Below are 115343 nucleotides of genomic sequence, written 5' to 3'. Positions count from 1 at the left end.
CGGTCACATCTGATGGACGGTCAATTTTCGTTGGACGTTTACTCAAATCAATAAAACTGGTGGGCGCCATTGAGTTGCCGCCCGAATCGGAATTACGCGACCCAACCAACGGCATTAACGAACCATTCGCGCCCGCCGCCGCAATGGCATACATTGGGTTGTGCGGGTTGTTGCCGGTGTCGTTGTCTGAGCGATTGGGGATCACGGCGCCGTTTATGCGCGATGCCGTGTCGGCAGACACTTTTTCTAAAATACCGCGTAAAAACGCCGAGTCAGAATGAAATGCCAGGCCTAAATCGGTATTGATAAAATCTGACATCCCAGCATTAGGGTTGGCAATTGATGGCGCCATATCACCGGGTAAGCCTAACTTGTTGTAACCCGCTGTCGATAAAAAGTCTTGCTGACCACCCGCGCCGCCAACTAATACATTTGAGCCGGCAATGTTAGCTCCGCCAGCCAAATCAAAACTAATAAACGGAATTTTACCTGCACCTTGAACGCTAATACCGCAAGAGCCCCTTAATGCTTCAAGATCTGGCGATAAAGCCGCATGCGCATTATTCGGGTTGGCAAATAAACTAAATAACGATAACCCCGCAACGGCAGCACCGCCCTTGTATAACCCAGATGAAATAAACTCACGCCTTGTCATGGGTTTACGATGATCAGCAAACAACAATGGACTGTCTGGATGAAAGTGCTTTGGCTTAGGCATTGTTGGATCCTTGTTGTATCAGTTTTACATTGTTATCTGCTGTTAAGCGCAATAGTGTCTGTTTGGGTTGGACACAAATTAATGGATTTGTCATCTGCGCCTCCCTATTGCACTAACATAACAGCGCTGGCCAATACCGCTGCACAGCTTGATTTGGCAATGGTGCGAGTGCGCTCGGCATTACAGGTCCCACTGCACACCGACAAACCAGTCACTAAACTGTCTAACTCTGCATACACATCGCTTTGATTAGGTTGATTACCCAAAGATAACGGCATTAATTGATTAATTAATGGATTAAGTAAGTTACCCCTTTGCGCAGCACTTAATGCCACAGCGGGCTCTGCAGTAAAATCAACATCAGGGAACCAATTGCTGCGTATGGTGTTATCTTCAATTGCCGTGTCACAGTAAGCAATCGCTAATTGGGTAATGCCCATCTGCTGCGCTGAAATAAAGGTTTCAATGTTCTCAATGCTGGGTAATTGACGTTTAACCAGCTCATAGGTGTCAAACACCTTACTTGATTGCTGAGCCACTCCGGTTAGTACGCTCATACTGTGATTAATTTCAGCAAAATTTCGCATACCAATTTGCGCAGACTGTGTCGAGGCAGGCACTTCTGCAGGTGTGACAAACACTCCAGGTAACACCACATTGCTGTGCTCGCCTAGTTGTTCAAAACTTAAGAAAAACTCATCCTGACTAGCGCCTTTTTCAAGTGCAATAATGGTACCTAATGAAGAGATTGAAAACGGCTCTGCAATCGCTTGCCCTGCCGAAATAGACAGGTCAAGATTGACATAAGATTGACCCTGAGGGCTTTCTTTGCCATTAATGCCAATCCGAATGCCTTTTATATCAAAGCCCGTGCTCACTGGTGTGCCATCAATATTCACAATTGCAGCATTGCTGAATAAATAACTGTAATTGTCGAACTGACTGACCTCAAACATCACATAGGTATTAAGTAAATCGATGAGATGACTTATCGAGAACAGTAAAAAGAACTTTTCACCAACACCAACCTCATAGTTTTGCTGTACTTGTTCGGGCGCTAAGACGCGATTGTAAATAGCAAGTAACCTAATATCACCTTGCCACACATGTTGGTTTGACGCTTCTCGGCCTAAAATTAATGCAAAACTGTCGTCCCAGTTTGCTAATGGCGCAATGTCCTCATCAACCACATCAATCAACTGACCATTGACATAAATACTGCGGCCGTTAGTGGCGTTATAGGTCATGACCACGTGTTGCAAAGTTGCTTGCAGCACTTCATCTGCATCTGGGGTGCTTAACGCCGGTTCGCCATTGCTGCTTGATGCCTCAGTTCTGAGCATAAAGTCATAATTATATTGGGTTTGTCCTAAGGTAAAATTACGAGCATCATCACCTGCTGAATACGTGACAATACGAGCAGGTCCCTCTTGAGTCACATTATTAGGGGTTACCCAGGCTTCAATCGAAAACTCACCGGTTGCTGTAATTAAATCATGGATTTTTTTGCTATTTGCTGTACTCGCCTGTGCTTTACCATTGGTAAACGACAATCCCCAACTTCCTAGCCAGTCTACATCGCCGCTGAGGGTTAAATTAGCAGCAGGCGAAATACCAGAGGTATCGTAAGCTATTGTGCCCTCACCTGTTTTAAATTGATAAAGGGCAATCACGTCGGTTTCAAAACGGCCGCCACTTGAGGCGGTAATGCCGTCGGTTAAGCGTAATGATTTAGACACCACCATATCTGGCGAGATTTCGTCAAGCTCAATGCCTTCACTGAGCGCAATAATGGCATCGCGCATTTCGATGCTGTTATCGACACAATTATCCCAGCAATTATGAAATTCAGAACCCAAACGCACAACAAGCCTAGATTGTGCAGGTTCATCTAAATTCATCACCCCTTTTGCTGCTTCGTAAGCCTGATCAATATCATTACTGGCAAAAAACGGCGACTGCGCAGCTGGCGCACTTTCGTTATGGCAAGACACACAATATTGATTCACGATTGGGTAAACGTGTTGGCTAAATAAGCTGCTGTCATCCGGAAAGTTTTTACTCGCACCAGGATCGCGGATCACCGGGGCAGTTAACTCAATGGTATTGGCTGTGCTGACACGTTCATCGGCCCACAATTTTATCCATTGGGTCATGGTTTCGCCGCAGGCTGAATCACTGGCAAGCCAACAATTATGGCCTCCAGCAACTTTAGTCACTAAGCGCGATGCTTTAGGATCGGTTAAATCAACCAGCGGGTTGGTGGCGGCATAAGCATCGTTAACATCATTACGACTGGCAAAATACGGAGCTTGATTACCTTCTGTGTGGCAGGCTCCGCATTTATCTTGAGTTGATATGTTGTCCCATAACGACGTCTTGTATTTTTGAATGTCTGCGGTTGCGGCTGCAGGTCCGGTATAGACATCTGAGGTAGGGGTTTGCACCGCAGGTGGATTCTCTTCGACATCACCGCCACCACAAGCAGTCAATCCAACAAATAATGAGACAATAGCAAGGCGTTTAATCAATACATACTCCATGTCTATTCTCCCATACAGTAGTTGCCAACTTCAGCGAACACTCGCTTAAGTTGATACGCATTCTGCTTAAAAGAAGCGGTGGTTGCGTTAATTTGTGCAATGTCGGCTTGGCTTTCTGCATCACGTAAACAGACTGACTTAAAGACTTTTTTTACCTGGCATTGTGCAAACGCATTACTGTTAGCCAGCTCTTGCCCTAAGGACTTTGCACCACTTCCTTGACCTGGCAAACCACTGTCCCAGCCCAGTTTTTGATTGGGGCCTTCACGCCAGTAGTTTTGCCAATCATCGTTTGGGGTCACAAAGCCATAGGGGAAACTGCTAGCATTAATGTGGTACTTACCTTGAACGCGAGTGCCGGTATCAGGATCGGTCTGGCCACTGGTGTTATAAACAATCGCGCCATTTTCACCGCTAGGATCTTGATCCAAATTAAACTCATATTGATAGTAAGCAAAGGCTTGGGCTAATGGGTCCATGCCGCTGTGACAACTTGAACAATTATTTATAAACAAGCGGCTGTCGCCACCTGGGCTGCGACTAACATCTTGGCGTATTCTATCCGTTGGACGAGTATTATCTTTTAGCGGCTCAAGATCTGTGCATAAATGGTTCATTAAGGTAAAGCGGAACATCGCGCGGTTTGTGCCTAAATAAAAAAACTCTTTTGCGGCCGCTCTGCTGGTTAACACGCCAGCGGTAGCAGATGAAGGCAACCCATTTAAACTCGATTGCGTGGTGCGCTCAAGCCCCTCTTTTAAGTCAATAAACTGATCTTCTAAGGCTTGATAATGGTCGTTATTATTTCGATTATAAGCCGGTAAATTCAGGCTGTTTTTGCCCACATACACCATATCAGCCTGCAAGATTTCTCTAAAATCAACATCGTCTCTCACGGCTCCAATCACAGTGGCAGAATAATCATTTAATGGTGCAAAAATATCTTGGTCAATATTGGTCCAAGGGGTCGCAAAAAGCTTAAGCGTTGTGGAATAAAACGCGGGGGTTTCCATTGCCAAATAAGCGGCTTCAATGGGTTTTCCGTCATCTAATAACGCCGCCATATTCTCAATCGTTGCCTGCGAGGCCGCCACACCGGCAATGCGGTCATGTAACTGTTTAGCTTGCTCTAAACTGCCTGCTGTTGCACTCACCGACAGCATACACAGCAGGCTAAGCGTCCATGCGCCTGCCACGCACTTAAACGGCATCATATTGTTTAAATAAGATAATAAGCTAAGGCTTTTTATCGTACGAAGTCGTTGCTTCATACTGTCTCCTTGTTCACACTTAACTGCCTCACAATTAAATGGCATTGATATGTCATATTGCCCATTTGTTCTTCTTTGTGTGGCGTATTGTTATGTTATAAAAACACCCCACACTATACTGAGTGTTTTTTGAGCAAAATAATGCCCTGTTGCTGCAGATTAAATCATTCAACGCCCAACAATAAAAGTATTTATTTTGTTAATTTTTTTGACACTAGCAGCCAATTAGTTGACGCCAAAAAAGTGCCTATAACCGTCAAAAAAAAGTATTAAAAGTATTTAATAAAAAGTGTTGAAACACTGAGCCTACAAGGCAATAATGTCAAGCGCAATCGGGTTTTACTCATGCACATATAATAACAATAAACGGTTAAGGAAAACGAATGAGGCCGATATTAGGCTACAACATCATCATGCTGACAGTAATAACATTGTTACTAGGATGTAATACTGAAACAGCCATTAAAGACGAGCAGCCCGATCCCGTTGTTGTTGAATATCCGGTGGCTTACATTGAGCGCGACTTAACCACTATCGATGGCGCACCAGCACAATTTGCGATTTTAAATCCAGCCCAATTCAATCCTGGTGCGCAATTACTAATAAAACGTAATGCCTTTGCCGATTCTCCTGCAACCAATTTAACCGCCAGTGTGTTTGGCGAAGATGAGCTTATCGATATACGCGATCTGTCTATTTCAGACGACGGCCAACAAATGCTCATGGCAATTAGAGCCCCAGAACTTGAAGGCGTTGACGATGATGAACAGCCTTCATGGAATATTTGGCGCTATAGTGTCGCCAGCCAAACACTAGAGCGCGTGATTAAAAACGATATCACCGCCGAGCAAGGCGATGACCTGATGCCCAGTTTTTTGCCCGACGGCCGAATTGTGTTTGCCTCTACTCGTCAGCGTTTGTCACGTGCTATTTTGCTTGATGAAGGTAAACCGCAATACACCGCATTAGATGAAAGCCGCAACACAGAAACCTTTAACATTCACGTAATGGATCCTGATGGTAGCTCCATTACACAATTATCCTTTAATTTAAGCCACGACTTTTACCCATTAGTCCTGCAAAACGGGCAGATATTATACAGCCGCTGGGACCGAATGGGCGCCGACCATGGCGTTAATCTTTACCGCATGAACCCCGATGGAACAAACAATGAACTGGTGTTTGGCTGGCATTCTCATCAGCTCAGTTTAGAGGGGCAAACCGAGTCGATAGACTTTGTTAAACCACAACAATTACCTAGCGGTGAAATATTGATGTTACTGACATCGCAAGACAATACTGTGATTCAAAAACGCCCAGTATTGATAGATATTGATGACTACATCGATGCCCAGCAAGCTACCGCAAATTCAGGTGCACAAGGCAGTGCAATTACAGATGTTGAACTCGCCGAATTTAGCTTTTCATTTTCAACAGAATTAGCACTTCGTGGCAGATTAAATCATTTATTTCCCCTGCCCGACACCAGCCAACGTTACTTAATGAGCTGGGATTTATGCCGCGTAGTGATCAATGATGTGGTTCGTGCTTGCGGTCAATTAACCGCAGAGCAACTGGCCGATGAAAACCTGATTCAAGCAGACCCATTATACGAGCTATGGCTACTTAATAACGCCAATAATACCCAGCAATTGGTCGCCACAACTGCCCCAGGAACAATACTTACAGAGTCTGTGGTGTTACAACCGAGCAGCCAGCCCAAAGCCTTTATTGCTGATAAAATCGTTGGTAACGAATTAGACTCGCAACTGAGTCAAGCATTAGCCGGAGCCATTCACATTCGTAGCGTGTATGACTTTGACGGTGTTGACAGCACAGCAAATGCTGGCGGCATTAGTCGTTTAAGTGACCCATCGCAAACACCTGCGGCCAACTTACCCGCACGTTTTTTACGCATTGTGCGTGGCGTGCCTATGCCGCCCGATGACGTACGCGACATACCTAACACAGATTTTGGTCGCAGTAACAATCAACTGATGCGCGAAATCATTGGCTATAGCCCAATTCAACCCGATGGTTCGGTTAAAATTAAAGTGCCAGCCAATGTACCGCTCGCTATCAGTGTATTAGATATCAACGGCCAGCGTATTGGTGGACGTCATCGTCAATGGATTACACTTAAACCCGGTGAAACCCTAGAATGCGTAGGTTGTCATACCGCCAACAGCTCACTACCACATGGCAGACTTGACGCACAGGCTGCCAGCATTAATAGTGGCGCCATAGGTGGATTTGCCTACCCTAATGCCACAAGCAGTATCATTCCCGAGCAGGGGCAAACCATGGCCGAAGCCGATGAAATGGTTAATGGCCTCGCAGAGCTAACGGCAAGCATAAAATACACCGACATTTGGACAAACCCAGTGTTGTCTGCTGTAAATCCAAATATCGAATACAGTTACAATAACTTAGCGACACCGGCACCAAATGGCAGTGAATGCTTTAACAATTGGACAGCTTATTGCCGGATACAAATTAACTATGTTGAACACATTCAGCCACTGTGGGATGTCGCCCGCCCCGTGATTGATACCGCAACCCAAACGGTTATCGCCGATAACACCTGCTCTAGCTGCCACAACATTGTCGATGCCGACGGTGCAACCCAGGTGCCTGCAGGGCAATTATCATTAGCAAACACAGCATCAAGCGATCAGGCTGCACACTTAACCTCATACCGCGAGCTGTTTTTTAATGACGTAGAGCAAGAAGTGGTCGACGGTATTTTAATTGACAGGTTAGTTGAAGTGCTCGATGCCGATGGCAATGTAGTTTATCAAGTAGACAGTAATGGCGAGCTTATCCTTGACGCAGATGGTAATCCTATTCCGGTGTTAACTACGGTCAATGTACCGGCGATATTGTCAACAAACGGCGCACGTTCTAGCAATGCATTTTTTGAGGTGATGAATAACACCACCCACCAAAATATGTTGTCGGCAGATGAGCGTAAATTACTCAATGAATGGCTCGACATTGGCGCACAATATTACAACACACCATTTTACTCACAGGACGAATAACGCACTGAGCCAACCGCACAACTGGCCCATTAGCCTTGACGATAGGGAATTATGCTGACTTACATACGCAACACTTGCCTGCTACTGACATTATTGTGCTTAAGCCCAATACTGCTCGCTAACGATGGCCCGAGCTTACGCATTGACGTCCCGTTTGTTGAACTGAGATCCGGTCCAAGCGCTGGCTATCCTGTGGTATCTGTGATTGAAAAAAACGAAATGGTCAGTGTTTTACTTAAACGAACCACATGGTTAAAAGTTAAAGACAAACGCGGTGTTGAGGGGTGGTTTCATGAAGATGATCTAAAGGGATTATCACAAGATGGCAACGCCATAAACCCAACCTTAATCACCTCACAAGAGGTAATCAACCGTCAATTTGAAGCTGGGGTCATGTACGGCGACCTCGAAGGCGCTAACTTTTACAACGTGTTTGCAGGTTATGCCTTCACCCCTGTTTTTAGTGCTGAACTCTCAGCAGGTAAAGCCTTAGGTAGCATTTCTGACAGTGATGTGTTTGAAGTCATGTTACTAAGCCACCCTATCCCCGACTTACTGGTTGTGCCTTATTTAGGGGTGGGTGCAGGAGTGATTAATACCGAACCGCATAGTGTGTTAGCCGACACAGAATCGCGCCGCAGCACGCTAATGAGTGCCGCTGCTGGCGTTAAATACCACCTTGCCCGTAATTTTATATTGCGCGCCGAATACAAACTCTCGTTAGCCTTAACAGACCGAGATGAAAATGAAGAGATCCAAACATGGAAAATAGGATTCAGCGTATTTTTTTAATGCCGTTACTCACTGTAAGCACCTTAGCCTTCAGTGTATTAACACCAAGTTCAGTTGCTTTTGCCGCTGATAATACCGCTAACACAGTTAAAGCTGATGTAGAGCGCCGCGATGTGTTTGACGACCTACTCGACACGGAAAATGTTGAAGTGGGTATTCAAGGCGGCATTTTGTCGATTGAAGACTTTGAGTCAAGCCCATGGATAAGCGCACACTTGGGCTATCACATCAGCGAACATTTTTATGTTAAAGCACGCTATGCCCAAGCAAAAGCCGGTGAAACCAGTTTTGAAAAACTGGCCAATGCTGCACCACTGCTAACCGATGCCGAGCGCGAATTAACGTATTACGGGTTAAATATTGGTTATAACCTGTTGCCTGGTGAAATCTTTTTTAGCAAAGACACAGTGTTTAATAGTGTCTTTTCGGTTGAGTTAGGTGGTGGCAGTACCGAATTTGCCGGTGACGAACAGTTTACCGTTAACTTAACCGCTAACTATCGGGTGTTTTTAACAGACTGGATAGCATGGGATTTAAGCATGAGCGATTACCTGTTTAATACCGAAGTGACAGGTTCATCTAAAACAACCCATAACCTGAATTTTGCCACAGGTGTGTCGTTTTATTTTTAATGATACCTATGATTATCAGCGCGTTTAACCGTTTAAGCTAGAAAAGGAAATACCATGTTGTTCAGTCGATTTAGCGGTAAAGGTCTTATTGCATTAGGTGCATTATTATTGTTAGGCCAGGTGTCATTGCAGGCACACGCGCTCACTATCGGTGACACGGCGCCCGACTTCACTTTAAAAAATCAGCAAGGTACTAACCTTAACCTAGCCGAACAACGCGGTGAGATTATCTTAATCAACTTTTGGGCATCCTGGTGCGGCCCTTGCCGCAAAGAAATGCCGGTACTGCAAAAGCTACAAGACAAATATCAAGACCTAGGCGTGCAGGTATGGGGCGTCAATGTTGAGCAAGAAAACCAGGCAGGTAAAGATTTTTTAGCCGATCTTGATTTGAGCTTCTCAATCTTTTTTGACCAAACTAACACCTTGTCTAAAACCTATCAGGTTGAAGCCATGCCGACCACAGTGATGATTGATCGCAATGGCAAGGTTCGCTTTGTGTTTCAAGGTTATCAAGATGGTTACGAGCAAAAATACGCCGCAGCCATTAAACAGCTGATCAGAGAGTAAATCGATGCTGACATTCACAGTACCCACTCGCATTATCGCATTAACGCTTAAAGCTATCGCCCTACTCAGCCTTATTGGCCTAGGTGGTTGCTCGAGCATGGGCATTGAGCCCTGGGTTAAACCCTACGAGCGGCAAAATTTAGCCGACCCAATTATGCGCATGAATCGTCATCCAAGCGCGAGTATGCATGTGGCTCACGTACTTGAGGGCCGTGAATCGGCTCGTGGCGCAGAAGGCACTGGAGGAGGTGGCTGTGGTTGTAACTAAATGGCTTAATAACAGCGTTAAACTCTTCGCGACATTATGTTTAGCAATGAGTGGCTTAACGGCGCAAGCTGCGGTTCTCGACCCAGATCGTGCCGATGTGTTATACCACAGCTACGAAGGTGGTGGCATGACCATTGATGGTCCGTCAGTCATGCTGCGAAAAAAGGCGTCTGAATCGGTGGCGATTACCGCTTACTATTATCTAGACAGCATCTCATCTGCGTCAGTCGACGTTGTCAGCACCGCCAGTCCCTACAGCGAAAAACGCCACGAAGGTCAAATTGGCGTTGAATACCTGCACGACAAAACCTTAATGTCACTCAATTTGCGCCAAAGTGATGAAGACGATTATTTAGCCCAGTCATTTAGTGTCAATGTGTCACAAGACACCTTTGGTGATTTAACCAATATCAACCTCGGCTTATCCTACGGCGACAATGAAATTAGACGTAACGGCGATGACCAGTTTGAAGAACAAAGCGAACAATATCGTATTCGTGCGGGCATCAATCAAATTTTAACCCGTAACCTTAGCGCCAGCCTCAATGTTGAGGCAATAGCAGACAGCGGCTACTTAAATAATCCATATCGTACTGTGCGTTATGTCGACAACAGCATTCCGTCAGGAGTGGGATATCAAGCCGAAGTGTACCCAGAGACTCGCAATTCGTTTGCGGCCAAATTATCGGCCAGCTACTTTTTACCTTACCGCGCCGCACTGTTTTTTCACTACCGCCATTTTAACGACAGTTGGGAAATCACCGCCAGCGATGTTGAAGTTGGTTACCGACATCCTATTGGCGACAGCCTAGAGCTAGAGTTCAAAGTACGTTACTACCAGCAAACCCAGGCGGAGTTTTACAGTGATTTATTTCCCTATCGTGACGCACAAAATTACCTCGCTCGCGACAAAGAATTAAGTGATTTTAGCGATATTACCTATGGTTTAGGGATCACCTACCTGCTGCCAGCCTCTATGTCATTTGCAGACACTCGCTCAGAGGCTTCGATACAATGGGATTATATTGACTTTCAATACAATAACTTTAGGGATCCAACCGCTGAAGGCGGCGTCGGCAACGAGCCATTTTATGGCTTTTCAGCTAATGTGATCCGCGCCTTTGTTAGCGTGTACTTTTAATGGTTAGATTTCAGATTTTCGATAACACAATGCCCCAACAACGTAATCGCCAAGGCCTTAATACTATGACTACCGTGCGTAAATATTGTGCTTTTTTAACTCGCCTGCTGGCAATAACAACATTGCTTACAAGCCTATTGGCCATAACAGTGCATGCAAAAGACAGCAGTCAAGGTGCGTTGGCATCTGAGCTTGAAAACATTAAAAGCCAGGTATTAAAGCTCAATCGTGATTTGTTTATTTTGGAAGAAGATTTACTGTTTCCCGCCAGTACTCAAATTGCTGTGTTTGTCTCGGTCGACATTGGGCGTTTTCTTAAGCTTGACAGTGTAGAACTTAAAATTGACGACAATAACGTCAGCGGCTTTTTGTATACCGAGCGTCAACGTAAAGCATTAGAACAAGGCGGCATTCAACGTATTTACTTAGGTAATATCAAAACAGGCCCGCACCTACTGACCGCCATTTTTACCGGAAACGATGCTGAAGGTCGCACAGTACAGCGCGCCATAACCCATAACTTTGATAAAACCGATGAAACCGTGATGATTGAACTTAAAGTCGAAGACAACGAATCAAGCTATCGTGCTGATATCAAAGTCGAACAGTGGGCATTGTAAAGCATAATGGCCTTTAACCTATCATCCCCCAGGACTTGTGTAGACCGCATGTGTCAGCGCCTAACAGCATGGTGCTTTGCAACTATTATAGGCAGCATAACACTGATGTGTTCTGTGGCACTTCATGCTGCAGACAATACCTCAAACCTAAGCGCTACGCCCACTGATTTAGAAGACAAATTTTATCGTCAAGCATTGTACTTTTATTTTGCTGGTGACTATGGTGCCGCATTAAGACAAATTAGCCTTAATCGTCAACGCAAAGGCATTGATTCTGACCGCAGCCAACTGTTTGAAGCTGGGCTGCAAGTGGCAATTGGTTTACACGAACAAGCAACACAAACATTAATTCGCTTTGAACAAAACCAAGCAAGCACCACAACACACACAAGTAAAACAACATCAAGCGCATCACCAGATGAATTATTACTTATTGCATTATTAAACCTTGGCGAGCAACAAATTGAACAAGGCGACACAGAAACCGCAAAACGTACTTTAGCCAGAATATCCACGGTATTACCAGCCTATGTTGAACAATACCATGTACTGAGCCAGTTAGCTTATTGGCCAGATACGCCACCATTAAGCGCACAAGTACAACAAAGCACAACAAATACCTTAGCACCCGCAAACTCTGCCGCTGCCTACATTGCTTTAAACCAAGCGTTATTACACATGCAGCAACAAGAATATGCCAAAGCTCAACCGCTATTAATGGAACTTAAAACACAACAATGGCAACCACCTGAAGTCAATTTTTGGCAACGCCTGTTTAACCCTTTTGCTCAGCCTGATATTTTTGATGACAACGACGAACTGCGACCTGAAGTAAAAGATGCCTTGTTACAGCAACAGGCTATTAATGATTATGCCAAATTATTACTGGCTCAATTGTATGTTGCCAATCAACAATACGATTTAGCCTATACAGAATTAGCCGATTTTCCTGAGCAAAGCCCGTATGCTGAATCTGCACTGTTTTTATTTGCTTACTCGGCCCAACAACAGCAGCAATATGACATGTCATTTAATTTGCTGAGCCTATTACAGCAGCAATATCCGTACTCCAATTTAGCTTGGCAAGCGGCGCTGTTAACAGCCAAACAAGTCAGCGAACAGCAATCGTTAGCACAAGGCTTAACCTTGTATCAGCAAGCCGAACAATGGTATTTGCAAAAAATTGCCGACATTGATGAATTTGCACACACAGTCAGTACGATTAACAATGTCACCGATCTTGCCATCCAAGCACCGAAACCACACTCACAGGCATTAACCCAACAATCAGACGCGCTAGCACTGATGAACACCACGACATTTAACACTGATTCGCCATGGCTAAAAAAAGCATTAAATGATCCGCAATTAGCGACCGATTATCTCACATTAACCAGTCTTGATTTACTTTATGACAATGTCCAAAAGCAGCACATTAACAACCAATGGTTAAAAGACACCCTAGTGCTTAATACTCAACGTCAGGCCAAGGTCATTGAGCAACAAAAGCAGCTGGCTTACCAAGACATCATTAAAAGCCTAAACACGCAAGCGCAGCGCATTGCCGAGCAAATTGAACAAGCACAAGCTCAACAAGATGGGAAAATCTTTGCCAATCAGCGCCAACAGCAATGGTTAAACCGGATAAACGACAGCCAAAAAACACTCGGAAAATTAGCTGGACAGCGTAATACTGACGATGAACAACTCAGGTTGGACCGCATTAAAGGTGTGCTGCATTGGCAATTACAAAGCACATTTCCACAGCGACTTTGGCAGCACAAACAAAGCCTGAAGCAATTATCTGAACAGCTGACACAACTCGAATTACAAGCCGGTCGCTTTAGTGATTTATCAACCAATCCACGCTTATTGTCTGACTTTGAACAACGCCAACAGCAAAGCCAGAATGACATCAATATCATTGGGGACAATATTAGCCAGCTACGCGATAAAACTGACCGGGAGATCCGCGGTAAAATCAGTATATTTGCACAGCAACAGCAATATACATTACAACAACTATTACTGACGACACGCCACCAAATGGCCAATGTATTAGAACAAATGTCAAACGCTGACAATGGCTCATCACCTATTGCACCAACGGCACCAACGGCACCAACGGCACCAACTGATGATACCGCAGCAAAAGGAGTGCGCTAATGTCTGGCTCATCATACACACCAAGCGCATTGATTATTGTCACGGGTATGCTACTAACAGGCTGTCTTAGTCACGGACAAGCGGACTATAAACAACAAAGTAAACGAACCAGCCTAGGCGATTTAGCCAATAAAACCAGCAAGCAACAAGTTGCCGCGGTTCAAATGAGCCAATCGCAACGCAGTGCTGCTCTAGCAAGTATTTACCAACAATTACTGACATTAGAACCCGATCCAGAAATTCGTACTCATGTGGAATACCGTTTAGCGCAAATTAATACCGAATCATTTGAAGCACAATCCTATACCGACCTAGATGATGCATCACAGGCAGACAGCCAAGTCCTTGCGCAGCTGACAAAAAATGATGCTGCACTGCAACAATTAATCGATGAATACCGACAATTATTACAGCGCTATCCACAAAGAACAGAAAACGAGCACCTACAATATCAATTAGCTAAAGCGCTCGATTTACAAGGCAAACTGGATGAAAGTTTGGCCGAAATTGAATCGTTACTGCAACACTATCCGCAAACGATTTATCTTGCCGAACTTAACTTTAGACGCGGCGAAATTTATTATAATTTGCAGCGTTATTCAGCAGCCATTCAAGCTTACAAACAGGTTTTAAGCGCTTCAGATAATCAAAAATATCAACTCAATAGTTTGTACATGCTCGGCTGGGCTGAATTTAAACTTAATCGACTTGCCAATGCTGACAAAGCCTTCTTGCAAGTCTTTGAAGCACTAGTGGCGAGCCAACAAAACACCCCACAAGTGGCCAGTTTAACCGCGGATGATTTTGCCTTTGAAAAGCTAGGCAGTCGCGCACAAAACCTCGCCATTGATACACAGCGAGTACTGAGTATTTCATTAAGCCAACAACTGCAAGCACAGTCGTTGGTGGCATTGGTTAAAGACAATCAATCACTGCCCTATATTGGTTTATATCAACATGTGTTATTTGCCAACTTAGCCACCTTTTTACTCGACAAAAAGCTCAATCATGATGCTGAGCTCGCTTATCAGGCTTACATTGATTTGGCCCCAAACAACATTTGGGCGGCGCGCTTTTCACTGGACTTGCTCGACCTATTCCAGCAACAGGGCAAATTTACTGCCATGCATCAGCTCAAACAAGATTATGTCAACCAATACGGCTTAAACAGTGCATTTTGGCTAAATGCTTCAACGGCACACCAAAGTGAATTATTACCGCATTTACTTAGCTTTAGTGACGAGCATAGCCGCCGTTTATATGCCAACGCACAAACCTTGCAAGGCAATGAGCGCATTAACGCCTTTGCCAAGGCCGCCAGCGCATTAAACACCTATTTACAACTGGCCCAATTGCCTCAGGCTAAGCCATTACTGAGCAAAGACATTATTCACGATCAGTATCTTTTTGCTGACGCTAACTTTGAAGCAAAGCAATACCAAGCAGCACTAGACAGCTATTATGCCATTGCGTACACCCATGCAGATGAGGAGTCATCAGCGGCTTTAACTAAAATCTTGCAACAATCGGCCTACGCCACAACGGTGACTATTCGTGAACTGATAGCACAGCAAGGCACCAATGATACAGAGCAGGTCACGGCATTCATTAGCAAACGCAATCAATTAGACAAGCAGTTCATAAATCAATACCCACAGGATGAGCGCGCCTTACAATTGGCCACTAATGCGGCGCAATATTCGTTTGACAGTCAAGACCAGGCTAATTTGACCTTTTATACCGATTTTGTACTGCAAGCTTATGGTATTACGCCACTGACAAGCAGCTCAAACACTGTGCAAACAGCCAGACCATTGTCAGACACAGCACAAAAACAGGTCCAGTTTGTCAGCCAACTTTATGCCAATAGCCTGTATCAGCAAGAACAATATGCTCGGGCTGAAGAAGGATATATTTTAGCGCTGCAATACACAGATCCACAGACCCCCTCATGGTCAGAAATGCGCAACCTGTTGGCCTCAAGTATTTATTTTCAAGCGCAAGCAGTGAAACAAACCGAGCCAGAATTAGCCGTTAGCCAGTTATTGCGCGTCGCTCAAGCTGTGCCCGAATCACAATACGCCGTTAATGCTGAACTTGACGCCGCCAACTTATTACTTGAACAACAACGCTGGCAAGACGCGGTCGAGGTATTAAAGCCATTTCAGCAACGCAATCCTAATCATGCGTTTAGTGCCGCAATTCCAGCAAAATTAGCCCAATCTTATGAAGCACTTTCACAATGGGATCTCGCGGCTGAACAATTATTGCTGATTGTCGCTAAAGAAGATTCAGGGGCGTTGAAACGCGAAGCGTTATACACGGCAGCAGACTATTATTTAAAAGCGGGCGATAACAACAAGGCTCTGTCTACTTTTAAAACATATGCAACAACCTATCCACAACCATTTGATGTAGCACAAGAAGTTCGCTTTAAAATCAGTGAGTTTTATCAACAAAGTGGCGACGCCAACAAACAATATTACTGGTTTAAACAAATACTCAGTTTTGATCGCCAGCAACGGCAAAGTGATGCCAATGCCATTCAAGCGCGCCAAGTTGAGCTTGCCTCAATTGCCGCCTTTGCGTTAGGCGAAGCAGAACAACGCAGTTTTGCGGCCATAAAACTCAACGTCCCTTTGCAAACAAGCCTAAAACGCAAGCAAGACGCTATGAAAAAAGCCATTAGTTATTACCAACAAGTACTCGATTTTCAACTGGCAAAATATGTCCCCCATGCAACGTACAATCTCGCTGAAATGTATCGGCAATTGGCAAGCGACATGATGAGCTCTCAACGTCCTGGCGATTTAGATGAATTAGCTTTAGAAGAGTACGAAATTTTACTCGAAGAACTGGCTTACCCGTTTGAAGAAAAAGCCATTGAAATTCATATCAGCAATACTCAAAGAGCATGGGATGATATTATTGATCAATGGATTGCCAAAAGCTTTGAACGCTTAGCACAAATGTCCCCTGCCCTTTATCAAAAACAAGAGCTCACTCACGAGGTGATCGATGCGATCCATTAAACTAATACACGCCTCGTCGACCTCCACACTGGCACTCATGACGCTATTAGGCCTCATGCTGTTACCCGGTTGTAGCTCATCACCAAGCGAGACAAAAACCAATAAACAAACCGCGACAAATTCGAGCCTAAATGGCATGGATAAAGACATTGTCGGCCTCGTTAATCTCAATACAAAAAATGCCAACAACAGCACCAGTATGAGTGCAGGCTCAACCGATACTCGAAATGTGTACCTTGAACAAGCATCGCAACGTTTAGCGGATATTCCCGCATCGGTATTGAGTCAATACCAACAAGCCATTGAGCAAATGAAAAACCAGCAATGGCAAACTGCTAACACCTTGTTTGATAAGATTATTACAGCGCAACCTCAATTGTCTGGTGCTTATGTCAATAAAGCCATTATCGCGATAAATCAACAGCAATTAATCCAAGCAGATGCGTTGCTTGACCAAGCCATTGCTGTTAATAATAGCAATCCTTATGCACACCAAATTAAAGCGAATATTGCTCGGCTACAAGGTCAATATGCTCAGGCCGAACAAGGCTATTTAACGGCGCTGAGCCTGTGGCCACAATACCCGCAAGCACAATTAAACTTAGCCATATTATTAGAGCTGTATCGCGGTAAGTTACTGCAGGCACGCCAATACTACATGGCTTATTTGGCCAATCAGCCCAATGATGAACAAGCCAAACGCTGGCTGGCAGGTGTTGACATCAAAATTCAACGCGCAGAGTTAACACCAGACGACACAAATGGAGCAGAGTAAATGAAGCGCTTAAACATGGTTTATGCCACATCTTGTCTTTGCAGCGCCATGGTGTTGCTTGGGGGTTCTGCACAGGTGGTTGCCAATGATGCATCAGCAACACAACAAACAACACAAGCAAACAAGCCAGTTGTCATCGAAAGCCAGGTCACTGGTTCACAAGAGCAACCTAAAGTGCTGTATATCATGCCCTGGCAAGGGATCACCACGCCAATAGAGATCAACAACAAAGACATGCGGCTTACCCTGCCTGAATTTAAACCCATTAACCCTAAGGCATTTAGGCAACAAGTCAGAGATTTTGCCAGCAGCCAACAAAACGAGAAATAACCAGCACAACACCAATAGTCAACACAAGCACTGAGTCAGCCAATACAAAATAACAGAACCTAAGTCGCCAACAATGCCATGGGTTCAACACAAAAAAATAGAAGGAACATCACATGAGTTTTACCGACCATATCATTGCGTTTTTACAAAATGGCGGCCCATTTATCTACCCTATCGCCTTAGTGTTAGTGGTCGGTTTAGCCATTACCATTGAACGCTGGTTATATTTAAGCTCAGCGCATCGCACTAACCAAAAAGCCTTTTCGTTGATTAAAAGTGCCCTCAAAACCGGCGACATCAATACCATTAGCCAACACGCACAAAATCATAAAGCACCAGTGTTTGATGTATTACAGTCAGGTATTGCCCGTATATCAAGTGCCAGTCGCCGCGAAGATGTTGAATACGCCATGGAAGAAACCGTCATGGAATACATGCTGCGCCTTGAAAAACGCACTCCCTTTATTGCCACACTGGCTAATATCGCAACGTTACTCGGGCTACTCGGTACCATCATGGGCCTCATTGCCGCTTTCTCGGCCGTAGCCAGCGCCGACCCTGCTGAAAAAGCCAACTTATTGTCATCGAGTATTTCGGTAGCAATGAACACCACCGCATTTGGTTTGATCACCGCTATCCCACTGATTTTATTTCACTCAAGCCTGCAGACTAAAACGGCCACCATAGTTGACTCAATTGAAATGGCAGGTATCAAACTGCTTAATTCGTTGTCATTTAAGCAGCAAACGGATAACAACCGAGGCTAATGAGTATGAGACGCCACCGTCGCCCCAATACCCAAGACGCAGAACTGGATATCACCTCATTCATGAACTTGATGATTGTGCTAGTACCAGTGTTACTGCTGAGTTTGGTGTTCTCACAAGTGCGTATTTTAAATCTGCAATTGCCGGTTTTGTCTGAGGCTGAACAAGCCCAAGATGAGCAAGAACCTAAAATACTCGAACTTGTGATCACCCCTGCTCGCCTGGAATTAAATTACCCAGCAGGCATGTCGCTAAAACGCTTTGATGTCACAGACGAAGGTTACGACTTTGCTGCGCTGTCTGTGTACCTGCAAGACTTAAAGCTGACCTTTCAGCAGCAAGGAATCGAAAAAAACGACATCGTATTACTGCTCGACCCAGCCATCGACTATCAAACCATAGTGTCGGCCATGGACACAGTGCGCTCGTTCAAAGCCGTGGTTGCGGCTAATTTAGTTGATGCTGAGTTGTTTCCTATGATCTCGCTTGGTGATGCTCCCGCGGCCAGTGACTCAGGCTCACCGCAGGCTAATGGACAAGCAGTAGGAGCCAAGCAATGATGAAGCAATCGGCCAGAAGCCGCAGATTAGTAAAACATCACAAACGCTTAAAGGCGGGTAGCAAGCTTAATCTTGTCGCCTTAATGGATATTTTCACGATTTTGGTGTTTTTCTTAATTGTGAACCAGTCTGAAGTGCGCGTATTGCAAAATATTGAAAAGATCAGCTTGCCAGTCTCTGTGGCTGACACCTTGCCCGTTGAAAACCTGGTCATCAGCGTCATCGCCGACACTGTGTTAGTACAAGAGCGGGCTATTTGGCAAAAAAGTGAAAATGGACAAGGGTTAACTGAACAAGAAAACCCTGAGTTTATTCAAACCTTAACCACCGAACTCACCTACCAAGCCAGTAAACGTATCGAGCTGACGGAAACCGAACAACAAAACGGCCGAGCGGTCACTATTATTGGCGATGCCGCAACACCTTATGTGGTGTTAAAACAAATAATGGCCGCCTGTGCAGCAACGGGATACCGTGATATTTCGTTAGCGGTTGAACAACAAGCAAAGCAAGCTAATGGTGAGGGCTAATATGACAACAGCAAGCTTTCACCCGCATCAAACTACTCATAGCTTTAATGATTTAGGCGACTTATTTAAACCCAGCAAACAAGACAAACTGTTTAAACTGATTTTGTGGGCCTTGCTGTTGGTTTATTTGGTGTTTGCCGTTGTGGTGCCCATGCTTGAACAAGTTGAACTGCCACGTGAAGTGAAAGAGCAGGTACCGCCGCAATTGGCCAAAATCATCTTGCAAGAAAAGCAGCTACCGCCACCGGTCAAACCTGAGGTGAAGCCTCCAGAGCCTATGCCTGAGCCCGAACCCACTCCGCCAGAAGACAAGGTGGTAGAAAAGCCGATAGAGCCAGTGGTAAAACCTCAAGTGGTGCAACCAACAACCCGTGAGGCCGCTAAAGAAAAAGCCAGCACATCAGGCTTAGCCGCCATGAAAGATGAGCTATTTTCGATGCGCGACGCTTTTGATGTTACCCCAACGGCGCAGCGTAAACTTGAGCAAACCACCAGCCAAGAGGTTAAAGTAAAACGTGACCTACTTGCCGGAGCCGCTAATAAACAAACCGACAGTTTGGCAAAATCAACCATTAGCCAAACAGTGTCATCTGGCTCGCTAAGCGGTAACGAAACCCAGCAAATTCGTCTGGCAAAAGAAGAAGTGTTAGCCAGCCAAGGCGCCGTGGCAGAAAAGGCCAGTCAAGCAAGTCAGGGAGGGCAACGTTCTGAAGCGGCACTGAGGAGAACATTAGAGGCTAATAAGTCGCGGCTTTATTCGCTCTACAATCGTGCGCTTAGAAAAGATCCGTTCTTAAAAGGTAAAGTGATGTTTGAAATTGTCATTCAACCTAATGGCAGTATTAGCAAGGTGAGCATTAAATCAAGTGAGTTAAATGATGCTAAATTAGAGCGTCAATTAACCTTGGTGCTCCGTTCAATCACCTTCCCGGCTGAAAACGTGGCGGTCATGACCACGATTTGGGCCATTGACTTTTTCCCAAGCTAAATGAGCATAAAAAGCATACCAATCAGGATAAATAAGTGATCAGAGATTGCGTCGGAAAAATCGCTTAGCACAAGGCTGAAATTGCAGCGAGCGAGTTGTTCTAGAACAACTCGTCTAACGAGGTGATAAGCGATGCTAACCAGTAAAAGATCACATTTTTGTGCTGATTGCTATTAACAGCAGCAATAAAAGACCTGCTGTTAATAGCAATGCTCATCAAAAGCCAGCGCAATCATGTAGCAACCTATAGCTGATTTGCCATCAATCAGGTCAGAAAAAGCGCCCCAGTGCCAAGGTGTTTTAACGCAAAAAGGTCAATATATGGCCTTTAAATGCTTCTGGTAAATAGTCTGTGTGTAACGGTTTTTGTTGGGCAGAGCTAAAACCTAATGCAATCATTCTGGTCGACAGCTTATTTTTTTTGCCTCGGCCGGGGTCTACTAAAATCACTTCACAAGTATCATTTGCATGGGCATTAATAAAGTTAGCTAACAACTCAACATGCTCATCTTCGTAGAGTAAATCGCTGCCAATAATTAAATCAAACAAACCTAAATGATCTTGATTACTGGCCCAATCAGCTTGTTCGTAACTAATCGGTTTATCTTGATTAAGCTCAGTATTACGCAATAAAAACTTACCCACTTCAGGATGGTAATCTGTTGCGGTTATGTCGGCATGCCTTTTGTTCAATAACAAACTGCTCAGAGCCATGCCGCAGCCAATTTCAAGAATGCGTTTACTGCCTGTATGGTATCCCTCAATATGATGGGCAAGCACCAAACTAGAGGGCCAAACAACACCAAAAAGCGGCCAAGTAGCTGACGATATGCCCAGCTTTTCAGCTATACCATCTGGATCAGAAAACTCTTGCTTATCACGTAAAGTGCACAGGTGAATATCAATGTTACCAAACTCAACTGTTTGGTAGCTTAAGCGTAAATGTGTCATTTGCAGGCCTAGTTGTCGTGCTCGGCCAAGTATCGGGGATAAGTGACAAAACGTAAGACTGACCAAACTATAGTAATCTGACCAAAAGACAATCTATTTATCTAATATTGCGCCAATTATTACGTCACTAAGTAACAACACTAAGGCACTTGCATCATCACTCAGCCATCCGGTCACATTCTTTTTAGTCTCGGGTGATTGTATCGAAGTGAAACCTCAGGTAACCTGCTTGTTCTTAATACACATAAATGGATATTTAGCTAACTTGAACGAGTCTTGAGAGCCAACGTCCCGTTAGATTATTTGGAACCCCTGTCTAGATGACAAAAAAGATAAATTCACATCCAGCACCCAATCACAATGGGGTTCGGCCACGTCCCAAAACGGTAAAACACCGTAATGCGACCACAACGCCACAGATGCGCCAATTTATTCAGCAATCCGAATATAGCGTGAGCCAATTAGCTAAAATCCTTAACATCAGTGAAGCCACTGTGCGTAAATGGCGTAAACGTAACTCAATTGATAATACGCCCAACACACCGCATAAACTCAACACCACCCTAACGCCAATGCAAGAATATGTCGTGGTTGGTTTGCGTTATCAGCTCAAAATGCCGCTAGACAGGTTGTTAAGCATTACTCAACAATTTATTAACCCTAATGTGTCCCGCTCAGGCCTGGCCCGATGCTTAAAACGTCACGGCGTGTCTAAACTCGACGAAGTAGATAGCGCATTTGTACCTGAGCGTTATTTCAATCAGTTGCCCATTACCCAGGGCACAGACGTAGTAACCTATGCCGTCAACCCACAAACTCTGGCAGACACCTTAGCCATAGCCAGTGTCGATAATGTGGTGCAAGTTGAGTCATTAAGCATTCCCAAGCAATACAGTCCAAAACAAGCTTACTCAGTATTGCTTGGCCTTGATGCAGACACAGACTGGGTCTACTTAGACATTTATCAAGACAGCCATACCCAAGCGAGCAATCGTTATATGGCTTATGTACTTAAGCACGGCCCGTTTCATTTACGAAAATTATTAGTACGTAACTATCACACTTTTCTTGCTCGTTTTCCCGGAGTAAGTCAGTCAGCTGCCAATGCGGCTGAATCCCAACATCAGATAGCTGAACCTCAGTTATCAAACGGAGACTCAAATGAGCCAATCCAGTCATCAAGATAAACGCCTCAACAAGCGCTTAAAAGACATGCCTGTCGCCATCGTCGGTATGGCGAGCATATTTGCCAATTCGCGTTACCTGAATAAATTTTGGGATTTAATCAGCGAAAAAATCGATGCCATTGTCGATATTCCAGACAGTCACTGGAACGCCGACGATTACTACGATGCCGATAAATCTGCGCCAGATAAAAGCTATTGTAAGCGTGGCGGTTTTTTACCTGAAGTTGATTTCAATCCAATGGAATTTGGCCTGCCGCCTAATATTTTAGAATTAACCGACACCTCGCAATTATTGTCATTGGTCGTTGCCAAAGAAGTGTTAGCCGACGCAGGCGTTGATGCACAATACGATACCGACCGCATCGGTATCACCCTTGGTGTGGGCGGCGGCCAAAAAATTAACCACAGTTTAAGCAGTCGCTTGCAATACCCGGTACTAAAAAAAGTATTCAAAAACAGCGGGATTAGTGACGCAGACAGCGAAATGCTGATTAAAAAGTTTCAAGACCAATATATCCACTGGGAAGAAAATTCATTCCCGGGGTCGCTTGGCAACGTAATTGCTGGGCGTATTGCTAACCGTTTTGACCTAGGCGGCATGAACTGTGTTGTCGATGCCGCTTGTGCAGGCTCACTTGCTGCCATGCGTATGGCGATTACCGAACTGGTTGAAGGGCGCAGTGACATGATGATCACTGGCGGTGTGTGTACCGACAACTCGCCGTCAATGTATATGAGCTTTTCAAAAACCCCAGCGTTTACCACTAACGACACTATCCAACCTTTTGATATCGACTCAAAAGGCATGATGATCGGCGAAGGCATTGGCATGATCGCCATAAAGCGCCTTGACGATGCTGAACGTGATGGCGATAAAATTTATGCGGTAATTAAAGGTATTGGCTCATCATCTGACGGTAAATTTAAGAGCATTTATGCTCCAAGGCCAGAAGGCCAGGCTAAAGCATTAAAACGCGCTTACGACGACGCAGGCTTTGCGCCGCACACTGTCGGCCTTATTGAAGCGCACGGTACAGGCACCGCAGCAGGTGATGTGGCTGAGTTTAACGGCTTAAAGTCAGTATTTGCTGAAGATAATGACGCTCAACAGCATATTGCACTTGGCTCGGTCAAGTCTCAAGTCGGTCACACTAAGTCTACCGCTGGCACAGCCGGAGTCATTAAAGTGGCCTTGGCGTTGCACCACAAAGTATTGCCACCAACGATTAACGTCAGCAAACCACACCCTAAGCTGGGCATCAGTGATTCACCGTTTTATCTTAATACCGAAACGCGTCCTTGGTTACCTCGCCCTGACGACACCCCACGCAGAGCAGGTATCAGCTCGTTTGGCTTTGGTGGTACTAACTTCCACATTGTATTAGAAGAATATCGCCAAGATCATGCCCGCAATGACAAATATCGTCAACGCACGGTGCCGCAAAGCTTGCTGATAAGTGCAGATAACAAGGCTGAACTGCAAGGTAAACTGACTCAATTGCAAGCAGAGGTTAATGCGATTGATATCAGCCAGGCGAACGCCCAAGAGTTGGCACTGCAAAAGCTTGGGCAACGTTTTGCTATTGCTCAAGTTGCGCCAACATCGGCCCGATTAGGCTTAGTTGTGGCCTCAATTGCCGACCTAACTGTGCAGCTCACTCAAGCCCTTAACCAGTTAACCAACAATGATGCCGATAACTGGCAATTACCCTCTGGCGCAAGTTATCGCAGTGCAAGTTTAGGCAATAACAATACCGCACCTAAGGTGGCAGCCTTGTTTGCAGGCCAAGGGGCACAATACGTTAACATGGCGACTGAGCTTGCGTGTTTTTACCCTGAAATGCGCCAGCAGTTAATGCAGGCAGACAAAGTGTTTGCCCAGCATAAACAAACGCCATTGTCGCAAATTATGTACCCTATTCCGGCTTTTGAAGCACAAGACATTGCCGCACAACAAGCGGCACTAACCAATACTGCTTATGCCCAAAGCGCCATTGGTGCCGTAAGCATGGGCCAATATACACTATTCACTCAAGCTGGTTTTAGCCCTGACATGGTCGCCGGCCACAGTTTTGGTGAGCTATCTGCCTTGTGTGCAGCGGGGGTGATTAGCCAAGCTGATTATTATCAATTGGCCTTTGCTCGCGGTCAGGCCATGGCTGCCACGCCCGCCGATCAAGACCCTGGCGCCATGTACGCCATTATTGTGCCGCCACAAGCAACTGAGCAAGGTGTAAACCAGCTTGAAAGCTGTATTAGTGCCTTTGATGGCGTAAAAGTGGCTAACTACAATGCACCAACACAATTGGTGATTGCAGGCCCAACTGAAGCTTGCGCAGAGGCAGCTAAAGCCGTTACTGCTGAGTTAGGGTTTAAAGCCATTGCATTACCGGTATCAGGCGCATTCCATACACCATTAGTGGGCCATGCTCAGCAGCCTTTTGCTAAGGCCATTAGCAAGGTTAAATTTGCTAAGCCTAAAGTGGCGTTGTTCGCCAACGGTACTGGCAAGCTTTACCCAAGTAATGGTAAAGCCATTCAAACCGCCTTTAGCGAGCATATGCTGCAGTCGGTACGCTTTAGTGAGCAATTGGTTGCCATGTATGACGCTGGCGCCCGAGTATTTGTTGAGTTTGGGCCAAAAAATATTTTACAAAAACTGGTTGAGGCAACGTTAGGTAACAAGCCAGAAACTGTCAGTGTCGTTAGCCTAAACCCTAACCCTAAAGGCAGCAGTGATACTCAATTACGCCAAGCTGCAATCCAATTAGCAGTATTAGGTTTACCACTGTCTGAGGTGGATCCTTACCAAGCACCTATAGCAGAGCTGGCCAACGTGTCGCCAATGAACGTTAAGCTGACAGCACAAAACTACATCAGCCCTGCCACCCAAAGTAAAATGCAAAAATCATTACAACAAGGCCAAGTAACCAGTAAGACGGTCGAAGTGCCTGTTGAGAAAATTGTGGAAAAAATAGTGGAAAAACAAGTGATCAAAACCGAATATGTTGAAGTGCCGAGTACGCCTGCAGCATCTGCGCAAGCGCCTGTTGCTCAAGCGACTACAGCACAGCCAGCACACGCGAGTCAAACAAGTGCACAAGCTAATAACGCCGTCAGCAATGACAGTTTAAGTGCTTTTTTTGCCGCCCAGCAACAAACCGCGACGTTGCATCAGCAGTTTTTAGCCATTCCTCAACAATATGGCGATACGTTTAATAGCTTGATGACAGCCCAGGCGCAAATGGCATCATCTGGAGTTGCGATCCCAGAAAGCTTGCAACGTTCGATGGAGTTATTCCACCAGCATCAGGCGCAAACCCTGCAAAGCCACACCCAATTTTTAACGCTACAGGCGCAAACGAGTCAGGCAGCATTGGCGATGTTACAAGGACAAGCATCTGCAACCCCTGCAACGACGCTTACCAACACCCTTGCAGCTCAACAGATGGTAGCCGCGCCACAAATGGTTACAGCGCCCCAAACACCCGTGATGACTCAAGCTGCGCCAGCGACTGTCACGCCAGCACCGACACCCGCGCCAGTTACTCCAGAGCCTATTGCTCAGGTCGCTCAACCTACAGCCGTTAGCAGTGCATCAACAGGTTTATCAGCAGAAACCGTGCAGCTAACCATGATGACAGTCGTGGCCGATAAAACCGGTTACCCAACCGAAATGCTTGAACTTAGCATGGACATGGAAGCCGATTTAGGTATCGATTCAATCAAGCGCGTGGAGATTTTAGGCACAGTGCAAGATGAATTGCCGGGCCTGCCTGAACTCAGCCCAGAAGATTTAGCCGAGTGTCGCACCCTAGGCGAGATTGTTGATTACATGCAATCAACCCTATCAGCCTCAACTGCGTCAGCAGCAGTTCAAGCGCCAACAATGCAAACAACACCCGCTCAAACATCTGTGCCAACATCAGGCTTAAGCGCACAAGCAGTGCTCAATACCATGATGGCAGTCGTGGCCGATAAAACCGGTTACCCAGCCGAAATGCTCGAGCTCACCATGGACATGGAAGCCGATTTAGGTATCGATTCAATCAAGCGCGTGGAGATTTTAGGCACAGTGCAAGATGAATTGCCGGGCTTACCTGAACTTAGCCCAGAAGATTTAGCCGAGTGTCGCACATTGGGCGAGATTGTAGATTACATGCAATCAACCTTGTCAGCTTCAACTGCGTCAGCAGCGCAAGCAACAGAAGCAGCCCCTGCCCAAGCGTCTAATCAAACATCTGTGCCAACATCAGCGCCAACATCAGGCTTAAGCGCACAAACCGTGCAGCTAACCATGATGACAGTAGTGGCCGATAAAACCGGTTACCCAACCGAAATGCTTGAACTTAGCATGGACATGGAAGCCGATTTAGGTATCGATTCAATCAAGCGCGTGGAGATTTTAGGCACAGTGCAAGATGAATTGCCGGGCTTACCTGAACTCAGCCCAGAAGATTTAGCCGAGTGTCGCACCCTAGGCGAGATTGTTGATTACATGCAATCAACCCTATCAGCCTCAACTGCGTCAGCAGCGCCAGTGACTGCAGCTGTCCAAGCGTCTAATCAAACATCAGCGCCAACATCATTGCCAACATCAGGCTTAAGCGCACAAACTGTGCTCAATACCATGATGACAGTAGTGGCCGATAAAACCGGTTACCCAGCCGAAATGCTCGAGCTCACCATGGACATGGAAGCCGATTTAGGTATCGATTCAATCAAGCGCGTCGAGATTTTAGGTACAGTACAAGATGAATTGCCGGGTTTACCAGAACTCAACCCGGAAGATTTAGCCGAGTGCCGCACATTAGGCGAGATTGTTGACTATATGCAATCTAAATTATCAGTTTCGCCAATCGCATCAACGGCTCAAACATCAGCGCCAGCATCAGGCTTAAGCGCACAAACAGTGCTCAATACCATGATGACAGTAGTAGCCGATAAAACCGGTTACCCAGCCGAAATGCTCGAGCTCACCATGGACATGGAAGCTGATTTGGGTATCGACTCAATCAAGCGCGTGGAGATTTTAGGCACAGTACAAGATGAATTGCCGGGCTTACCTGAACTGAGTCCAGAAGATTTAGCCGAGTGCCGCACATTGGGCGAAATCGTCAGCTATATGCAAGGTCAACTCGGCATGCCTGCTGCGAGCATCACTACTGCGCCAACGCCACCCCTTGTAGACACATCAGCATTACCACCACACAGTGGGGTCGCGCTAAAAAAGTTGCCAGCGGCGGATAAACTAGAAGCATGTTATTCAACAGACAGCTGCATTGTCATCACAGATGACGGTCATAATGCCGGTGTACTTGCTGAAAAACTCCATGCCAAAGGCTTAACCGTCGCTGTTATTCGCAATCCAGACACCATCAGCGTTGCTCACTCACCATTAAGCAGTGACATTAGCAGCTATACACTTAGCAGCATTGATGATGCCGAAATTGCCAAGGTCATTAAGGCAATTACGGCAACGCACCCTATTGCGGGCTTTGTGCATTTACAACCACAGTTTAACGCAAATAGCAAAGATTTAGTCAGTTGTAATGTGGCAGCAAAAGCCGCTGTTGATAACGCCTTTTTATGGGCGAAACATCTGCATGCTGAATTTTCAAAACCACTGCAATCACGCTTAAGTTACGTGACCGTAAGCCGTATTGATGGTGGCTTTGGCTACCTTAATAGCGCAGCACTCAGCAAAGCAGAATTAAACCAAGCAGCCTTGTCTGGGCTAACCAAAACACTAAGCCATGAATGGCCAAATGTATTTTGCCGCGCGCTTGATATCGCCAATGACATTGACGCCAAAACCTTTGCCAATGCCATTATTGCTGAGCTGTTTGATGTTAATGCTGCAGCGCCCAATGCTAAACGGCTTACCGAAGTGGGCATAAGCCCGCAAGGGCGCGCAACATTGGTTGCAGCAAAAACCGACACCTCGCACTACCCTGCTGCAGTGTTAACCCAACAAGACACACTATTAGTCACTGGTGGCGCAAAAGGTGTCACGTTTGAATGTGCACTCACCTTAGCCAAGCAATGCCAATCGCACTTTGTACTTGCCGGTCGCAGTCAGCACCTAGGTAAAAACATGCCAGCTTGGGCCCAAGGCAAACAAGCCTCAGAGCTTAAAGCTGCCGCCATTAGTTACATTCAATCCCAAGGCGAAAAACCCACACCAAAGCAAATTGATGCCTTAGTGTGGCCAGTACAAAGTAGCTTAGAGATTGACCGAGCCTTAAGCGCATTTACTCAAGTGGGCGCCAGTGCCCAATATGTGGCAATGGATGTTAGCAACCCAGATGCCGTTAAAGCCGCACTTGCAGCATTAACCGATACTAACGGTAAAAACCGAGTCATCAATGGCGTCATTCATGGCGCGGGGGTATTGGCAGATAAACACATTCAAGACAAAACATTGGATGAACTAAATCGGGTGTACAGCACCAAGGTGACTGGCGTAGCAAGTATCATTAACGCACTTGATCCACAGCACATCAAGTTAGTCGCTATGTTCTCGTCGGCGGCTGGGTTTTATGGCAACACAGGTCAAAGCGACTATGCGATGTCGAATGAAATTCTCAATAAAACCGCATTAAAATTGGCCGCCCAATTACCCCAAGCCAAAGTCATGAGCTTTAACTGGGGCCCGTGGGATGGTGGCATGGTGAGCTCAGCGCTGAAAAAGATGTTTGTTGAACGTGGTGTATACGTAATTCCACTGCAAGCAGGCGCTAACTTATTTGCTCACAGCTTATTAAGCCCGCAAAGCGTGCAGATGCTGATTGGTTCAGACATGCAAGGCTCGGCCACACAGGATACAACTGCAAAAAAGCCTAATGCGAACACTTTGCCACACGCAGAGGGTTCGCTGACGTTTTCTGCACCATATTTGGCTGCTGACACCCAAACCGTTACGGTGACTCGGGTACTGCAACCTAATGAGCTTGTATTTGTAAACGATCACCGCATTGCCGGCAACCCAGTGTTGCCAACAGTGTGTGCGATTCAGTGGATGCGTGAAACCGCGCAAACCTTGTGCCATGTGCCAGTGAGTATTGCTGACTATAAATTGCTTAAAGGGATTATTTTTGACACCGACCAAGCCCATTTACTGCAACTGCAACTCACCCAAACTGGCGCGGGCTTGAACGCGCTAATCTCAAGCAGGACGTTAAATGAGCCAGACGCAGCGATGAAGCCACAATATCAAGCAACATTAGTCGTCAATGACGCGCTAACGCCCACCGCGGTTGCTCAGTCATCGTTACCGGCAACCGTGCTGCAAAAACTAGCGCAGATACCCGCAATACACGCTGGCAACACCTTGTATCAAAACGGCACCTTGTTCCATGGGCCGCGTTTGCAGGGTATTAAGCAAGTATTGAGCTTTGATGATGAGCAACTCGTGTGTCAGGTTCAGTTAGCGCAAATTAACCCTAACGACTGTCCAGGCTTTGCACCGTCGGCAGTCTCCGGTGGTAGCCAAATATTTGCCGAAGACTTGCTATTGCAGGCCATGTTGGTTTGGGCAAGGCTTAAATACGATGCCGCCAGTTTGCCATCATCAATGGGGCAATTTATCACTGTGGCGCCATTTGCTAGCGGCGATCAGGGCTACATTCAACTTGAGGTGATAAAACACAGCGGCAGAATGCTCGTGGCCAATGTGAGCTTGTACCATCAAGATGGACGTTTAAGCTGTCAAATGCGTGAGGCTAAAATCACCATTAGCAAAACGCTGAATCAGGCCTTTATTAATCAGCATGAGAATCAGCATGAGAATGAGCATGAGAATCAGCCTGCAAACCAGCACAGCAAGGACAGTGTGTGACCCTTTCAGTCAATGCGATGTCCGCAGACCAACAAGCTGCGTTAACAGCTGTTCTCAAACAGCAACAAGCCAAGCCTATGCGCTTGGCCTTGTTGTTGGCTGCACCTAATACCAAACCAGCAAACTATTTATCCCTCTCAGAACTGGCGGTAGACTATCAAGCGATAGGCACTCAGACGTTAGAAGCTGTGCTGATCAACGCGGCAAGCCTGCTTGGCAATCAGCAGTGCGATATTGTAAGTTTGGGCAATAAACTGTGGATTATGCCGGCAATCACTGCGGCTAAAAACGGCTTACATGCTCATGCTTATTTAAACGCAATAGGCTGTGGTGACAACAGCGAACAAGCGATTAATCAGGCACTGGTTCATGCCAAAAGACAACATACTCAACCTCAAGTGGTAGAGTTAACTCAGGCTAATAATGCACTCAATGCACTCATCGCACTGATTAACGACATTACCTGTAGACGTATACCCAACAGTCAAGACTATTGGTTTACACCAGCCCACCAAAGTCGCGTGGCCAGCTTGTGTTACCCAAGTAACATCGGTGTACTCGCGCTCGTGTTCACTCAGGGCAGTCAATTACTGAGTGCTAAACCATTATTGGCCGCAAACCGCTTAATGTTGCCACTATCAGCACAAAATATTGCCCAGTTACACACACGATTAACGTCCCTTTGCGACGCATTAAGCAAGCCATGCGATGAGCTAGGCCTGCTTAAATTTATCCACCAACAATGGCAACAATACCAATCGCAAGCGCCTTATGCCTTGGTATTAATGGCGACCTGTCAAAGCGGTTTACAACAAGAAGCATCTGCCATGCTTGAGACACTTGATACTCAACAAACTCAAAACGCCTCAACGCTTAACAACACAAGCTTTCACTACAAAACACCTGCAGGCAGTTGCTTTACCGCTTCACCATTAGGTGCCAAAGGGCTCAGTTTTGTCTACCCAGGTGTCGGCACGGTTTATCCGCAAATGTTTAGCCAGCTCGGTCATGTGTTCCCTCACGTTTTTGCCAAGTTAGAGGCTGAGGGCAACCTCCCCGCAATGCTGCAAACTCAAGCCATTTATGCCACTCAAGAAAAAACCAATAGCCACATGAGCCTGAGCGAGCTTGCCATTGCCGGTGTGGGCGCAAGTTATATGCTCAGTAAAATATTGCAGGATGAATTTGCCATTACCCCAGCATTCGCCCTTGGGTACTCAATGGGCGAAGCCGCCATGTGGGCCAGTTTAGGGGTATGGCATGCACCACACCACTTAATTAACGCCACCCAAAACAGCAGTATTTTTAATCAAGACATTGCTGGCGAACTGCGTTGTGTCAGACAAGCCTGGCAATTAACCAATGATCAACCCATAGTGTGGAACAGCTTTGTGACCCGCGCCTCGGTTGCCGAAATCAGGCCGCATTTAGCCAATTACCCACGTGTTCATATTGCCATTATTCAGGGCGACAGCTTAGTGTTAGCCGGCTGCGAAGAAAGCATTAAAGCCTTACTAAAACAAGCCGGCAAACGCGGTATTGCCGCCAATCGAGTCACTGCAATGCATACCCCAGCAGCACTTAATATTGTTGACGATGTAAAACAGTTTTACTTACAGCCTCTAGCCGCAGCCTTGCCGACAGCCACTCAGTTTTTATCGGCCGCCCAAACACAGCCAGTTGAATTAACATCCCATGCTATTGCCAAGTCAATTGCCGACACCTTTTGCCATCCACTGGATTTTAGCCAGCTTATCAAGCAGTCGATTAGTCAGGGGAGTCGCTTATTTGTTGAGGTCGGTGCCGACAGGCAAACCGCCACCTTAATCGATAAAATTATTGGCCAACAAACAAGCCAGGTACAAGCGCAGGCATTAGCCGTTAATGCTAAAGGCGCTGACGACATCAGCAGTTTATTAAAATGTTTAGCCCAGTTAATGACCCACAGAGTGCCGATGTCATTAACCCCGTTTATTCATAGTCTACAAGACGTAATTAACGACACATTATTCATCGATACCAAGCATTCACCTCTTGTTTTTAGTGACACTTTATCAGAAGGAGAACCTCATTGAGTTCTCAAGCTACTCCCAAAATAGCCATTGTAGGCTTAGCCAATCAATACCCTGATGCCGATACTCCAGCAAGGTTTTGGCAAAATTTAATTGATAAAAAAGACTCTCGTAGCCAAATTAGTGCGCACAAACTCAATGCATCCCCAAGCGACTATATTGGTGTTCAAGGGCAGTCTGACCGTTTTTATTGTGATAAAGGCGGCTATATTCAAATTTTTAGCTTTAATCCCAATGGTTACCGTATCAACACCAGTGCCTTTGAAGGACTAGACGACAGCTTTTTATGGGCTACCGATACCGCACGTAATGCCTTAGCCGATGCCGGGATTAACGACCTAAACCACCCCTGTTTGCAGCGCACCGGCATTGTCATGGGCACTTTGTCGTTCCCAACGGCAAAGTCAAACCAATTGTTTGTGCCGCTGTACCACAGCGTGGTCGAAAAAGCCTTACAAACCAAATTACAGCAACCTCATTTTGTGCTGCAAGATTTTGGCTTGTCGCCCCAAACAGAGCAATACAATTGGCGCAATGGCGCAGTGGCTCACAATGCCTCTAAGCTCGTGGCTGATGCCCTAGGGCTTGGCGGCGCGCAATTAAGCCTAGACGCCGCCTGCGCAAGTTCAGTTTACGCATTAAAACTCGCCTGTGATTATTTGCACACGGGCAAAGCCGACATCATGCTGGCTGGCGCAGTTTCGGGCGCAGATCCCTTTTTTATCAATATGGGATTTTCAATTTTTCATGCCTATCCAGACCATGGTATTTCTGCGCCGTTTGACAGCAACAGTAAAGGCTTGTTTGCCGGTGAAGGCGCTGGTGTATTAGTGCTTAAGCGCCTTGAAGATGCCCAGCGCGATGGCGACCATATCTATGCCCTCGTAAGCGGCATTGGTTTATCAAACGACGGTAAGGGCCAGTTTGTGCTCAGCCCCAACAGCAAAGGCCAAGTACAAGCCTTTGAGCGAGCCTATCGCGAAGCTGCGGCATTTGACTCAAGCATTACCCCTGCTAGCATTGAAGTGATTGAATGCCATGCCACAGGAACACCATTAGGCGACAAAGTTGAATTAACCTCAATGGAGCGTTTTTTTGAAGGCAAACTCAATGGCAGTGCCACACCGTTAATTGGCTCGGCTAAATCAAACCTCGGGCATTTGCTTACTGCCGCGGGTATGCCTGGCATCATGAAAATGATCTTTGCCATGCGCGAAGGTTTACTACCACCGAGTATTAATATCAGCGCACCTATCGCCTCACCTAATGGCTTATTTGGTCAGGCAACCTTGCCAAGCGAGGTGCAACCTTGGCCAGATAAAGCAGGTAACAACTCACGCCATGCGGGTGTATCAGTATTTGGCTTTGGTGGCTGTAACGCGCATTTGCTATTAGAGTCCTACTCTGACACAGCGGTAACATCGTCAACGCCAACGCAATTAGTTAACGCCAGTGAGCAACCCATGCACATTACCGGTATGGCAGCTCATTTTGGCCAATGCAGCAGTATTAATCAGCTGGCTGAGCGTATTCGCGCCAAGCAACACTTGTTTACACCATTGCCCACTCAACGCTGGAAAGGCATTAACAAGCATCCAGAACTGTTGACCAAATATGGTTTAGAGCAAGTGCCACAAGGGGCTTACATTGATCAATTCGATTTTGACTTTTTACGCTTTAAAGTGCCGCCTAATGAAGACGATCGATTAATTTCGCAGCAGCTGTTATTAATAAAAGTCGCCGACGAAGCCATTGTAAACGCCAAGCTTAATCCTGGCAGTAAAGTGGCCGTGTTAGTGGCCATGGAAACCGAACTTGAGCTACATCAATTTCGTGGCCGCGTGAACTTACACAGCCAGCTTGCGCAAAGCCTAGCCACCCAGGGTATTGAGCTCAGTGACGATGAATACCAAGCGCTAGAAGCCATCGCCATGGACAGCGTGCTCGATGCGGCCAAACTAAACCAATACACCAGCTTTATTGGTAATATTATGGCGTCGCGGATTTCGTCATTGTGGGACTTTAACGGCCCCGCCTTTACGATTTCGGCCGCTGAACAATCGGTTAATCGCTGTATTGATGTGGCGCAAAACTTATTTGCCATGGGCTCACTGCAAGAGCCTCTCGATGCAGTCATTATTGCTGCGGTTGATTTGTCTGGCAGTATTGAAAACGGTTTGCTTAACAGTGCTAACCTTAAGTCAGCAGGCTTACAAACCAATAACGTTCAAATTGGTGAAGGTGCTGGCGCCATTGTATTACAGCAAACGCACCTCAACGACAGCTACGCCAGTATTAATAGCGTGCAGTTTGCTAAGCAAGAACAGGTCACACTAAAGCAAGCCTGCGATATCAATGAACTCAATATCGCTCCGCTTTGCCAACAGTCAGATTTGGGGCAGCAGTTAACTCGCCAATTGGCTCAACTTGCTGACGCCAGCAGCATATCAAGCGTACAACCTTTGCTTGGGCACACGTTTGCCGCCTCTGGCATGGCAAGTTTGCTCAATGCACTGATCCAAAGCCAGCAACTACAACAAGCTGACATCAGTGCGCAGGTGATCAGCGCCAGTGAAAACCAATACTCTCGCATTGGTTTATCGCTTAATACCTCACAGCAACAGGCCCTTGCTAACCGCTTAACCCAGCCGCTTACAGAGCAACTGACAAAAAGCGCCAAGCTGAGTTTAATTAAACAAGTGAGTTTAGGTGGCCGCGATATCTATCAACATATTGTCGACACGCCAGTTGCCGCCATCGACAAAATGATTAGCCAATGCGCGTCGATTAAGCGCGATACCGTGCAACAAGCCCCAACAAACATGAATATAAACGAGCCGACTATGCCCGTAAGCCATTTTGCACCACCCCCTGGCACGCCGGGGCAAACACCAAACAACACTCATTCGACTCAAGCAACTAGCCAGGCCATTCCACCTGCACACTTAACGGCTTTTGAGCAAAACCAATGGCTGGCACAACAAGCCCACCTCGCATTTTTAGCCAGCCGTGAGGCAGGCTTAAAAGTCGCCGATAACTTGTTAAAATCACAACTCGCCTCAATAACGTCAGCTGCAACAGCGCAAACAATAGCACCCGCGTTAACTGCCAAAGTGCCAGCTGAGCATTACGTTAAACCACAATCGGTACTGGCAGAACGTAAACCTAACCATGCGCAGGTTCCGACTTACAACGCACCGTTCCCGGCAGATAAACCCTGTATTTGGAACTATGCCGATTTAGTGGAATATGCCGAAGGCGATATCGCCAAGGTGTTTGGCCCAGACTACGCCATTATCGACAGCTACTCGCGGCGCGTGCGCTTACCCACCACCGACTATTTACTGGTGTCGCGAGTCACCAAACTTGATGCAACCATAAATCAATACAAACCTTGCTCAATGACCACAGAGTACGACATCCCTGTTGATGCACCGTATCTGGTTGATGGTCAAATCCCTTGGGCAGTTGCAGTTGAGTCGGGCCAGTGCGATTTAATGTTAATTAGCTATTTAGGCATCGATTTTGAAAACAAAGGCGAGCGGGTGTACCGTTTGCTTGATTGCACGCTTACCTTCTTGGGCGATTTACCACGCGGCGGCGACACCTTACGCTATGACATTAAAATCAACAACTTTGCCCGCAATGGCGACACCTTATTGTTTTTCTTCTCGTACGAATGTTTTGTCGGCGACAAGATGATTTTAAAAATGGATGGCGGTTGTGCGGGCTTCTTTACCGACAAAGAATTAGCCGATGGTAAAGGGGTTATCCAAACAGAAGATGAAATTAAGCTGCGTCAGCAAGTGCTTAACAACCCAAATAAACCGACGTTTACTCCTTTGCTAAACTGTCAGCAAACAGCGTTTGATTATGGCCAAATTCATCATTTATTAACCGGCGATATTGGCAGCTGCTTTGGCGGCGCACACGTGAGCCACCAGCTGCAAACGGGCATGCAAAAATCGCTGTGTTTTGCCTCAGAAAAGTTCTTAATGATCGAGCGCGTAAGCAACTTACAAATCCATGGCGGCACCTGGGGCCTAGGGTTAGTTGAAGGCCACAAACAATTAGCGCCAGACCATTGGTACTTCCCGTGTCATTTTAAAGACGATCAGGTGATGGCCGGCTCATTAATGGCTGAAGGCTGTGGCCAATTATTGCAGTTCTTTATGTTGCACATTGGTATGCATACCTTAGTTGAAAACGGCCGTTTCCAGCCGCTCGAAAATGCCTCACAAAAAGTACGTTGCCGTGGCCAGGTATTACCACAACACGGCGAGTTAACTTACCGAATGGAAGTCACCGAAATCGGTACTTCGCCGCGCCCATACGCCAAAGCCAATATTGATATTTTGCTCAATGGCAAAGTGGTGGTCGACTTCCAAAACCTTGGGGTGATGATAAAAGAAGAAGCCCAATGCACTCGCTATTTAAGTCATTCGAGCACGAATGCCAACCTAGGCACCAGTTTCAAGCCAACTAAAGTGGCTGGCACCAACGTCAATAACGCTGTCAGCCAGCAAGATGCCGCCCCGTTAATGGCGAAAATTGCCGACAACAGCGCGCCAACCAACAAAGGGGTTATTCCGCTTAAACACGTTGAAGCGCCGCAAGTCAGTGCTGATTCTAAATACACAAACCGCGTGCCTGATACCCTGCCATTTACGCCGTATCACATGTTTGAGTTTGCCACTGGCGATATCGAAAAATGCTTTGGACCAGACTTTAGCATCTATAAAGGCTTAATCCCGCCGCGCACCCCATGCGGTGATTTACAGCTGACCACTCGGGTAATCGACATTAACGGTAAGCGCGGCGAGCTGAAAAAACCGTCATCCTGTGTAGCTGAATACGAAGTGCCCGCAAATGCATGGTATTTTGCTAAAAACAGCCACCCAGCGGTGATGCCTTATTCGGTGTTAATGGAAATATCACTGCAACCCAATGGCTTTATTTCTGGCTACATGGGCACAACGTTAGGCTTCCCTGGGCAGGAGTTGTTTTTCCGTAACCTAGATGGTCACGGCACCTTGTTACGCCATGTGGATTTACGCGGCAAAACCATTGTTAATGACTCACGCTTATTATCTACCGTGATTGCTGGCAGCAATATTATTCAAAACTTTACCTTTGATTTAAGTGTCGATGGCGAGCCGTTTTACACTGGCGGCGCTGTATTTGGCTACTTTAAAGCTGACGCGCTTAAAAACCAGCTTGGCATCGATAACGGTAAAATCACTCAGCCCTGGCATGTCGACAATAATGTTGCTGCCGACACCATTGTCAATTTACTCGATAAGCAATCGCGGCTGTTTAATGCGCCAGCGCACCAGCCACATTACCGCTTAGCCGGTGGCCAACTTAACTTTATCGACACCGCTGAAATCGTCAATAACGGCGGCAAGTATAAGCAGGGCTATTTAGCTGCATCACGCACCATTGACCCAAGTGATTGGTTTTTCCAATTCCATTTCCATCAAGATCCGGTAATGCCAGGGTCATTAGGCGTTGAAGCTATCATCGAGTTAATGCAAACTTACGCGATTACTAACGATTTAGGCGCTGGCTTTACCAATCCTAAGTTCGGCCAGATTTTGTCTGATATAAAATGGAAATACCGTGGCCAAATTAACCCACTGAACAAACAAATGTCGTTAGATGTGCACATCAGTGCCGTCAAAGACGAAAACGGCAAACGCATCATTATTGGCGACGCCAATTTAAGTAAAGATGGTTTACGCATTTACGAAGTAAAAGACATCGCTATTTGTATTGAAGAAGCCTAGCTTTTCAAGGAAAACATAATGACAACCCAATTAAAAAACGAAAAGCTTTCTCCATGGCCTTGGCAAGTGAGCCAGCAGCACGTTAGTTTTGATCCAGCAGGGATCAACAAAAAGCTTAAAGACTTGTCGCAAGCCTGTTATGTGGTCAATGATGCTCAGCAAGGTTTAGGCGTTGCACAGCAAGCTCAAGTGGTGACAGATACCATCACCAATGCTCATGCCCTGCCCGTTAGCGCCTTTGCCCCAGCGCTTGGCACCCAAAGTTTAGGTGACAGTAATTTTCGCCGTGTTCATGGGGTAAAATATGCCTATTATGCTGGAGCCATGGCCAATGGTATTGCTTCTGAAGAGCTAGTTATCGCATTAGGTCAGGCGGGTATTTTATGCTCGTTTGGCGCCGCGGGACTCATTCCCTCGCGCGTTGAGCAAGCCATTAAGCGCATTCAAGCTGCCCTGCCAAATGGGCCCTATGCGTTTAACTTAATCCATAGCCCAAGTGAACCCGCGCTCGAGCGTGGTAGCGTTGAGCTATTTTTAAAACACAAAGTACGCACCGTTGAAGCCTCAGCCTTTTTGGGCTTAACACCGCAAATTGTCTATTACCGCGCAGCAGGGTTAAGCCGTGATGCTCAAGGTGATATTCAAATAGACAACAAAGTTATCGCCAAAATTAGCCGCACCGAAGTGGCAATTAAGTTTATGCAACCAGCCCCGGTAAAAATACTGCAACAACTGGTGGATGAAGGTCTTATTACGCCAGAGCAAATGGCGCTAGCACAATTAGTGCCGATGGCGGATGATATTACCGCTGAAGCCGATTCTGGTGGTCATACCGATAACCGCCCATTAGTGACCTTATTACCCACTATTTTGGCGCTTAAAGATGAAGTACAAGCCAAGTACAATTACAAAACACCCATCCGCGTAGGCGCCGGTGGTGGTGTCGGTACGCCCGATGCTGCCCTAGCAACCTTTAACATGGGCGCAGCATTTATTGTCACAGGTTCAATTAACCAGGCTTGTGTTGAAGCCGGGGCCAGTGAGCATACGCGTAAATTATTGGCCACCACAGAAATGGCCGATGTCACCATGGCGCCAGCAGCCGATATGTTCGAAATGGGTGTTAAACTGCAAGTGGTCAAACGCGGCACCTTGTTCCCGATGCGCGCTAACAAGTTATACGAAATTTACACTCGTTATGACTCAATAGAAGCCATCCCGAGCGATGAGCGTGAAAAACTTGAAAAACAAGTGTTTCGCTCAAGCTTAGATGATATTTGGGCCGGTACAGTGGCGCATTTTAATGAGCGAGACCCTAAGCAAATCGAGCGCGCTAAAGATAACCCTAAGCGCAAAATGGCATTAATTTTCCGCTGGTACCTTGGGCTATCAAGCCGTTGGTCAAACACTGGGGAAACAGGCCGTGAAATGGATTATCAAATCTGGGCCGGACCTGCACTAGGTGCATTTAACGCCTGGGCAAAAGGCAGTTACTTAGACGATTATACTCAACGACATGCTGTCGATTTAGCAAAACACTTAATGCATGGCGCAGCTTACTTAGCACGAGTCAATCTACTTGCCGCACAAGGTGTGAGCCTGCCCGTTGCATTACAACGTTGGCGCCCCGTGGATCAGGTGAAATAGCCTGAGTTCAAGATAAAGGAAGCATAATGAGCGACACACAAAAACTCGATTTTTCAGCGGTAAATGACACCACATCAGCGTCATTCAACCAGCAAAAAAACCTGATAAAACGCATGCTAAAAGGCAACAGCGCCACGTGTACCGACTGCAATAAGCCACTCACATTGCAATTGCCACCCAATAGTAAAAATGCCAAACCAAGCGCAAAAGCGCCTGGCATTTATTGCGCGAAAGGCTGCACTGATATCGAGCTTGATATGGAAGCCGTTGCATTACTGAAATAATGCCAAACTGTACGATGAATGAAAAAAGACCCTCTTTGCTAAGAGGGTCTTTTTGAAAGCATTAATACCATTGCGCCTGAGTAAGTGATATCTCAGCGAGAATTATTAATGCGCAATGGTATAAAGATTAAACGGCTTGCCACTGCTTAACTAACATGGCTTGACCACACAGTTCTACCATCGATTTATCTCCAGACAGCGCTGTTTCAAATACCTCAAACGGCACATTTGGCCACAGACTAATTTCAAACGATGTATTGGCCAAAACAACACCAACGCCTTTTGGGGTACCGGTCATCACAATATCGCCGTCGTTCAAGCTCATAAACTCATTGATGGCAGTAAACATGGCTTGGGGCTGGTAAGTCATTAATTGCTGATGCCCAAGTTGAGTCACCACGTTATCAATGGTTAATTGAAAACACCAATCTTGCTGCGCTGGTGTGATGGGCATAAATTCGCTAAACAATGCAGAACCGTCAAACGCTTTACTGCGCTCCCACGGTAAGCCCTGCTTTTTAAGTTTGCCCTGTAATTCACGCTTGGTCATATCCAGTCCAACACCAACGGCGCTAAATTGACCATCCTTTACCATAAAACACAGCTCGGCTTCATAATGCAGGGGTTCACCCATCTCACTGTTTAAGGTGTCTGTGATGGCCGAATTAGGTTTTAAAAACACCACCATGTCATCGGGAATGTCATTACCCAACTCATGAATATGGTCAACGTAATTACGCCCAATGCAAATAATTTTGGATGGCGTGACAGTCAAGTCACCATTATGTTGCTTAAACACTATTCCTTTTACACTCACATTAACCTCACTTTACATAACGATGGCATGACATATTAAGCACAACATGTAAATAACGATGATTTACACGAAACCGCAATGCTAATCAAACGAATAAATGGCTTCGCAACATTGCTTTACCTTACAACAACAATTACATTTATTTAACAACGCGATAAAAAGTCTTACACAATAAATTTGCTCTGTTTGTACAGCGCTCATAATAAGAGACACTCAATGACCATGTTTACGCTCACGATTAAACAAAAAATTGCTCTGGGATTTGCCTCAATAGGCATCTTATTAATTGCTGGCAGCAGCTTTTTTTACCGTTCACTGAGTAAAATTCAAACCGCGAATAGTAATATTGAAGTATTAGCGGTACCAGTCCAAAACCAATCTACGGCATTACAAATTACCTTGCTGAAAATGGCCAAAACAGAAAGCTTGGCATACTCACAAATAGGCAACGACGATATTGCGATAAGTTTTAAGCAATTTAAGGCTTTGCAGCAAGATTTTTCGAATGCATTAGCGGATTTGTCAACAAAAGTGGCAAACCATCCTCAAATGAATCAAGCCCTCAGCCAGGCAAAAAATGTCTACCAACAATATGCCGATGTCTCTCAAACTATGTTTAGTGCCAAATTGGCCATTGAACAAAGTAAAAATAATTTCAGTTCACTTAAAAAACAATTTGATAATCTTAAAATCGATGCCAGCAACAATATGATCGATCTAGAAATTGTTGAAGCCCCTGCAGGAGAAGAACAATTACTTGAGGCCGTTATCGGTTCAGGAGTTCGTATCGATGACATGCTATTTACCCTAGGCAACACAGTCACCGAGCTTGGTCGTTTAACCACTGCTGAGGCAGTAGAAATACACAAACAAGATGTGGCAATGCTGCTTGGTAACATTACCACTAACACTAACTATCTCAAGCAACAAGCTGCACCGCTGCCTGTTTCACAATTGTTAGCAGACTTCGATGCCAATTTAGCTAAACTCCTGGTGTTAGTCGATGCTCCGGGTGACTTGTACAAAGCACAAATGAAAGTGGTTGAGCAATTTCAGCAAGCAGAATCAAGTTATATAAAATCAAATCAACTATTTGAATCAACAAACCAGCAATTAGATCAGCTTGTTCAACTCGCTAACCAAGGCTTTAACGATATGCAAATGCTTGCAGTCGATGAAGTAACCACAGCAAAAACACTCGCCATTTTAATGGCCGTTGTGTTTGTACTGATGGCAGGCTTTATTTATTACTTCACCTCAAATGCAATGTTAGGCCCATTACAGGCCAGTAATCGAGCCTTGTCGCGTATTGCCAGTGGCGATTTATCGCGGCGCCTAACAAAGCGCAATGACGATGAATTTGGTGAGCTCATGGAAAACATCAATAAATTAACAGATGATCTAACGGGGTTACTGCAAGACATCAATCGAGACGCTCATTTACTTGATGATGCAGCCATTCGCTCGCAAGAACAAAGCCAAAAAATATCCCAATCTGCGGTTGGGCAAATCAGTAATATTGCACAAGCAAAACAACTGGCAGAACAAATACACCACAGCTCTATGACTGTGAATGAGCAAGCATTAGAATCAGAGCAACACGTAAAATTAGCCTCAGTCCAAGGGGCTCAAGTGAAAACTATCGCCAATGATAACCGTGTTCGAATTGATGCTTTGTCAAAGGGCTTGAGGGATTCAGTGAGCATTATGACTAAGCTAAGCCAACACAGCGACAATATTGGAGGTATTTTAACGACCATCAGTGCGATTGCCGATCAAACGAACCTGCTTGCACTTAATGCGGCCATTGAGGCAGCAAGAGCGGGCGAACACGGACGAGGATTTGCGGTAGTGGCCGATGAAGTACGCTCACTTGCTTCACGAACTCAGTTATCTACTGCTGAAATTCAAACAATGATTACTGCACTCCAGCAAGAAACCACCAAAGCGGTCAGTGCCATTTCTCAAGGCCAAAATCAAGCCAATGAATGTGTAGAGCAAAGCCTATCTTTACATGATGCTATTGAACAAATAGAAGCGGCATTAAGACTGATTAATGGCATGAGCCAAAGTATTACACAAGCTGCAGATCAACAGGTCAGTTACAGTCAGAAAATTGAGCAAACCATGACAGAAACCGCTGACGCTGCCACGCAAAATGCCAGTGAGTCAACAACAATGGCGCAGCGCAGTGAACAGCTAAATAAACTGGCTCATTCATTAACCACCTCAGTGGAACGCTTTAAGCTGTAAGAGCCAACTGCTGGTGCTTAAAAATAGAGGTTAGAGATTAGAGATTAGAGATTAAAAAATAGAGCCGTCATGCTGATATCATAACCAAAGGGCAACATAGTTTGAGCAACGTATAACACTGACCGTTAATGACCATCATCAAAATATTAATACCATTCCGCGTTAGCAAGTGATCTCTCAGCGAGAATTTAAAAGGGCTTAAACAAGGCGAATGACTGAATGAATAGTTATTCTCTTTCGAAGTCATGCAACGCAGTGTAAGCCCTTTTAAAACTCGCCTGAAAGGAATGCCCCAGCGGCTTTTGCTCTGCGTTCTCGCTATTTGAAAGGGAACAACCATTACTACATAGCGACGCCTTAATCAAAAACCGCTGGACGCATTCTGAGTGGTCACTTATTAATGCGGAATGGTATAAGATGCTAAAGCATAATAAAAGGCCAGGCAATAAAGCCTGGCCTTGTCGTATGTAATACTAATCCTTATTAACCTGAGTTCGGGATAAGGGATGAACTTATACTATTTAAAATCAACATGTTACCCGCTCTCACTTTCAAACTTGTCATTTGTTCTGCTAACAAGGCGAATTGACGCGTCAATAGCTAGCCTATTGTAAGTCGATTCAACACAGTGAGCAGGGCAAAGGACTGTTTGAAAGGCATTCAATATCCCGAGCTCAGGTTTATTAGAAAGTGCCGTTTTTATTTTTTACCTAAGGTACCCACTGCAAAGCGGCGAATAATTGAGCGCACCATCAATACGGCTTGCCCTAACTCACTACTATTGTGCAATGATTTTTGTGACGACTCTTTAGTGATTTCAGCCGAATCAGCAATATCAATAATTTGTTGGTTAATATGCTCAGCCACTGCACTTTGCTGTTCAACGGCAGCAGACATTTCTAAGGTCAAGTGGGTAATTTGCTCAACTGATTGATTAATAGAAGACAGTGCATTTCTCGTTTTATCAACAATTTCAACACCTTTTGTTGCAGCTTGTTCCCCCTTAATCGACACCTGCACAGCGTTATCAGCCCGTTTAGTTAATACATTAACAATGCCATGAATTTTATCGGTAGATTCACGGGTTTTTAATGCCAAAGAACGCACTTCATCTGCAACCACACTAAAACCTCGGCCTTGCTCACCCGCTCTTGCAGCCTCAATGGCCGCATTTAGTGCAAGCAGGTTAGTTTGATCGGCAATGCTAGAAATTAAGCTCGCAGCTTGACCTATTTCAACCGTTGACTCAGATAACTCTCTAACAGTTGTGGCTATGTCGGCAACCGATAAGTTTAATTCATCAATAGAATGTTTTGCTTGATCAGCCAGTTTAGCGCCTTCATTAACGTTCTCTAACGCATCTTTAGCGCTATCTGCATTGCGTTCCACATTAATTGACACCTCCTGAATGGCGGTTGACATTTGCGTAATCGCTGAAGCAATTTGTTGGGTCGAAACGCTTTGCAGCGCAACAGCCTTTGCGGTTGATTCAGCCTCAACTTGCGTATGTTCAACAATACCGTCTAAGGATTTAGCCGCATCCTCAATACGTGTCATTGCCGTGCGGCAACGCGCCACTTCACAACCTAGGGCTAACTTGGCTTGGGCCTTTGCACCAAAATCAGCAAAATAGGTTTCGGCAACGGTTAAATCACTAAACGAATTGGGATTAAGTTGAACCACCTCGAACCAGTCTTGTTGCTGTTTATAGCCTAACCACCCACAGCTAATAACCATAGTTAACAGGCCTATTGACCCTGCAAGGCCACCCCACAATTCAAACAAAATACCACAGAGCACTAACATAGGCAGCCAAGCGGGCAGTAATTTAAGTGTATGATGTTTTATCTTTGCAGATAATGGCCGCGGGGGCTTTTGTGCTTTTATACGGGAATATGCAGCTTCAGCACGAGTAATCTCTGAGGGTAAAGCAACCACTCTAACAGATTCATAACCAACAACTTGATTGTGTTCAAACACAGGAGTGACAAACGCACTTACCCAGTAATGATCGCCATTTTTACGTCTGTTTTTTACCAACCCCATCCACACTTTACCGCTAGAGATACAAGCCCACATTGCTTTAAAAATCTCACTGGGCATATCAGGATGGCGCACTATGTTATGTGGTTTTCCGATTAATTCATCTCTGTCAAAACCACTGACTTCAACAAACGCATCATTGCAATAAGTGATATGGCCCCGTAAATCGGTTCCAGAAATAAGGCGAAGATTATCATCAAAATGAAATTGTTTTTGAGTAACGGGTTGATTATTACGCATAGGCACCGACTTCCTTGTCTTTGAGTATTGTTTAGGATTAATCTTTTACCATCAGTAATCAAGCTAGCTTGGGTTTGGCTATCTTGGTGAGCTGAATGTTATTTGAGTTAGCAACGCGTCACTCGGTGCCAATAGTGTTAAACACCAAAGCAATTTATGCTTTGCCAAAATACACTCTGCACAGAAAAACCGTTTTTAGCTGCCCATCATGGGCTGCATTTGTTGGCCATTGTTAAGGCGTTAGCACCTTTTTAATATTAAATCACAACGCTCCTACACTTCGAGCATGCGCCATAGCCAACAATTTACGACAAAATAACCTTTACAGTTCAACAATCCCGAGCTAACACTACAATTATGCTGTTCAAAAGATTGGGATAAAAACATTAATTACCAATTCATAATATAGCGTGAAATAATGTAAATGTATAACCGTACTTTTACTAAGTTTAAGTGTAGTATCTTCTTGAATTTTTACAATTAAGTTGCATACAAAAATGTTAAATATACAAAATGCTATACGCTAATTTTTTTGCGTCTTCATCTCCTAGAGTGCCAACAATAAACTGATTAACTCCAACTCTGGTTAATCTTGATGCTACAAATAGCCCAACATGATGCATTCAAATTTGAAATCTACGCTGATATGTTTTTAATCGAGGCGAATGGATTGTAGCCTAGTCACCTAAGCAACTCTTTATTTGTAAAGCATCGTTCAACAAAGAGTAAAACGTTTTTAGCCGAACCCTGTGGGCAGCGTTTGTTGATCATTTTTACTGCGTTATCGACTTTTTATGTAGAATAACTACACCTCAAAGTCTCTGCCGCGCACTTGTATATGAGTAATGGCCAACCATTCGCTGCAAAAACAACCTTGAAAGATCAACAGGCCCTAGCATTAGGGTAAAAAAATGGCGTGGAATACTTTCCACGCCATTACAGTCAACATCATTTGAGGGTGTTATGTGTCAGGTTATGCATATTCCTGCATAAAGTCATCGAGATTATCGTTGATAATTTCAATTTCATCGCCACTAAATTGGGCAATATGGAATAACGCTTCACCTTCATTGGTTACAGGTATATTACTGTTGCCAATGATAATTCCATCTGTCGGAGCCAAAAGTGAGAATGGCTCACCGCCCAAAGGGTTTACAATGTTAGCTAACACCTGCCCTTTGGAGACTCGCTCACCGAGTTTCAGTTTTATATTAACTAATCCATCAGCTTCACTGCGTACCCAATAACTGCGGCTGGCGTTAACACTGTGAGTCGCTTTAACCTTACCTTTTAGCATACCAATACATCGCATGACATTAAGTACACCACTTAAGCCAGATTTAATTGATATATCACTAAAGCGTAAAGCTTCTCCGGCTTCATATAAAATACACGGAATATTAAGACTATTAGCATAACCACGCATAGAGCCATCACGTGCTTTTGAAGACATCACCACTGGCGCACCAAAGGCGTTTGCCATCGCGAGCATGGTTTCATCGTCAGTATCACAACGAATTTGCGGTAAATTTTCGCGGTGAATGGCTCCTGTATGCAAATCAACAATATGAGTTGCGCGTTTCACTAACATGCTGCTAAACAAATAGGCCAAGCGACTCGCTAACGCCCCTTTAGCAGAGCCTGGAAAACAACGGTTTAAGTCCCGACGATCTGGCAGGTAACGTGATTGCTGAATAAAGCCAAATACGTTAACAATGGGGACAACTAACAAGGTGCCAGTTAAGGTTTTAGCATTCACACGACCGAGCAAGCGTCGACATATCTCAATGCCATTTAACTCATCACCATGAATAGCTGCGCACACAAGTAATGTGGGCCCAGGTTTAGTGCCGTGAAACACTTCAACATGCAAATCCATTGGTGTATCGTTATACAGTTTTGCAGCAGGTAGCTTGACACTCAGTTGTGTTCCAGCAGTCACTGATACGTCACCGATAACAAACGGTTCGTGCTTTTTTGCCATTAACCGACTCCTTTGGTCTTTGCGCTAGTAGGCTTTACATTTTTTTCGATAAATTGGATGATTTTATCTGCAACGTCAATACCTGTCGCTTTTTCAATGCCTTCAAGTCCTGGAGAAGAGTTCACTTCCATCACTAATGGACCGTGCTTTGACCTTAGAATATCAACACCTGCGACATTTAATCCCATGGTTTTAGCTGCACGTAATGCTGTTGAGCGCTCTTCTGGAGTTAATTTTACAATGCTGGCAGAACCACCACGGTGTAAATTTGAACGAAACTCACCAGGTAACGCTTGGCGTTTCATGGCAGCAATCACACGATCACCAATCACAAAACAGCGAATATCAGCACCGCCCGCCTCAGCAATGTATTCTTGCACCATAATGTTGGCTTTTAGGCCCATAAAGGCTTCAATAACAGATTCTGCTGCTTTACGTGTTTCAGCTAACACCACACCAATGCCTTGCGTGCCCTCGAGTAATTTAATCACACAAGGAGCCCCACCAACCATGTCTAATAAATCAGGCACATCAGCTGGCTGATTCGCAAATCCAGTAATTGGCAAGCCAATGTTTTTACGTGACAAAAGTTGCAATGAACGTAGCTTGTCCCGCGAGCGAGTAATGGCAACAGACTCGTTTAATGGGTGTGTTCCCATCATCTCAAACTGACGTAAAACCGCGGTACCATAAAAGGTCACAGACGCGCCGATACGAGGAATGACCGCGTCAAACTTTGGCAGTTCTTCACCGCGAACATGGATGCTCGGCGCATTCATGTTGATGTTCATATAACATTTAAGCGGGTCAACAATCTTAATCGTATGGCCGCGGGCTTCTGCCGCTTCTTTGAGCCGACTTGTTGAATAAAGATTGCGATTTCTCGACATAATGGCGATTTGCATGTTGCTACTCTCCTGCTAAATATGACTCGGCTGAATTAACCAAAAAACGCCCTTCTAACGCGCGTCGACCAAGTAACATTCTAAATTTCATGTTATCTCTGTTTGTTAAGGTCAGCTCGATGTCGAATTGTTGGTCACCAATAATAATCGGTGTCTGTATCACGTAGCGGTTAGTCACATGTCCGCCAGAGTCACTGACTGCTCGGCGATCAAATACAGGGAATTCGCACACTACTTCACGATCTGAGTCTTGCTCCGGATGAAGCCAAACTCGGACCCACTTTTGTTTATTTTTTTGGAACGGTTTAATCTTAAACGCATGCAAACAGGACGTTTTTGCACCAGTATCCACTTTGATTTTGACTCTTTCGTTGCCAATCTCAGGAAAAGTGCCCCATTCTCGCCAACCCACTATACCGAGGGAGTGTTCAGTCATGGTCAATCCTTTCTTGTAGAGGAATTTTCATTCCAGAGTGTAATCTATCCATAAAAACTATTTATGATTATGTACTGTAATACCATCAAGCTGTGACTTTGTTATCATCAATGTGACCTTGTTCAATCTATTCTCGCCAACCAAATAATTAAAACCAGCTAACGTTGAGCGCCACTAAGCCACACTGAACACACTAACATGTTAATCAGAAAAAATGTTATACCAATGTGAATGAATGTGATTTAGGGAAGTTACGATCAAGGTGCCATCAAAAATTAACAGCAAAAATAGGATAAAACAGTATTTAGATCAATTTTAACACTAAATCCTTATTTATATCAAACTAACATTCATCTCGGACAAAAAATAAACTATCAACTCAGTAGCTTACAGCAGATTAAAAACCACATTCAAAGCCATAAAAAAATAAGTTAATTGTAAAATTATCGCCAATATACGCCACAAAAAACAATAACCGATTAAATAATAAGCATTTCAATCGCCCTAATTAACATCACCAAATGACAATAGACGTTGCGTCAACAAGGCAATCGCGCTAATCATGACCAAAACAAGGCATAAATGATTCCCAACGCCCAGGTTAAATGACATGATTAATCTAAAATAATAGCCTTCTAGGTGATATTGCACTCCAACGCCGTTGGGTTAACATGCATTGTTGCCGCACCACTAAAACAACTACACATCAAGTAAGTGTATTGCAGTGACATTCATCATATTAAAAGGTACTGCCATGTTCAGCACACATAGTTTTCAATTTTTACAACAACTGGCAAACAACAACGACAGAGAATGGTTTAAGGCAAATCAAGCCGAATATGAAAACAAGGTTCGCACACCTGCACTAGACTTTATAGAAGCAATGCAAGGCCCTATCTTAGCGCTATCACCTCGGTTTACCGCAGTCGCTAAAAAAGTAGGTGGCAGCTTAATGCGCCCACAACGGGACAGTCGCTTTAGTAAAGATAAATCCCCATACAAAACCAATGTTGGTATTCAGTTTAGGCACTTTCAGGGAAAAGATGTTCATGCCCCTGGGTTTTATGTGCATGTGGCTAATGATGAGTGTTTTATTGCTGCGGGTATTTGGCATCCCGAAGCCAAAGCACTAAATGCCATAAGGCATTGCATTGATGAAAACCCTAACGGCTATCAAAAAGCCTTAGCAGCGTTAAAACAAGCTGGCTTTGAATTAACGGGTGACAGTTTAGTTAGGCCACCACGGGGATTTGACAGCCAACACCCATTAATTGATGAGCTTAAACGTAAAGACTTTATTGCCATTAAAGCCGTCACTAAAGCACAAGTTTGCAGTGAAGACTTTGTCGCATTTTGCAGTAACGAGTTTGAGCAAACCCGCTCATTGATGGCCTACTTGTGTTTTGCCTTATCGTTAGATTTTTAACCCAAACCACATTTTTAGTTGCCGCAACTAACTCCGCAGACCAATGCGGTTTTCGCCACAAGGCATGGTAAACTAGCGCCATATTGCATTACGTTGCACCAATACTGTTGCTATTTAGTCACTTCAGGTTATTTAATGAGTCAAACATATTCTGCTAAACCCTTTCTGTCTGTTATAAATGACAGCGTTGATATTGATATCAGCACACCTGCACAAAAACGTGCACTGAGTTATGCCAGCACCATTGAAATGCTGTTTAACCAGGTCATGGGCAGCAAAATGCCTGCCGATAGGATTATTGGACAATACTTTCGGGAAAACAAAAAGCATGGTTCAAAAGACAGACGTGTTATCCGCGAAAGTTTGTTTGGTTTGTTCCGTTGGTGGGGCTGGTTAAGTCAGTTACAAAGCGAGCAACCCCACGTGACATGGTTTAGACAGTTAAGCGCTTGCGCTGCACTTGAACAACATGCTTGGCACGATATCACTCAAGCATGGGATTTAATTGCCGCGTGGACGCCAACAGAAATACCAAGAACAAACAGCGGCAACATTAGTGACAAACTTGCGTTATTTACGTCGCTTTCAGGCCTAACCGCCTGTCAACCGAGTGATTTACTGCCTAGCTGGTTCTGGCAAACCTGCCCTATTACAACCGCCGATGAGCTCGCAGTCGTAGAAGCTATGACCAGTCGCCCGCCAATATGGGCTCGTGTGCAGAGCATGAAGACCACCGCTGCCCTTGCGCAACTGAATAAAGCCGGAGTTGACGCCATTGCTAGTCAATACTTTCCTGACGCCATTAGCCTCGGTCACAAAAGCCTCAATCTCAACGCTATTGATGTTTACAAGCAAGGGCACATTGAAATCCAAGATTTAGCCTCGCAAGTTATTGGCCAAATATGTCAACCTCAAGCCGATCAAATGTGGTGGGATGCATGTAGCGGCGCAGGAGGTAAAACCTTACAGTTACGTTCATTGATGTTACAACAAGATCTGCAAAGTCAGGGCACAATTACCTCGTCTGACATCCGTAACAAGCCATTAGAAGAACTCAATAAACGAGTGAAACGTGCAGGCTTTAATAATATTACAATCGCGCCGTGGACATCGGATGCCTTACCGGTTAACCCTGGCACATTTGATGGTGTGTTGGTTGATGCGCCTTGTAGCTGTACAGGTACCTGGCGACGTAATCCGGATATGCGTTGGTTAGATGATGCCAGTGCGGTGAACGATAAACCTGCGTTACAACTTGATATTTTAACCCGCAGTGCTGCTGCAGTGAGATCAGGAGGGCAGTTAGTGTATGCAACCTGCTCATTGTCACCTAGCGAAAACGAGCAGGTGGTTGAAGCATTTTTAGCGCAAACCAATGAATTTGAATTAGTGCCAGTAGTTCATCCATTTACAGCTCAGTTGTGCAACATGCTCACTATATGGCCGCAAATTGCTGACAGCGATGGGATGTTTGTCGCTAAAATGCGCCGCAAGTAGATACTGAATCATAGGTAAATAAAAGCGCCATCAAATTTGATGGCGTTTTTATTTCACTCGTTGTAATGATTATTTTCTATGCAATCGCAAAATCAGTTCAGCCTCTGCTTTAGGTAACTCACACTCTTGCATTAACTCTTCCACTCCAGCCCCTAAGCCCACCATTTTAACAGCGCGAGAATATAACTTAGCTTGTGGGTCTTGTTGACTGGCTTCTTCGAGCTTGTCTGACTGCTGGGAGAGCTTTTTCTCTAACTCAAGAACACGACGACCAACCCCAATAGTACCGCTTCGAAGTTCATGCAATTCACGCTTTACGGTTTCACGTTGACGATCACTTTCTTTGACCAAAACCGTTAAAGCGTCAACTTTGGTTTTTAACTTGCGTGATTGTTTCTGTAAATAAAGCACCATGCCCAGGCAGCCTACCACGCAAACTAGTGCTGCAATTAACAATTCATCACCCATCTATGTACCCATACAGCCATGTAGTCGAGCAAAACAAAAAAGCCAACATACAAGGGTTGGCTTTTGGGTTACAACCTTGATTTTAGAGTTGAGTTAATTCAACCCACTCTTCATCAGACAATAGCTTGTCTAGATCTACTAAAATCAATAGTTCATTATCACGATTACTCACACCTTGAATAAACTTGGCGCTTTCTTCAGTACCCACGTTTGGTGCATTGTCTATTTCAGAGCGGCGTAAATAAACGACTTCTGCAACGCTGTCGACCAAAATACCAATCACTTGCTTTTCAGCCTCGATAATAACAATTCGGGTTGAGTCGTCAAGTTCAGCTGATTGCAAACCAAAGCGTGACCGAGTATCAATGACGGTTACCACGTTACCGCGAAGATTAATAATACCCAACACATAATGAGGTGCACCGGGTACTGGCGCAATCTCGGTATAACGTAATACTTCTTGTACCTGCATAACATTTATGCCGTAGGTTTCATGGTCTAGCTTAAATGTCACCCATTGTAATACCGCATCGTCTTTACCCGCAGCAACAGCTGCTACACTTCTAGAATCGCTCATAGTTAACCTCGGTCAATCGAATCCTGACAACCTAAACCAGCATCAAGCATTTCAATTAATGCTTGAACATGCAAAATACCACACATTTGTTGTTTTACTACCCCAGCAAGCCATGGTCGCTTACCTGGTTTTTCACGCCAATTGACGTGAGATTTATCTATTTTAACGGCATTAACCAGTGACTCACAGGTTAACCCCCAAGCACTATTTTCTAGCATAACAAGATATTGATAATTTACCGTTTCTGCCAGTTCTGGTGAATATTTTTCTGGCATCACCCAGGCACAAGTATCAACCACATTAATTTTACTGTCGCGGTGTGTTTGCACACCTTTAAACCACGATGGTCGACCAATAAGATGATTGATTTTATCTATCTTGATAATGCCACCTAAACTCACTAACGGCACGGCTAACGTTAATCCTGCAACATTAAAAAATAACACCTGAAACTCATCGTCTAACACGTCTTGTAAATTTTGAGTCACACTGGGTGGTATTGCACCCTTGGCGTGTTGCAATTGCTGGGCAGATTTTTCCTCTGCGAGTTTGTCATGCTTAATAATAGCGTCTTTTAACGCATTAAGCGTACTATCATCTGTTTTTATATCGACTAACGAGTTGATTTCTTTACCCGCTAGAGGCGTTTTTTGTAATTGCACACCGTCAACTGATGGCGCAAGAGTTTTAGTCTCTGTTTGACTAATAGCCTCACGCACTCTTTTGGCACTGGCTTTAATTTGCAATTGAATATCAGTTTGTTTGTCTGCTTGGGTCACAGCAGACAAGAGTTTTTCAAGTGCTAATTTATCGACCTGTGTTGCAGGTTCAGCAAAGCTTCGGCTACCGATAACTTTTGATGTTGATGCATTTGGCATCAACGCCTCGGGCTTATTATTAACGTAGGTATCTACCACACTTTTGCTGTCCACCGCTGGCGCAGAAGGACTTGAAGTAGTTCCTTTAACTGGTTTAGCTTCAGGCTGTATTACGGTCTTGGCAGGTGCCGGTTCCTGTAATAACAAACTGAAATAATCAAAAACAGTTTCATCAACCGATTTTGACATGAGCAAACTCCCGAGCGAATAAAAAATCAAGCAAGCGATTATATGCTTTAACCCCACGACTCGTTGGTGAGTAATGGGATGCCGGTAAATGCGCTAAACTGGCGTCTCTGAATTTAGTATCAACAGGGATCACATCATTTGGCCATAATGTTTGACCATACTTGTCTTGTAAAAATTGCAATGCGATTGGTGATGCTTTAGTGCGTTTGTCATACATGGTTGGTAGCACGGTATAACTGTAGCGTGTCTTTTTAGAACGGCCCATAATCTCCATGGTTTTTACCATTCTTTCTAAGCCTTTAATCGCCAAAAACTCGGTCTGCACCGGAATGATAATATGTTCACTGGCAGCAAGTGCATTGACCATTAACACCCCTAGTACGGGAGGGCAATCAATAATGGCCACATCATATTGTTCTTCTACTAATGACAATAAATTGCGAAGCACCAAGCCCATTCCCTCTTGATGTCCCAAAGAGCGGTCTAATGTTGCCAGGGCCATATTTGCAGGAATGATGTCTAGCCCTTCAATTTGAGTGGGGATCACATTTTGCAAAACCAATTCTTTAGTCAAGGTCTGATGATTAACAAATACATCATAAAGTGAGCCCGGCACTTCTTCTGAATCAATACCAAGATAATAGCCCAATGACGCATGAGGATCGGTATCAATCATCAATACTCGTTGCCCACGCTTGGCTATTGCTCCAGCAAGGCTTGCAACAGTGGTGGTTTTACCAACACCACCTTTTTGATTTGCCACTGTCCATACTTTCAAAAAAAGCCTCTCAACTTATCACTGTTCGATGGATTGCTCATTATTGTTTTTGTGGGGTATCTTCCCGAGTCGTGACTCGAATACCCCCATTAGGCAAACTAATGACTTTAACGCCTTGGGCGTTTTCAGACACGATAACCTCTTGTGACGGCAATGTCTGTGAGCTGTCAGCCGGGGATGATAATTGGTCATTAGTTGCCACGGCTGCCCCTGGGCCAATTAGCACACTTTTAGCTTCATTTTTACCCGTTTGGTTTATCATGGCTTGGGTTTGCTCAGGATGATTCAACAACCAGTTAGCAATGTGTTCAGCTTGATCTTCAGGTACCATCAATAGCACTTGCGAGGCCTTTAATTGCTCAATTTCTTTTGAGAGTAAAGACATTTTACGCTGCGAATCGACATATAAACTGCCTAATACTAGAATGGCAACCAAGCACAAAAATAAACCCAACGTCAGCTTAGTCGTGAGAGAGGTCGTTGAGTTAGCCACGACTTGTCTCTTTTAAAATAGCCTCAGCCATAGAATCAAGCGAAATAGAATGCGCTGCAAGCCCCGCAGATGCCACCGCTTGTGGCATACCATAAACGACGCAACTGGCCTCATCTTGAGCCCAAATGGTCGCCCCTGCCGATTTAAGCATTCTCGCCCCTTCCCGACCATCTGCTCCCATACCGGTTAACACAACTGCTAATACGTCACCACCAAAGGCTTTTGACGCTGAGGCAAATGTGATGTCAACACAAGGCTTGTAATTCATGTCGCTATTGCCTGCGACCACCTTTAAGCGCCCGGTCATTCCCGTACGCTCAATCATCAGCTGCATTCCACCAGGAGCAAGATAAGCACAACCAGAACGCATCACATCACCATTTTCAGCTTCTTTCACTTCAATTTTGCACAATGAGTTCAAACGAGCAGAAAACGCAGGAGTAAATGCGGCAGGCATATGCTGTATTAACACGATAGGATGAGGATAATTGGCAGGGAATGCCGTCAATACTTTTTGCAGCGCAACAGGCCCTCCTGTAGAGGTCCCAATAAGTAATAGCTTGTATTGTTTACCACTGGCTCTAATGCTAGCAACTGACGAACTGACCGGAGCCGCTTGTTGGCTTTGTCGCTCAACAGGTGATGAAGCAGAAGCACGTTGAGATAATGTCAGCGCACTATTTGTTGCACTGTGATTCGATAATCTTGAGGTTAACGGTCGACGTGCTGCGAGTGTTGATTCTGCGCCACCTATAGGGCGACGAGATTCTGAACTACTCGCAGGCAAAGGTGCAATGCTTGGACGGTATATTCTACGGCGTCCAAGAGCTTTAATCCGTTGTTGCAGCAACAAAATAGCTTCATCTTTGTTGGTCGCAATATCTTCAAAACGCTTAGGCAAAAAATCTAATGCACCCGCTTCGAGTGCGTCGAGTGTTGCTTTAGCCCCATCATGAGTCAAGGATGAAAACATTAAAATAGGCGTTGGATTATTGGCCATGATTGCTCTGACAGCACTAATACCGTCCATCACAGGCATTTCAATATCCATGGTTATCACTTGAGGTTTTAACTTTGCAGCCATATCAACCGCTTCTTTGCCATTAACAGCAACAGCAATGACCTCGAGATCAGGATCTTGGTTAACAATCTCACTGACTCGACGTCGAAAAAAGCTAGAATCATCTACAACTAATACTTTTATAGCCATTTAATTCCTTAAATTATGGAACTTTTTATTTTTTGTTTTTGGCATAATGTTTAAGTAAACCAGGAATATCGAGGATCAGTGCGATGCCGCCATCTGATGTAATTGTTGCCCCAGCCATACCAGGTGTGCCTTGTAACATACTCCCTAAGGGTTTAATGACAACTTCTTCTTGACCTATTAGCGCATCAACTACAAAACCAATTTGCATTGTACCTAATTGCACAATCACTACATGCCCATGCTTTTTATCGCCATGCTTAAACTTGGTTTTTTTGCTGTGAAGCCATTGCTCAAGATAAAATAAAGGCACGGCTTTATTACGGAAAATCACCGTTAATTGACCATCGACAATATTGGTTTTAGTCAAGTCTAGGTTGAAAATCTCATTAACACTTGATAACGGCAAAGCGAACACTTGCTTAGACACATCGACCATAAGTGTTGGCATAATCGCCAAAGTTAATGGCACTTTAATCTCAAGAATGGTGCCTTTACCTTTCATTGAGTCAATATGAACAGTACCGTTTAACTGATTAATACGGGTTTTAACCACATCCATACCAACGCCACGACCAGAAATGTCTGAGATCTCAACTTTGGTAGAAAAACCTGGTGCAAAAATCAGATTGTACGCTTCGTTATCAGTCATTCTTGCCGCGGCATCTTCGTCTAACACACCGCGACTGATCGCTATTTGTTTTAGCTTTTCGGGGTCCATTCCCGCGCCATCATCCTCAATTTTTAGCAGGATGTGATCACCTTCTTGACTGGCTGATAGGGTTATCGTGCCCGAGCGAGGTTTACCATTAGCCTCACGAGTGATTGGCATCTCAATACCATGATCAACCGAGTTACGGACTAAGTGGACGAGTGGATCGGCTAATGCTTCAACTAAATTTTTGTCTAGATCGGTTTCTTCACCAATCATGACTAAATCAATTTCTTTGTTTAATGTGCGCGCTAAATCGCGCACAACCCGAGGGAAACGACCAAACACCTTTTTAATCGGTTGCATGCGGGTTTTCATTACTGCACCCTGTAAATCTGCAGTAACAAGGTCAAGGTTTGCTAACGCTTTAGACATTTCTTCGTCTTCGCGAGTGATGCCTAAACTCACTAAGCGATTGCGCACTAGTACTAATTCACCCACCATATTCATAATTTGGTCAAGGCGAGCAGTATCAACACGAACCGTTGTTTCACCTTGCGGAACCGCATTGGCTTTTGCCGGCGCTTTTTCTTGAACAACGTCAGCTTTTGGCGCTACAGCAGGTTTAGCAACTGGCGCAGCTGCGGGCTTCGGTGCTGGTGCAGGCGCTGGTTTAGCCGCAGGAGCCGATGACGGTGTGGCTTTAGGAGCCTCTGGTGATTTAGCTGGCGTTGGTTTAGGAGATGCAGCCACAGCTGGAGCACCGCCTTTTCCATGTAATTCATCAAGTAATCGTTCAAACTCATCATCAGTAATTTCGTCTGAATCGACTAGTGGTTCAACTACAGGTTCTGCAGGTTTAGGTTTTTCGCTTACCGATTCGGCTTTAGCTTTAAAAGACCCTGAACCATGAAGCTCGTCTAGTAATGCTTCAAATTCATCGTCGGTGATTTCATCACTACTTGAAGATGATGCTGTCGACTTAGGTATCTCTGCTTCTTGGGCTATTGCCGCACCAGCAGAAGATGTAGGGCTTTTCCCTGTGCCGTGTAATGCATCGAGCAAGGCTTCAAATTCGGATTCGTCAATTTCGTCAATCGCCGCACCATTTGTGTCAGCGCTGGCTTGTGGGGTAATGTCTTCAATATACTCAGGTTCAATAACCTCAACAGCGTCTTCGATGACTTCTGGCTCAGAAGCGCTCTCGCCCATTTCTGAAGGCAAAGGAGCACCAGAGCTTAATAACTTCAGCTTTGAAAGTAAGTCAGAATCTGCAGGATCTTGTTGTTGCCCCTGTTGGGTTTGTGCAAACATGGTATTAATGGCATCAACAGCCTGCAAAATAATATCCATGAGCTCAGCATTAACACTGCGTTTGCCTGTACGTAGCAAATCGAACGTGTTCTCGGCTTCGTGACAAACGTCAACCATTGGAGTCAAACTTAAAAAGCCCGCTCCACCTTTTACTGTGTGAAATCCACGAAAAATGGCGTTTAGTAAATCACTGTCATCAGGATTATTTTCAAGAGCAACCAACTGCTCCTGTAGAAGCTCTAAAATTTCACCAGCTTCAATTAAAAAGTCCTGGAGTATCTCTTCATCAACATCAAATGACATTAAATTGACTCCTAATTAGAAACCCAGACTTGATAGCAGATCATCAACTTCATCTTGACCCGTGACCACGTCTTCACGTAACTCGGCATTCATGATTGGGCCTTCAGCCTCTATCTTATTATCTTTAACAGTAGGCAGCGATTCAGTGGTATGTTCACCAAACACAGTCAACATTGACACTAAATTACTCTCTACCTCTCGCACAAGTTCAATCACTCTGCGGATCATCTGCCCGGTTAAATCTTGGAAATCTTGCGCCATCAATATTTGATTGAGCAATTCGCGAAGACGATTTGAGTCATGCTCACTGTTAGACATAAATTGCTGAACGTCATGGCAAAGTGACTTGAATTCACCTAGCTCAATATCCCGACGCATCAATTTATCCCACATAGGAGTCACTGATTGAATATTGCTGATTATTGTATCGGCCAAAGGCAAACATTCTTCAACCGCATCCATGGTTTTATTAGCAGCTTGCTCTGTCATATCAATAACGTAGTTTAATCTTTCCTTAGCATCCGGAATTTCGGTTTTAGCTAATTCTGATAAACGGTTATCAACTTGAAAGTCCTTTAACGCACTGTGTAACTGGCGAGTGAGTTTTCCAACCTCCTCAAACAGCTCTCGCTGCAAAGGATGTGCTAACTCCCTGATGATTTCGTCAGCTTTATCTTGCTCTCCCGCCGATAGCAGTTCAACAAGTTGCTGGGCCTGTTCGAGAGTAATTAACCCCGATAATGATGCCTGCATGACTTATCCTTGCTTATGCTAATCGTTCAAAGATTTTATCTAGCTTTTCTTTCAACGTTGCCGCAGTAAATGGTTTAACGACATAACCGTTAACACCAGCTTGCGCTGCTGCAATAATTTGCTCACGCTTAGCTTCAGCGGTCACCATTAATACGGGTAAATGTTTGAGTGAATCATCTGCGCGGATTGCTTTAAGTAAATCAATACCCTGCATTCCAGGCATATTCCAGTCTGTTACAACAAAGTCAAAATCACCTTTTTGCAACATAGGTAGGGCTGTTGAGCCATCATCTGCTTCTTGGGTATTGTTAAATCCCAAGTCTCGCAACAAGTTCTTAATGATACGTCTCATTGTTGAAAAGTCGTCAACAATAAGAATCTTCATATTCTTGTCCAAGGTTTCCTCCGGTGAGCTGACACTCGTTTGCTCTATAATTAGTTATTATTCTTGTGTCCAATGCTTGAGTTTAGCTTTTAATCTGAGCATAGCCTGACTTAATATCTGACTTACTCGCGACTCGCTAACCTCAAGGATGGCACCAATTTCTTTTAAATTTAATGCTTCGTCATAATATAACGACAACACTAATGCATCTCTTTCGGGCAATGTTTTAATTGCTTCAACCAATGCTGATTGAAATTGAGTCTCAGCTAGAGAATCAAAAGCTTCATCTGGTGACTCTTCGTTTGTGCTCAACACATCTTGAGAAACACCAAGGTCTTCTATGCCTATGATTTTACCTACAGAAACATCATTTAAGATATGATGGTACTCATCGAGAGACATATCAAGTTTTTCAGCAATTTCTGTGTCTCGTGCATCACGTCCTAACAGTTGTTCAAGTTCATCAATAACTTGAGCTACACGACGATTATTACGATGAACTGAGCGCGGAACCCAGTCTCCGCGGCGAATTTCATCTATCATCGCCCCACGAATACGTATACCAGCAAAGGTTTCAAATTTCGCCCCTTTACTGCCATCAAATTTTGATGATGCTTCAAGAAGCCCCATCATACCTGCTTGTAATAAATCATCCAGTTGCACTGATGCGGGCAATCTTGCCAACATATGATGAGCAATTCTTTTCACCAACGGTGCATACTGTTCAACAATCGATGTTTTGTTATCGAACTGAGTATACGCTGCGGCTTTATTCACTCGCTCTCACCTCATCAACAGGTTTACGTTGTACTAAACGCTCAACAAAAAATTCTAGATGACCACCGGGTTGCTGTGGAATAGGCCAAGTCATTATCTTATTAGCCAACCCATGATAAGCAATCGCTGAGGGTGACTTTGGAAATGCCTCTACCACTAATTTTTGTTTGCGAATCGCTTTACGTAAATTTTCATCAAATGGCACAGTGGCAACCAATTCTAACGCCACATCTAAAAATCTGTCTGTTACTTTGCTAAGTTTAGCAAACAATTCCATGCCTTCACGTAAACTGCGAACCATATTAGCCACAATTTTAAAATGAAACACCCCATGTTCGCGACTTAAAATCTTAATTAAAGCATAGGCATCGGTAATGGAGGTCGGCTCATCACAGACAACAATCAGCACATCTTGCGATGCACGAGAAAAACTCAATACCATGTCTGAAATACCCGCCGCAGTATCAACAATTAATATATCAAACTGGGTACGCATTTCACTGAACGCTCTAATTAACCCCGCATGTTGAGCTTGGGTTAATTCCACCATGGCTTGAGTCCCCGAAGTGGCTGGAACAATACCAATACCTTTGGGGCCACGTACAATGATGTCATCTAATTCGGCATCACCTGATAAAACATGAGATAAATTTTTCTCAGCCCTGATCCCTAGCATCACATCTACGTTTGCTAAACCTAAGTCAGCATCAAGCACCAGTACACGTTTACCCTTTTCGGCCAGTGCGACTGCGGTGTTAATTGACACGCTTGTTTTACCGACACCGCCTTTACCACCGGATACGGCAATTACTTTAACTTTATCGTTATTTGGTTGATTCATCATACGTAAACCACTTGCTTGATCCCGAGTCATATCTTTACTCAAATGCATAGGCATTGTCATGTGACCATGCCGTGTCTTGTGACGTTGGTTGTTCTGTTTCGTTTAATGCTGCTAGTGCTTGCTTGGCTAATTCTAATGTATCAGCCACTTTCATGTCTTCTGGAACACGTTGACCGTCAGTCACATAACTCAATGGTAACTCATTTTGAATCAATACGCTCAATGCACCTGCAATTGATACTGACTCATCTAATTTGGTTAAAATAGCCCCAGACAATGGAATACGCTTAAAATGTTCAACCGCATCTTGTAGAACACGGCGTTGCCCTGTGGCAGACATCACTAAGTAACTGCGGATAGGGATCCTACTATTTGCAGTCAAATTATCAAGTTGTTGATAAAGACGCATATCACGTTGTCCCATACCGGCGGTGTCAATTAACACTAGCTTGCGATTTCTAAACTGATACAAAATTTGTTCTAATTCACTTAAATCATGAGCTTGCTTAACTGGACAGCCCATGATTTTACCATAGGTCGCTAATTGCTCATACGCCCCAATACGATAATGGTCGGTTGTTATCAGCGCCACTTGTTCTGGACCATGATGAGCGGCAAAACGGGCTGCTATTTTCGCTAGCGATGTTGTTTTACCCACACCTGTTGGGCCAACAAACGCAACCACACCACCACGTTTGACAATATCATCACCTTGGTTATCAAGCAGATTAGCTAAGCTTTGCGGCAAAGCACGTACTAAATCTACTGGCGTATAATGTTGGCTCAGTCCAGCTAGTTTAGCAGCAACTGCATGAGAAAACTCAGCCGACACTAATTTACTTTCTAACATAGCCCCAACAGGATCTGAACGTTTTTTATGATCTTTCATCAACGAAGAGACTTGATGGGTTAGCAAGCTTCTTAACGATGCCATTTCTTCTCGCAATGAGTCGAGCTCTGCTGATTGATTTTTATTGCTTTTGCTTGATTTATCAAGCTGATTTGCTGCTGGCGCACTCTGTGTAGGCTTAGTCGTTTTAGCACCTTGTAATTGACGAGCCCACTCTGGTAATTCAGGCTCATCTTGGCGAACTGACATTTGTTGTGCCATGCGATTGTGTTGTTTTTCAAGCAATGCTTGTAACGAGTCAGCTGCTGGAGGTGGGCTCACTTTTGTGTGCGCTTTAACAGCAGGCTTTACGCCGATAGACACTTTATCATCACTGAGATCCATAAAACTGTTTGTTGGCGCTTGTGATGCCATGGAGGCTTTAGGCTCGTCGTAGTCAACTGCGGCAACTATCTCAATACCGCCGGTGACTTTTTTATTAGACATAATAACAGCGTCAGAGCCTAGAGTGTCTTTAACTTGTGCCAATGCTGCACGCATATCTTTGGCAAAAAATCGTTTAATTTTCACGTACGCACCTCTTTAATCTGACGTTATCACTATTGGCCTACAGCAGAAACAATTCTGATTTGTTTCTCGTCGGGAATTTCTTGGTAAGAAATTACGCGTAAATTTGGAATAGTGTACTTAACAAACCGTGACAGCGTGGATCTGAGCATCCCAGAAGTCAATAATATGGCTGGTTGTCCCACCATTTCTTGTTTCTGTGCAGCATCTAAAAGTGATTGCTGCATGCGTTCTGCAAGGCCTGGTTCAATATTTGGCCCTTCACCACCTGTCGCCTGCATTGACTTATGCAACATCTGTTCCAACTCTGGCGCCAATGTAATGACGGGAATTTCAAGTTCAGGTCCTGAGATTTCTTGGACTATCATCCGTTTGAGCGCGATACGAACCGCGGCGGTAAGCACTTCAGTATCGTTACTCTTACTGCCATACTCTAAAAGAGTTTGTACTATGGTGCGTAAATCACGTACCGATACTCCTTCATTGAGTAAGTTTTGCATCACTTTAACCACAGAGCCCAGTGGCATAATGTCTGGTATAAAGCCATCGACCAACTTAGGCGAATTTTTGGCTAACATATCCATTAACTGCTGCACTTCTTCGTAACCTAATAATTTAGCAGCATTATTACTCAACAACTGACTGATATGAGTTGCGACAACCGTTGCGGTATCAACTACGGTATAACCTAATGTTTGTGCATGCTCGCGTTGCTCAGGCGTTATCCATACAGCTTCCAACCCAAAGGCTGGATCTCGGGTTTCGATACCATCGAGCTTGCCATAAACTTGCCCTGGGTTAATGGCAAGTTCGCAATCATGCCTAACTTCGGCTTCGCCAACCACCACGCCCATCAGTGAAATTCGGTAAGCGTTAGGCGATAAGTCTAGATTGTCACGAATATGTACCGCTGGCACTAAAAATCCGAGTTCTTGAGATAATTTTTTGCGTACGCCTTTAATTCGACCTAATAATTCGCCACCTTGCGACTTATCAACCAGCGGAATCAAACGATAACCCACCTCAAGACCGATGGTGTCAACATGACGTACATCATCCCAACTCAGCTCTTTGGGCTCTTTATCTTTGGCTTCTGCAGGGCCTTTGGTCGCAACAGCTAATGCTGCTTGTTTTTTATCAATATTACGTTTGTAAACAAAATAGGCTGCGCCTGCGGTAATGAAAGCAAATGTCAAAAAGGCCACGTGGGGCATTCCAGGCACAATACCCATAACAAACAATAAACCCGCCGCAATCGCTAATGACTTATGATTGTCAAACATCTGACTCATCATCATCTGACCCATGTCACCCGATTCATTTTGGCGCGTCACCATTAATGCCGCGGCAATAGACAATAGCAAACCAGGAATTTGCGCGACTAAACCATCACCAATGGTGAGCAAGGTATAAATTTCAACCGCACTTGAGAAATCAAGATCATGCTGCACAATACCAATGACAAAGCCACCCAGAATGTTAATCACTAGGATCATAATACCGGCAATCGCATCGCCCTTAACAAACTTCGACGCACCGTCCATTGCCCCGTAAAAATCGGCTTCTCGGGTCACTTCAGCTCGGCGTATGCGCGCTTGATCTTGGGTTAATGTACCGGCATTTAAATCGGCATCAATGGCCATTTGCTTACCCGGCATTGCATCTAGGGTAAATCGAGCACTCACCTCAGAGATACGTCCAGCACCTTTTGTCACAACGGCAAAGTTAATAATAATAAGGATTAAGAAGACCACTAACCCCACAGCGTAGTTACCGCCAATCACCACTGAACCAAAGGCTTCAATGACTTTACCTGCGGCATCACCACCATTATGGCCTTCTAAAAGTACAATTCGAGTCGATGCAACGTTTAGAGCCAATCTCAATAGCGTTGCCACAAGTAATACTGTAGGAAAAGCTGCAAAATCCAGAGGTCTGTCGGTATAAATCGCAACAAGTAACACCACTAAGGCTAATGCAATATTGAAAGAAAACAGGATATCGAGCAAAAATGGCGGTATAGGTAAAACGACCATGCCTAAGGCGGCTAATACGAGTAAAGGCGTACCAATACCTTTAAACGTAGATGGTCTGATTTGTTTAAATTGCCCTAAAGCTGCTTTTGCATCCATATAAGATGAACCCTTACTGTCAGTCTACTACGCCAAAGGACTGTTATTTGACGCGATTAAACTGAGAAAGCAAGAATTAAGCCATAACTTACTCGACCGGCAATGAATGATGACTGAATGCAGGATAAAGGGGGATTGCGATGCAAACCTTAGCCTACTTTCAAGCTTGTTATGTGTTACCACACTTGAGGTTGAGTATGCCGCTGCGCATTAATACTGCAAATCATCTGGGATGGGTTGTTTGTACGGAATAGGCTTGGGTTTACGTCCTTTACCTTTTTGATATTGTCGTAGTTGAAACACATAAGCTAATACTTGAGCCACCGCAGTAAATAGCCCCTCAGGCACTTGCTGGTCAATCTTAGTGGTATGATAAATGGCGCGAGCAAGGGGAGGCGCAGACACGATTGCTACATTATGTTCTCGGGCAATTTCACGTATTTTAAAGGCCACATCATCAACCCCTTTTGCGACAACAAAAGGCGCGGATGATCGCGTCACATCATATTTAACCGCAACGGCATAATGCTCAGGGTTGACCACAATCACATCGGCTTTAGGCACTTCTGTCATCATACGTCGCTGTGCCATCTCGTGCTGCATTTGCTTAATGCGACTTTTTACCTCAGGCTTACCCTCGGTATCTTTATATTCATCTTTGACCTCTTGCTTAGTCATTTTAAGCTGTTTATTGTGATTCCATATTTGAAAAGGCACATCAATCACCACAATAAACAACATAGAACTACACAATAAAATAAACATCCACACTAGCAGATCTAATGCATGGTATACATTTCCTGGCAGATGATCGCTCGATAGCATTAAAATATCGTAAAAATAAAAGCTGAGTAAAAAATATGCCGACAAGGCGACAACAGAAAACTTTGCAATACCTTTGGTTAACTCAACCAGCGCTTGGGTACCAAACATACGCTTAAAGCCATTCAGCGGATTGAGCTTACTGCCTTTTGGCATAAAGGCTTTAACTGAAAACGACATACCACCCAATACGATATTGCCTAAAAAAGAGACAAACGCCAGTAAGGCTATAAAGCTCAGTAATGGCCACGCAAGCTCGTTGCCAACAACGCCCCAAACCCGAAACATTGAATTGGTATCGAATATTTGATCGCGCTCCATGGAGAAAATCTGTTTCATCATGGTATAAAGGCTAATGGCAATCGAAGGCCCAGTCATTGCAAAGCCCACCGATGCGGCGAGTAATACCGCCGCAGTTCCAAGTTCTTTTGAGCGAGCGACTTGACCTTTCTCACGGGCTTGTTCAAGTCGCTTACTGGTGGGTTCCTCTGTACGTTCTTGACTGCTGTCATTTTCGGCCATTTCCCCTCCTTAGAACACGATAGCGGCGTCTGATTGACATTGAAGTTGTAACACATCGCACATCAACAACTGTGCAGCCTGCCAAACCTCATCAAAATGCGCCATGATAGGACCTAAAGTTAACCACAAGATCAGCAAACCACTGACCATAGTAACCGGAAAACCAATCGAGAAAATATTTAGCTGAGGTGACGCTCTGGTCATGACACCAAAGGAAAGGTTAATCAATAACAATGCCACAATCGCTGAAATTGACATGGTTAATGCCGCACCAAACATAAAGCTGCCCCAGTCTGCTAGCGCGCGATAATTAGCAATTGAAATACCTTGGGTTGAAATTGGAATGGTTTCAAAACTGGCCACCAGCATTCTGAACATCAATAAATGTCCATCAACAGCCAAAAATATTAAGGTCGCGAGCAGTAAAAAGAAATTACTGACCACAGGGGTTTGCTCACCAGAACCTGGGTCTACCATAGAAGCAAAGCCCAAGCTGGTTTGCATACCAATAATTTGCCCAGTTAACACAAAGGTTTGCATCACCATTAATGTCACAAACCCCATTGAAACCCCAATAAGAATTTGTTGAGTGATCACAAAAACAGAGCTAAAGGCTATCAGTTCAATGGATTCAACTGGAGGTAACACAGGTGCGACAGCAACCGTGATTGCCACCGACAAAAGCAAACGCACACGAGATGGCGTTGTATTGGCACCAAAAACCGTCATCACCATCAACATGGAAGAGATGCGAAAAAACGGCAACAAATAAGCAGCAATTGTTTGACTAATTTCATCAAACAAAATGTCCATAACTACCCTATCACCACAGGAATAAGGTTCACCATTTCAAGGAAAAAATCCATCATGGTTTGAACAAGCCAGTGGCCTAGAAACATCAAAGCAAATAGGGTAACTAAAAGGCGGGGTAAAAAACTTAAAGTTTGTTCGTTAATAGAGGTTGCTGCCTGAAACACTGCCACGATTAAACCGATAAATAAACCAGGTAAAATAATTGCCGACACTATCAATACAATGACTGACAAAGCTTCTCTAAAAATATCAATTAGCGATTCAGGAGACATAAATTAGCGGCCTTATATGCCAAAACTGTTTGCTAATGTCCCCATCACGAGACCCCAACCATCAACTAATACAAACAACATGATTTTAAACGGCAATGACACAATCATAGGCGATAACATCATCATACCCATTGCCATTAAAATACTGGCAACCACTAGGTCTAACACTAAAAATGGCACGAACAACATAAAGCCAATTTGAAATGCGGTTTTAAGTTCACTGGTAATAAACGCGGGGATCACAACGCTCATCGGTGCTTGTTCAGGCGATTGAATGTCCTTGTATCCCGATATTTCAATAAAGGTTTGCAAATCCGTGGTGCGAACTTGTGACAACATAAACTGTTTAATAGGCTCTTTGCCGACATCGTATGCCTGAGTTAAGGTCATGGTTTCATTGACGTAAGGCTCAACCGCTTCAACATAAATTTTGTCAAATACTGGGGCCATAATAAAAAATGTCATAAATAAACTAATGCCAATTAGCACTTGATTTGACGGAGTTTGCTGTAGGCCTAACGCTTGACGCAATATAGACAACACCACAATAATTCGCGTAAAAGAGGTCAGCATTATCACCATTGCAGGGATAAAGCTCATGGCGGTCATCAGCAACAATATCTGTAACGTAACCGAGTATTCAGTGGCACCATCGGCACCTGTGGTTACTGTTACCGCTGGTAAAATACCATCTTGCGCAAGCACATCAGAGGGCATAAATAAGCCGACCATTGCCATTATGGTCATTACCACCACAGCGGTGTATTTATTCATTATTGCTGTTCCTTGGCTTGTTTCAAACGGCTGGCAAACGAGGTGTCAGGAACGTCTACCGCTGCATCTAATTTGTCAATGAGATTAATACTTTGAGAGGTCACACCGATAAGATATTGCTGACCATTGACATCAATTAGCACCACTTTTTCGCGTTGACCAATTGGCGTTACAGCCAGAGTTTTAATTACGCCGCCATTTGAAGGTACAAGGTTGAGGCGTTTTACGATGTAAGCTAATACAAAAATGACCGCCAATACGACAATCAAGCCGCCAACCATATTGGCAAGTGTTGCTGTATTTGACACATCAGAGGTGCGAGTGAGTACAGCCGTTGTTGCAGAGTTTGCCGCGCTAGTCGCTTCTGTGTCGGTCAATGCTTGGGCCATCACACTGAGCATTGATATCATATTCGCCACGGTCATTCCTTGTGTTGTAAACCTGTAGCAAAACCTGTACTGGGCCGGTTTTGCTCTTTAAGGTTATTTCAGCTTTTTAATGCGTTCAGTTTGGCTAATTACATCCGTTAAACGAATACCAAATTTATCGTTTACCACCACCACTTCGCCGTGGGCGATTAACGTGCCGTTAACCATGACATCTAACGGCTCCCCCGCGACACGATCAAGTTCAACCACTGAGCCCTGGTTTAGCTGCAATAAGTTACGAATGCTAATAAAGCTTCGCCCGACTTCCATCGAAATAGTGACCGGAATATCAAGAATGGAATCCAGTTTTGCAGCTTCTTCTTTCGTTATCGGCTTCGATTCGTCAACTAATTCATCAAGCTCAACTTGCTGGGCTTCTTCTAAAGCTTGCTCAGCCATGGCTGCTGCCCAATCATCACCCGTATCTTCTGTACTCATTTACATCACCTTATAAATCTGAAATTTCTCGGGACTTCCCTTTACGGGTAACCAGTTGGAGTTCTGATTTAACCGTTTCAGGCCGAGCTATTTTCTCACTGATTTTCAATGCTAAATTATCGCGTGACTTACCGAGTTTACAACGGTAAGTGGGCAAGTCTTCAATGCGCATCATAATATGTTCAGGCAAATCGATAGGAATAATATCACCTGCTTTAAAGCCCATCACATCACGTAATGTCACCTCGTGTTCAACAATATTGGCATCAAAGCCGACTTGGACGTCCATTATTTCATCACGGAGCGCTTGCGACCAACGCATGTCGGTATCTTGCTTATCGCTTTGAACACCGGCATCGAGTAATTCACGGATAGGTTCAATCATTGAATACGGCATTGTGATATGAAAATCACCGCCGCCACCATCGACTTCAATATGAAACGAGTTAATCACCACAACTTCGGTTGGGCTAACAATGTTAGCCATTGCGGGGTTAACTTCTGAGTCGAGATATTCAAACTCGACATCCATCACAGGCGCCCATGCATCTTTATAATCTTCAAAGATAATTTTCAACAATAACTGAACGATACGCCGCTCGGTTGGGGTAAATTCACGCCCTTCAATTTTGGCATGAAAACGTCCATCACCGCCAAAAAAATTATCAACCAATATAAACACTAAGCGTGCTTCCATGGTGATTAACGCAGTACCTTTTAAAGGACTAAAACGCACCATGTTTAAACTGGTAGGAACAAATAAAGTATGGACATATTCGCCAAACTTAAGCATTTGCACACCGTTAATTGACACTTCTGCAGCACGGCGCATCATATTAAACATGCTGATGCGCAAATGACGCGCAAAACGTTCATTAACGATTTCAAGCGTGGGCATTCGACCACGAACAATTCGGTCTTGAGAAGAGAAATCGTAAGAGCGTGCATTTTCACTACTCTCTTCAATGTCATCTTCATCAACATCGTCTACACCATGCAGTAGCGCATCGATTTCATCTTGGCTTAATAAATCACTCACATTGTAGCCTTAGCAATTAATGCATTTGGTTATTGCATTACAAAACCAGTAAACAGGACTTTTTCGACCACTTTTTTACCTGTTATTGGTTGCAGTGTATTTTGCACATTAAGTAATGCTAATTGACGAAGCTCATCTTTACCGGCTTGGGTGCTGAGCTTTTGCACATCAGCTCCGCTAAACGTGGTTAACAGTGCGTCTTCAATCAAAGGGATATGCTTTTTGGTTAAAATACTGTCATCTTCACCGCGCACCATTAATTGCACTTTAATTTCAACTAAACGAGCACGATCAACACCCGGTAAGTTGAACAAAAAAGGCCTTGGCATGCCAACATAGTCCGCCTGTGCGACAACCGCTGGCGCACTGGCTTGTGATGCTGGCGCATTAGCAGCCTCTGCGACTGGAGCCGGATCATCTGATCCCATAAAAAACCATGCCCCACCAGCACCTAATAAAATAACGACCAGGCCAATACCACCAAATAGCACTAGTTTATTCTTCTTTTTTCCGCCTGCTGCGCTATCTTCTAACTCTAATTCTTGTTCTGCCATAATGGTTCCCAATCAACAATGTGACTAACATGATGACGAGCTCAATAACCAGTTGTTATTAATAAGTCATTTTATTTGTATGTATATAGGTTACCTGCTTAAGCATAATAATCTATAGCAGAATGTAAACTCCTTGATGTATTTGTCATCAAGTTTGCATCTTGTGCTGATATTTCGTCCAACTGAGACTCTGCGGTTTGGCCTTGCTGTTCTGATTGCCCTTGTTGTTGTTCACGTCCGCTACCACCTTGCGATACCTGACTATCAGTTAGTTGTAAGCCTTCACTGGCCAACATGTCACGTAAACGAGGTATTGCCTGCTCTACAAGTTCGCGGGTTTGCGACTGCGCAACATGAAATTGCACCTGAGTTTGATCGCCTTGAATTTGTATTTTCACCGTCAAGTGTCCAAGTTCTGGAGGGTCAAGACGGATCTCTGCCTGCTGAATACCATTACTGACCATAGTAATTAATTGCTGTTTCATCACCGGAGAAAACTTCTGGATCATCTCCTGCATCTGATTAGTCGCATCGGCTTGCGGTCTTAACGACAATTGAAACTGAGGTACTTCACTTTTATGCACAGGAGTAAAACTGCTTTGATTTTGTAAAACTTGACTGTCAACGTCACCGCCATCACCGACCATCTCAAAAACACCATCAGTAGGCGCAATATTGGCTGAAAAATCAACCACTCGCTTAGTTGCGGCAGTCTCTAATACGACTGACATCTCAGCTTGTTTTAATATTGTCACATCATAAGCGCTTGATTGAATGTTGCCATCAACACGTGTTTTGTCACCAAGTACATTTTTGGGATCTATCGACCAAGATGTTGTCTGCCCAACAGTAGATTGAACAGACTCATCAATCATGGGTTGTGACTTAACAAAAGTGCTTGTGACGCTATTAATCTGGCTGACATTAGGCTGCCCCATCATACTTGCCGCCAATGCATTATCGATTTCGTTTTGTTGCTCAGGATTAAGGATATTAATGACATCATCACTGATCGCATCATTTTCAAGTTCAGCCATCGCGAGAATTGACTCATCTACGGCAGGTACTTGTAAATTAAAATCGATGACAAGCTCATTTAACTCTTGACTGTCTAACGCCTGTAACTCTTGTGCAGAAAGCTCACTAAATGCCATTAAACGGGCTAATTGTTCGGGGTTAAGCTGTGCAATTGCCGCTTTAGATGTTAGTTGAGTGTCAAATTGGATAACATCAGTAAAGACTGTATTAGCTTGATTAACTCCCAAGGTATCAACGTCAGTTGCAAACTCGTCTTTAACTGACGCTGTAGTGGTTTCAAAAAGCTGTGCACTCGTTGATTGTATACCAATAGACTCAAGATCTATTGACTCAAAATCAACACCGGTTAATTCGACGCTAACCTCGTCTACACTATTTTCGATGGGTTCGAGTGTCAGGCTTCTATCTGTATAAGTGGCATGTTTATCAATAAGCGGCAATTGATTTCCGTCATGTGGACGACGCTTACCCAATGAGTCTGCCATGTTAAGTTGAGCAAAAATCATATCAGCATCGCTTGTTTCTGTTGCTCCAACCTCTTCGTTCATGCTGAGTTCATTATCTAAACTCTCATCAACAATAGGAGGTTCAACTTGCGTAGCGTCAAGATTGTTAGGGGGTGTTTTAACAACTAAACTTCGCTCACTAGCCTGGTTAAAAGCAGATAAGAATGATGTATTTTCAACATCTTGCATATTATTCTTTAAACTGGCATCAGCTGACTTATTGCCAACGCCAAGTAAAATATTGCTCATCTGCTGCATAATCGACTCCACTTAAATCATATCAAGTTTGGGGTTATATCATCAGTTGATAGGCCATTATCAAGTGCATACTTTTGTTCGCTATGCATAGCGTTTTGTCTATCATTGCTTAACATCAACAGTGTTTATACGTTAAATACTGTCACTTCACTGACGTTTTATTTTTTAATAAAGACTATTAAGCAATTTAAATGCCACATGCGCAAATACCACATAATGACAGACTAACGCAGAGGTGATGACACTGATAAAACACAAAGGGGCAGTATTACTTTCTTTGTTGGCGAAAATATTGTTGCATTGCAAATTCGTCTGACATTTTTTGTTCGCGTTTCAATTCCGCAATAAGGGCTTTATCTGCTTTCTTGGCTAACAGCATTTCAACTGCTTTACGTTTTTGTTGGGTTTCTTGCCAATGCTGTTGTCGATAGCCAACTTGCTTCTCACTATCTCCTACAGCTGCAACCTGCTGATGAATGGCTTGATCAACTTGCTTAATAAATTGGTGAAATTGATGATATTGATTTGCACGTAAAGTGCTACCGGTATGGCTTTCCATTTGCTTCATATAATCTAAACGGTAGTTATTAAGCGCATCTAGCTGGCCTTGGCGCTTTTGGCGTTCAAACTGAGCAGCTTTTAATTGCAATGCCGCTTTCTCTTCAGCGGTAACGGCTAATTTAAGTACTGTAACTAAAGGATCTGTTTTGGCCATGGGTTAGCCTTGGCACTGAGCAGCAATTTGAGAGAGCATTAGTTTACTGTCGTCAAAACTCACCGCATCTTTAAACCCCTGCCGCAAAAAAGCGTTCATGGCTGGTTGTAGGCGAATAGCATTATCAATTCGCGGATCGCTACCTTGTGAGTAAGCACCTATCGAAATTAAATCTCGATTTTGTTGATATAACGCATACATTTGTTTTACTCGACGCATTGCTTCTAAATGCTCAGCACTGATCACCATGGGCGCCACACGGCTAATAGAGGCTTCGACATCAATTGCTGGGTAATGTCCAGAGTCAGCCAGTTGACGCGATAACACCACGTGACCGTCTAAAATCGCGCGCGACGCATCGGCAATGGGATCTTGCTGATCATCACCTTCGGTTAATACGGTATAAAACGCGGTAATTGACCCTTGCCCTGGGCCGCCATTTCCTGCGCGCTCAACTAAGCGCGGCAATTTGGCAAATACTGAGGGCGGATACCCTTTGGTGGCTGGCGGTTCACCAACGGCTAAGGCAACTTCACGCTGAGCTTGGGCATAACGGGTTAAGCTGTCCATAAGCAACAACACATCGTAGCCTAAATCACGAAAGTACTCGGCAATTCGTGTCGATGTTTCACAGGCGCGTAAACGCATTAATGGTGATGTATCTGCTGGAGCAGCAACTACGACTGAACGTGCTCGGCCTTCCTCACCTAAAATTTCTTCGATAAACTCTTTAACCTCACGGCCACGTTCGCCAACCAAGCCAACAACAATAATGTCTGCAGTTGAGCCACGGGTCATCATGCCAAGAAGGACACTTTTACCCACACCAGAGCCAGCAAACAACCCCATGCGCTGACCTTTACCAACGGTGAGCATGGAGTTAATGGCTCTGACGCCGACATCTAACGGCTCAGTAATTGCTCTGCGTGATAACGGATTAATATTCGGTCCGTGACGAGCGGCTTGTTGATCGGTATTTAAAGGCCCTAATCCATCTAATGGCGCGCCACTGCCGTCAAGCACCCGACCGAGTAATGATAAGCCAACGTGTAGACTTGACTGTTCACCTAACGGTTTGACTCGCGCACCAGGTAAAACGCCTCTCAGCTCTTCAATCGGCATTAGATACAGTAACTTGTCGTCAAAACCAACCACCTCTGCAACTAATTCACCTGCCATGGTTTCAATTGAACATAAACTGCCCACTGGCGCACGACACCCTGTTGCTTCAAGTGTTAACCCAACAACCCTAACCAATTGGCCACTGGCTACCGGGCGCATTGGTAACACTTTTTTATGGTGAACAATCAGTTTATCTCGCAGTTGCTGTTGGCGTTGGTTCATCCGTTATCCTTAATCATATCATCGGGCTTAACAGATGCTTCTTGACTAGGTTGTTCATCAGCCATCTCTGGCGGTGATAAATTAGCTTGTTGGCTTTGTGGTGCAACATCAGAATCGCTACCGTCAACAGGCTCTTGCGTATCGTCAGTCAGATCAGCGGATGGCTGATCATACGAGGCCAAGTCGTCGACCTCTAAAGACTGATAATTCGGCGTTGTCGACTTAAGTTGTTGAGCGTTTTTATCTAATTGATTGGCTTGTTCTTCTAACTGATTAAATACTTGTTCGATACGTTGCTCAACCCGCAAATCAACCGATGAGCGTACGCTTTCGATAATGCAATCACCGTTAGATAACATGGGGTCGATTTCAATTTTCCATTGATGTTGTTCAAGTTGCTCAGGTGGGTAACTTTTCGTCACTATATCGGCATCATGTTGGTTTAAACGCAACTTAACCCGTTGTTCTTTTAACGGCAGGGCGTCAACCCCTTGACGAAGAGCTGACAAAATATGCTCTGGGTGAGTTTTTAACTCATGGCCAATAACTGACTTAGCTAAGCTAATTGTCATTGCCAGTAATTGTGATTCTATTTCAGTGTCTAACACAGACAAAGGATGTTCAAACTGAGATATAAGTTGTGATAATTGCTCAGTCAACTGATTAACAGCAACCTGTCCCGCCTCTAGCCCCTGTTGCTCGCCTTGTGTAAATCCCTCACGGTGGCCTTGCTCTAAGCCTTCTAAGCGCCCCTGTTCTAAACCTTGTTGATAACCTTCTTGCTTGCCTTGTTCAAACCCTTCTTGCTCTGCCGCCGCACGAATATCTTCAATTTGTGCCATGGTGGGTGGTGCCATTGATTTTTCGGCAGCCGCGTTTTTTGACTCATAGGGTTGAGGTGATTTACCAAACATATTCGAGGGCTCTTGGCTTTTATCTCGAGTAATATCTGGCAACTGCCAATGACTGAATTCAACTTCATCATCGACACTGAGGACATTTTTAGACGATTTTGATTCAGACATATTCAATCACTTGTAATGTTTAATTAATTAGCTATCGGGAGTAGCGGCAAACAAATGATGCTATACCGCGACACAAGGATTATAAAAACTCGTCGCCACCACCACCGCCAAGCATAATTTCGCCACTGTCGCTTAAACGACGAGCTATAGACAGAATTTCTTTTTGGGCCACTTCCACTTCACTAATACGAATTGGCCCCATAGCCTCAAGATCGTCGCGCAATAATTCAGCGGCACGTTTAGACATATTGCCCAAGATTTTCTCTTTTAATGCTTCATCTGCACCTTTTAGTGCTTTCATTAGAATATCTTGCTGTACTTCACGTAACAAGGCTTGAATTCCTCGATCGTCAACATCGATAAGGTTTTCGAACACGAACATCATATCTTGAATTTGCTGCGCCATTTCTTCATCAGACTCACGCATGGTTTCCATGATCTGACTTTCAATGCCAGTATCAAGGTAGTTCATGATGTTTGCCGCTGCTTTTAAGCCGCCCATTTTCGCGGCCTGCGCACCACCTTGGCCAGCAAACTGTTTCTCCATGATGTCGTTCAACTCTTGTAATGCAGCTGGTTGAACTTCTTCAAGGTTAGCAATACGCATCATTAAATCTAAACGGGTATTTTCTGGGAACTGGCTAAAAATCTCAGCAGCTTGATCGGGCTCAAGGTAGGACAACACAATCGTTTGGATTTGTGGATGTTCATTTTGAATAATCGTCGCAACCTGACGAGCATCCATCCACTTTAACGAATCAAGGCCTTTAGCACCGCTACCCATGATGATTTGTTCAATCAAATTACCGGCTTTATCTTCACCTAATGCTGCCGTTAGTGCTTTACGAACAAACTCTTCGCTGTTAAAGCCAATGGAAGAAAACTTTTGAATGTCGTCTAAGAATAATTTGTGAACACCAATGACTTTTTCTTGGCCAAAGTCATCCATTGCGGCCATCGCCATACCGACTTTTTGCACCTGCTTGGGCTCTAGGTGTTTTAAAATCGATGCGGCATCTGCCTCGCTTAAACTCAGTAGCAAAATCGCCGTTTTCTCAACACCCGTCAGAGACTCGGGGTCAAATGCAACAGGTTTTGCCTTTTCTTTGTCTTTTTCATTAGCCATTGTCTTGTAACCAATTCTTAACTACTTGAGTGGAAAGCTCAGGCTCATTGGCCACGAGTGCTCTAATTGCTTTAATCATATCATCATCTTTATGCAAATTAGGTATTTGAATTGAACCATCATCTGCATAACTATACTCCGCCTCTTTGGTGTTGAGCATTCCGAGCGTGTCTGCGGCATATTGATCTTCGATTTCGGCTAACTCATGACCAGGACGAGTATCTGCTGGCATGTCGGTGCCTTGTGGATTTGTCAGTTTTTTCAGCATCGGGCGAACCACAGCTAAAAACAACACTAAAATAAGCAATGCACCAAGGCCCAATCGGATCGCACGCCAAAACCAAGGTTGCTCCCACATGTCAGGCTCGGGTAACTCTTCAATTAATTGGTCCATAAATGGCACAGTAACCACTTCAAGCGCATCACCACGTTGAGTACTAAATCCCACAGCCCCCTCAAGTAAACGACGTATATTGGTTAACTCTTCTTCTGTGCGTGGTACACGCGACACTTGGCCATTCTCATCAACCTGCCCCGGTTTAAAGTCTATCGCCACCGAGACACTAACACGACGAACCACACCAATTTGCTGACGAGTATGACTAATGGTGGTGTCTAACTCGTAGTTTCGAGTCGCTTCTTTAGACATATCACCCGAAATAGTTGACGTACTTGCCTCACCCGCCACTTCAGGTATATCTGATTCCATTGGCGGTTGGTTACTTAATGCGCCAGGAATACCGCCAGAACTTTGACCCGATGAATTACGCTCTATTGTCATTTCACTACGAATAGCGGGTAAGTCAGGCGAAAAGCGTTTAGCCGTTTGCTCTACCGCGGTAAAATCCATGTTGACATCAACTTGCGAGGTAAAGTTTTCAGGCCCAAGAATCGGCATTAAAATCGCTTCAATTTTACGACGGTATTCAGCTTCTTTTTGTTGCACAAGTTCTAATTCGCGGCGTGCTCTTGCAGATGTGCCATCTTGGCTACCTGAATTTAATAAACGGCCGTTTGAGTCGGTTACGGTCACTCGTGAGGGCTCAAGACCTTGCACTGCAGAACCAACAATATCAACTATTGCGTCAATTTCTTCTTGACCTAATCCACCACGGCGCACGCTTACTACTACTGTGGCACTGGGTTTTGATGCATTGCGCGCAAACACATTTTCTTTTGGCAGGGCTAAAATCACTTTAGCACGGCTAATACTTTTGAGCTCTTCAATGGCACGGGCGAGGTTTAATTCTTGGCTATGCTTTAAACGTGCTTGCTCCATGCGTTGGCTAACACCAAAACCACTGTCTTGGCTTAAATAATCATTCGTTTGAGTGCTACTTTCAATGCCGGCACGGCTTAGCAGTAATTTGACATCTTGATATTTGTCTTCAGGGACTTTAACCACATCAACATTGATTTGATAATCAATTTGGTTTTTATCCAGTACATCCAGTACCTGGATCATTTCAGCCGTTTCCATTTTGCCCAATGGACGATATTCAGGCTCTTGCGCCCACATCATGACAAACACAGCCAATGCAAGGCAGACTGCTAGAGCCAAAATCATGATCACCTGGCGCATCATGTCAGCACCGCCAACGCCGCTCATTAGCCCAGACTTGTTCTCTTGCTGGACACCGGCGTCAATTGTTGAATCTGAACCTACCATTACGTCTGTGCTCACAATATGTACCTGCTATATGTCTGATGTGGAAAAATTACCTAGCGCTTAAAACGAAAGCGACTAAACAGGCATACTCATAATTTCTTTATACGCTTCAACTAACTTATTACGCACTTGCACTGTGGCTTCAAAGGCAACACCCGCTTTTTCGCGGGCGATAACGGTATCAGACAAGGTCACAGTTGTGTCGCCCATGTCTAACCGTGAAGCTAAGCTCGACGATGTTTGCTGTAAGCCATTAACCGTACCCACAGCCTGTGACAATAACTGGCTAAAATCCGCCCCGGTTGTATTGTTGACTTGCTGAGTTAAATTAGGAGCAATAGATGAGCCTATAGAAGGGGCGATTTCGCCACGAAGCGATTGCATTTCTTGTAATAATGGATTGGCGCTGATCTGCATGATGTCACTCCCTTTCGTCGACTTTTTGACGACAACAATAATCTTATAAGGAGTTAAAGCAATATAGATGCCAAGATTGAAATAGAGCAGGATTTCAGTAATAAAAACAACTTATCGCATACATTGCCGATAAGTTGTTTTAGTCAATATTTATTGAATAAACTGCGCGTTATGCTGGTAGTTGAATACCCATATCACGCATTTTGGCCATTTTATAACGCAAAGTACGCGCGCTAATACCTAATTTTTCAGCGACTTTTTTACGGCTGCCTTGGCATTGATTCAAGGTTTCTAAAATAATCACATGCTCTTGAGCTTTAAGCTCGTCGCCTAAACCTTCAATATCTGCAGGTTTGTCGGCATCAAGGTTGTCATTCGCCAAAAGATTTACATCCGCTGAATCAATAATAATATCATTCACTCCAATCTCATCATTAACCCGTAAAATTAATGCTCTTTGAATAACGTTATCCAGTTCACGAACATTACCCGGCCAACGATGTGTTAGTAAACGCCGTGTGGCTGCATCATCAAGTTTAGGCACCATTGTCATATTCAATGCTTTAGCATGCTTGGCTAATAAGTGCCGTGCGAGTGGTAAAATATCCGCTGGACGTTGGTGCAATGCTGGCCACGTAAGTGGAAAAACATTAATACGGTAATATAAATCTTCTCTAAACTCGCCCGCTGTTGCCATCGCTTTAAGGTCGCGGTTAGAGGTTGCTAATACGCGTACATCTAACTTAATGGTTTTACGGCCGCCTAAGCGCTCGACTTCACGTTCTTGTAAAACCCGCAATAGTTTAGCTTGCAAGCCTAATTCCATTTCAGAAATTTCATCCAATAATAAGGTGCCGCCTTGAGCCTGTTCAAATTTACCAGGGCATGCTTGATACGCCCCAGTAAACGCGCCTCTTTCATAACCAAAGAGTGTGGCTTCAAGCATGTTTTCTGGAATGGCAGCACAGTTAATCGCAATAAAAGGTTGTCCGTTTCGTTGGCTGTGTTGATGAATATAGCGTGCTAGCACTTCTTTACCCGAGCCACTTGGCCCCATGATCATCACCGAGGCGTCAGACACCGCAACGCGCTGTGCAAGTGCCAGTAACGCTAAACTCTTGTCATCGGCAACCACAGGCTTATCGTGGTTTTGCTTCAAGGGTAAATAACGAGACACCTGATTTAATAACACCTCAGGCGCAAAAGGCTTAGCAAGGTAATCAACAGCGCCCAGTTTCATTGCGCTTACCGCACTGTTGATCGTGGCATAGGCGGTCATCAACAGCACAGGAAGTTTGGGCTGATGCTGCTGTAAATAGCTCAATAACCCCATGCCGCCAATACCGTCCATTTGCACGTCGCTTATGACTAAATCAAATTGATTGGCTTTCAAAGCAATAATGGCTTCTTCTGCACAGCTAACATCAACACACTCATAATGAGCCAACAATAAAGTATCAAGTAATGCCTCACGTAAATCAGCATCATCCTCAACAAGTAAGATATGCGCTTCAGCCATGTGTCACCTCCTGATGATGTGCATGTTTTGCATGTGGAAAAAACAAGCGTATATGGCAACCCATACCAGGTTTACAAGATAACTGAATTTGCCCACCATGATTGCGTACCACAGATTGCACTACCGCTAATCCAAGGCCAGTCCCCTGACTTTTGGTCGTAAAAAACGGCTCTAATACCTGCTTTTGCATCGCAGGATCGAGCCCTTTACCATTGTCAATAACGTCTAATAATAGTCCATCTTTGGTTTCACTGGCACTGACCTTAATTTTGGTCGCCCCAGCCTCAATGCTGTTCATCACTAAATTATTTACCGCTGAACTTAACGCATTAACATTCGCGAGCATGGTCGAATGCGAGCTATCTTCCCACTCCAATTGACACTGCTTCTTGTCTGCTATTGGCTCGCAACTGGCCATGACGTGGGTAATGATGTCATCCATAGTGACCGACTCGGCCATGCTGTCTTGGCGGCCTTTTGCCATCAATAACATGTCATTAACTTGACGTTCTAACTCGTTTAAACGATCAACTAATTTTGACTGAAACTTATGTCTTGCTGCATCGGTTAACTTTGGGCTAGCAAGATTTGACGCGTATAATAAAGCTGCAGAAAGTGGTGTACGTACCTGATGCGCCAATGTTGCAACCATTTTCCCGAGTGAAGATAAGCGCTGTAAATGAGATAAATTCTTTTGTAATAAACGCGTTTCAGTTAAATCCGTTAACACGATTAACTGCCCAGGTTCTGGTGCTAATGGTGTAATGGCTAATTTAACTCTACGACCATTTTTAAGCGACACTTCATGACCATCATCATCTTGCGGCGCAAATGCGCGATGGATAATGTCGAACCAACGCGCACCGAGTAAAGGTCGTCCCAGCAACTCTGTGGCGACGGGGTTTGCTAGTGTGACCACACCATCACCATCAATAATCACCACACCTGATGGCATCGCTTGTAAAATGTGCGCCATTTGATTAGACATATTGGCAGCCTTACTTGAATGAGCGCTTACAGTTAGCGTATGTGTCGGCACTTTAGTATGCGCTATGCTTTGACGAATGGCACCTTCACTGGGCTGATAGCTCACCTGAACCGATGCATACGCAGAGGCATTAAACAATGCAGCGGCAGGCAACTCAACCTCTGCCCTATGCGGGTTTGATATCACTCGAGCTGAATACATGGCCACTCCGTCAAAAGAATTACATTTGACAAGGTTTATGCATTAAGTGTGCCAAGGCTAGAATCGGGAGCTGGGAACTCGCAGGCTCGCCTGAGGACGGACTTCGTCCTGCTAGGTGCTAGGTGCTAAGAAATGGGGGCTAAAATCTAAGTCAATAGAAACACCTGGATCCCCGATAAAAGCACTCGAGGATGACGTGCGTGGGTAGTAAACATCTGGTTGCTAGGTTCTAAGTCCTAAGCCCTAAGTCCTGAGAGCTAAAATCTAAGCCAACAGAAACACCTGGATCCCCGATAAAAGCACTCGAGGATGACGTGCGTGGTGGTGCAACATCTGGGGGCTAGGTTCTAGGGCGGACTGCGTTCTGCTAGGGGCTAAGAAACACCTGGATCCCCGATTAAAGCACTCGAGGATGACGTGCGGGTGGTGCTAGTTCTAGAAGCAAAAAACACATCCGTAGATGTGTTTTAAGGTTGAGTAGCTAATAACGATTCAAAGCAATTATAGGCTAAGGGTTATTCTTTGCTCATGCCGTATTTACGCATTTTTTCAACTAAAGTAGTGCGGCGGATCCCAAGCATTTCTGCGGCACGGGCAACGACATTGTCCTGTTGCTCTAATGCTTGACGGATCATGTCTATCTCGAGTTCTGCCAGCAAGTCTTTAAGATTCACGCCTTCTGGGGGTAACTCGCTCGGGAACCGAGTTTCAGGCAAGTCGACAGGCTCTTCATCATTAAAGATTGACGCTAACGCATCCCGCTCAAGTTGCTCTTCACTCATTTCAACGCAGTATTCTGGTACATCAATGTAACGATATTTATGCGGTAAATCATTTACATCAACTAAGCCGCCTGGATATAAAATCGTTAACCGTTCAACGAGGTTAGATAATTCTCGGACGTTACCAGACCAATTGTGCTCTTTTAACGACTCAATGGCGCGCTGGGTAAAGCGCACTTTACCTCGACCTTCATTAAATACCCGATTGACTAACTCATGCAATAACAAGGGAACATCATCGCGGCGTTCACTCAAGGCTGGCATTTCAATCGGAAAAACATTAAGGCGGTAATATAAATCTTCACGGAATTCATTTTCTGAGATCATCGTTTCTAAATCACGATGAGTTGCAGCAACAATACGTACATCTGTTGAAATGGTTTTACTGCCGCCAACACGTTCAAATACACGCTCTTGCAGCACACGCAATAATTTAACTTGCATTTGCAATGGCATGTCACCGATTTCGTCTAAAAACAGCGTGCCGCCTTCGGCTAACTCAAATCGGCCTTTACGTGCAGAAATAGCACCTGTAAATGAGCCTTTCTCGTGGCCAAACAGTTCGCTTTCAAGTAGTTCAGGCGGAATAGCACCACAATTGACCGGGATAAATGGTCCATCACGGCGCTCGGATAAATAATGAATATTACGCGCAACAACCTCTTTGCCCGTACCTGACTGCCCTAACACTAGCACCGTCGCATCTGAACCAGAGACTTGATTAATTAAATGCCTAACGTTAGCGATACCTTCGCTGCGCCCAACCAAACTGCGGAACAATTTAGTTTGGTTACCACTGGTTAAGGTATGCTCTCTTTTAGCCTGGCCAAATACCTGACAAAAATGAAGTAATTCAGTTAATTGCGGATAGTTAATCGGTTCTTCTATTTGCCCCAAGACATTAGACAGGTGCACTTCAGACTCACCAAGCAACAGAATGGGTTGCCAAGGTGCAATTGATGCAATGTTTTTGATGCTGTCTTCAGTGTTGTTATTGTCGTTGACAATAACAACAGAACGAAAACGTGATTGCTCGATTAATGTCAATATAGATTCATTAGAGACTAACTCACACTGCTCACCTAAGAATTCGAAAATACAGCACAAACGAGTCACGCGCTCTGATGGGGTACCGACAATTAAAATTCTTTGTTCTATTTGCATCATTCAGAAGGCCAAAAGCTCTTGTTAAAGGTTTTTATCCAGGAAAGTTACGCTGCAAAAAAGCAACAAAACCGAAATACATTATAGCCAAAAAAGCCGCCAAAAAACTGACCACATTGACATTATTCTATCATTATTACTAAAACAGGGTCGTGATTCTGTTATATAAAGCCAAGAATAACGAACTCAATGATAAATATTGTATTATCAGCCCGTCAGAAGCAAGCAACAGTTACATTTTATCTACATCAAGGCACAATTTTAATGAAAATGCTGTTTTTTCAGCCAAAGAATTGTCCATTTAGTCAGCGATAGCAGAATTATAATCAGTTAAAGCAAACCTGAGCCGTTAATAATCGCCACAAAGCAAAAAAGACGCAGAGCGTCTTTTTTGGTGTAAATACAGTGTGCTGTATCGATTAACTTGCCTCAGAGGTCAGGTGATGTTGATCCTGCGGAATAGCATCCCAACCTTCTTTAATGGTTTTTAAAATCGACACTACATCGTCTATGGCTTGTGGGTCATTATTAATGTTAGCTTCCGTCATTCTACGCAGCATGTAATCGTATAACTGAGTCAAATTTCCGGCCACATCGGCGCCGGCATCCATGTTTAAACTGCCGTTTAAGCCATTAACAATGCCAATAGCCTTACCAATTAGTAAGCCACGATTGGCAATGTCGCCTTTTTCTATTGCAAGCTTAGCTTGAGCTAAACGCTCTAATGCTCCCGCTAATAACATTTGAATAATACGATGTGGCGTTGCCACAGACATGTTGCTGTCAACAGAAACCTTACGATATGATTGCATTGAACCGCGCATAATTACACCTACCTATTTGAATCTATTGCTTTATACACATTAATTTGGCGTTTAGTGGTATTGCCTGCCTGCAACAAGGATTGCCTAAAATCCATTATTTTGCGACTTCGCTTAATGAATGTCTGGGTCAAATCAAACTGTTGCTCGAGCACTGCTCGATCAGTAAAATTGGTATCAGACACTAGGGCATGCAATAACTTTTGACGCGTCTCAATCAGTACTTGCAATTCTGATACCAAATCTGTAACAGTTTCATCTTCTGCTTTAGATTTTTCAATTTTATCAATAACAAGCATCAGTTTATTATTAACATTATCAATTTCGGTCATTGGGTTAGCCAAAAAAACCTCTGCTCTAGCACGTTAACATTCTCTATCCGTGTCACGGGTATTTAACTTATCATCGCTTTTTACACCATTGCCACGTCATTGTTAAATCATTTTTTTAATTCAAAAAAACTAGCTTGTTGCCTTTATAATGGCAACTACCCCTAAACATTACAGTAAGATAAAACCTAGTTGTTATTCACCAAACCAGGTAATGAGTCTAAGCGAGACTGTAAATCGCTTGAAGTACTGTTTAAGCTGGCAACAACTAAATCCATGGCATTATACTGGGCATACAAACGTTCACTATACGCCTCCATCCTTGCAGTTAAAGCATCACGACTATCGGTTAAACGGCTCAATTGATCATCTAAAGATGAATCTCTGCTTTCTAAAATCCCACCTGATTTAACATAAATATCCATATATGATGACATCTTACTAGCAAGACCAGTATCTTCGGTGCTAAACATTTCAGCAATGGCGCCTGTATCATTGTCAATCGCTTCTGTTAACGTGGTTGAATCAATTTCTAGTAAACCTTCTCGAGTCGTCGTTATACCAAGAGTTGCTAGCATTTTGTCACCATCAGAGGTGCTGTATTGACTGGATAACATGTTGCGCATCTGGCTTTGAATGCTACGCGGTAACGAATCTCCCTGCAAAATACCAGCTTGCTCAGTATCAGCATTGTAACTTGAGAGACTTTTAATCGTACTCATTACCGTATTATAGGCTTCAACAAAGCCTTCTATTGCGGTTTTAGTTTTTGTTGTATCACGACTAACAGTGAGGGTTGTTGTTTTATCAATGTCTGCTGCGGTTAGTGATAGTGACACACCTGTAATAGCCTCATCTATATCATTTGATTGAGAAACAATTTTAACTCCATCAACATAAGCGATGGCATTTTTAGCAGGGGTTAATTCTGTCATGGTAAAGGTATCAGCTAAACCAGTATTGCCGTCAGTATCAGTCGCTGTAACACTAATAGTATTGTCTAAACCAGTATTTTTAGAGCCTAACACCAGTTGGGGGCCTAACTCACCGTTAATAATGGTGGCGGTAACATCATCGTTATCATCAGAACTGTTAATCTTGTTCATGATTTCTGTTAAGGTATCTGTGGCTTCTACATCAATATTAAAACTATTACTGCCAACAGCGATGGATAATGAGCCTGTACCTATGGTGCTGGTGCTATCGGCCACCACACCAGAGCCCACTTTTTGACTTTGAGCTAATTGCTCTACTTTAACCTGATAACTGCCCGACACTGCAGTAGAATCAACTGTCGCAGTTAAATAATCTTTAGTTGATAAAGCGACCTTCTGACTGCCGAAAGTATCTGCATCCATGAGTGTAGCCAACTTGTCATTAAATTCAGACATCACACTTTTCAAAGAACCAATACCAGAAATAGTTGCAGTGATGGTGCCTTCGTTGGCATCAAACTGGGCAATTTTACCAGCACTTTCTGCTTCAACAAGCGCGGTCACAATACCACCAATATCAATGCCCGAGCCAATACCAACTGATGTTAATGCCATAATACCCTCTGATTACAATATACGGTTATCGATAAAACTCATTGGTGCCCCGATAATCTACACGGCTGTAACAAATCACATTGCTATTGACTTTAAAAACTACACTTCAGTTTTCATCAATAAACCTGTGACTTCGTTTAATTTTTTGGCGATTTCTAGGGCTTCTTCATTAGGCATTTGCCTAATTAATTCGCCAGTGGCGACATCAATCACCTTAACCACTTGTATGCCTAAGTCTTCATCCACCTTAAAGGCTAAGCCTTTTTGCATCATGCTCATGCTTTCGGTAATATCATTTACTGCTTTATTAAGCTCTTCTGCATCCACTTGAGTTGCTGCATTCACTTGCTCTGTGGTGCGGCCACTGTCAGCATTTTTTTGAATGACATCGGCTGATAACCCTAAATTAGCCGCATTAGACTGGCTATCTACCTGACTAGCCACAGACCTATTCACTGAGTTGACTAAGCCCTCTTTATGCATATTACTGTTTGATGCTGTTACATTGACATCCATGATACACCTCAACTGACCTTATAAAACAAAGCAAAATTTACACCAGTTTTTAATTGACTTGATAGTTTAATATTCCGTTAACTCGAACCATCAACTATTAGGTGGATGTTACTTTATTTTAGTTTTAAAACATAAAAGGGAGTATCGCAAGCGATCCTCCCTATCTGTTACCTTTACACTAGCTCATCGCTATTAATAATAAATAGTGATTATTATAGTAGTGATAGCGCAGTCTGAGGGATCTGGTTAGCCTGGGCTAACATCGCAGAAGAAGTCTGTGACAAAATCTGCTGCTTAGTTAATTCTGCCGTTTCAGAAGCAAAGTCAACATCTTGAATACGGCTACGCGCATCGGTCACGTTCGATTCAATATTGCCTAAATTACTGATGGTAAAGTTCATGCGGTTTTGAACGGCACCTAAGTCAGCACGTTGACTGTCAATATCAGCCAATGCAGCGTCAATAATAGTGATTGCATTTTGCGAACCTTCATAATCGGTGATATCAATATCGCTCACTTTAGATGTTGCGTTAGCAGAATCAGTAGCACCAACAGTGTATGCTACCGTACCAGATGTTGCTGCTTCAGTTAAAGCTAGAGTGTCCCCGTTATTTAATATACCTTTTAAACTAAAGCCAGTGCCAGCAGCATCTAATTCAGCAAATACCCCAGTAGTCTGCGAAGCACCGTTTAAGGCACTGTTAATTGCATCGACTGCACCAGCTGCATCTGTAACATTTGTAAAATCAGGTTTCAGTGTTTCAGCACTTCCGCCTTCAGCGGTGTAAGCAAAAGAATATGTACCGTCTGCGATAACCGCGGTAGTTTCTGTGGCGTCATATGTACCTACAATAGTCTTTCCTTCTTTACCTATATTATCGGCAGAAACGTCGCCTAAAGTTACAGAAATCGTTTCATTGGCATTTGAACCCACCTGGAAAGATTTAGTGCCAAAATTACCATTTAATAATTTCTGACCACCAAATGATGTGGTATCGGCAATACGAGTTAATTCTGTTTGCAGAGAAGCCACTTCTTTTTGAAGTGATTCGCGGTCTGCTGCTGAGTTAGAACCGTTAGCTGACTGAAGTGATAAGTCACGCATACGTTGTAAGATATTGGTAGACTCACTCATCGCGCCTTCTGCCGTTTGCGCAATAGAGATGCCATCGTTAGCATTACGAGTCGCTACACCAAGACCATTAATTTGACTAGAGAAACGATTAGAAATCTGAAGACCTGCAGCGTCATCTTTAGCACTGTTAATGCGAAGACCTGAAGATAAACGCTCCATCGATGTTTGTAAGCCACTGTTAGCACTGTTTAAGTTACTTTGTGCTTTCATGGATGTGACGTTGGTGTTTACTGAAATAGCCATAATTTATGCCCTCTACCTAACTCAAATAGTGCCTGTCAGTTATATCAGGCAAAGTTTATTTTCTACATACACTGTAACGGCACGATTTGAAAATACTTTAGATAATAATTAAAAAATCTACAACAGATTGATAAATATGAATGACAATGAAGATTATTGACTCAACGTTCGTCCAATCGTTTTGTTTTCTCGTTTATTTAAATATCACCTCATTCATGTATTAAGTATAAACAGTGCCTTTACATCGAATCTAATGACTTCCGTATATCGCAGTTACACGTATAAAGGCTATAAATAACAAAACAGGCCATAAGGCCTGTTTTCATTAAATGCTGGCGTTTACAATTATAATAACGACAACGCAGTCTGTGGGATCTGGTTAGCCTGGGCTAACATCGCTGAAGAAGTCTGTGACAAAATCTGTTGTTTAGTTAACTCTGCCGTTTCAGAAGCAAAGTCAACATCTTGAATACGACTACGCGCATCTGTCACGTTCGATTCGATATTACCTAAATTACTGATGGTAAAGTTCATGCGGTTTTGAACGGCACCTAAGTCTGCACGTTGACTGTCAATAGTTGCTAATGCTTCATCAATAACGGTGATAGCATTTTGTGAACCTTTATAAGTACTGATATCGATATCATTTACAGATACATCAGCAGCTGTTGCGGTTGCAAAAGCAGTAGAACCCGCAGCACCAGCTTGAGTAAGTGAAGCTCCACCGTCAACGAGGCCTTCAATAACCACACCATCACCATCATCATTGACACGAGCATAAACTCCCGTCGGCTCTGATGCACCATTTAAACCTTGGTTAAGTGCGTCGGCAAAACCAGCATAATCACTTGCATCTACTTTTGATAGATCAACAGTCAAAGTTTCAGCTGTACCACCATCTGGTGTATAAGTAAACTCAACATTATCAGCAGTTATCGCTGCATTCATATTGGTTTCGTCAAACTCTCCACTTGCAACTTTTGCACTTTTAGTCAAAGCATCTGCTGAAATGTCACCCAAAGTTACAGAAATCGTTTCATTGGCATTTGAACCCACCTGGAAAGATTTAGTGCCAAAATTACCATTTAATAATTTCTGACCACCAAATGATGTGGTATCGGCAATACGAGTTAATTCTGTTTGCAGAGAAGCCACTTCTTTTTGAAGTGATTCGCGGTCTGCTGCTGAGTTAGAACCGTTAGCTGACTGAAGTGATAAGTCACGCATACGTTGTAAGATATTGGTAGACTCACTCATCGCGCCTTCTGCCGTTTGCGCAATAGAGATGCCATCGTTAGCATTACGAGTCGCTACACCAAGACCATTAATTTGACTAGAAAAACGATTAGAAATCTGAAGACCTGCAGCGTCATCTTTAGCACTGTTAATGCGAAGACCTGAAGATAAACGCTCCATCGATGTTTGTAAGCCACTGTTAGCACTGTTTAAGTTACTTTGTGCTTTCATGGATGTGACGTTGGTGTTTACTGAAATAGCCATAATTTATGCCCTCTACCTAACTCAAATAGTGCCTGTCAGTTATATCAGGCAATGTTTATTTTCTACATACACTGTAACGGCGTTAACGAGAAAATCTTTAGATAAAGTTTTAGCTATTTTGAATAAATTACTTGTTTATATCAAAACTTGTTATAAATCAATAAACAAAAAGCAGGCCGTTTGGCCTGCTTTTAATTCTGTTTGGTGAATAAACTAATTAACCCAACAATGATAACGCCGTTTGTGGGATTTGATTAGCTTGGGCGAGCATAGCAGAAGAGGTCTGAGAGAGAATCTGCTGTTTGGTTAACTCTGCAGTTTCAGAAGCAAAATCAACATCTTGAATACGACTACGGGCATCTGTAACGTTCGACTGAATGTTACCTAAGTTATTAATTGTAAAACTCATTCTGTTTTGCACCGCACCTAAATCAGCTCGCTGCGCATCAATATCAGCCAATGCAGCGTCAATAATAGTAACTGCGTTTTGAGATCCTTTCGCTGTTGTAATATCTATTTGGTCTACCGTTGATGTAGCATTGGCACTATCGTCGCCACCTAAGCCGAATGTTGTCGCCGAGGTTCCTCCTGAAGTTAAAGTCGCACCATTGTTAGCGATGCCTTCAAAAGTAAATCCAGTCCCTGCTGCATCTAAAACCGCAAAGACTCCTGTTGGTTCAGAGGCACCATTTAGTGCATTATTGATTGCATCAACCATAGAGGCTGCATCATCTACATCACCCATACTAACGGTTAATGTCTCTGCGGATGCACCGGTACCAGATGGAGTGTAGGTAAAATCGAAATCACCGACGCCTATTTCCGTAGTAATTTCTGCGGCAGTATACAAACCTGCTACTGTTTGACCTTCTTTACCAAGCACATCGGCTGATACATCACCAATAGTGACGGAAATCGTTTCATTGGCATTTGAACCCACTTGAAAAGATTGTGTACCGTAATTACCGTTTAATAACTTTTGACCACCGAAAGAAGTCGTATCAGCGATTCGAGTTAATTCTGTTTGCAATGCTGATAATTCTTTTTGAAGCGCTTCGCGGTCTGATGACGAGTTAGAACCGTTAGCAGATTGTAATGATAAGTCACGCATACGTTGTAAAATATTGGTCGACTCTTGCATCGCACCTTCGGCAGTTTGCGCAATAGAGATACCATCATTGGCATTACGAATTGCCACACCTGTACCATTGATTTGGCTAGACATACGATTTGAAATTTGTAAGCCGGCGGCATCGTCTTTGGCACTATTAATGCGTAACCCTGAAGACAAACGTTCCATCGATGTGGATAACTTGCTGTTAGCACCATTAAGGTTATTTTGTGCTTTCATTGATGTGACGTTGGTATTAACTGAAATAGCCATATGTAAAATTCCTCTTCTTAGTTGAACGCCAAGACTCGGAGCTTGGCTAAACGGTTAATCATTAAACTGTTTAATCTGTTGTAAAGCCTTTTATAAAAGGCTATTTTCGAATGTCTTTTACAGATATTGATTATTCACATCCGTGTCCAAACACTCTGCATTTCATTACATGTATTTATCACTACTATTTTATAACTGTTGTTCAAGCTTATATATAATCAAACAAACTGAGCGTGCCGACTTTAGTAAACAAACTCGATACCGCATTAAGCGCTAACTGCTGTTTTTCAAACTCGGTAATCGCTGAGGCAAAATCTAGGTCTTCTAACTTTGATAATGCCGAGGTGTTAATGATCTTTTCGTCAGTGTGATTGTCGCTGTACTGTTGCAACACTTTTAAGCTGTTGCCAGTGTAGCTCCGCTGCTGACTCATTTGATTGACACCACTGTCTAAGTTATTCAATAGTTGTGCCAACTCTGCTTGTCCTGCTGGCGTTTGTGTGTCTTCGCCACTTTCAAATAAAGCAATAGCCTTGCTGAAGGTATCGAAAATACTGACTTGTGCCACTTCATCAATGCTGAAACTATCGCCAGCTTGTGGCTCGCCATCGATTTTAATTTCTATGCCATTAACGGTGACCGGCAGCGATGCGTCAAAAGCCGATACCGTTGTAACCGGGGGTACTGCGCTGTCAGTAACCGAAATGTTAAGCCCACCAGCACCGTCGTCGGCGAAACTAACGCTATAAGAACCAGGCGTATAGGCTGTCGAGTCAGTGATTTTGGCACTGTTCACCACAAAGTCGCCTTGCTGTAACGACGAATAATTGACGCCATAGTCGCCCATGGCATTAGGTGCGTTCATAAAGGCGGCATCACCTGGAGTATTGGTATTCACCTGTACGCCGGTGGCAATATTGCTTTTACGAATACCTGAGTCGCCGCTGTAGACCACCTCGCCGGCATTATTAAAGGCAAATGGAATGTCGTTAGTTTTAGTGCCGCCAAAAATATAATTACCCGACTCGTCTTTGGTATTAGCGATGGACATTAATTGTTCAAGACTTTGACGCATGTCATCGGCAATGACTTGCCGCTCGGCAGAAGTCATGCTGCCGTTTGCGGCACGTAGCATAGATTCTTTCATGCTGGCAGCTAAATCGTCGGCTTGGCCTAATTGACTTTCGGTTTGCTGGACATGATTGGTGGCGTAATCGATGTTTTTAATAAATTGATCAACCAGGGTATTCTTTTGCTTAAGATTATCAATCGCAATCGCCGCTACTGGGTCATCACCTGCGGTTTCGACTCTTTTGCCGCTCGAAATCTGCCCCATGATGCTATTAGTGGCTGATTGCTTTTCTAAAATGCTGTTAGTGCTTTGCTGAAACATTTGTCCGGTAGAAATTCTCATGGCTTATCTCCTAGCGAACCGAGCTTAATAAGGTGTCAAAAATGGTTTGCGCAGTAGACATAATGCGCGCGGCGGCCTGATAAGATTGTTGAAAGCGCAATAAATTGGCGGCTTCTTCGTCTAGGTTAACGCCAGATTCGCTCTGTACCCGATCATAGGCTTGCTGATAAATAGCAGTGGCCGAGTCAACGCGTACTTCTGCGGCTTTAGTTTGGCTGCCAATATCTAATTTGGTGTTTTCAAATACGCTAGTTAAGGTGCCAGTGCCGTTGTTCATTAATTTGACGTCCGACAATTTAGCCATTTCGACTGCATTACTGTTATTACCTTCGGCAAATGCGAGATCGAAAGTAAAGGTCTCTGGGTTAACAGCGGTGCCATTAATGGTAATGTCAAAGTCCATACCAAAGGCATTAATGTTGTTATTGGTAATAACACCTGTACCTAATGAAGTGCCCGCACTGTCAAATGCTTGATAAGTATTGGCGGCGGTATCAATCGCAAACGTAATTGATGAGCCCGTTGCAGTACCCGGAAAACCTGTGGCACTTGAGTCCATGCTGTTTAAGCTAATTGTGGTGTTGCCCGAGTTTGTTGTCGCAGGCGTTAATGTTGGCCCTGCGGCGGCAATGCCCTTAGGGTCAGTCATTATCATTGTCAACCCCGCTGCAGCACCTGCTGTGGGCCTGATTTCAAACTTATCGCCATTGGCAATGGGACCATTGGCAACGTTAATGGTAAAACCAGCGCTGCTGGTAAGCTCTGTGCCCGATAAGGTTAAGCTTGATACTTCACCGGTTTGATTATCTTTTAACGAATATCCGCCTGCGGTGGTATAACTGAGCTCATAGCTGCTACCAGACAAGGCGCCCACATCGTCAATATTGACCGATAACGCAGCTGAACTGGTATTAGTTGAATAACTGCCCGCGCGGCCTGATGCCATTAATGGGTCGTTAATATCGCGAAAAATATTGCTGCCTACGTTGCCGTTTAAATCAATGCCGCGAGACTGCATTTCATTGAAGGTGTCGGCCACACCTAATGCTAGCTGACCTAACTCATTGCTGGCTGGGATTAAGGTGTCGTCTCGATAATCAAACAAGGCACCGAGTTGACCGCCCAATTTACTTGGGTCAACATTCAGTGTTTTGTCACTAATAGAAGCGGTGATCTTAGGCTCGTTAGGGAATGGATCGCCGGCACTCACGCCCATGCTCATTGCAACCTCGCCCGACACGAGCATAACTGAGCCACCTAACATGATGGATTTTGCACCAGTATCTAAAGGAATAACATTAACTTGTGCGTATTCGCTCAGCTCTAAAATCAACGCGTCTTGTTTGTCTAAAATCTCGTTATTATCGCCTTGAGACTTCATTAACTCTAAATTGATGTTTGCCAGTTCTTTGCTGATTTCGTTAATACGAGTGGTGACAGATTCGATTTGGTTATTAGTTTGTTTGATTTGGTTGTCTAGTTGCGACTGCATTTGGTTAATGCTGATGGCCATTTGTTCTGCCGCGCCAAGACTACCGCTGCGAATACCTAAATCGGTTGGTAAATCTGCCACACTATTAATGCTAGCAAAAAAGTCATTAATGCTATTAGGCACCATGCTGCCAACTTGTGCATAAAGCTCATCAAGTCCACTTAATTTAGAATAAGCTGTTTCTGCCGCGCTCATGCTGGTTTGGCCTATGCGTAACTCGCGCGCGGCAAATTCGTTATAAACACGTTTAACGTCAGACACATAGGTGCCTGTGCCATAAAAGTTATCGCCAAGACGTTGTGATTGTAATGTGGCCTGCGTCGCCGTTTGGCGGTTATAACCTTCAGTATTGGCATTGGCAATGTTGTTACTGGTTACCCCAAGTTGCGACTGAGATGCCATAACGCCGGTGCGCGCGATACTAAGTAGATCAATCGCCATTATTTAGTCTCCAGAGGTAATACAGATTTAAGGCCTTCTTTGACCGACTTCATTACATTAATCACCTTATTGGCGTATTGTGGGTCGGTGGCGTAGCCCGCTTTTTGCAGTGCACGAATAAACTGAGTTGGCTCGCTGGCCACTTTGCGCGCATCTTCGTAACGGTCGCCTTGGCCAATAAATGACACAAAGTCGCTGAAGCTTTGTTCAAGGTCGTCGTACATTCTAAAGTCGGCTTTTTGCTGTACAGCAATGCCTTTTTCAAACTCTAGAGTATTGACTGAGGTTTTTTCACCCTGCCAGCGTTTGTCCGCTTTAATATTAAATAAGTTGTGGCTCATGGTACCGTCGTTACGGCGGATCACTTTTTGGCCCCAACCGGTTTCAAGTGCTGATTGAGCAATTAACACTTCTGCAGATGTTCCGAGTGTTTTGGCTGCTTTTTCAGCATGGGGGTACAACACCGAAATAAAATGTTGTGGGCTCGTAAACTCACTGACCGCCACCCCTTTTGCTTTAAGCTTATTGGTTTCTGGCGGCAAATCATTGCTAGCGGTTATTGTTCCGCTCACCGGTATGGCTGACGAAGCTTGAGCAAATGATTGGCTCGCTAATTGTTCGCCGCGTAACACACTTGCCAACTCTTTTGGCATTGCTGTTGCCATTTCGTGGTGATTAATGGCGTGATGAGATGTCGCCACTTGATCGGCTGGTGCAATGGCATTTAACGCTTCTTGGTCAAGCTCGGTTGGTTGCGCGACAAACATGCTTGGATTGACTTTATTGTCACTGTCACCACGTAAAACCGACGCTGGTGTTACCGGACTATTATTAGGGTCAAGCTGTTGCACCATCAGCTCCGCCAGTCCTAACATGCCTTTATTTGACAAGTCGACTGACATTTGCTGATCGCGCATTTGCTCAAAAAACTCTGTAGTTTGGCTGTTCATCGGATTGTCTGACTTAAAGGCGGCATTGGCATCGCGCATGCTTTTCATCAGCATTTGAATAAAAATACCTTCAAATTGCTTTGCCGCTTCTTTCAGTGCCCCCTTCTCGTCTTTCTGGGCTTGGACACGAAGTGAATCTAGTCCTCCTAGATCCAGAAAGTTCGCAGAATTTGACAACTTTTCCATAGTCATACCGACAATTTTTAGATGATGATAAGTTCACCATGCAAAGCGCCTGCCATTTTTAACGCTTCGAGTATGGCAAGTACATCGGATGGTGCGGCGCCCACTAGATTGACGGCTCTAACAAGCTCATCAAGGCTGGTGCCTGGATTAAACATAAACATACGACGATCTTTTTCTGACACATCAATCGTGCTGTTGGTGGTTACTACGGTATCGCCACCGGCTAGCGCATTAGGCTGCGACACTTGTGTCGCTTCAGCAATCGTCACGGTTAACCCACCATGGGTAACTGCTGCGGGTAATAATTTAACGTGTTGGCCCACAACTATGGTGCCGGTGCGTGAGTTAACAATAACTTTGGCTGACTCATCTGCAGGTTCAACTTCAATGTTTTCAAGGGTAGATAAAAACGACACCCGTTGTGATGCATCACGCGGCGCACTCACTTGAATAGAAGTGGCATCAATAGCACGTGCCATGTCTGGGCCAAGTAAGTCGTTGATGGCATCGGCCATGCGCTTAGCCGTTGAAAAGTCTGAACGACGTAAATTAAATGTGAGGAAATCACCGCTCGAAAATGGGCTTGCCACACTGCGCTCAACAATTGCACCACTGGGAATACGCCCTACCGTTGGCGTATTTTGAATCACTTGCGAGCCATCTAGCCCTTCGGCGCTAAAACCACTCACCACAAGGCTGCCTTGTGCAATGGCGTAAACGTTGCCATCAACCCCTTTTAAGAAAGTTTGAATTAAGGTGCCGCCACGTAAACTTTTAGCTTCACCTAAACTCGACACGGTAACGTCAAGGTTTTGACCCGGTTTAATAAATGCAGGCATGTCGGCATGTACAGCCACCACGGCAACGTTTTTTGAGTTGGGTCTGACCGAATCCGGTAAGTTAATGCCAAAGTTTTTAAGCATGGTGCGGAAAGTCTGCTCGGTATAACGGGTTTTTTCGCCCGTACCAGGCAAGCCCACCACTAGGCCATAACCAATCAACTGATTGCTTCTTACTCCTTGAATATTGGCAATATCCTTAATGCGCTCAGCGTGCACGGGCGCGGTTAACACTAACAGCGTAGTCATCAGCGACATCAACAATTTGGTTTTCATGTATTACTCCTTAAAAAGGCCACCAGTCGCCCATGAAAAACGAATTCAGCCAACCCACTTTTTGTGAGTCTGCAAATGTGCCAGTACCACTGTATTGAATACGGGCATTGGCAACACGGGTTGAATCTATGGTGTTGTCTGGGTTGATGTCTTGGCTGCGAACGATGCCAGTAACGCGAATAAACTCATCACCGTTATTGATTGAAATCCACTTTTCACCGCGGATCACCAAGTTACCATTGCTTAACACCTGCATGACATTGGCAGATATGCTGCCATCTAGGCTGTTCGATTGATCGGCATCGGCCTCACGCTTAGTGTCCATGCTGTCGGTGTAGCCTAAATCCAAAGGAATACCGTTAATTGACACATTTTTACCACCGGCATAAACAGGCTCAACACTCAAGTTACTGCCTTTAGATATTTCGTTATTGGCACTCTTTTTAGCTTGAGTCGACTCTTTTAATGTCACGGTAATAATGTCACCGACGCGATGAGCGCGAATGTCAGAATACAAACTCGATGCTTGAGTATCTAAATAAATCGAGCCCGTGGCTGCTACCTGTGTTGGCGGTGCATCGGGATAAACCGGGGCGTAATAAGGGTCATCTGCAATCGGCTTTTTAGGGGTAGAACTACAGCCCATCGCAAAAAGCACCACAGAAGTTAATGCAAGGTATTTAATCATGATAACTCCTTAGAGATTCTGATTAACGTAAGACAGCATTTGGTCAACCGCTGAAATCACTTTAGAGTTCATTTCGTAAATACGTTGACCTTGAATTAAGTTCACCAGTTCTTCTGTCACGTTAACGTTAGAGGTTTCTAACGCGCCCTGACGAATCGCTCCTAAGCCATCTTGCGATGCCGTGCCCTGTATTGGCGTACCGCTGGCACCAGTTTCGGTGTAGAGGTTCTGCCCTAGTGGATCTAACCCTGACGGATTAATAAAATCAGTCATGGTAAGTTGACCAATAACTTGGCTTTCTGCAGTACCGGGTATTTGCACAGACACTTCACCTTCGGCCGACACAGTAATACTGGTAGCGTCGTCAGGAATAGTAATTGGCGGTTGCACAACATAACCTGATCCAGGCGTAACAATTTGGCCATTTTCATCTAAACTAAACTGGCCATTACGGGTGTAAGCTGCTGTACCATCAGGCATTTGCACTTCAAAAAAACCTGAACCTTCAATCATTAAATCTAATGAGTTATCTGTGGTTAACATGCTGCCTTGGGTAAACATTTTTTGCGTTGCGACTACTTTAGTACCCGCACCAATGTTTAAGCCATTAGGTAATTTTGTGTTATCAGCACTTATACCACCGGCCTGATTAACCGTTTGGTAAAGCAAGTCTTCAAACACAGCACGACTCTTTTTAAATCCAACCGTGCTGGCGTTAGCCACATTGTTAGAAATAACGGCGATGTTAGTTTGTTGGGCATCAACACCTGTTTTACTTATCCATAACGCTGGAACCATAATAATTACTCCTAACTAATTCTCATCAAAGACGTGGATGAACGATCTGCTTCTTCAGCATTTTTCATCATTTTGACTTGCATTTCGTATTGTCGTTGAATGTCTATCATCGCCACCATTTCATGAACTGAATTCACATTACTGCCTTCGATAGCGCCACTTTCAATTTCAATCGCAGGATCTCTTGGTGCCGGTTGGCCTGACATGAGACGAAATAAACCATCTTCACCGCGCATCATTTGATCATTGCCTGGGTTTACAAATTTAATTTGTCCTACTTCTTCAAACACTTCCGCGGTGGCCCCTTTTGGGCGAACAGAAATAATGCCATTGTCGGATATTTGCACGCTATCGATTGGCAAAGGCAATACAATTGGCCCAGCATCACCCATAATGGGTGTGTTACGGCTATTAAGAAGTAAGCCTGTGCTGTCAAAATGTAAACTACCTGCGCGCGTGTAGGCTTCGCTGCCATCGGTGGCTTGCACGGCTATCCAGCCATCGCCTTTAACCGCAATGTCAAGATCACGGCCAGTGGTACGAATCGGCCCACCATTAAAGTTGCTTCCAGGGCTTTCAATCATTGAAAACACACGAGTTGGCAAGCCTTCGCCAAATGCCTGCATAGAGCGAGCTTGAGTCATGTCAGACTTAAAACCATCAGTATTTGCGTTAGCCAAGTTATTTGCGCGCACAGCTAAGGCATTCATACCTTGCTTAGCGCCGCTCATGGCAACATAAAGAAATTTGTCCATCTGCTGCTCCGTCAAACTTTTTACAAAAAGAATATATACAGTAAACAAGCAAGCATCGTGCCAATGGACATTTTAAGATTTAAGGTAAAAATAACGTGTTGAATATAAATAACCTGAGCTCGGGATAATAAATGCCTTTCAAACAGTCCTTTGCCCTGCTCACTGCGTTGAATCGACTTACAATAGGCTAGCTATTGACGCGTCAATTCACCTTGTTAGCAGAACAAATGACAAGCTTGAAAGTGAGAATGGGTAACATGTTGATTTTAAATAGTATAAGTTCATCCCTTATCCCGAGCTCAGGTTAAATAGGTAAAATTAGCAACTAGCAGGAATGGGGAGTCAAAAAAACAACAGTTTGGCGATAAGATAAACAGCTTTACACTAAAATGGCAAGGTGTTGCCGAAGCCGGCAACACCTTATGTGTCAATCATGATGAGTCATCACTAATTAGCGAATTTGCAACACGGTTTGATTAAGTGTGTTGTTGACTTCTAGAGTACGCGAGTTTGCCTGGAAGTTACGTTGCGCTGTAATTAAATCAACTAATTCTGTGGTTAAGTCGACGTTAGATTGTTCAAGCGCAGATGACTGAATACTACCAAAAGTACCACTGTTGGCCTCACCCGCTAAAGCAGGACCCGAATCTAAACTGGCTTTCCATGACGTATTACCCACTTGGGTTAGCCCTTGCTCGTTAGCAAATCGCACTAAGGCAACACGCGCCAATGGCACAGTTGAACCGTTACTGTAGCTTGCGGTGATTAAGCCATCAGAACCAATACCCACATTGGTTAAACGGCCCACTGTAATACCGTCTTGGCTGAGTGATGTCACTTCAAAAGGTGATGCGTATTGAGTCGGGTTATCAAATCTGACTTCGATGGTTTGCGTACCGTCAGCACCTGGGTCTAACACTGCTGCACCTGTGCTGCCTAGGGCTTCTGTTGTGATGGTCGCAGGTGAACTGCTTGTATAAGCACCCACATCATTAAACTTGATAACGGCGCCACTCCAAACCGTGCCATCGACAGGATTTGTTGCCGTGGCTGTAGCTGTGCTGTCAGCAATGCCATCACCAGTCGTATCAGTGCTGTAACTCCCAGCAGTGGTTACATCAACAGGCTCGCCATCGACAGCATAAAATGCCACCCAGTTACTCTCACCAGTGTATGAACCACCTGTTGGTTTAACAAAATAGGTGGTCATAATATGAGACTCACCTAATGAGTCATAAATTGTCACTGACGTTGAATTATTATATGTATCTGAATTACTTGGGTCAAAATTAGCTGGGTCTAATGCTTCATCCCCTACGTTGAGGTTCATTTGCACTTCAACAAGACTGGTTTTAACCGGGCTGCCCGCAGTATCAGGTATTTGGATTGGTTGCGTTGTTGTTAAACTCACTGAAGTTGAGTTGCCTTCATCGTCAACAGGAAACCCCTGCAAAAAGTTGCCAGCAGAGTCGACCATATAATTATCAGAGTCAACTTTAAACGCACCTGCACGCGTGTAGGACAAATCCTGAGTTCCCACGCCCGATGACGTAACAAAAAAACCGCCGCCACTTATCGCCATGTCAAGCGAATTACTGGTAAATTGTAAACTACCTTGATGAAACTGCTGCGCCACTTGCGTTGTCGTTACACCACCGCCAACGGCTGTTTTACTGTTAGAAAAAATCGAGTTGGCATACACGTCGGCAAATTCTGCGCGCGACTCTTTAAAGCCAACGGTATTGACGTTAGCAATGTTGTTTGCCGTTGTGTTTAAATCTTTTTGCGCGGCAGAAATACCACTCAATGCAATGTTAAATGACATAATTCACCTCAAAGGTTTAATTCATAATCAACCAGTTGTATTAAACTGCGATAATGTTAAGTTTCAGATACAGCGAGTACGTCAGATAACTTAATACCGCCGACACCGCGCAAATTCAAAATAGCCCCAGTAGCTGTAGTGCCTAACGACACACTGCTTACGTGAGCATAAGTCGATACCGCTAACTCCTGTGTTTCGCCATCAACTTTGCCATTGGCCTTGATGGAGTACATCCCCTCTTCTACCGGCAATCCATTTTTGTCCAGACCATCCCAAGACACATCAATATTGCCGCCAGCACTGCCATCAACGCTAAAGGTTTTAATTAACTGACCTGACGCATCTTGGATACTCACGCTGATGGTATCGATTGCTGATGGCGTACTTATCACTCCATTTAAGCCCGTACTCTCAGCCGAGATAGCCCCAGTGTCTGACGGAATTAAGACTTTACGTCCAACAAGACCAGATGCCTGTAATGCCTGGCTTGAACTCATCACAGTATTAAGGTTTAAAATCTCATCATTGAGATTGGAAATCCCATCAACGGTAGAAAATGACGCCATTTGAGCAATCATTTGGTCGTTATCGACCGGCTCAAATGGGTCTTGCATTGACAGTTGTTGACTGAGCAGAGCAAAAAAATCTTCTTGTTTTAATAACTGATCATTTGCTTCAGGAATCGTGCTTTCTTCAGGTAAACGGATCGAATCAAGAAACGTGTTTCCGGTTATCGTTGTTGTACTCTGTACCGAACTTTTGGTCACAGCCGTCGTATTTGACGCACTACTTGATGTCTGCGGCAATGACTGACTATACGAATTAATTAGGCTCATAGCTGCCTCCTTGAAAAATCAAACTATTTACCCATTCTAAGCGTTTGTTGCAGCATTGATTTTGTGGCATCTGCAACTTGAACATTCATTTGATAAGAGCGCGAAGCTGAGATCATATCAGCCATTTCTTCCATCACATTTACGTTTGGTTTATAAATAAAGCCATCACCATCTGCCAGAGGGTGATCTGGGGAATACTCTTTAATAAGCGGCTTGTCGCTTTCAACAATGCCCTTTACCGACACGCCAGGAGATCGATTTTGTTGGCTACTTGCCTTGGCCATTTCGGCTTCAAATACCGGATGACGAGCACGGTAGGTTTTGTCAACGCTGCTTGACACCGAATCAGCATTAGCAATATTACTGGCCGTGGTATTTAACCTCACAGATTGTGCCGACATCCCAGAACCAGAAACATTAAAAATATTAAATAAGCTCATGATTAATCACCTCGCAATGCCTTACGCATGCCGTTAAATTTTCCCTCAAGAAAACCCAGTGACATTTGATATTCGAGTGCATTTTGCATAAATGCAGTCTGTTCTTGTTGCGTATCAACAGTGTTGCCATCCCCGGTATCAGGCTGATTTGGCACACGATATTGCACATGCTGTTGAGTTAATGACGTTAAGTCAAAATGCTTTTCTGTGGTTTGGCTCATGCTTAAGCCCTTTTGTTGAGAGCTTGCCGCTTGCATAGCAGATGCAAAATCAACATCACGAGCCTTGTAATGAGGCGTATTGGCATTGGCGATATTACTAGAAATCACTTCTGCTCGTTGAGCACGCACACCCAATGAATATTGGTGAACACCTAATGCATTATCGAAATTAATCGCCATAAAATTGCCTCCATCAGCTAACTAATAGAATTAAAGCAAAGGTTATGCCAATTATTTTATAAGAAGAGAATAATCTGTTTATATGAACATACCGGCGATCGCCGGTATGATTAAAAAATAAAGCTATGTTTTTGTTACACTTTTTTCTGGTAGTAAATACCAGGGTTACATCGAACCATATTAAATTCTTCAGTTAACCCCGCAATCGATTCAGACGCACCTAAGAATAAAATGCCTTTAGGGTTAAGTGCGGCAGCAAATTGCCGCAAAATTTTAGCCTTTGCCTCTGGTGCAAAATATATCAGCACATTACGACAAAAAATGATGTCGTATTTGCCTAATAAGCTATAACTTTCAAGCAGATTGTGTGCTCTAAAATTCACTAAACGTTTAACACTGTCTTTCACTTTCATGTTTCCAGATGGCAAAGCATCAAAAAACTGACGCTTACGCTCATCAGACAAACCACGAGCCAACGCCAAGCTGTCATACTCAGCGTTTTTACAACGCTCAAGCATTGAAGGCGATAAGTCTGTTGCTTGAATAGTTGCACCGCCAGGTAAAGCACCTGGTTTACGCTGCTGATACTCTAGTACCGTCATAGCTAAAGAATAAGGCTCTTGCCCTGAGGAACAGGCCGCAGACCAAATTTTTACAGGCCGCCCAAGCTTGCTGTACTCTGGCAATAACGTATTATGCAGCAGGTCAAAAGGATAACGGTCACGAAACCATAAGGTTTCGTTAGTGGTCATCGCATCAATAACTTCAGCACGTAACTGGCGTTCAGTCGGCTTCATCGACTTCTTCACCACTTCAGACAACGAAGGTAGGTTATATTTTCCCATTAAGGGAGCTAAACGGCTACGCACTAAATATTGTTTATTCTCGCCTAACACAATACCGCTATGCTGCTCTAAAAACAGTCTAAACTGGTTGTATTCTGCTTCAGCAAGTGATTTATCTGTCACATTAACGTCCTAAAATAAGTAAGCCCAAAACGCTTAGCAATTTGCCATATTGTCATTATAGACAGTTAAAGACTCAAATGTTTGTTAACCGCTGCCGCTAATTCATCTGGATTAAATTTAGCGATAAAATCATTTGCGCCCACTTTTTGAACCATCGCCTGGTTAAATACACCACTTAATGAAGTATGTAACACAACTTTGATCTTTTTAAGCTTAGGATCATCTCGAATTTCGGCGGTTAAGGTATAACCATCCATTTCGGGCATTTCAATATCAGAAATGATTAAAGGGATCTCTTGCGACACATCATCCATTTCTGCGGCAATGCTTTTCAGTTTATCCAGCGCTTCTCTACCGTCTTTTGCCGTGTCGATTTGTAAATTTAATGACTCTAACGACCTAATAATTTGCTTGCGAGCCACGGCGGAGTCGTCAATCACCATTATATGATAATGCTGTTCTCTATCAATGGTTAAGGTTTCATTAACCTCTTGACTAATAGCCGTTTTAACCGGAGATATTTCATCGAGAATTTTTTCTACGTCTAAAATCTCAACTAATTCACCCTCAATTTCGGTTACCGCCGTCAGATAAGAGTAACGCCCAGCACCTTGTGGAGGAGGCATAATAGCCGCCCAATTCATGTTGATAATCCGCTCAACAGAACTAACCAAAAACCCCTGCACACTTCGGTTATATTCAGAAATAATAATAAAACAATTCTCGGTCGAGGTCAGCGGACGCCCTCCCGTTGCAGCGCTTAAATCAATGACAGAAATGGTTGAGCCACGAATGTGAGCAACACCTTTAATAAAGGGGTTTAGTTTAGGTAAGGTCGTTAAAGGAGGACATTGCAGCACTTCTTTAACTTTAAAGACGTTAATACCGAAGCGTTGACGACCATTAAGCCTAAATAGCAGCAGCTCTAATCTGTTTTGCCCAACAAGTTGGGTACGTTTATTTACTGAATCTAAAATGCTCGACATAACACGGCCTTGTAGTTAACTATCACCCATAAAGGATAAATTTGTCATTAAATTATATTAAATCAAATTTCAATATAATTGATACTTTGTTAGTAACACATTTTACAGGCAACTAACACCACTTAATGTGCTGCACGGCCACCCATTTCAACAAATACTTAACATCAAAAAACTAGGCATACAACTTGCTTACCTTACTACACTAACGATGTGTTACTTTTTTGACGGAGGATAACAAAATGATTCACCGTCAGGCATATGATGTTGTAGTCTCATTAATACGTCTACATGCTCAACATATTGATTGTTTTTCAAAGTATAGGTGTATTCTGGCAAAACAAGCTAGTATCTTCATTATGAAAGTATTTTTTTTATGTTTTTTGTGTTTATTGCCACTTTCGTTACCCGCTATAGCTAACGAAGAAGCGATGACTCCCTCATTATCGACCATTTATCAATTAGCTAAAGAGGCGGTAGAGAAAAAAATTGATGTAAACTCAAATGCTAAGGTCAATGTGATACCACAAAACCTTGAAGGCAGGCTCACGCCGCCACGTTGCTATCCGCCAATAACAGTCGAGTTAGCAAGCGATAGAGACATAAGCCGCAATAATACCGTTAAAATTGGTTGTCGCACGCCAGATTATGACTACCCCTGGCAAATGTATCTGTCGGTAAGGGTTGAGATCCAATACCCTGTAGTCGTGGCAACTGAGTTACTCTCACCCGATGACATTATCGACACACACAATGTCACCACCATGTATGTGGATCAGTACAGCATAAAAGGTCAATTTTTTTCAGACTCGTCTAGTTTAATCGGCTCGCGAGTAAAACGCAGAGTCGCCAAAGACTCACCCATTATTGATAAAAACTTATGTTTTGTGTGTAAAGGCGACATGGTTTCTATTTACGCAAACACAGCAAACATACAAATAAAAACATTAGGTGAAGCCCTACGAGATGGTAATATAGGCGAGCTAATAAGAGTAAAAAACAACCAAAGTAGCAAACAGTTAGAAGCCGTTGTCATTGGCGTTGGCGAAGTTGAAGTAAGAATGTAAAATAACCTAAAGTTTTTTTCCAAGGCGCCGATAGCCTGTAAGGAAAACCTGATTCATTACGCTGGAGCCTCACATGGCAATCGACATTAAAAATAACACTGCAACCAACACACCAATGCGCACAGCACGTGATACGCAGTCTGCAGCCCAATCTAACGCAACTGCGCCACAAAAATCGGCCGCTGCGGTTAAAAGCGACTCTGTTAGTATTACTTCGCAAGCACAACAGCTTCAGGGTGCTCAAGCTAAAATAGCTGCATTACCAGAAGTCGATCAAAAAAAGGTCGCAGAAATTAAACAAGCCATTTCAGAAGGTCGTTATAAAGTCGACCCAGAAAAATTAGCCGCAAATATCGCAAGTTTTGAAGCTGAACTGAGTGGTTTATCTTTCGATAAAGAGTAGCCTTAATTCGTTACTCTTTATGGTATTTCAACCTTGTTTTGTCGGTGCATTTTTGCGCCATAGAGAAGTGTTGATATTAAAACCCAAAGAGTAATATATGACTAACATAACTATACTGCTAGACACCCAACACCAAACTCTGACTCAGCTTAAAGCGCTTATCATTGAAGAAAAAGAGGCATTGCTTAAGCAAGATGCAGACAAGCTGCTCACCCTTGCTAAAGATAAAATGCAACGTATGAGCTTACTTAAAGCAACAGATGAAAAGCTTGCGGCACATCCAGAACATGACCAACTGACATTGCAACCTGCATTTGCTCAAAAGGTCGAAGCCGCAAAAGCCTTGCTTGGTGAATGTAAACATATCAATGCTCAAAACGCGAGCCTAATTGAACACAACATCGCCACAATCAACCGCTTAGCCCAAGCACTTCAAACCAGTCGCAACGCCACAAGTTTGACGTACAATGACAAAGGCAAAACCTCGACCATTTCAACGTTAGGTAATGACTTTACCGCCTAATAAAACCTAGAGGCCATGGCTCTTAAAACAGCCTAGAGCGCTGTGCCGCTAGGACGCGGCTAGAAACGGTAAACTCTGCGCAACAGCTCAAGTCGCGCAGAGCCCCCAGCAAGACACAGGCCGCCTAAGAACCTAGCAAAACACAGTCAGCCCTAGAACTTAGCAAGACGCAGTCCACCCTAGCACCTAACAGGTTATTTACTGCGCCAACATATCTTGCTTTAAACTGTCTTGAGCAGGGCTATCCCCTAACCAAATCTTTAACAAAGCCTGGCGAAAAGCCTCACCAGCAATATCACCTTGCACCTGGCCATTTTTAATGCTGGTCACCCCTCTACCTTTTTGGGTAACAAAGGTAAATTGATCACCTTCAATAATTTCATCGGCAAACAATTGCGTAAAGTGTTCAATGTCGGTCTTAATCGAACCAATATTATTATCGGTTGCTAACTCAAACCCCTCTTCAATGGCTGTACGCATTTTGTCTGAAGTGATCATCCCCGATGTGATGGTTAATTGAATCACGGCAATGGGCGACTTAAGTACAGCATCAAGCTGATTGGCATGCGATGGCAAATATAAGCTACCAACATATAAGTCCATAAAAAACTTACTGCGTACCCCTGCACCATTAAGCACTAAAGTCTGTTCTGCAACTGTCATCTGGTCGGCAACATCAACGTCAGCGACCATTTTAGCCTGTGCCACCATAGGAAAACATACCGAAAAAGCCAAGCCAATTAATGCATAAAGTTTCATGTAATCTCTTTAAAATAATCTGTAAATCTTTAATAAATAGGATATTTACCATCCGTGATAGCAAAACACTTAAACCTGAACCCTGTGTTTCAGGTGCTACTGACAGATGGTTTAATTATCGCGTGTTCTAGAGGCAATTAGCCTCTAACACCTAATTTATACTGGCCATTTTGCTCAAAAATCAACGCTTGCTTATGTTTTGGCGCCATTAAAATTGGGCCATCATCAAAAAACAAAAAGCACTTCCAATTACGTACAAATACATCCCAGCGCGTTTCTATCACTTGGTATTTCTCGTAACAAAAATATACCAGGGTTTCATTAGGCCATTGAATATGTTGCAAAATTGCTTCAGGCAGGGCATTGTCGAGCGAGTCCCATGCAGCCTGCCAGTGCTCCGTCGCATGCCAAGCATCTTGTTTTGACGGCCAATCGCCCTTCTCAAATTGCTCAGCTCGACTGCTTTTATTGCTTATCCACTTATTCCACACCTCCATAGCACTTTTATCGGTAAGAGGTTTAATTAGCGCCTTATCATCGTCTGACACAGGCAAATCTTTATGGTTAAAAATCCACTTACGCTTATAAAGTTCAAACGGAATATATGAGTGTGACAAGCCACTGCTCCTGGCAACTTAAAATAAGGCGCAATTATAGCGTTAAAACGAGGTAAACTGCGATAGAACAACAGAGAAAATAAAGACAAAGTACAGTGGCCATTGTCAGATAAACACACGTGGCGACAATCGCACAATTGTGGAGTACAACGCAAACAAGCATTAAAATTTGTATGCGCGGTTATCCCCAAATAACAGATTTAATCAGCAACTATTATCAACAAAGCTGATAAAAACAGTTTTTGGTATCAAAACACCGAGCTACTCGCTTTAGAGATTCTGAAAAGGCCTACGCTTGAAAAATTACCACCATTCACAATTTAAGACGAACTATAGCAAGTTGGCGCATAATGCGAGGCGGTAATATTCAAACCACCAGTAAACGACTAAGCAATAGCCGTAGGAATTTAAATAAGCGCCAGTATCACAGCCAGCACTTATGCTCATTTAGATATTGAGCATAGCAAGTGCTAGGCATCACTACTCATCTGTCCCCCCCCCGTTAACGAAGTTTTCAACATCGCTTTGGCGGTACATCACACGACGACCAACTTTTATAAAATTAAGAGGATAGCGACCAGTACAACGCCACACAGAAAGAGTGCCTATTGTCACGCCTAAGTATCTCGCCACTTCCGCAGGGGTGAGTAGTGTATTCATGTTAACTCCGATTAGTTTTTGTATGTCGGAGTAAATAATATGATTAGAAGATTTTGAAGTATTCACGCCACAGGGTGTGTAGGTATTACTTGGGGTGTAAAAGTACCGTCACAGGGTGTGACGGTATAGATTTATAACCATTTATATTTGTGACCAGTAGCTACGAGGTTTTGTTTTAACCTATTTTTCATTTCATCGCTTACCCTAGAATAAACAGATTTAATATCGTTATCGTAAGCGTCTTGGCTAAACCCTCGTTCTTTTGCTTTGTCATACCACTCATGGCCAAAGTCAAACTCACCCGTTGAAAGGTAAACAGCGCCTAGCAAAGTACATGGCCTGAAATTTAACGGTGTCACTTTATGTGCTTCTAATCCAAGTTTAATTGAATTCACATAATCCTTTAGGTCTCTACAAACGCCACCATATGTGGTTAATAAAGCAGATTTTAATTTCTTTTCATTCTTAGGAATGTTGAACGGATATGATTCATCTAACGCTTTTTTTATTTTTGTCAGCACTTCAGCTTTTCTATATGCAGCACTGGCATTAACCAGCTCCCAAGGTAAGCTTTTTTGTTTCCAGTTTTGATAGTGAACGTGTGCAAGTTGAAGGTGATATTTTTGTATAACAAGTTCAGTTGAAAAACCAACACTATCTAACCATTTAAGCTCTTCAGGAGTAATTGCCTTCTTACGCAGTTGAGCCAAAAGCTTATCTACACGAGAGTTTTTTTGGATGCCATAAAGTTCAAAATCGTCAAAATCAACACGGTTTGCTTTGAATGCTTCTGCTTCTTCTCTAAGTTGATTCTGTAACATTTCAGCTTTTGCTTTAGCTTCAGATAAAACTTTAGTTTTTCGTTCAAGAATCTCCTGCCGTTTTAGTGCTTCAATTTCATCGAGTTTGGATTGGTAATGAGAAATAACAACATCGACAACATCTTTATTGGCTTCTTTTGATAACTCAGTTTGGCTTGTTGTAAGCCTTTTTTTTGTTTCGACTTTAAGTTTAAGGCCACCACAAATTAAACTTTCAAGCTTATCTGGAACGCTTTCTTTTGAATTAACAGCCCTGAAAAGCTGACGTGTCGTTTCCCCCAACGCAATAGAAATAATTTCAAGGTCAGATTCTAAAACACAAATATCGTGTTGAGTTATATATTTCACAAAAAGGTCAATGTAGGTGCTTAAAAGGGGATACTGCGATTTTGGAAATAGCAGTTGAGCTTGAGAGATCTGTTTATTAACCACTGTAAAAATCCATTTTTATGAAGTTGATTTAATATACTTGCTTAACCAAGAATTGATTGTTCTGATTGCTTGATACGGAGAAGTGAAAGAATAATTAATACTCTCCGCATAACTTAACACTTTCTCTGCAATAGCTTGCGCAGCTTGGTGCGGGTTAGCATAATTTTTCTGAGTATAAAGCTGAATAGCGAAAGCTTCTACTTTATCTTTTTTAGCGTAACGTTTATCTCTGCCTGATTTACCTGCTTTCGATGACTCTTCAACATATCCTTTGAATTTAGTTATCTCCGTTTGAAGTGACTGATATCCTTCATTCGCATCGACAAATTGACGTTTAGCAAATATTTCAAACAATAAATTGGCTTTCTTAGGCATACCAGCCATTTGACAAGCTATAGCACCATGAATAACTTCAGCACTATCTTCACTGATATGATTCAATAATGTTAGAACTTCAATACCACCTTCCTCTCCAAATGCTTCATGCAGATTTTGAGCATTGGCAAACCGTCTTATCTCTTGAATATCGTCCAGAGGGTCTTCGGCAATCGATTCAAATAAAGAATTAAAAACAGCGGCACCTTCAAGCTGCTCAGTCTCAAGTATTGACTGACTATCATCAACTTTCGAAAGCGCTTTGGCTAAAGACTCTTCATCAGTGCCTTCAGGAAGCAAAGGTCTAACGGTTGAATCTTTTTGAGTGAGCATGTCGAATGACTGTAAGCTGGCTAAAAAATCGGCTTTCAGCTTTTGATTAGCATGTTCTGACGAATTTAAAATATTAACCATTTGCAACTACAGCGCTTCAGGCATTTCGGTTAGAAGTTCTTCTAACTGATTATCGACTTCAGACTTGTGAGGTTTAGTTTGCAGGTTAGACTCTTTCTTGGGGGTTCATTACACAATACTTCCATGTTTTAGCTTTAATAGAAAACTATTAGAAATGGAGGTTAATGTCCAATATTGAGTTGAAACTATCGAAAAGTGTTTTTTTGGAAAGTGCTTAAAAAAAATTCCAAAAAAGGGGTTTCCAGAGGCGGCACAACTTTTGATTGTTTTATTAAGAATTTGATTTTTAATAAAAAAGAGATTTTATGGTCTCCCCACAGGGACTCGAACCCCGATCGGCCGCTTAGGAGGCGGCTGCTCTATCCTGTTGAGCTATAGAGAGACCCGTTGATTATACTGAGTTTAAAATTGATTTAAAGTCTTTAAATTTAATTGCTTAAATCTTAGCCTTACATATCGGTATGGCTGCTACTATTATGCATTTTTTGCTCATTACTTTAGCCCGCCCCAATACGCTAATTTTTAATTGCGATATCATTTACTTGAATATTATCTGCCGCATCAATACCTTCAATGATGGCGGTGGCGCTGTCTTCACTGACTTGGTCGATAAACACTCTAGCACGACTTTTACTGGCTATTGGCCGCATTGTATTTAGGCGATCGGGTATGTTTTTTTGCAAGACAATTTGAAATTTATCACCCATTTTGACACCGTTTTTACGGCCCAAATTAATTATTAAGCGATCGCCCTGCCTGGCGATAATTTGCCCCAATAATGGCCTGCAATTTAATTGATTATCTAATGTCAGCACACTTTGCTGAAAAATTTCACTGATGGCCTGGCCGTATGATGAACGCCAAAAACGTTGATTAGCCGGTGACACCACTTCTTGTTTTTCAAACTCCCAAGGCGCCGAGGTTGTAAACGTTTCGGTCCAAACTACCTCACCACTAATGCCATGGTAGAGGGTCAGTTTTATCATGAACTGTCTTAAAGGATAGTCTTCACTTAAACCAAAATAACGACTTTCGGCTGGCTCTGTTGATATGTCAATAATGTCTGGTTGCAATATGTATTGGCTGTCGGTGATTTCGCCTAACCATGTAGGAATTCGATAACCTCTAAAGTTAACCAACTGATTAGTGTTATCAATTTTTTCGTCGGCATGCACTCGTGCAAAACTGTATCTGGATTGTGAATTAATCACTTTACCTAATTGTTGGGTTATTTGCTGTTCAAAATTAACCAACTGGCCGTAGCGTAATTGCGCTCTTTCTTGAATATAAGACTGGGGCAACATAATGGCTGCCTTTAGTGATTGGCTTTTACATTGAGCATTGGGCTCAGGCTCGGCTAACTCGAGTTGAAGCACGACGGTAATAGTGTTTTGGCTAATCATTTCACTCATGAGTTCTACGTTATTTGCTGTCCCCATGCGCTGCATTTGAAAGGTGTCTTGAGTTAATCGTCCTTGGTCGATTGATTGCTCACTGGTAAAATTAACCCCCGCTTTTAGACTTGCATAATTTAACGCCTGACTAATGGCATCTTCACGGGCCTTATCAATGTCGCCATTAACAATTTTGGCCCTGCCGGTGACCTCAACCTGCTCAGCAACAACGGAGTGAACCTGAAATAAGCTCATCGCTAACATAAGTCCAAGCATATATTTAAACTGGCTCACGACACGCTTATAAAGTGTATTTTGCGTCGGCATACAATGTCCTAATGTCAAAAAATCGTCAGTGTGGCCTGCAAAGGCAGATAAACTACTACGACTAACGCAGTAAAATTGAATTAATAAGAATTAAGCAATAATCGCGCCACTCGCTACTTTAATTAAATGAGGTAATACTTTGGGCCTGTTGATCTTTCAAGGTTGTTTTTGCTGCGAATGGTTGGTCATTGCTCATATACCCAAACAACCTGAAGATACTCGATTTCAGCAAGAATTTACACGCGTTTAAGCAAGGCATTGATTGCGGGTAATGGTCGTTCCCTTTCCAAAATCAGCTAAATTAACAAAAGCCGCAGCATAAACGCGTGTAAAACTTGCCCTTTGGGAGTTTCACCGTGTTCACACTACGTTGTTGCGCTAATTTATAAGGTACCTACATTACCGCATTAACGCGCCTAGTATTGAAAACACGGTGAAGCTCTGAAACACGGATTTTCAAGTTGATTGGGTATATATAAGTTCACGGCAAAGGCGTTGAGGCGAAATGAGTCTACATAAAAAATCGATAACGCAGTAAAAATGGCCAATAAACGTTGCCTAAAAGGGTCGGCTAAATAGGTGTTACGCTTTGTTAAATGATGCTTTGCAAATAAAGAGTTGCTTAAAGACTAGGCACAATCCATCGCCTTGATTGACACGCTTTTAACTCGAGCAACATTCACCCCGTAAAGCTCAACAGGCCCTGGATAAAATTGAGTAAAGGTTTTTATCTCTTTGCCGATATAGTTTTATAGTGAATCGGTGGCTTTGTCGCAGCCAACAGTGGCTTTAATAATATTTGATAAGCCATGGTTTAGCAGCATAAGTACAACACAATACCTGGGCGACATTCTTTAAGGAATCATCATGATTAATAGGCTTATTTTACCTGCTACAGTGCTTGCGATATTGACACTCGCAGCGTGCAGCCAAACGCCTAATCCGGCAAATAATTTAGCGTTTAACAATAACGGTAAGTACGTTAAAGTTGCTGATGAAAACGAGGTTTATCACAACCAGTTGGTTTACGATATTCAAGATGCAGGACTGGCACCAAAAGGCCAGATTAATGTGTGGGCTGAAAAACTGGTCAATGAGCTGGTTTTACAAAATGATGCTTTGCGCGCTGATCAGCCATTACTGATCACCACTCCGGTTTTGGCAAATAATTTAAATGCCACCAATGAACTGGCATTGCAGTTACAGCAAGGGCTGTTAGCCGCGTTTCATGCTCACGAGTTTAATTTAGTCGACATGAACGTGGCCACCAGTTTGCGTGCAACTGAGCAAGGTGAATTTATGCTAAGCCGTAATTGGGAGCTGTTACCCTCTGACTTGCCCGTGTCACACGTATTAGTGTCAACCATGACAATGACGCCTGAAGGTGTTGTGTTTAATGGCCGTGTTGTGAATGTAACTAATAATCGCGTACTTTCTGCTGTGCAATCTTTTGTTGCTGCGTCGAGCTTATCTGGTTATTTACAAGAATCTGAAATTATCGAGTCACGCAATGGTTTGTTATACCGCCATGAGAAAAAAGGCGATACTCGTTATACCGTATTAGGAGACAAATAATGAGGACAGTCATATTCGCATTGGCCTTAGTGTTACTCAGTGGCTGTGTCAGTAAAGATAAATATGTGCAGTGGGAAACGCAGGCACCAACCTCTTTCCCGACATTAACTGCGGTGGGCTATGCCCCATTGGCGACTCAACCAAGCCCTGAGCCATCGCACCGTATTTTAATGGCAATGCAGGCCTCTAAAATTGCCGCCTATCGAGAATTAGCGGAACAAGTTTACGGGCAAAAGATTTCTGCCAATAGTGACGTAAGTGAGTGGTTATTAACTGATGACAATATTAAATCAAGTGTAACGGGCATTATTCGTGGTGCTAAAGTGGTTAAAACCTATCCTTCTGGTGAGTTTTATGTCACTGAACTCGCGTTAGACTTTAAACAAGTATGGCAATTGTACGAGCAACAAAATAGACCCAAACGTGTTAAAGAAGTCACTTATTTTTAAAGCTTTATACAATAAATAATGCCGCTGATGTCAGCGGCATTATTTGTTCTAAAAACAGCATTAAACGTTAATTTATATCACGACTTTAAAAAGCCAATTTAAACACTAAACCAAACGCTGCTTGGTCTTCGATGTCTTCGGTCACTTTGGGTTCGCTCAGTTCTATTTCACCGTTAAAGTAATACCCTACGTAAGCATTTAGGCTAACGTTATCGGTTGCTTTCCAACCTGCACGGACAAAACCAACCCATTCATCAATTTCGATGGTTTGTTCATCATCTGCCACTAAAAAGCGTTCGGTTCGCTTTGAGCTACCAATGCCAAAATCAATGTCTGGTCGATACTGGTAGCTTAACTCTAACCCAGCAGGACCACTGAAACCTGCCTGGAACGGGTTAGCTAGCACTAACTTGTCGTTAATTTGCCAACGCACGGCCAAGTAAGGCACTGTACGCACTTCTGATATATCGTTTAAATAGGCAACACCTAACCCAAGCATATTACCTGAGTTAAAACGATACATACCTGATGCAACCACACCATAGCTTTGTGCATTTGAAGATGAGGCAATGTCGGCATAAGCATATTGCAACTTAGGAGCAAGTAAAAACATCCAGTGATTATCAAGCCGATAAGTAAGTGATACTCCGGCACTGTATTGATGTACGGTTGACCAAGGATTGGCATTGGCATTGGCAAATAGTGCAGAGGCTTGTTTACGGCGCCAATCGTAGTCAAGATTGTCATAGCCCACATTTGCGCCTAATGACCATTGACGATTTAACGGCATAGCCGCTGAAAAACTGGTTTTCCAAGCATCACGCTGTAATTGATTGCCATCGCCACCTACGTCTGCCGTTGCCGCTGAAGTGCGCGCAATGGTTAACGAAAATGGTGAGCGAGCTGGCGCGGCAACAGCGTATTGGCATAGCAAAACACCAGGGGCGAGCATAGATAATAATAGTGAACTGGCCGTTTTGGGTTTCAATCGCAAAGCGTTATGGGGCGTCATGGCGATGTGCATCCTTTCAAAATAATAAAACAAGCTGTAAAGCTA

Annotated in this window: 96 protein-coding genes and 1 tRNA gene (1 of these 97 cut by a window edge); 29 read left to right on the top strand and 68 right to left on the bottom strand. The window is 43.9% G+C overall.

What is annotated here, in order from left to right; all coding sequences use genetic code 11:
• From L2703_RS03270 to L2703_RS03260, 3 genes are all read right to left on the bottom strand, one after another.
• A protein-coding gene (locus L2703_RS03270; protein ID WP_248969704.1) for a general secretion pathway protein GspF crosses the window boundary here: on the bottom strand, positions 1 to 718 show its 5' end (the start). It extends 860 nt beyond the left edge of the window; 718 of the gene's 1578 nt are visible here — the first part of the coding sequence; its start codon is at positions 716 to 718; the stop codon falls past the left edge of the window.
• Positions 719 to 822: 104 nt separating this feature from the next.
• Positions 823 to 3261 carry a LamG domain-containing protein gene (locus tag L2703_RS03265; RefSeq protein WP_248969703.1) on the bottom strand — a complete coding sequence of 813 codons (2439 nt, stop codon included), beginning with the start codon at positions 3259 to 3261 and terminating at the stop codon, positions 823 to 825.
• 2 nt (positions 3262 to 3263) lie between these two features.
• Positions 3264 to 4532 carry a hypothetical protein gene (locus tag L2703_RS03260; protein WP_248969702.1) on the bottom strand — a complete coding sequence of 423 codons (1269 nt, stop codon included), beginning with the start codon at positions 4530 to 4532 and terminating at the stop codon, positions 3264 to 3266.
• Positions 4533 to 4915: 383 nt separating this feature from the next.
• Here L2703_RS03260 and L2703_RS03255 point away from each other — a divergent pair, with 383 nt between their 5' ends.
• From L2703_RS03255 to L2703_RS03185, 15 genes are all read left to right on the top strand, one after another.
• Positions 4916 to 7576 carry an HzsA-related protein gene (locus tag L2703_RS03255; RefSeq protein WP_248969701.1) on the top strand — a complete coding sequence of 887 codons (2661 nt, stop codon included), beginning with the start codon at positions 4916 to 4918 and terminating at the stop codon, positions 7574 to 7576.
• 51 nt (positions 7577 to 7627) lie between these two features.
• Entirely contained in the window at positions 7628 to 8368 is a 741-nt protein-coding gene (locus L2703_RS03250) for an outer membrane beta-barrel protein (protein WP_248969700.1), read from the top strand.
• Positions 8338 to 9000: an outer membrane beta-barrel domain-containing protein gene (locus L2703_RS03245; RefSeq protein WP_248969699.1), complete on the top strand. Its 663-nt coding sequence runs from the start codon at positions 8338 to 8340 to the stop codon at positions 8998 to 9000. Before L2703_RS03250 ends, L2703_RS03245 begins: the two co-directional genes overlap by 31 nt.
• 54 nt (positions 9001 to 9054) lie before the next feature.
• Entirely contained in the window at positions 9055 to 9570 is a 516-nt protein-coding gene (locus L2703_RS03240) for a TlpA family protein disulfide reductase (protein ID WP_248969698.1), read from the top strand.
• 4 nt (positions 9571 to 9574) lie between these two features.
• Positions 9575 to 9838, top strand: coding sequence for a DUF4266 domain-containing protein (locus tag L2703_RS03235; protein WP_248969697.1), 264 nt, complete (start codon positions 9575 to 9577; stop codon positions 9836 to 9838).
• Entirely contained in the window at positions 9825 to 10979 is a 1155-nt protein-coding gene (locus L2703_RS03230; protein ID WP_248969696.1) for a DUF3570 domain-containing protein, read from the top strand. Before L2703_RS03235 ends, L2703_RS03230 begins: the two co-directional genes overlap by 14 nt.
• A 29-nt stretch (positions 10980 to 11008) precedes the next feature.
• On the top strand, positions 11009 to 11599 hold the full coding sequence (locus L2703_RS03225) for an AraC family transcriptional regulator (RefSeq protein WP_248969695.1): 591 nt from the start codon (positions 11009 to 11011) through the stop codon (positions 11597 to 11599).
• A gap of 105 nt (positions 11600 to 11704) precedes the next feature.
• On the top strand, positions 11705 to 13765 hold the full coding sequence (locus L2703_RS03220; RefSeq protein ID WP_248969694.1) for a tetratricopeptide repeat protein: 2061 nt from the start codon (positions 11705 to 11707) through the stop codon (positions 13763 to 13765).
• Positions 13765 to 16797, top strand: a complete 3033-nt coding sequence (locus L2703_RS03215) for a hypothetical protein (protein ID WP_248969693.1) — start codon at positions 13765 to 13767, stop codon at positions 16795 to 16797. The genes L2703_RS03220 and L2703_RS03215 overlap by 1 nt, the downstream gene beginning before the upstream one ends.
• The gene (locus tag L2703_RS03210) at positions 16784 to 17572 is read left to right on the top strand and encodes a tetratricopeptide repeat protein (RefSeq protein ID WP_248969692.1); all 789 of its coding nucleotides are present in this window, start codon (positions 16784 to 16786) and stop codon (positions 17570 to 17572) included. Before L2703_RS03215 ends, L2703_RS03210 begins: the two co-directional genes overlap by 14 nt.
• Entirely contained in the window at positions 17573 to 17902 is a 330-nt protein-coding gene (locus L2703_RS03205) for a hypothetical protein (protein WP_248969691.1), read from the top strand.
• A gap of 113 nt (positions 17903 to 18015) precedes the next feature.
• On the top strand, positions 18016 to 18669 hold the full coding sequence (locus tag L2703_RS03200; protein ID WP_248969690.1) for a MotA/TolQ/ExbB proton channel family protein: 654 nt from the start codon (positions 18016 to 18018) through the stop codon (positions 18667 to 18669).
• A gap of 5 nt (positions 18670 to 18674) precedes the next feature.
• A complete protein-coding gene (locus L2703_RS03195; protein ID WP_248969689.1) occupies positions 18675 to 19229 on the top strand; it encodes a biopolymer transporter ExbD in 555 nt (184 codons plus the stop codon).
• Entirely contained in the window at positions 19226 to 19759 is a 534-nt protein-coding gene (locus L2703_RS03190; protein ID WP_248969688.1) for an ExbD/TolR family protein, read from the top strand. Before L2703_RS03195 ends, L2703_RS03190 begins: the two co-directional genes overlap by 4 nt.
• Before the next feature lies 1 nt (position 19760).
• A complete protein-coding gene (locus tag L2703_RS03185) occupies positions 19761 to 20747 on the top strand; it encodes an AgmX/PglI C-terminal domain-containing protein (protein ID WP_248969687.1) in 987 nt (328 codons plus the stop codon).
• A gap of 300 nt (positions 20748 to 21047) precedes the next feature.
• Here L2703_RS03185 and L2703_RS03180 read toward each other — a convergent pair whose 3' ends face one another.
• Complete coding sequence (locus L2703_RS03180; protein WP_248969686.1) at positions 21048 to 21698, bottom strand: class I SAM-dependent methyltransferase; 651 nt, start codon at positions 21696 to 21698, stop codon at positions 21048 to 21050.
• Positions 21699 to 22018: 320 nt separating this feature from the next.
• Here L2703_RS03180 and L2703_RS03175 point away from each other — a divergent pair, with 320 nt between their 5' ends.
• The 6 genes from L2703_RS03175 to L2703_RS03150 are packed head-to-tail and all read left to right on the top strand — an operon-like array spanning position 22019 to position 40517.
• A complete protein-coding gene (locus L2703_RS03175; protein ID WP_248969685.1) occupies positions 22019 to 22885 on the top strand; it encodes a helix-turn-helix domain-containing protein in 867 nt (288 codons plus the stop codon).
• The gene (locus tag L2703_RS03170) at positions 22860 to 30725 is read left to right on the top strand and encodes a type I polyketide synthase (RefSeq protein WP_248969684.1); all 7866 of its coding nucleotides are present in this window, start codon (positions 22860 to 22862) and stop codon (positions 30723 to 30725) included. Before L2703_RS03175 ends, L2703_RS03170 begins: the two co-directional genes overlap by 26 nt.
• Positions 30722 to 32800: a PfaB family protein gene (locus L2703_RS03165; protein ID WP_248969683.1), complete on the top strand. Its 2079-nt coding sequence runs from the start codon at positions 30722 to 30724 to the stop codon at positions 32798 to 32800. Before L2703_RS03170 ends, L2703_RS03165 begins: the two co-directional genes overlap by 4 nt.
• Complete coding sequence (locus tag L2703_RS03160; RefSeq protein ID WP_248969682.1) at positions 32797 to 38586, top strand: hotdog fold thioesterase; 5790 nt, start codon at positions 32797 to 32799, stop codon at positions 38584 to 38586. The genes L2703_RS03165 and L2703_RS03160 overlap by 4 nt, the downstream gene beginning before the upstream one ends.
• A gap of 18 nt (positions 38587 to 38604) precedes the next feature.
• A complete protein-coding gene (pfaD, locus tag L2703_RS03155; RefSeq protein ID WP_248969681.1) occupies positions 38605 to 40233 on the top strand; it encodes an eicosapentaenoate synthase subunit PfaD in 1629 nt (542 codons plus the stop codon).
• Positions 40234 to 40259: 26 nt separating this feature from the next.
• The gene (locus L2703_RS03150; RefSeq protein WP_248969680.1) at positions 40260 to 40517 is read left to right on the top strand and encodes a hypothetical protein; all 258 of its coding nucleotides are present in this window, start codon (positions 40260 to 40262) and stop codon (positions 40515 to 40517) included.
• Positions 40518 to 40644: 127 nt separating this feature from the next.
• Here L2703_RS03150 and L2703_RS03145 read toward each other — a convergent pair whose 3' ends face one another.
• Positions 40645 to 41334, bottom strand: a complete 690-nt coding sequence (locus L2703_RS03145) for a fumarylacetoacetate hydrolase family protein (protein WP_248969679.1) — start codon at positions 41332 to 41334, stop codon at positions 40645 to 40647.
• 216 nt (positions 41335 to 41550) lie between these two features.
• On the opposite strand from L2703_RS03145, the gene L2703_RS03140 reads away from it, so the two are divergent.
• Positions 41551 to 43587 carry a methyl-accepting chemotaxis protein gene (locus tag L2703_RS03140; RefSeq protein ID WP_248969678.1) on the top strand — a complete coding sequence of 679 codons (2037 nt, stop codon included), beginning with the start codon at positions 41551 to 41553 and terminating at the stop codon, positions 43585 to 43587.
• 699 nt (positions 43588 to 44286) lie between these two features.
• On the opposite strand, the gene L2703_RS03130 is transcribed toward L2703_RS03140, so the two are convergent.
• The 4 genes from L2703_RS03130 to L2703_RS03115 form a co-directional block, all read right to left on the bottom strand.
• Entirely contained in the window at positions 44287 to 45870 is a 1584-nt protein-coding gene (locus tag L2703_RS03130) for a methyl-accepting chemotaxis protein (protein WP_248969677.1), read from the bottom strand.
• Positions 45871 to 46843: 973 nt separating this feature from the next.
• On the bottom strand, positions 46844 to 47854 hold the full coding sequence (locus L2703_RS03125) for a succinylglutamate desuccinylase/aspartoacylase family protein (RefSeq protein ID WP_248969676.1): 1011 nt from the start codon (positions 47852 to 47854) through the stop codon (positions 46844 to 46846).
• Positions 47854 to 48759, bottom strand: coding sequence for a 30S ribosomal protein S6--L-glutamate ligase (gene rimK, locus L2703_RS03120; protein WP_248969675.1), 906 nt, complete (start codon positions 48757 to 48759; stop codon positions 47854 to 47856). The genes L2703_RS03125 and rimK overlap by 1 nt, the downstream gene beginning before the upstream one ends.
• Before the next feature lie 4 nt (positions 48760 to 48763).
• Positions 48764 to 49195, bottom strand: coding sequence for an ATP-dependent zinc protease family protein (locus L2703_RS03115; RefSeq protein WP_248969674.1), 432 nt, complete (start codon positions 49193 to 49195; stop codon positions 48764 to 48766).
• Positions 49196 to 49949: 754 nt separating this feature from the next.
• On the opposite strand from L2703_RS03115, the gene L2703_RS03110 reads away from it, so the two are divergent.
• A complete protein-coding gene (locus tag L2703_RS03110) occupies positions 49950 to 50621 on the top strand; it encodes a DUF2461 domain-containing protein (protein ID WP_248969673.1) in 672 nt (223 codons plus the stop codon).
• Positions 50622 to 50756: 135 nt separating this feature from the next.
• Entirely contained in the window at positions 50757 to 52118 is a 1362-nt protein-coding gene (locus L2703_RS03105; RefSeq protein ID WP_248969672.1) for an RsmB/NOP family class I SAM-dependent RNA methyltransferase, read from the top strand.
• A 69-nt stretch (positions 52119 to 52187) separates the two neighbouring features.
• On the opposite strand, the gene L2703_RS03100 is transcribed toward L2703_RS03105, so the two are convergent.
• The 51 genes from L2703_RS03100 to L2703_RS02850 form a co-directional block, all read right to left on the bottom strand.
• Positions 52188 to 52586 carry a DUF2802 domain-containing protein gene (locus tag L2703_RS03100; protein WP_248969671.1) on the bottom strand — a complete coding sequence of 133 codons (399 nt, stop codon included), beginning with the start codon at positions 52584 to 52586 and terminating at the stop codon, positions 52188 to 52190.
• 82 nt (positions 52587 to 52668) lie between these two features.
• Positions 52669 to 53163, bottom strand: coding sequence for a chemotaxis protein CheW (locus L2703_RS03095; protein ID WP_248969670.1), 495 nt, complete (start codon positions 53161 to 53163; stop codon positions 52669 to 52671).
• A 2-nt stretch (positions 53164 to 53165) separates the two neighbouring features.
• Positions 53166 to 54230 carry a chemotaxis protein CheW gene (locus L2703_RS03090; protein WP_248969669.1) on the bottom strand — a complete coding sequence of 355 codons (1065 nt, stop codon included), beginning with the start codon at positions 54228 to 54230 and terminating at the stop codon, positions 53166 to 53168.
• Positions 54214 to 55008, bottom strand: a complete 795-nt coding sequence (locus tag L2703_RS03085) for a ParA family protein (RefSeq protein ID WP_248969668.1) — start codon at positions 55006 to 55008, stop codon at positions 54214 to 54216. The genes L2703_RS03090 and L2703_RS03085 overlap by 17 nt, the downstream gene beginning before the upstream one ends.
• A 40-nt stretch (positions 55009 to 55048) precedes the next feature.
• Complete coding sequence (locus tag L2703_RS03080) at positions 55049 to 55501, bottom strand: membrane anchored protein in chemotaxis locus (RefSeq protein WP_248969667.1); 453 nt, start codon at positions 55499 to 55501, stop codon at positions 55049 to 55051.
• Positions 55494 to 56711 (bottom strand): protein-glutamate methylesterase/protein-glutamine glutaminase, encoded by a 1218-nt coding sequence (locus tag L2703_RS03075; protein ID WP_248969666.1) that lies wholly within the window; start codon positions 56709 to 56711, stop codon positions 55494 to 55496. Before L2703_RS03075 ends, L2703_RS03080 begins: the two co-directional genes overlap by 8 nt.
• A 25-nt stretch (positions 56712 to 56736) precedes the next feature.
• The gene (locus L2703_RS03070; protein ID WP_248969665.1) at positions 56737 to 58977 is read right to left on the bottom strand and encodes a chemotaxis protein CheA; all 2241 of its coding nucleotides are present in this window, start codon (positions 58975 to 58977) and stop codon (positions 56737 to 56739) included.
• A gap of 15 nt (positions 58978 to 58992) precedes the next feature.
• Positions 58993 to 59730 carry a protein phosphatase CheZ gene (locus tag L2703_RS03065; protein ID WP_248969664.1) on the bottom strand — a complete coding sequence of 246 codons (738 nt, stop codon included), beginning with the start codon at positions 59728 to 59730 and terminating at the stop codon, positions 58993 to 58995.
• A gap of 13 nt (positions 59731 to 59743) precedes the next feature.
• Positions 59744 to 60127, bottom strand: a complete 384-nt coding sequence (gene cheY / locus L2703_RS03060; protein WP_007649667.1) for a chemotaxis response regulator CheY — start codon at positions 60125 to 60127, stop codon at positions 59744 to 59746.
• 45 nt (positions 60128 to 60172) lie between these two features.
• On the bottom strand, positions 60173 to 60892 hold the full coding sequence (locus tag L2703_RS03055) for an RNA polymerase sigma factor FliA (RefSeq protein ID WP_248969663.1): 720 nt from the start codon (positions 60890 to 60892) through the stop codon (positions 60173 to 60175).
• Entirely contained in the window at positions 60885 to 61766 is an 882-nt protein-coding gene (locus L2703_RS03050; RefSeq protein ID WP_248969721.1) for a MinD/ParA family protein, read from the bottom strand. Before L2703_RS03050 ends, L2703_RS03055 begins: the two co-directional genes overlap by 8 nt.
• Before the next feature lie 4 nt (positions 61767 to 61770).
• Positions 61771 to 63156 (bottom strand): flagellar biosynthesis GTPase FlhF, encoded by a 1386-nt coding sequence (gene flhF, locus L2703_RS03045; RefSeq protein WP_248969662.1) that lies wholly within the window; start codon positions 63154 to 63156, stop codon positions 61771 to 61773.
• Positions 63157 to 63185: 29 nt separating this feature from the next.
• Entirely contained in the window at positions 63186 to 65285 is a 2100-nt protein-coding gene (gene flhA, locus L2703_RS03040) for a flagellar biosynthesis protein FlhA (protein WP_248969661.1), read from the bottom strand.
• A 210-nt stretch (positions 65286 to 65495) separates the two neighbouring features.
• The gene (flhB, locus tag L2703_RS03035; protein WP_248969660.1) at positions 65496 to 66629 is read right to left on the bottom strand and encodes a flagellar biosynthesis protein FlhB; all 1134 of its coding nucleotides are present in this window, start codon (positions 66627 to 66629) and stop codon (positions 65496 to 65498) included.
• Positions 66630 to 66638: 9 nt separating this feature from the next.
• Positions 66639 to 67442 carry a flagellar biosynthetic protein FliR gene (gene fliR / locus L2703_RS03030; RefSeq protein ID WP_248969659.1) on the bottom strand — a complete coding sequence of 268 codons (804 nt, stop codon included), beginning with the start codon at positions 67440 to 67442 and terminating at the stop codon, positions 66639 to 66641.
• A gap of 2 nt (positions 67443 to 67444) precedes the next feature.
• On the bottom strand, positions 67445 to 67714 hold the full coding sequence (gene fliQ, locus L2703_RS03025) for a flagellar biosynthesis protein FliQ (RefSeq protein ID WP_188958896.1): 270 nt from the start codon (positions 67712 to 67714) through the stop codon (positions 67445 to 67447).
• A gap of 12 nt (positions 67715 to 67726) precedes the next feature.
• Complete coding sequence (fliP, locus tag L2703_RS03020) at positions 67727 to 68461, bottom strand: flagellar type III secretion system pore protein FliP (protein WP_418358968.1); 735 nt, start codon at positions 68459 to 68461, stop codon at positions 67727 to 67729.
• 26 nt (positions 68462 to 68487) lie between these two features.
• The gene (gene fliO / locus L2703_RS03015) at positions 68488 to 68898 is read right to left on the bottom strand and encodes a flagellar biosynthetic protein FliO (protein WP_248969720.1); all 411 of its coding nucleotides are present in this window, start codon (positions 68896 to 68898) and stop codon (positions 68488 to 68490) included.
• Positions 68899 to 68970: 72 nt separating this feature from the next.
• Complete coding sequence (gene fliN, locus L2703_RS03010) at positions 68971 to 69354, bottom strand: flagellar motor switch protein FliN (protein ID WP_248969657.1); 384 nt, start codon at positions 69352 to 69354, stop codon at positions 68971 to 68973.
• 10 nt (positions 69355 to 69364) lie between these two features.
• A complete protein-coding gene (gene fliM, locus L2703_RS03005) occupies positions 69365 to 70393 on the bottom strand; it encodes a flagellar motor switch protein FliM (protein WP_248969656.1) in 1029 nt (342 codons plus the stop codon).
• A 29-nt stretch (positions 70394 to 70422) separates the two neighbouring features.
• Positions 70423 to 70950 carry a flagellar basal body-associated protein FliL gene (fliL, locus tag L2703_RS03000; protein ID WP_428848640.1) on the bottom strand — a complete coding sequence of 176 codons (528 nt, stop codon included), beginning with the start codon at positions 70948 to 70950 and terminating at the stop codon, positions 70423 to 70425.
• A gap of 95 nt (positions 70951 to 71045) precedes the next feature.
• On the bottom strand, positions 71046 to 72749 hold the full coding sequence (locus L2703_RS02995; protein ID WP_248969654.1) for a flagellar hook-length control protein FliK: 1704 nt from the start codon (positions 72747 to 72749) through the stop codon (positions 71046 to 71048).
• Positions 72750 to 73017: 268 nt separating this feature from the next.
• Positions 73018 to 73464 (bottom strand): flagellar export protein FliJ, encoded by a 447-nt coding sequence (gene fliJ, locus L2703_RS02990; RefSeq protein ID WP_248969653.1) that lies wholly within the window; start codon positions 73462 to 73464, stop codon positions 73018 to 73020.
• A 3-nt stretch (positions 73465 to 73467) separates the two neighbouring features.
• The gene (fliI, locus tag L2703_RS02985; protein WP_248969652.1) at positions 73468 to 74808 is read right to left on the bottom strand and encodes a flagellar protein export ATPase FliI; all 1341 of its coding nucleotides are present in this window, start codon (positions 74806 to 74808) and stop codon (positions 73468 to 73470) included.
• Entirely contained in the window at positions 74805 to 75833 is a 1029-nt protein-coding gene (gene fliH / locus L2703_RS02980; RefSeq protein ID WP_248969651.1) for a flagellar assembly protein FliH, read from the bottom strand. The genes fliI and fliH overlap by 4 nt, the downstream gene beginning before the upstream one ends.
• A gap of 79 nt (positions 75834 to 75912) precedes the next feature.
• A complete protein-coding gene (gene fliG / locus L2703_RS02975; protein ID WP_248969650.1) occupies positions 75913 to 76959 on the bottom strand; it encodes a flagellar motor switch protein FliG in 1047 nt (348 codons plus the stop codon).
• Positions 76952 to 78628, bottom strand: a complete 1677-nt coding sequence (gene fliF, locus L2703_RS02970; RefSeq protein WP_248969719.1) for a flagellar basal-body MS-ring/collar protein FliF — start codon at positions 78626 to 78628, stop codon at positions 76952 to 76954. Before fliF ends, fliG begins: the two co-directional genes overlap by 8 nt.
• A gap of 75 nt (positions 78629 to 78703) precedes the next feature.
• Positions 78704 to 79045, bottom strand: coding sequence for a flagellar hook-basal body complex protein FliE (gene fliE, locus L2703_RS02965; RefSeq protein ID WP_248969649.1), 342 nt, complete (start codon positions 79043 to 79045; stop codon positions 78704 to 78706).
• Between the two features lie 169 nt (positions 79046 to 79214).
• Positions 79215 to 80564, bottom strand: a complete 1350-nt coding sequence (locus tag L2703_RS02960; RefSeq protein WP_248969648.1) for a sigma-54-dependent transcriptional regulator — start codon at positions 80562 to 80564, stop codon at positions 79215 to 79217.
• Positions 80557 to 81753 (bottom strand): sensor histidine kinase, encoded by a 1197-nt coding sequence (locus tag L2703_RS02955; protein ID WP_248969647.1) that lies wholly within the window; start codon positions 81751 to 81753, stop codon positions 80557 to 80559. The genes L2703_RS02960 and L2703_RS02955 overlap by 8 nt, the downstream gene beginning before the upstream one ends.
• A gap of 515 nt (positions 81754 to 82268) precedes the next feature.
• Positions 82269 to 83702, bottom strand: coding sequence for a sigma-54 interaction domain-containing protein (locus L2703_RS02950; protein ID WP_248969646.1), 1434 nt, complete (start codon positions 83700 to 83702; stop codon positions 82269 to 82271).
• 416 nt (positions 83703 to 84118) lie between these two features.
• A complete protein-coding gene (gene fliS / locus L2703_RS02945) occupies positions 84119 to 84523 on the bottom strand; it encodes a flagellar export chaperone FliS (protein ID WP_248969645.1) in 405 nt (134 codons plus the stop codon).
• A gap of 8 nt (positions 84524 to 84531) precedes the next feature.
• Entirely contained in the window at positions 84532 to 84852 is a 321-nt protein-coding gene (locus L2703_RS02940) for a flagella biosynthesis chaperone for FliD, FliT (protein WP_248969644.1), read from the bottom strand.
• 185 nt (positions 84853 to 85037) lie between these two features.
• On the bottom strand, positions 85038 to 86399 hold the full coding sequence (fliD, locus tag L2703_RS02935; RefSeq protein WP_248969643.1) for a flagellar filament capping protein FliD: 1362 nt from the start codon (positions 86397 to 86399) through the stop codon (positions 85038 to 85040).
• 99 nt (positions 86400 to 86498) lie between these two features.
• Positions 86499 to 86915: a flagellar protein FlaG gene (locus L2703_RS02930; RefSeq protein WP_248969642.1), complete on the bottom strand. Its 417-nt coding sequence runs from the start codon at positions 86913 to 86915 to the stop codon at positions 86499 to 86501.
• Between the two features lie 212 nt (positions 86916 to 87127).
• A complete protein-coding gene (locus tag L2703_RS02925) occupies positions 87128 to 88294 on the bottom strand; it encodes a flagellin (protein ID WP_248969641.1) in 1167 nt (388 codons plus the stop codon).
• A gap of 345 nt (positions 88295 to 88639) precedes the next feature.
• Complete coding sequence (locus L2703_RS02920) at positions 88640 to 89794, bottom strand: flagellin (RefSeq protein WP_248969640.1); 1155 nt, start codon at positions 89792 to 89794, stop codon at positions 88640 to 88642.
• A gap of 217 nt (positions 89795 to 90011) precedes the next feature.
• A complete protein-coding gene (locus tag L2703_RS02915) occupies positions 90012 to 91178 on the bottom strand; it encodes a flagellin (protein ID WP_248969639.1) in 1167 nt (388 codons plus the stop codon).
• A gap of 208 nt (positions 91179 to 91386) precedes the next feature.
• Positions 91387 to 92592 carry a flagellar hook-associated protein FlgL gene (gene flgL, locus L2703_RS02910; protein WP_248969638.1) on the bottom strand — a complete coding sequence of 402 codons (1206 nt, stop codon included), beginning with the start codon at positions 92590 to 92592 and terminating at the stop codon, positions 91387 to 91389.
• A 10-nt stretch (positions 92593 to 92602) separates the two neighbouring features.
• Entirely contained in the window at positions 92603 to 94525 is a 1923-nt protein-coding gene (gene flgK, locus L2703_RS02905) for a flagellar hook-associated protein FlgK (protein ID WP_248969637.1), read from the bottom strand.
• Positions 94525 to 95661: a flagellar assembly peptidoglycan hydrolase FlgJ gene (gene flgJ, locus L2703_RS02900; protein WP_248969636.1), complete on the bottom strand. Its 1137-nt coding sequence runs from the start codon at positions 95659 to 95661 to the stop codon at positions 94525 to 94527. The genes flgK and flgJ overlap by 1 nt, the downstream gene beginning before the upstream one ends.
• Before the next feature lie 17 nt (positions 95662 to 95678).
• Positions 95679 to 96776: a flagellar basal body P-ring protein FlgI gene (locus L2703_RS02895; RefSeq protein ID WP_248969635.1), complete on the bottom strand. Its 1098-nt coding sequence runs from the start codon at positions 96774 to 96776 to the stop codon at positions 95679 to 95681.
• A gap of 10 nt (positions 96777 to 96786) precedes the next feature.
• Positions 96787 to 97464, bottom strand: coding sequence for a flagellar basal body L-ring protein FlgH (flgH, locus tag L2703_RS02890; protein WP_248969634.1), 678 nt, complete (start codon positions 97462 to 97464; stop codon positions 96787 to 96789).
• A 9-nt stretch (positions 97465 to 97473) separates the two neighbouring features.
• Positions 97474 to 98262 carry a flagellar basal-body rod protein FlgG gene (gene flgG / locus L2703_RS02885; protein ID WP_248969633.1) on the bottom strand — a complete coding sequence of 263 codons (789 nt, stop codon included), beginning with the start codon at positions 98260 to 98262 and terminating at the stop codon, positions 97474 to 97476.
• A gap of 11 nt (positions 98263 to 98273) precedes the next feature.
• On the bottom strand, positions 98274 to 99017 hold the full coding sequence (gene flgF, locus L2703_RS02880) for a flagellar basal-body rod protein FlgF (protein ID WP_248969632.1): 744 nt from the start codon (positions 99015 to 99017) through the stop codon (positions 98274 to 98276).
• A 451-nt stretch (positions 99018 to 99468) separates the two neighbouring features.
• Positions 99469 to 100842, bottom strand: a complete 1374-nt coding sequence (flgE, locus tag L2703_RS02875; RefSeq protein WP_248969631.1) for a flagellar hook protein FlgE — start codon at positions 100840 to 100842, stop codon at positions 99469 to 99471.
• A 56-nt stretch (positions 100843 to 100898) separates the two neighbouring features.
• The gene (flgD, locus tag L2703_RS02870) at positions 100899 to 101678 is read right to left on the bottom strand and encodes a flagellar hook assembly protein FlgD (RefSeq protein ID WP_248969630.1); all 780 of its coding nucleotides are present in this window, start codon (positions 101676 to 101678) and stop codon (positions 100899 to 100901) included.
• A 23-nt stretch (positions 101679 to 101701) separates the two neighbouring features.
• On the bottom strand, positions 101702 to 102118 hold the full coding sequence (gene flgC / locus L2703_RS02865; RefSeq protein ID WP_248969629.1) for a flagellar basal body rod protein FlgC: 417 nt from the start codon (positions 102116 to 102118) through the stop codon (positions 101702 to 101704).
• A 2-nt stretch (positions 102119 to 102120) separates the two neighbouring features.
• Positions 102121 to 102519: a flagellar basal body rod protein FlgB gene (gene flgB, locus L2703_RS02860; protein WP_248969628.1), complete on the bottom strand. Its 399-nt coding sequence runs from the start codon at positions 102517 to 102519 to the stop codon at positions 102121 to 102123.
• Positions 102520 to 102653: 134 nt separating this feature from the next.
• Complete coding sequence (locus tag L2703_RS02855; protein WP_248969627.1) at positions 102654 to 103487, bottom strand: CheR family methyltransferase; 834 nt, start codon at positions 103485 to 103487, stop codon at positions 102654 to 102656.
• A 65-nt stretch (positions 103488 to 103552) separates the two neighbouring features.
• Positions 103553 to 104473 (bottom strand): chemotaxis protein CheV, encoded by a 921-nt coding sequence (locus L2703_RS02850; RefSeq protein WP_248969626.1) that lies wholly within the window; start codon positions 104471 to 104473, stop codon positions 103553 to 103555.
• Positions 104474 to 104829: 356 nt separating this feature from the next.
• Between L2703_RS02850 and flgA the strand changes: the two genes are divergently transcribed.
• From flgA to L2703_RS02835, 3 genes are all read left to right on the top strand, one after another.
• Positions 104830 to 105537, top strand: coding sequence for a flagellar basal body P-ring formation chaperone FlgA (gene flgA, locus L2703_RS02845; RefSeq protein WP_248969625.1), 708 nt, complete (start codon positions 104830 to 104832; stop codon positions 105535 to 105537).
• A 73-nt stretch (positions 105538 to 105610) separates the two neighbouring features.
• Positions 105611 to 105940 (top strand): flagellar biosynthesis anti-sigma factor FlgM, encoded by a 330-nt coding sequence (gene flgM, locus L2703_RS02840; RefSeq protein ID WP_248969624.1) that lies wholly within the window; start codon positions 105611 to 105613, stop codon positions 105938 to 105940.
• A gap of 97 nt (positions 105941 to 106037) precedes the next feature.
• Positions 106038 to 106463, top strand: coding sequence for a flagella synthesis protein FlgN (locus L2703_RS02835; protein WP_248969623.1), 426 nt, complete (start codon positions 106038 to 106040; stop codon positions 106461 to 106463).
• A gap of 198 nt (positions 106464 to 106661) precedes the next feature.
• Here the strand turns inward: L2703_RS02835 and L2703_RS02830 are convergent, their stop codons facing one another.
• From L2703_RS02830 to L2703_RS02800, 7 genes are all read right to left on the bottom strand, one after another.
• Positions 106662 to 107222 (bottom strand): chalcone isomerase family protein, encoded by a 561-nt coding sequence (locus L2703_RS02830; protein ID WP_248969622.1) that lies wholly within the window; start codon positions 107220 to 107222, stop codon positions 106662 to 106664.
• A gap of 137 nt (positions 107223 to 107359) precedes the next feature.
• Positions 107360 to 107839: a DUF2947 domain-containing protein gene (locus L2703_RS02825; RefSeq protein ID WP_248969621.1), complete on the bottom strand. Its 480-nt coding sequence runs from the start codon at positions 107837 to 107839 to the stop codon at positions 107360 to 107362.
• 480 nt (positions 107840 to 108319) lie between these two features.
• Positions 108320 to 108499, bottom strand: a complete 180-nt coding sequence (locus L2703_RS02820) for a helix-turn-helix domain-containing protein (protein WP_248969620.1) — start codon at positions 108497 to 108499, stop codon at positions 108320 to 108322.
• A 131-nt stretch (positions 108500 to 108630) separates the two neighbouring features.
• Entirely contained in the window at positions 108631 to 109752 is a 1122-nt protein-coding gene (locus L2703_RS02815; protein ID WP_248969619.1) for a hypothetical protein, read from the bottom strand.
• 15 nt (positions 109753 to 109767) lie between these two features.
• A complete protein-coding gene (locus L2703_RS02810; RefSeq protein WP_248969618.1) occupies positions 109768 to 110541 on the bottom strand; it encodes a hypothetical protein in 774 nt (257 codons plus the stop codon).
• Positions 110542 to 110847: 306 nt separating this feature from the next.
• Positions 110848 to 110923 (bottom strand) — tRNA-Arg (locus tag L2703_RS02805).
• Between the two features lie 133 nt (positions 110924 to 111056).
• Positions 111057 to 112262 (bottom strand): flagellar assembly protein FlgT, encoded by a 1206-nt coding sequence (locus L2703_RS02800; RefSeq protein WP_248969617.1) that lies wholly within the window; start codon positions 112260 to 112262, stop codon positions 111057 to 111059.
• Between the two features lie 867 nt (positions 112263 to 113129).
• On the opposite strand from L2703_RS02800, the gene L2703_RS02795 reads away from it, so the two are divergent.
• Together L2703_RS02795 and L2703_RS02790 are read left to right on the top strand one after the other, a co-directional pair.
• Positions 113130 to 113837: a FlgO family outer membrane protein gene (locus tag L2703_RS02795; protein ID WP_248969616.1), complete on the top strand. Its 708-nt coding sequence runs from the start codon at positions 113130 to 113132 to the stop codon at positions 113835 to 113837.
• Complete coding sequence (locus tag L2703_RS02790; RefSeq protein WP_248969615.1) at positions 113837 to 114286, top strand: LPP20 family lipoprotein; 450 nt, start codon at positions 113837 to 113839, stop codon at positions 114284 to 114286. The genes L2703_RS02795 and L2703_RS02790 overlap by 1 nt, the downstream gene beginning before the upstream one ends.
• Before the next feature lie 85 nt (positions 114287 to 114371).
• Here L2703_RS02790 and L2703_RS02785 read toward each other — a convergent pair whose 3' ends face one another.
• Positions 114372 to 115298, bottom strand: coding sequence for a TonB-dependent receptor (locus L2703_RS02785; protein WP_248969614.1), 927 nt, complete (start codon positions 115296 to 115298; stop codon positions 114372 to 114374).
• Positions 115299 to 115343 lie beyond the last annotated feature (45 nt).

This window comes from Shewanella basaltis (assembly GCF_023283885.1).
Lineage (GTDB): Bacteria > Pseudomonadota > Gammaproteobacteria > Enterobacterales > Shewanellaceae > Shewanella > Shewanella basaltis.
The sequence above is the reverse complement of the archived record's forward strand: the minus strand, read 5'-3'. Positions and strand labels throughout refer to the sequence as shown.

Bases quoted from the DNA above. Each gene is read 5' to 3' on its own strand.
- L2703_RS02810 (WP_248969618.1), bottom strand. From the start codon at position 110,541: ATGGTTAATATTTTAAATTCGTCAGAACATGCTAATCAAAAGCTGAAA.
- L2703_RS03105 (WP_248969672.1), top strand. From the start codon at position 50,757: ATGAGTCAAACATATTCTGCTAAACCCTTTCTGTCTGTTATAAATGAC.
- L2703_RS03210 (WP_248969692.1), top strand. From the start codon at position 16,784: ATGCGATCCATTAAACTAATACACGCCTCGTCGACCTCCACACTGGCA.
- L2703_RS02915 (WP_248969639.1), bottom strand. From the start codon at position 91,178: ATGGCTATTTCAGTTAATACCAACGTCACATCAATGAAAGCACAAAAT.
- L2703_RS03100 (WP_248969671.1), bottom strand. From the start codon at position 52,586: ATGGGTGATGAATTGTTAATTGCAGCACTAGTTTGCGTGGTAGGCTGC.
- L2703_RS02925 (WP_248969641.1), bottom strand. From the start codon at position 88,294: ATGGCTATTTCAGTAAACACCAACGTCACATCCATGAAAGCACAAAGT.
- L2703_RS03265 (WP_248969703.1), bottom strand. From the start codon at position 3,261: ATGGAGTATGTATTGATTAAACGCCTTGCTATTGTCTCATTATTTGTT.
- fliH (WP_248969651.1), bottom strand. From the start codon at position 75,833: ATGTCTGAATCAAAATCGTCTAAAAATGTCCTCAGTGTCGATGATGAA.
- flgH (WP_248969634.1), bottom strand. From the start codon at position 97,464: ATGATTAAATACCTTGCATTAACTTCTGTGGTGCTTTTTGCGATGGGC.
- L2703_RS03205 (WP_248969691.1), top strand. From the start codon at position 17,573: ATGAAGCGCTTAAACATGGTTTATGCCACATCTTGTCTTTGCAGCGCC.
- L2703_RS02830 (WP_248969622.1), bottom strand. From the start codon at position 107,222: ATGAAACTTTATGCATTAATTGGCTTGGCTTTTTCGGTATGTTTTCCT.
- L2703_RS03075 (WP_248969666.1), bottom strand. From the start codon at position 56,711: ATGGCTATAAAAGTATTAGTTGTAGATGATTCTAGCTTTTTTCGACGT.
- L2703_RS02795 (WP_248969616.1), top strand. From the start codon at position 113,130: ATGATTAATAGGCTTATTTTACCTGCTACAGTGCTTGCGATATTGACA.
- L2703_RS03245 (WP_248969699.1), top strand. From the start codon at position 8,338: ATGGAAAATAGGATTCAGCGTATTTTTTTAATGCCGTTACTCACTGTA.
- flhB (WP_248969660.1), bottom strand. From the start codon at position 66,629: ATGGCCGAAAATGACAGCAGTCAAGAACGTACAGAGGAACCCACCAGT.
- L2703_RS03115 (WP_248969674.1), bottom strand. From the start codon at position 49,195: ATGACTGAACACTCCCTCGGTATAGTGGGTTGGCGAGAATGGGGCACT.
- L2703_RS03195 (WP_248969689.1), top strand. From the start codon at position 18,675: ATGAGACGCCACCGTCGCCCCAATACCCAAGACGCAGAACTGGATATC.
- L2703_RS03050 (WP_248969721.1), bottom strand. From the start codon at position 61,766: ATGACTCGGGATCAAGCAAGTGGTTTACGTATGATGAATCAACCAAAT.
- L2703_RS02950 (WP_248969646.1), bottom strand. From the start codon at position 83,702: ATGATGCAAATAGAACAAAGAATTTTAATTGTCGGTACCCCATCAGAG.
- L2703_RS02790 (WP_248969615.1), top strand. From the start codon at position 113,837: ATGAGGACAGTCATATTCGCATTGGCCTTAGTGTTACTCAGTGGCTGT.
- L2703_RS03150 (WP_248969680.1), top strand. From the start codon at position 40,260: ATGAGCGACACACAAAAACTCGATTTTTCAGCGGTAAATGACACCACA.
- L2703_RS02820 (WP_248969620.1), bottom strand. From the start codon at position 108,499: ATGAATACACTACTCACCCCTGCGGAAGTGGCGAGATACTTAGGCGTG.
- flgG (WP_248969633.1), bottom strand. From the start codon at position 98,262: ATGGTTCCAGCGTTATGGATAAGTAAAACAGGTGTTGATGCCCAACAA.
- L2703_RS03095 (WP_248969670.1), bottom strand. From the start codon at position 53,163: ATGAGCGATTCTAGAAGTGTAGCAGCTGTTGCTGCGGGTAAAGACGAT.
- L2703_RS02895 (WP_248969635.1), bottom strand. From the start codon at position 96,776: ATGAAAACCAAATTGTTGATGTCGCTGATGACTACGCTGTTAGTGTTA.
- fliS (WP_248969645.1), bottom strand. From the start codon at position 84,523: ATGCGCGGTTCAATGCAATCATATCGTAAGGTTTCTGTTGACAGCAAC.
- L2703_RS03260 (WP_248969702.1), bottom strand. From the start codon at position 4,532: ATGAAGCAACGACTTCGTACGATAAAAAGCCTTAGCTTATTATCTTAT.
- fliD (WP_248969643.1), bottom strand. From the start codon at position 86,399: ATGGCATTAACATCAGTTGGTATTGGCTCGGGCATTGATATTGGTGGT.
- L2703_RS03220 (WP_248969694.1), top strand. From the start codon at position 11,705: ATGTGTTCTGTGGCACTTCATGCTGCAGACAATACCTCAAACCTAAGC.
- flgK (WP_248969637.1), bottom strand. From the start codon at position 94,525: ATGGCGATTGATCTACTTAGTATCGCGCGCACCGGCGTTATGGCATCT.
- L2703_RS02995 (WP_248969654.1), bottom strand. From the start codon at position 72,749: ATGCAGCAGATGAGCAATATTTTACTTGGCGTTGGCAATAAGTCAGCT.
- L2703_RS03130 (WP_248969677.1), bottom strand. From the start codon at position 45,870: ATGCGTAATAATCAACCCGTTACTCAAAAACAATTTCATTTTGATGAT.
- L2703_RS03190 (WP_248969688.1), top strand. From the start codon at position 19,226: ATGATGAAGCAATCGGCCAGAAGCCGCAGATTAGTAAAACATCACAAA.
- L2703_RS03225 (WP_248969695.1), top strand. From the start codon at position 11,009: ATGCCCCAACAACGTAATCGCCAAGGCCTTAATACTATGACTACCGTG.
- flgA (WP_248969625.1), top strand. From the start codon at position 104,830: ATGAAAGTATTTTTTTTATGTTTTTTGTGTTTATTGCCACTTTCGTTA.
- rimK (WP_248969675.1), bottom strand. From the start codon at position 48,759: ATGCAAATCGCCATTATGTCGAGAAATCGCAATCTTTATTCAACAAGT.
- L2703_RS02835 (WP_248969623.1), top strand. From the start codon at position 106,038: ATGACTAACATAACTATACTGCTAGACACCCAACACCAAACTCTGACT.
- flgF (WP_248969632.1), bottom strand. From the start codon at position 99,017: ATGGACAAATTTCTTTATGTTGCCATGAGCGGCGCTAAGCAAGGTATG.
- L2703_RS02955 (WP_248969647.1), bottom strand. From the start codon at position 81,753: ATGTATTCAGCTCGAGTGATATCAAACCCGCATAGGGCAGAGGTTGAG.
- L2703_RS02850 (WP_248969626.1), bottom strand. From the start codon at position 104,473: ATGTCGAGCATTTTAGATTCAGTAAATAAACGTACCCAACTTGTTGGG.
- L2703_RS03250 (WP_248969700.1), top strand. From the start codon at position 7,628: ATGCTGACTTACATACGCAACACTTGCCTGCTACTGACATTATTGTGC.
- L2703_RS03180 (WP_248969686.1), bottom strand. From the start codon at position 21,698: ATGACACATTTACGCTTAAGCTACCAAACAGTTGAGTTTGGTAACATT.
- fliJ (WP_248969653.1), bottom strand. From the start codon at position 73,464: ATGGCCAAAACAGATCCTTTAGTTACAGTACTTAAATTAGCCGTTACC.
- L2703_RS02785 (WP_248969614.1), bottom strand. From the start codon at position 115,298: ATGACGCCCCATAACGCTTTGCGATTGAAACCCAAAACGGCCAGTTCA.
- fliO (WP_248969720.1), bottom strand. From the start codon at position 68,898: ATGATATCAATGCTCAGTGTGATGGCCCAAGCATTGACCGACACAGAA.
- L2703_RS02960 (WP_248969648.1), bottom strand. From the start codon at position 80,564: ATGGCTGAAGCGCATATCTTACTTGTTGAGGATGATGCTGATTTACGT.
- L2703_RS03090 (WP_248969669.1), bottom strand. From the start codon at position 54,230: ATGTCAAAATCGGTTGATGAAACTGTTTTTGATTATTTCAGTTTGTTA.
- L2703_RS02930 (WP_248969642.1), bottom strand. From the start codon at position 86,915: ATGGATGTCAATGTAACAGCATCAAACAGTAATATGCATAAAGAGGGC.
- L2703_RS02940 (WP_248969644.1), bottom strand. From the start codon at position 84,852: ATGACCGAAATTGATAATGTTAATAATAAACTGATGCTTGTTATTGAT.
- L2703_RS03110 (WP_248969673.1), top strand. From the start codon at position 49,950: ATGTTCAGCACACATAGTTTTCAATTTTTACAACAACTGGCAAACAAC.
- L2703_RS03125 (WP_248969676.1), bottom strand. From the start codon at position 47,854: ATGGCAAAAAAGCACGAACCGTTTGTTATCGGTGACGTATCAGTGACT.
- L2703_RS03185 (WP_248969687.1), top strand. From the start codon at position 19,761: ATGACAACAGCAAGCTTTCACCCGCATCAAACTACTCATAGCTTTAAT.
- flgD (WP_248969630.1), bottom strand. From the start codon at position 101,678: ATGAGCCTAATTAATTCGTATAGTCAGTCATTGCCGCAGACATCAAGT.
- flhA (WP_248969661.1), bottom strand. From the start codon at position 65,285: ATGGATGCAAAAGCAGCTTTAGGGCAATTTAAACAAATCAGACCATCT.
- flgE (WP_248969631.1), bottom strand. From the start codon at position 100,842: ATGTCATTTAACATTGCATTGAGTGGTATTTCTGCCGCGCAAAAAGAT.
- flgL (WP_248969638.1), bottom strand. From the start codon at position 92,592: ATGAGAATTTCTACCGGACAAATGTTTCAGCAAAGCACTAACAGCATT.
- flgM (WP_248969624.1), top strand. From the start codon at position 105,611: ATGGCAATCGACATTAAAAATAACACTGCAACCAACACACCAATGCGC.
- pfaD (WP_248969681.1), top strand. From the start codon at position 38,605: ATGACAACCCAATTAAAAAACGAAAAGCTTTCTCCATGGCCTTGGCAA.
- fliF (WP_248969719.1), bottom strand. From the start codon at position 78,628: ATGGTAGGTTCAGATTCAACAATTGACGCCGGTGTCCAGCAAGAGAAC.
- fliN (WP_248969657.1), bottom strand. From the start codon at position 69,354: ATGAGTACAGAAGATACGGGTGATGATTGGGCAGCAGCCATGGCTGAG.
- L2703_RS02800 (WP_248969617.1), bottom strand. From the start codon at position 112,262: ATGCCGACGCAAAATACACTTTATAAGCGTGTCGTGAGCCAGTTTAAA.
- fliI (WP_248969652.1), bottom strand. From the start codon at position 74,808: ATGAACCAACGCCAACAGCAACTGCGAGATAAACTGATTGTTCACCAT.
- fliG (WP_248969650.1), bottom strand. From the start codon at position 76,959: ATGGCTAATGAAAAAGACAAAGAAAAGGCAAAACCTGTTGCATTTGAC.
- L2703_RS03170 (WP_248969684.1), top strand. From the start codon at position 22,860: ATGAGCCAATCCAGTCATCAAGATAAACGCCTCAACAAGCGCTTAAAA.
- L2703_RS03200 (WP_248969690.1), top strand. From the start codon at position 18,016: ATGAGTTTTACCGACCATATCATTGCGTTTTTACAAAATGGCGGCCCA.
- L2703_RS03065 (WP_248969664.1), bottom strand. From the start codon at position 59,730: ATGCAGGCATCATTATCGGGGTTAATTACTCTCGAACAGGCCCAGCAA.
- L2703_RS03215 (WP_248969693.1), top strand. From the start codon at position 13,765: ATGTCTGGCTCATCATACACACCAAGCGCATTGATTATTGTCACGGGT.
- fliE (WP_248969649.1), bottom strand. From the start codon at position 79,045: ATGCAGATCAGCGCCAATCCATTATTACAAGAAATGCAATCGCTTCGT.
- fliR (WP_248969659.1), bottom strand. From the start codon at position 67,442: ATGGACATTTTGTTTGATGAAATTAGTCAAACAATTGCTGCTTATTTG.
- fliP (WP_418358968.1), bottom strand. From the start codon at position 68,461: ATGACCATAATGGCAATGGTCGGCTTATTTATGCCCTCTGATGTGCTT.
- L2703_RS02920 (WP_248969640.1), bottom strand. From the start codon at position 89,794: ATGGCTATTTCAGTAAACACCAACGTCACATCCATGAAAGCACAAAGT.
- L2703_RS03140 (WP_248969678.1), top strand. From the start codon at position 41,551: ATGACCATGTTTACGCTCACGATTAAACAAAAAATTGCTCTGGGATTT.
- flgJ (WP_248969636.1), bottom strand. From the start codon at position 95,661: ATGGAAAAGTTGTCAAATTCTGCGAACTTTCTGGATCTAGGAGGACTA.
- L2703_RS03240 (WP_248969698.1), top strand. From the start codon at position 9,055: ATGTTGTTCAGTCGATTTAGCGGTAAAGGTCTTATTGCATTAGGTGCA.
- L2703_RS03070 (WP_248969665.1), bottom strand. From the start codon at position 58,977: ATGTCATTTGATGTTGATGAAGAGATACTCCAGGACTTTTTAATTGAA.
- flgB (WP_248969628.1), bottom strand. From the start codon at position 102,519: ATGGCGATTAATTTCGATAATGCATTAGGTGTTCACCAATATTCATTG.
- fliQ (WP_188958896.1), bottom strand. From the start codon at position 67,714: ATGTCTCCTGAATCGCTAATTGATATTTTTAGAGAAGCTTTGTCAGTC.
- L2703_RS03175 (WP_248969685.1), top strand. From the start codon at position 22,019: ATGACAAAAAAGATAAATTCACATCCAGCACCCAATCACAATGGGGTT.
- flgC (WP_248969629.1), bottom strand. From the start codon at position 102,118: ATGAGCTTATTTAATATTTTTAATGTTTCTGGTTCTGGGATGTCGGCA.
- L2703_RS03255 (WP_248969701.1), top strand. From the start codon at position 4,916: ATGAGGCCGATATTAGGCTACAACATCATCATGCTGACAGTAATAACA.
- L2703_RS03235 (WP_248969697.1), top strand. From the start codon at position 9,575: ATGCTGACATTCACAGTACCCACTCGCATTATCGCATTAACGCTTAAA.